Raw genomic sequence first — 110,546 nt, 5'->3', positions numbered from 1 at the left:
GAGCACGCTCTCGCCGGCGGCCACGACCCGGATGCCCTGGAGGAGTTCGGCGGGATGGACGTCCTTGAGGAGGAAGCCGGACGCACCGGCGCGCAGGGCGTCGAAGACGTACGCGTCGAGGTCGAAGGTGGTCAGGACGAGGACCCTGGGCGCGTTCTCCCGGCCCGTGATGATGCGGGTGGCGGCGATGCCGTCCAGTTCGGGCATCCGTACGTCCATGACGACCACGTCGGGGGCCAGTTCCTCGGCCAGCCGCACCGCGGCCGCGCCGTCCCCGGCCTCGCCGACGACCGTCAGGTCCTCCTCGGCGTCGATCACGGCGGCGAAACCCGCCCGTACGATGCCCTGGTCGTCGACGACCAGCACCTTGAGACTCATCGTTCCCTCTCCTCATCGCCCTGCTCCGCAACCGGCGTGAGCGGCAGCCGCAGGCTGACCGGGCCCGGCGCACCGGTGGCCAGAGTGCCGCCGAGCGCCGCGACCCGCGCCGTGAGCCTCTCCCGTACGGCGGGGCGGGCGCCAAGCGGCACACCGGTAGCGGTCAGCGTCAACGTATCGCCGTCCGCGTCGAGTTCGAGCACCGCGGGTTCCCCGCCACCGGCCGCGAGCAGTGTCTCGGCGGCATGGTAGGCGGTCAGGTCCACCGCCGTGGGCAGTCGCTCGGGCACGCGGTCGGTCAGCCGTATCTCCACCTCGCGGCCGGTGGCCCGGCACTGATGGGCGAGCAGGTCGAGGGCCTGGAGGGTGGGCTGCGGGCGCAGTTCGCGTGTCGCGTCCCCCTCCCGGACGGTGTCGAGCAGGGCGCGCATCGCGGCCAGTGCCTCGCGGGCGCGGTCGGCGGTGGCGTCGAGGCGGCCCGCCTCCGCCTCCGCGACCATGGCGGCGGTGCGCGCCAGCACGGTGGTCTCCAGACCGGCGGCGATCCGGCGGCGCTCGGCCCACGCCTCCCGCACCGCCTCCTCGGTCCAGGCCGCGAGCCGTTCCTCCCGCGCGCCCCGGACGGCCGCCTCACGCCGCCCGCGCAGGGCTCCGGCCCCTACGGCGGCGGCGACGGGGAGGGCCGTCCCGGCGACCGCCGCCGCGCCGACCGCCCAGCCGGGCAGGCCCGTCCCCCGGTCCAGGACGGCGTCGGTCAGGGCCGCCGCGTGCACCGCCACGGCGACGCCGACGAGGGCCACCTGCGGGAACACGGTCACAGCGAGGGCCGTACAGGTGGCAAGGGCCGCGCAGGTGGCGAGCATGCTCAGCGCGGGCGGCAGCAGCACCGGCCCGGTGTAGTCGCCCACCGCCATCGCCACCGGCCACAGCGCGGCCAGCGCGAGCAGCGCGCCGAGGGCGAGCCGAGGCGTCCGGCGCAGCCACAGCAGGGCGACCGCCTGGGCCGCGCCGAGCAGCGCGAACAGCGCGCCCGCGGTGATGTGCGAGGTGTACGTCGCCGTGTCCGCGCGGATCACCAGCGCGGGAAGCAGCGGTTGCAGGGACAGGCCGAGCGCGGCGACGACCTGGGCGACGCGGTAGCGGCGGGGGACGCTTCCCTCCACCGGGGCGGAGGTCCGGCCGGGCAGGGTCGCGCGTACCTCCCAGCCGCCGTCGGCGGTCGGTCCGGTGGTCAGGGTGCCGCCCGCCTCCCGGGCCCGGGACCGCAGGAAGCCCTGGCCGCGGCCGCCGCCGAGCCCCGCGGCGTGCGCCGCCGCCCCGGCCGGCGGGGCCGCGCTGGTGACCACGACGTCCGTGCGGGTCTCGCCGTACCGGCACAGCACCGTCGTGTGCGCACCGGGTGCGTGCCGTGCCACGTTCGTCAGCGCCTCGCGCACGATGCCGTACGCCGCGTCCGCGAGGACGCCGTCCGGGAGGGGGTCGATCTCGCAGTCGACCGGCTGGTCGAGCCGGCGGAACCCGGCGACGAGCACGTGCAACCGCTCCTCGGGGGTGGGCAGGTCCTCGCGCGAGGGCGCCGGCGCCCGGACCGCGCCAAGGGCCCGGGTGACCTCACGGCCGGTCTCGGCCGCGAACCGCAAAGCCTCCTCGGCCAGTTCGGGCCGCCGCTCGCGCAGCCCCAGCGCCGCGCCCGCGGTGACCACCACGGCGGTCAGATGGTGGGCGCTGACGTCATGCAACTCCCTTTCCATACGGCGCCGTTCGGCGGCCGGGAGCCGGTGGCGCTCGGCCTCGGCGCGCCGCAGCGCGTGCTCGGCCGCCTGCCTCGAGCGCCGGGCCCGCCGGGCCCGCAGACCGCTGCCGCACGAGGTCACGTACAGCAGGGCGGTGAGGACGACACCGAGGCCGTTGCTGTCGCTGAGCCCGTGCAGGGTGACGTCCTGGACCAGTTGCCAGAAGGGGAGCGTCGCCACGCACAGCAGGGCGGTGAAGGTGTCGCGTTCGCTCGCCACGGTGAACAGGGCCAGCGCGACGCCCGCGGTCCCGAACACGGCCACCGCTCCCACGGGCAGCGGCCCGGCCCCCAGCCCGCAGGCGACGGCCACCAGGACCAGGGTGGTCACCGGGCGGGCACGGCGCAGGGCGAGCGCGGCGGTCACCGGTCCGGCGACCAGGGCCGCCACGAGCAGGTCGGACGCGGAAGGGAGGGTGCCGCGCACGAGCGCCGCCCCGGGCCACACCACGGCCTGGACGCAGATCAACAGGACCGGGAGCAGCCGGTCGTCGGTTCGCTTCATGGTGCGCCCAGGCTATGTGCGCAGGTGAGGAGCCCGACTCCCGCTGGAGGCGTATCCCGTTCTCTTACCTGGGTTGCAGATCCTCCACCCGCGGTTCGAGGCGGCAATCGTCCTGCGGCGCGAGGACTTCACCGGGCCCCCGGACCTAGGCTCGATCACATCGGGGAAGCGGTCGACCACCGCCTCCGACACCACACACCTACCCACGGGGAATCACCATGTCCAAGCGCGTTCTCGTCTCGTCCCTCATCGGTGCCGTCGTCGTCCTCGGCGGGGTGGCCGCCGGCGGTCTCGCGTGGGCCCTCGCCCCCACGGACCCGTCCGTGGAGAACGGCTCGGCGCGTTACGTCGCCCCCTCGGGCGACAAGGCCGGCTCGGTCACCTTCACCGCGGACGTGGTCGACGACAACGGGATCAAGGACCTCAAGGTCATCGCCTGGCCCGCGAGTTCGAAGCTCGACCCGACGGAGGCGGAGCTGCGGCACGTGGACAGCGCCACGTGCCAGGCCGTCTCGGACGAGACGTACCGCTGCGCCTACACCCTGAAGGTCACCGAGGCGGAGGCCGCCGACCTGGCCAAGGGCACCTGGTACGTCTCCACCCTGGCGACGTCGAAGGACGGCGGCACGAAGTTCGTGCCCCGCGCGGCCACCTTCGAGGTCGCCGCCCACTGACCACTCTCCGCACCCCCGCGACGCGGCCGGACCCTCCCCCCAGGGTCCGGCCGCGTCTTCATCCCGTCGGCCGGTAGTACCCCAGCACCCACGCCAGCTGCGCGAACCACCCCTGCAGCAGCTCCCGCGGCTTGGCGTTCACCACACACTCGTAGACCCTGCCGTCCACGTGGACCACGGCGACCATCAGCGCCTTGCCGTTGGGGCTCGCCTTGTAGTGGACGCTGCGGATCTCGGGCCAGGGGAACTCCACCGTGATGTCGTACATCTCGAAGGCGACACCGGACACGTCGACGACGACCGAGTTGTGCTTGTCGACGGCGAGGAACTCCGGGCCGGGCGCGGGCGGTTGGGGCGGTCCCTGGACATACGGGGCCTGCCCCGGCGCGAAGGAGGGCGGCGGCGGTCCGAAGCCCGGCGGGACGGCCGGGGGCGGCGGCGGCTGGTCTGTCACCCGGGCAACCTACCCGGCACCCCCTGTGATCCTGCTTTCCGGCCCCTCTGAAACATTTCCCCCACCCCACCGCATCAATGAGGTGAGGACAGCCAGGACAGCACGGCAACCGAACAGGGGGACTCGTATGAGGAAGGTCCGCGCGGACGAGTACGCCGAGTTCGCGGCGGCACGCACCGGGCATCTGTACCGGTCCGCGTGTCTGCTCACCGCGGGGGACACCCACCTCGCCGAGGACCTGGTCCAGGAGACCCTCGGCAGGCTGTACGTCCGCTGGGGCCGGATGTCCCGGGTGGACAACCCGGCGGCGTACGCGCAGACCGTCCTGACCCGCACCTTCCTCGCCCACCAGCGGCGCCGCAGCAGCCGTGAACGGGCCGTGGAGGCGTTCCCCGACGTGCCCGACGGGAGCCGCACCGACACCCCGTTGCGGCTCACCCTGCTCCAGGCCCTCGGACGGCTGCCCGCCAAGGACCGGGCCGTCGTGGTGCTGCGGTACTGGGAGGACCGGTCCATCGAGGAGACGGCCGGGGCCATGAACGCCAGCCCCGCGGCCGTACGGACCCGGTGCTCGAGAGCGCTGGGGCGGCTGCGGGAGCTGCTCGGCGAGGACATCGGCGAGTACGTCCGTCCCTGAACGGCCCCGCCCCGACCCGCCCCGACCCGCCCCTTCCCTTCCCTTTCCCCTCGACTTCCCCTCCACTCCACTCCCCTCCACTCCGCTCCCCTCCCCGACATCATTCCCAGCCCGTGGAAACGGTGGTTCACCATGCCCGCAGACCAGCAGACCGACCCCTTCGAGGACCGGCTCTCCGCCGCCCTGCACCAGGTGGGCGGCGCCTTCGACTCCCCCCGCACCGAGCTCGCCGCCGCCGGTGCGCGGCGCGGCCGGCGGCTGCAGTTGCAGCGTCGGACCGCGATCGTGGGGAGCGCGGCGGGCCTCGCCCTCGTGGGGGTGGGCGGGGCACTGCTCGTGCCCCGGGACGGCGCGCCCGCCCCGCAGCCCACCTCCGTGGCCGCGAGCCGCACGGCCACTCCCGAGCCGGCGAAGACCTACTCCGGCGACGACGTCGTCCGTACGCTCCAGAAGCTCCTCCCCCAGGGGAAGTTCACGAAGACGGAGGCGCGCGGCACGGGCGAGGACCTGCCGCCGCTCGCGGTGGGCGTGTTCGACGACGGCAAGGGCGAGGGGTCCATCTCCCTGGGCCTGGAGCGGGTCACATCGAGCGGGACGGACATCGACCCCTCCGCCGAGGTGATGCCCTGCCCCGAGAGCTCGCAGTCGGGCTACGACAGCTGCACGACCGAGAGCCTGTCCGACGGCTCCGCGATCACGGTCTACCAGGGGTACGAGTATCCCGACCACCGCGTCGAGACCAAGGCGTGGGGCGCCGACCTGGTCACCCCGGACGGACACCACGTCAGTCTCCTCGAGTGGAACTCCCCGGCGGAGAAGGACAAACCGATCACCCGGACCGACCCGCCCCTGAGCCCGCGGCAGCTGAAGACGCTGGCCTCGGCCGCGCAGTGGCGGAAGATCATCGACGCGATGCCCGAGGAGAAGGCGCCGGCCGCCGCCTGGAGCACCCCCACCCGTCCCGGCGAGATGTCCGGCACGGCGATCCTGCGCAAGCTGAAGCTGCTGCTGCCCAAGGGGGTCTCGGTGGTCTCCAGCGGCAGCCAGGAGACCGAGTACGGCTACTTCGTCGTCGACGACGGCAAGGGCCACAGCCTCGTCCAGATCAATGTGCAGCCCGGCATGTCCGACGTGGCGGGCAGCTACGGCTCCGACGCCGAGACCCTCGCCGACGGCACACGGGTCGCGGTGCGCAAGGAGCCCGGCGAGAAGGGCGGGGCGGGGGTCGTGCGGTGGACCGCCGACACGCTGCGCAAGGACGGTCTGCGGGTCGTCGTCAGCGCCTTCAACACCGGTGACCAGAACAAGGACGCGACCCGCGAGGAGCCCGCCCTCACCCTCTCGCAGCTGCGGAGGATCGCGCTCAGCCCGCAGTGGCTGAGCGACACGACCACCCCTTGAGGGGCTACCCCTTGAGCAGCGCCAGGATCTCCTCCGTGGTGCCCGGCTCGCCGATCAGCGGGAAGAGGTACGACACGCTGTGCCGGTGGGCGTCCTCGTCGATGTCGGTCATCGCGTCGACCGCGAACGTGACGTGGTAGCCGTGCTCGTGGGCGGCGCGGGCGGTCGACTCGACGCCGAGGCTGGTGGCGATCCCGCCGAGGACGATCTGGGTGACGCCCCGTCGGCGCAGCTGGATGTCCAGGTCGGTGCCGTGGAAGGCGCCCCAGTTCCGCTTGGGCACGTGGATGTCCCCGTCGTGGCCGGTGAGCGGTTCGGCGATCGGGCCCAGGTCGTACGGGCGGGAGCGGCCGCCGGCCAGCCGGGCGGCCTCGCTGCGACCGGGCACCGCGTCGGCGCCGTCGCGCGCGGTGGCCATGCGGACCAGGACCACGGGGGCGCCGGCGGCGCGGAAGGCGTCGGCCAGCTCGGCGGCCCGGGCCACCACCTCGGCGGCCGCGTACGGCTTGGTCGGGGCGGCGAGCGTGCCCGCCTGGAGGTCGATGAGCACGAGCGCGGTCTTGTCGTCCAGCACGGTCACGGCCACGGGACAGTACCTCTCCTAGGGGAGCAGTAGCCTAGGAGAGGTACTTGCCAAACTCAAGTTTGCTAAACTCAAGTTTGCGAAAGTCAACTAACTCGACTCAGAAGAACTCCGCCCACGGCTGGTCCCAGACCTGCTTCACGCACAGCACCAGGAACAGCAGTCCCGCCAGCACCAGCATCGTGTTGCTCAGCGGCCCGTTGCGCCACCGGCTCGGCGTACGGGAGGAGTTGAGCAGCCACAGCAGCGTGCCGGCCAGGAACGGCAGGAAGGCCGCGCCCAGGACGCCGTACAGGATGACCAGGCGGAAGGGCTGGCCCTGGAAGAGCAGCACGATCGGCGGGAAGGTCAGCCACAGCAGGTACGCCCGGAACGGCCAGGAGCGCTCGCGCTCGCCGGAGGCGACCTCCTCGCCCCGGGCCTCGGACCGCGTCCGGTAGCGGGCCACGAAGTCGGCGAACATCAGGCTGACGCCGTGCCAGACGCCGATCAGCGAGGTGAAGGACGTGGCGAAGAAGCCGACCAGGAAGAACTTCGCCGTCGCCGCGCCGTACTCGGCCTCCAGGATGTCGCTCAGCTGGATGAGCCCCTTGTCGCCGGTCGCGATCGCCACGTTCGCGGAGTGCAGCAGCTCCGCCCCGACGAAGAGCATCGCGACCACGAAGATGCCGGTCGTGACGTACGCGACGCGGTTGTCGAGCCGCATCACCTTCATCCAGCCCGTGTTCGTCCAGCCCTTGGCGTTGACCCAGTAGCCGTACGCGGCCAGCGTGATGGTGCCGCCGACGCCGCCGATCAGGCCGAGGGTGTTGAGGACGGAGTCCTTCTCGTCGGGCAGGACGGGCAGCAGTCCGGCGAAGGCGTCCGGAAGGTTGGGGGTGACCCTGATCGCCAGGTACACCGTCACCACGAACATGACGCCCACCAGGACCGTCATGACCTTCTCGAAGACCGCGTACTTGTTGAACCAGACGAAGACCAGACCGACCAGGCCGCACGCGATGCCCCACCATTCGAGGTCCATCACGTCCGGGAACAGCGCCTGCAGCGGCAGCGCGCTCGACGACATCGCGGCCGCGCCGTAGACGAAGCCCCAGATGACGGCGTAGACGACGAAGAACCACGTCGTCCAGCGGCCGAGGCTCGCCCAGCCGTCGAACAGGGTGCGGCCGGTGGAGAGGTGCCAGCGGCCGGCGGCCTCGGCGAGGGAGATCTTCACCAGACAGCCGACGACCGCCGCCCAGAGGAGGGTGTAGCCGAAGTTGCTGCCCGCGATGAGGGTGGCGACCAGATCGCCTGCCCCCACACCGGTCGCGGCGACGACGATGCCGGGTCCGATGTACTTCCAACTGCTCTTGCGGGGGGAGTTGTTGTCGATGCCGGATGATGCCTCGGTGTCAGTGGGGTTACCCGTGGTGTCCGCCATGAGGGTCAAGAAAGCGCAAAGGGGGCCGAGCCTGCAAGAGGGCACACGTGAGCTACTCGCACCCGCAGGTGCCGAGCTCGAACCACACCGTCTTGCCCACCCCGTCCTGGTGACACCCCCACCGCCGGGCGAGGGCGTCCACCAGGAACATCCCCCGCCCGCTCTCCGCGCCGCCGGCCTCCAGCACCTGTGGCGTCCGGCGGCCGCTGTCCTCCACCTCGCAGCGCAGCGTCCCGTGCGCTGCGGTCAGCGTGAGCCGGAAGCGGGTCGCGGAGTGCAACAGGGCGTTGGTGGCGAGTTCGCTGACGAGCAGCTCGGCGGTGTCCATCAGATCGCCCCGGTCCGCGAGCCCCCAGACCTCCAACTGTCTTCGCACCTGCGCCCGGGCCTCCCGGACGGCGGCCGGCCGGGGGTCGTACTCGACGCTGGCGTGACCGGCCCCCATCGGCGGCTGGGGGTAGGCGCCGAACCGGGGAGCGGGGTCCAGGCGGGGGTGTCCGCCGGAGAGTCGCAGCATGGCCATGGCTTCAGGATGTCCTCCCCGCGCCTTCCGCGTACGGGGAGGACTACCCGATTCCGTACCCGCACCTCCCGCGGGGGTGGGATCAGGTGTACTGCAGGCGTACGGCCGTACCCCCGCCGGACGCGCGACGGACGTCGACGTACGCGCACGTCTGACGGGCGTACCAGAGCCCCTGGCCGGGTGCCGGCTCGGGGGCCGCGGGCGGGACGAAGCCGACGAGGGGATCGTCGATGCGCTCCGCCAGGGAGAGTTCGCAGACGCACCCGGGTGCCTCGCCCCAGAGCAGGGCGCCAGTGACCTGGCCGAGGGTGGCGGCCTCCGTGACGGCGGTGGCGAACACCTCCGCGTCGGTGGGGTCCAGTCCGCGCCCGGCCGCCCAGGCGCGGACGGCCTCCGGCGCGGGTTCGGCGAGCCACTGCGTGTCGGACGGGGTCGGGGGCAGCGGTACGGCGTCCAGCTCGGCGGCGATCCGCGCCGGGTCCTCGTAGACGCCCGTGTCGGGGTGGGCGCGGCGGGCCGCCTCGATGAGGACCGCGCCCGCGGTACGGGTGTCGTAGACGCACATCGCGGTGGTCGCCGTCGGGGCGAAGAGGAGGTTGGCGAGGGCCTCGTAGCGGATCCACTCGGCGCTCTCGCGCGGGGAGCGGCCGGCCCTGCCGTTCCACACCGGTTCCATGAGGAGGTGCATACGGCCGCCGGGGCCGGCGTGTCCGGCGAGGTGGGCGGCGGCCCGGGCGACGGCGTTGGCGGCGGAGCCGGTGTACCAGTCGGTGTGCGGGAGGAGACCGACGTGCCGGGCGTCCGTGCCGAGGGCGTCGCGCAGGAGGTCCAGCTTGTCGGGCGCGAGGATCGCCATCGGCGGGGGCTCGTCGGGGGCGGCGAGACCCTCGGCGAGGAACGCGAGGGCGTCGGCGACGAAGGCCTCGTCGGTGCCGAAGACGGTCATGCGGTGGTCGAACGTGCCCGTGGAGTGGGAGGGCGAGGACTGAGCGGTCATGGATCCCCCATGGGTCGGTTGGAGTGACGCGTGCGGTCGCGCGGGTGCGGGCTGGGGCTTTCCGGCGGTCCGGGTGTCAGCGTTGGGCCGTCACCCAGGCGGCGATCTGGCTGCGGTTGCTGAAGCCGAGCTTGCTGAGGATGCGTTCGACATGTCCTTCGGCGGTGCGGCGGGCGATCACCAGGCGGTCGGCGATCTGCTGGTTGGCGAGTCCCTCGGCGACGAGTTCGGCGACCTGGGCCTCGCGGCGGGTGAGGCGGACGGTGAGGGCGGACGGGTCGTCGGGGTGTCCCTCGGGGAAGGGGGGCCGCTGCCCGGGTTCGTCGCCCCCGGCGTCCAGGACGTGGGCGGCGAGTTCGGGCAGGGCGAGGGCGGCGCCGCGGTCGTACGCCCGGCGGAAGGCGGCGGGGCCGATGGCCTCGCGGACGCGTTCCTCGGCGGCGCGGCGGGTGGCGTTGAGGCAGGCCGAGCCCCAGCGGTCGCGGTCCACGTCGGTCCAGGCGCGGTCGGCGCCGCCTAGCAGCAGGGCCGCGCGGTGGTGGGCGGCGCGGTCGGTGGCGATCCGGGCCAGCAGATCGAGGGTGAGGCCCAGGCCGACGACGTCGTGGACCGCGAGCTTGAGGCGCAGCGCCTCACGGGCGTGCTCCTCGGCCGGCTCCGCGTCCCCCTTCACGGTGTGGGCGAGGGCGAGGATGCGTTCCACGTACGACAGCACCCACTGCTCGCCGTGTGCCGCGCACAGCCGGCGGGTCTGCTCGCAGACCTCGATGGCCTCGTCGGCGCGGCCCAGGAAGGCCAGGGCGCAGGCGAGTTCGACGTGGTCCAGGCCGAGCAGGCTGAGGTGCTGGCCGGGGGCGCGGCCGCGGGCGACGGCGGTGCGGAAGTGGGTGAGGGCGCCGGGGAGGTCGTCGCTGAAGAGGCGTATGACGCCGATGGCGTACTCGGCGTGGGCCGCCTCGGCCAGGTCGCCGAGGCGGTGGGCGAGGTCGCGGGCCTCCTCGGCGCGGCGGCGGCCCCGGGTGAGGTCCTCGGGGCAGCCGGCGAGGAGGCCCGCCGTCCAGAGGGCGCGGGCCCGTTCGGGGGTGGGGTCGGGGTTGGCGTCGAGGGCGCGATCGAGCCAGTAGCGGCCCTCGCGGGGGGCTCCGCAGGCGTGCCAGTAGAACCACAGGGTGCCGGCCAGCCGGAGGGCGGCGTGGGCCTCGCCGGGGGTGGTGAGGCTGAAGTCCAGGGCGGCGCGGAGGTTGTCGCTGTCGGCGCGGAGGCGGGCGACGATGTCCGGCTGGCCGGGTCCGAACCACTCCCGCTCGCAGCCGGCGGCCCGGTGCTGCACCCAGTCGCGGTGCCGGGTGCGGGCGGCGCGCTCCTCCCCCGGGGTTTCCCGGAGCCGCTCCAGCCCGTAGTGCCGCAGGCTGTCCAGCAGCCGGTACCGCAGCCCGCCGTCCGGCCCGGTCTCCCGGCACAGCACGGACTTGTCGACGAGGCCGGCGACGGCGTCGAGGACGTCGTGGAGGTGCAGCTCGTCCTGCGCGCACACCGCCTCCGCCGTCTCCAGGTCGAAGCTTCCCGCCAGCACCGACAGGCGTGCCCACACGACCTGTTCTCGCTCGTCGCACAGTTCGTGGCTCCAGTCGACCGCCGCCCGCAGGGTCTGGTGGCGGGGCAGCACGGCCGGGCTGCCGCCGGTCAGCAGGCGGTAGCGGTCGTCGAGGCGGGCCAGGAGCTGGTCGACGTCGAGGACGCGCATCCGGACGGCGGCCAGCTCGATGGCGAGCGGAAGGCCGTCGAGACGGCGGCAGAGGCGGGCGACGGAGGAGCGGTTCGCGGCCGTCAGCCGGAAGCCGGGCACGACTGCCGCCGCGCGGTCGGCGAAGAGCGCGAGGGCCGGGTAGCCGTCGGCGGCGGTGAGGTCGCCGTCGGGGTCGGGCACCGGCAGCGGCCGTACTTCCATCAGGTGTTCCTCGGTGAGTCCGAGGCGATGGCGGCTGGTGGCGAGGACGCGGATGCCGGCCGTGCCGTGCAGCAGGGCGCCGGCCAGGGCGGCGCAGGCGGGGAGCAGATGCTCGCAGTTGTCCACCACCAGGAGCAGTCGGCGCTCCCGTACGCGCTCCACGAGCGCCTCCAGCGCCGGGCGTTCGGAGTAGTCGTGCAGGCCCAGCGCGTCGGCCACGGCCAGCGGGACCAGGGCCGGGTCGCGCAGACCGGAGAGGTGCACGAAGCGGACGCGGTCGGGGAAGGCGCGTTCGACCCGGGCCGCGATCCGGCCGGCCAGGCGGGTCTTGCCCACACCGCCCGGGCCCGTCAGGGTGACCAGTCTCGCCCTGGCCAACAGTTCGCGCCCTTCGGCCAGTTCGCTCCGCCGGTCGACGAAACTGGTCGTCTCCACCGGCAGGTGGCAGTCCCGGCGCGGCGCTGATCCGCCCATGATCAGCCAGTCCTCTGGGGGGTGCGTTCGTGCGGACCCTCAGGCTTCCCCGGGAGGTACATATATGCACCTCACCCTCACTCCCACGGGTGCACTTCACCGAGGACTGCTCGCCGCGACACGCCCATGCGTACACTGCGCCGCCGATTCGCCGCCGCTTTCCGCATGATTCAGGCCAAGCGACTCTTTGTCGCATCTTGACCTGACCATGCCAACCCCGGACCATGAGCGGCACTCGCACCGCCGCACACAGCAAGCGCACAGCACGACCCCCCACAACACCTCCCCACAAGGAGAGTTCATGCGACTTCGCATCCGCGGCTCAGGCGCAGGCGCCATCCGCGCCCGCAGCGGCAGACGGACCGCTGCCCTCGCCGCCCTGCTGGCCCTCGCCCTCGCGGCACCCCTCTCGGCGACGGCCACCGACGCCTCGGCCGACAGCGCGCCGAAGGCGTCCTCCTCGTCCGACGACATCCGTCAGTACGAGATCCACGTCGACCACAGCACCCCCCTGACCCGTACCGCGATCGCCCAGTCGGGGGTGAGCGTCGACGAGGCCGACGAGGAGACCGTGGTCGTCTCCGGCCGGGCGGACCAGATCAGCAAGCTGCGCGCCCAGGGGTACGAGGTCACCCCGGTGGGCACCGCGCCCAATCGCCTCGCCGAGGACGAGGTGCGGCTGTTCGACTTCCCGTCGGCCGACTCCAAGTACCACAACTACGCCGAGATGACGGCGGAGATCGACCAGCGCATCGCCGCCTACCCGAGCATCATGAGCAAGCGGGTCATCGGCAAGTCGTACAGCGGCCGGGACATCGTCGCCATCAAGATCAGCGACAACGTCGGCACCGACGAGGCCGAGCCGGAGGTGCTGTTCACCCACCACCAGCACGCCCGCGAGCACCTCACCGTCGAGATGGCCCTGTACCTGATCCGCGAGCTGGGCGCCGGCTACGGCTCCGACTCCCGGGTCACCAACATGGTCAACGGCCGCGAGATCTGGATCGTCCCCGACCTCAACCCGGACGGCGGCGAGTACGACATCGCCACCGGCTCCTACCGCTCGTGGCGCAAGAACCGGCAGCCCAACTCCGGTTCCTCGTACGTCGGTACGGACCTCAACCGGAACTGGAACTACAAGTGGGGCTGCTGCGGCGGCTCCTCGGGCTCCACGTCCTCCGAGACCTACCGGGGTACGGCGGCCGAGTCCGCGCCCGAGGTGAAGGTCGTCGCCGACTTCGTCCGCAGCCGGATCGTGGGCGGCAAGCAGCAGATCACCGCGGGGATCGACTTCCACACCTACAGCGAGCTGGTGCTGTGGCCGTTCGGCTACACCACCGCCGACACGGCGACGGGCATGACGGCCGACGACAACGCGGCGTTCAAGGCGGTCGGCCAGAAGATGGCCGCGAGCAACGGGTACACCGCGGAGCAGGCGAGCGACCTGTACATCACCGACGGGTCGATCGACGACTATCTCTGGGGCGTGCACAAGATCTTCTCGTACACCTTCGAGATGTACCCGGCGTCCAGCTCCGGGGGTGGGTTCTACCCGCCCGACGAGGTGATCGAGCGGGAGACCTCCCGGAACCGGGACGCGGTGCTCCAGCTGCTGGAGAACGCCGACTGTATGTACAGGTCCATCGGCAAGCAGACCCAGTACTGCAGCTAGTCGGCGTCCTTGACGTCGGCCGTCTCGTCCTCGGCCGTCTTGTCCTCGGCCGTCTCGTCCTCGGCGTCGCCTTCTTCGAAGTAGGCGTCGAGGACCGCGTCCAACTGGTCCTCCCACTCCTTGAAGCGCGCCCTGGCCGTCGCCTCGACCTCGATCGGGTACCAGCGGCGGTCAGGGGTGTGCACCGTGATGGTGAACCGCTTGCCGAAGCGCGGCGCCTCGGTCTCTATCGCGCCGATCTCGTCCCAGCGGAACTCGCACGCCTCCTCGTCGAGGCGGAGCCGGACGCCCTTGGCGTCGGCGGTGATCCGCGCCCGGCGGTCGGAGGCCTCGAAGACGGGACCGTCGGAGGGCTCGTCCTCGGCGGGGGCCTCCCCGGCCTCGGCGGCCGGGGTCTCGGCGACGGCCTCGGTCTCCTCGACCTCGCCGGCCGGCTTCGCGTTCTCCGGCTCCGCTTTCAGGGGCGACGAGAGCCCGGGGATGAACGCCGGGTCGAATCCGGCGCCCTCCAGGGGCTTGCCACTCGAATCTATCCGCTGCTGCTGCTCCACAGCGCGAAGTATGGTCGAAGATCCTGTGCCGGACACAGCCAGCCCCTATTTCGTTACCGGGATACGGAAGACTCCGGCGTTCGTGCCCCTTATGGCGACCAAGTGCACACGCATCACCGAAACAACCGGTACGCCCAATCTTTGATCGTTCTGGTCATTCGCGAGACCCATCATGCGACTGCCTGCGACACCGCAGGCAAGCGCACGCGGCGGGGCTGCCGTATGCGAAGTCGGCAGAACTTTCCCGGCTGCGCATCACCCAGGCCAAGCGCACCGAGGAACGAGCCTGGCTCGCCGACGTGTCGGCGGTCGTCCTGCAACAGTCCCTGCGCGACCTGGACACCGCCTACAAGAACTTCTTCGACTCGGTCAAGGGCAAGCGGCAGGGCCGCCAGGTCGGCCGAGGACAACGGCACGGTGTACGTGGCCAAGGTCGGCAACCTCAAGGTCAAGTGGTCTCGCCGACTGCCGGCCGCGCCCACGTCGCTGACCGTCACCAAGGACAACTCCGGGAGGTACTTCCTCAGCTTCGTCGTCGACACAGAGCCGGACATCCTCCCGGAGGTGATGGCAGAGTCCGATATCGACCTCGGCCTGTCCGCCTTCGCGGTCCTGTCCGACGGTATCCGGCCTCGGCCGCACCCGGCTCGCCAAGTCTGTACACGACGCGGGATGGTCCGCGTTTGTCGGCATGCTGACGTACAAGGCGGTCAAGCACGGCCGCACCTTCGCCAAGGTGGACCGCACTTTCCCCTCCTCCCAGGTCTGCTCGGCCTGCGGATTCCGGGACGGGCACAAACCGTTATATGTCCAGAAATGGACGTGTCGGGAATGCGGCACGGTCCACGACCGCGATCACAACGCAGCACGGAACGTCCTCTTCGAGGGACGCCGTATCGTCGCCAGCGCGTTGAAGCAGGAAGCCCCCGGAAGGGCCGCGCGCCCGGGCCGGAATCCCTGGACTCTGGTCCAGGGAGCACGTCAACGGAGACCTACAACGGAGTGCCGCCGTCGTACGGCGTGCGGGAGGTGTGGGGGCGTCAGCCGAGGACGGCCAGCGCGTCGATCTCGATGAGGAGCCCGGCGGGGAGGCCGACGTAGACCGTCGTGCGGGCGGCGGGCGGGGCGGTGAGGGCCTGCTCCTCGAAGTAGGAGTTGTAGATCTCGTTCAGCTCGGGGAAGTGGGCCGTGTCCGTCAGATAGACGCGGATCATCATCACGTCGTCCCAGCTCGCGCCGCCCTCCTCCAGGATCGCCTTGACGTTGGCGAGGGTCTGGAGGGTCTGCTCGCGCAGGGTGGGGCCGGCGGGGGTCGGGGGCTTGCCCTCCTCGGCGGGCAGGAAGCCCACCTGGCCGGCGACCTGGAGGATGTTCCCCTTCCGCACCCCGTGGGAGAACTTCGCCGGCGGGGTGGTGTGCGTCTTCGGGGTGAGCGCGATCTTCTCGGTCACGGGGTGTCCTTCACGTCCTTCACTGGCGTTCTTCCGGAGTACTCGCCGCTGATCGCGTCCGCCGTACGGCGCACCAGCGGGCGGAGGGTGAGGAGTTCGTCGGCGGTGACGACGACGTTGGGCGCGGAGACCGACATCGCGGCGACCACCCGGCCGTCGGCGCCGCGGATGGGGGCCGCGACGCAGTTGATGGACTCCTCGTGGCCGCCGAGGTCGGTGGCCCATCCCTGTTCCCGCACCTTCTCCAACTCCCGCAGGAAGGCGGGGGCGTTGGGGGTGGAACGGGCCGTGTAGAGGGGGTAGTCGAGCTTCTCGGCGACCGCGCGCCGCTCGGCCTCGGGCAGGTCGGCGAGGAGCAGTTTGGCGACGGCGGCGACCGTGATGGCGACCGGCTTGCCGATCCGCGAGTACATCCGCACCGGGTAGCGGCTGTCGACCTTGTCGATGTAGAGCACCTCGCCCTCCTCGTACACGGCGAGGTGCACGGTGTGCCCGCACTGTTCGTTCAGCCGTACGAGGTGGGGGTGGGCGATCTCGCGGACGTCGAGGTTCTCCATCGCCTCCTGGGCGAGGGCGAAGAGCCGGGCGCCGAGGCGGTAGCGCTGGTCGGACTGGCGGTAGACGAGCCCGTGTTCGTGGAGGGTGCGCAGCAGCCGCAGGGCCGTGGACTTGTGCACGCCGAGGCGCTCGGCGACCTGTCCGAGGTCGGCGGGGCCCTCGGCGAGCAGCGGCAGGATGCTCAGGGCGCGGTCGACGGTCTGGCTCATGGGGTGCGTACCTCCTCCGGGGCCGTCGCGGCTTGCGTCCAGCCGGGGCCGAGTCGAAGTGTCCCCCACGCCCGGTCGTCGAGGGCGACGAGGCGGTCGGCGTGGTCGATCCAGGAGGGACGCGGCGGAGCCGCTCCGTGGGGGGCGGTGGTCGGGCGACGGGCGGGCGGGGGGACGGCGAGGTCGCCGGGGACGGTCAGGGCGGCGGCGGCCATGAGGTGCCCGTGCCGCAGCCGGTCCCGCACGGGCAGTCCGCGAAGGGTCGCGGAGAGGAATCCGGCGGCGAAGGCGTCCCCGGCGCCGACGGCGGCGACGACGTCGACGTGCGGGGGCCGGACGAGGGTCACCGTGCCGTCCCCGTCCTCCAGCCCGCTCGTGTCCCTGTTGAACGCGGTCGCGCCCCCCTTGCCCTGCTTGACGACCACGGTCTCCACTTCGGGCAGCGCGTCACGTACGGCCCGCGAGCCGGGCAGGCCCCACACCGCGCGAGCCTCGTCGTCGCCCACGAACACGAGGTCGGCGCGCCGGGCCAGCTCCAGCAGGACCTGGGGGCCGTCGCCGTCCCGCCAGAGCCCGGGTCGGTGGTTGACGTCGAACGAGACGAGCGGCCGGCCGGGACGCGGCTCGGTCAGCTCCCACAGCAACTCCCGGCACTCCGGCGACAGCGCGGCCGTGATGCCGGACAGGTGCAGGATCCGACCGGCCCGTACGGCATCGAGGTCGACGGAGTCGACGGACATCGCGGAGGCCGCGGACCCGGCGCGGTAGTACGCCACCTCGTGGGCGTCGGTGCCCCGGTCCCCGGCGGTGCGGAAGTAGACGCCCGTCGGGCGGTCGGGGTCGCGCCGCACGGACGTCACGTCCACCCCGTACGCACCGATGGTCTCGACGAGGTGGTCGCCGAACCCGTCGGCCCCCACCCGGCTGACCCACCGCACCGCGTGGCCGGCGGCGGCCAGCCCGCACGCCACGTTGGACTCCGCGCCGCCGATGGCCCGGTCGAAGGAGGGCACGTCGGCGAGTCGGCCGGGCCGGGTGGGCAGGAACGTGACCATGGATTCGCCGAGCGCGACGACGTCCACGACGTCGGGGGCATTCACGATGGTCGTGGCTCCTCGTGGAGGGGGGAGGGTCACGGCGGCTCCATTGACCCGGCATTGCCGTGGATGTTAGACAGCGGTAAGCGATATGCGCAATGAATGTTGCACAGAATGCAACAGACCCGATCAGGGAGGCCTCGTGTCCGGTACGGAAGCGCTCGCCCGCCTCGCGGAGGAGGAAGTCGACCACCGCTTCAAGGGCCTCCCGCCGGACGCCGACGGCCTCACCGTCGCCGAGCTGACCGCCCAGCGCCGCAACCTCTTCACCGGCGGCTTCGCGACCCCGGTCCTGGCCCTGTCCGCCGAGCGCCTGGAGCACAACCTGCGCCTGATGGAGACGTACGCGACCCGCCACGGCCTCGCGTTCGCCCCGCACGGCAAGACGACCATGGCGCCCCGGCTCTTCCAGCGGCAGATCGACTACGGCGCCTGGGGCATCACCCTCGCCGTCCCGCACCAGGTCCGTGTGGCCCGGGCGTACGGCGTGCGGCGGGTGTTCCTCGCGAACGAGGTCGTGGACCCGGCGGCCCTGCGCTGGATCTCCGGACAGCTGGACGCCGACCCGGACTTCCGTCTCGTCTGTTACGTCGACTCCGTGCGCGGCGTCGAGCTGATGGACGCGGCCCTGACCGGGGCGGCCCGGCCGCTGGACGTCGTCGTCGAGCTGGCGGCCGGCGAGGGCGCCCGTACGGGCGTGCGGACGGAGGCGGAGTGCGCGGCGGTCGCGGACGCGGTGGCCGCCGCCACGACCCTGCGGCTGGTCGGGGTCGCGGGGTACGAGGGCGAGGTCCCGCGGGCGGACTCCGAGCGGGTGCGGGCCTGGCTGCGCCGGCTGGTGGCGCTCGCCGTCGACTTCGACAAGGCGGGGCGGTTCGCCGGCGTGGAGGAGATCGTCGTCAGCGCGGGCGGCAGCGCCTGGTTCGACGCGGTCGCCGACGTCTTCGCCGAGATCCCCGGCCTGACCGCCCCCGTCCTGAAGCTGCTGCGCTCGGGCGCGTACGTCTCGCACGACGACGGCCACTACCGGAAGCTGACCCCGTTCAACCGGGTGCCGGAGGAGGGCGCCCTGGAGCCGGCCTTCCGCCTGTGGACGCAGGTCGTCTCCCGCCCCTCCCCCGACCAGGCGTTCGTCAACGCGGGCAAGCGGGACGCCGCCTACGACCTGGACCTGCCGTTCGCCCAGGTGGTCCGCCGCGACGGCACGGAACGCCCGGCCACCGGCGTCTCGGTCACCGCCCTGTCCGACCAGCACGCCTGGCTGCGCACCACCGACGAGGCGGACCTCCGGGTGGGCGACTGGGTCGGCCTGGGCCTGTCCCACCCCTGCACGTCCTTCGACAAGTGGCCGCTGATCCCGGTCGCGGAGGCGGACGGCACGGTCGTCGAGTACATCCGTACGTTCTTCTGAGCGGAGGCAGGGCATGGAGGACCTCGTCATCCGGGACGCGGACGTCGTCGACGGCACCGGCGCCGACTCCTACCGCGCGGACGTGGTGATCGACGACGGCAGGATCGTCGCGATCGTCCAGGAGGCCGCGGCTGCGGGCTGCCAACGCCCGAAAGCCGTAAGGGAGCTGGACGCGGAGGGGCTGGTCCTCTCCCCCGGCTTCATCGACATGCACGCCCACAGCGACCTCGCCCTGCTGCGCGACCCGGACCACAGCGCCAAGGCCGCGCAGGGGGTGACGCTCGAAGTCCTGGGCCAGGACGGGCTGTCGTACGCCCCGGTCGACGACCGCACCCTCGACGCGGTCCGCCAGGCCATCGCCGGCTGGAACGGCCCCGGCGACGACATCGACTTCGACTGGCGGTCGGTGGGCGAGTACCTGGACCGCCTGGACCGGGGCATCGCGGTGAACGCGGCCTATCTGATCCCGCAGGGCACGGTCCGGGCCCTCGCCGTCGGCTGGGAGGACCGCCCGGCCACGCCCCGCGAGCTGGACCGGATGCGGCAGCTGGTGGCGGAGGGCATGGAACAGGGCGCGGTCGGCCTGTCGTCCGGCCTGACGTACACGCCCGGGATGTACGCCGAGGACGCCGAACTGACGGAGCTGTGCCGGGTGGTGGCCCGCCACGGCGGCTACTACTGCCCCCACCACCGCTCGTACGGGGCGGGCGCGCTGGAGGCGTACGCGGAGATGGTGGAGCTGACCCGGAAGGCGGACTGCCCCCTCCACCTGGCCCACGCCACGATGAACTTCGGCGTGAACGAGGGCCGGGCGCCCGAGCTGCTGGCGCTCCTGGACGAGGCGCTCGCCGCGGGCGCCGACATCACGCTCGACACGTACCCCTACACGCCCGGCTCGACGACTCTCGCCGCGCTGCTGCCCAGTTGGGCGAGCGAGGGCGGCCCGCGGGAGGTCCTGCGCCGCCTCGCGGACGACGCGACCGCCGAGCGCATCCGCCACGACCTGGAGGTGACCGGCGCGGACGGCTGCCACGGGGTGCCGGTGGACTGGGACACGATCGAGATCTCGGGCGTGACGAGCCCGGAACTGGGCGACTTCGTCGGCCGTACGATCCAGCGGTCGTCGTCCCTGCGCGGCGAGGCCCCCTGGACGACGGCCCGCCGTCTCCTGCTCGACGACGGCCTCGGCCCGACGATCCTCCAGCACGTGGGTCACGAGGAGAACGTGCGGGCCATCATGCGCCACCGCGTCCACACGGGAGGCTCGGACGGCATCCTCCACGGCGCCAAGCCGCACCCGCGCGCGTACGGCACGTTCCCGCACTACCTCGGCCATTACGTACGGGAGTTGGGCGTCCTCTCGCTGGAGGAGTGTGTGGCCCACCTGACCGGCCGCCCGGCGGCCCGGCTGCGTCTGCCCGACCGGGGTCTGGTCCGCGAGGGCTTCCGCGCCGACCTGGTCCTGTTCGACCCGCGGACGGTGGCGGCGGGTTCGACGTACGCCACCCCGCGCACCCTCCCGACAGGCATCCCGCACGTCCTGGTCGACGGCCGTTTCGTCATCGAGGACGGCCGCCGCACGGATGTCCTGGCGGGCCGGGCGGTCCGTCGCAGTCCCATGTGACGGAACGCCCGCGCGGTCCTACGGCCTGCCCGTCACGGCTTGGGCAGCACGCACGCGCTCGCGCTCAGGTTGAGCTGGTTGCCCGTCGTGAAGCAGGCGGGGATCTGGTAGATCTCCTGGGCGTAGTTGATGCCCTGGCGGACGGTGACGGTGCCGGTCTCACTGACCTCGCAGGGGTTGTTCACCGTGCAGCTCTCGCCGTCCTCGTTGCCGGTGTTGTTGACGGCGACGACCTTGCCGGTGGACTGGTCGATCACCGGCGAGCCGGAGGTGCCGCCGATGGTCTGGCAGGCGGAGGTGTAACGGACCGAGTCCTTCCAGGTCCAGTCGCCCTCCTTCAGGCGGTACGCGAACCCGTCGATGCTGCAGTTGTAGAGCCTCTTCCAGTAGCCGGACGCCACGGTGATGGCGGTGCCGGCGGTCGGGTGCGTGTCCTGCACGGTCAGCGCGGAGATCCCGTACGAGTTCTTGATCGTCGCGTAGGTGCTGGTGAGCTGGTAGATCGACACGTCCGTGTCGGTCATCGTCGCGTAGGCGAGCTTGCTGGCGCGCAGGGTCGCGACGCGGGTGCCGGAGGAGTTGAGCAGCCCGAAGGTCCGGGTGGAGGTCTGGTTGGTGAGGACCTCGCCGGGGTCCAGGAAGCCGGACGTCAGGCAGTGGCCGTTGCTGAGCACCAGCGCCGGGTCGGTGTCCAGGGAGTTCGGGAAGCGGATGACCGATCCGGAACAGTTGCTGAGCGCCACGGTGCCGGCGAGGTTGACGGCCTGCAGCGTGGGAGCGGCCGCCTCCTTCGCGTCGGGCGCCGCGACCGCGGGTGCCGCACCGGCCCCGGCGATGGCCAGGGCGAAAACGGCGGCAACGAGAGGCTTTCTCATGTGGGGGTCCCCTCTTACGACAAGGCGACCGGAGATCTTCCGGCCGCCTGCTGTTTTGTCATGTGCATTCTTAGTACGGATGCACGGAGGGGCAAGCGGCTGTTTCCGGACGGGAGTTGGCGCGATCACGCGCATTGCAGAAACGGAACACGGTTCCGTATATTTACCGGGACAGTGTTCCGTTTCCAGGGAGACCCTTCGCCATGAACGACACCTTCGACTCCCCCGCCCCCACCCCCGTCCTCTCGGTCGGCCCGGTGGTCCTGCCGACCCCCGACCGGGCCGTGGACCTTCACCTTCGGGTGACCGCGCCCGCGTTCGGCACCGGGACCGACCTGCCGGTCGTCCTCCTGTCGCACGGCCAGGGCTACTCGAACCACCTCTCCTCGCTGAACGGCTACGCCCCGCTCGCCCATCACTGGGCGGCGCACGGCTTCGCGGTCGTCCAGCCCACCCATCTGAGCTCCCGCACGCTGACGCTGGATCCGGACACCCCCGGGGCACCCCTGTTCTGGCGTTCGCGGGCCGAGGACATGACGCGCGTCCTCGACCGGCTCGACGAGATCGAGGCCGCCGTACCGCAGCTGCCCGGGCGCCTGGACCGCGACAGGATCGCCGTGGCCGGGCACTCGATGGGCGGGCACACCGCGAGCCTGCTGCTGGGCACCCGGCTCACCGATCCGGACGACGGAACGGAGGTGGACCTGACCGAGCCCCGGATCAAGGCGGGTGTGCTGCTGGCCGCGACCGGCCGGGGCGGCGACGCGCTCACCCCGTTCGTGGCCGAGAACTGGCCCTTCTTCCTGACCACGGACTTCTCGAAGATGACGACGCCCACGCTCGTGGTCGCGGGCGACAAGGACGACTCCGCCCATCTGACGGTCGCGGGCCCGCAGTGGCACGCCGATCCGTACACCCTCTCCCCCGGCCGCAAGTCCCTGCTCACCCTGTTCGGCGGCGAGCACGGGCTCGGCGGGGTCTCCGGCTACGACGTCGCCGAGACCACGGACGAGAGCCCCGAGCGGGTGGCCGTGGTCCAGCGGCTCACCTGGGCCTACCTCCGCAGCGAGCTCTACCCCGGGGACCCCGCCTGGCGGACGGCGTGCGACGCGCTGGCGGCCGACCAGAACCCGCTCGGCCGGGTCGACTCCAAGTAGGCCCGCCGGGGACCGCACGGGACTTTTACAGCACCCCCTGGCTCAGTGGGACTTGCCGCCGCCCTTCCCGCGACCGCGTCCCGGATTCCCCTCGGAGGCGGGCGTGCTCGAGGCGGACGTCGGGGCGCCGGCGGACGGCGTGGCGTCCGCCGTCGGGCTGCCGGCGGCGCCGGCCGACGAACCGGCCGAGGGCGTCTTCGACGCCGTACCCCCGGACGAGGGCGCCGCACTCGCGCCGGCCGACGCGGACGCGCTCGCGCCCGCCGAGCCGGCGGAGCCGCTCGGGTCGCCCGAGGGGGTCACGGTGTCACCGGTCGCCGAACGGGTGTCGCCGCGCCCGCCCTGCCGGTCCTCCGACGAGGATCCCGAGGTGAAGGACATCCCCGCCACCAGCGCGGCCAGCGACACCGCGCCCACCGCTCCGGCCGCGAACACCACCCGGCGCGAGCGCAGGCCGCCCGTGCGGCGTGCGGCGCGACGGCGGTCCGCGCGCCCGCCCCCGGGTTCCCGGTCGACCCCGGGCACCCGGGGCAGCTGCTGCGTCTCGTCGTACGCGTTCTGCCACCCGTGCGCCGCCGCCGGGTCGGCGTACTGCTCATACGACGACGGGTCGGTCTCGGCATTCGGGTGGTACACGATCGGCCGCACCGGGGGCGCGCCTTTCTCACCTGGCCTGGACATGGGGGCGCATTGTAGGGACGGGTGGGGTCCCTGGGACAGTGACCGGCGATAACGGACCAAATCACCCGTCTCGCGTGGTGGAAAACACGCCCCACGGAGCGTTACCGGGCCGTAAGCTCCCAGACATGCAGGTGATCCAGTCGACCAAGCTCGCCAACGTCTGTTACGAGATCCGGGGCCCGGTTCTCGAGGAGGCGATGCGCCTGGAAGCGGCAGGGCACCGCATCCTCAAGCTGAACACCGGCAATCCGGCCGCCTTCGGCTTCGAGGCCCCGCCGGAGATCCTCGAGGACGTCCTGCGCAACGTCTCGACGGCGCACGGCTACGGCGACGCCAAGGGCCTGCTCGCCGCGCGCCGGGCGGTCGTCATGCACAACCAGACCCTCGGCATCGAGACGGACGTCGAGCACGTCTTCATCGGCAACGGCGTCTCCGAGCTGATCGTGATGGCGATGCAGGGGCTGCTGGACGACGGGGACGAGGTGCTCGTACCGTCGCCCGACTATCCGCTGTGGACCGCCGCCGTGTCCCTGTCCGGCGGTACGGCGGTGCACTACCGCTGCGACGAGCAGTCGGACTGGATGCCCGACCTCGCGGACGTCGAGCGCAAGGTCACCGACCGCACCAAGGCGATCGTCATCATCAACCCCAACAACCCGACGGGGGCGGTGTACGACAAGGCGATGGTCCGCGGGCTGACCGACATCGCCCGGCGCCACAACCTGCTCGTCTGCTCCGACGAGATCTACGACAAGATCCTGTACGACGGCGCCACGCACACGCCGACCGCCTCGGTGGCCCCGGATCTGCTGACACTCACCTTCAACGGGATGTCGAAGGCCTACCGCGTGGCCGGCTACCGGGTCGGCTGGATGTCGATCTCCGGGCCGCGCGCCCACGCCGACTCCTACATCGAGGGCCTGACGATCCTGGCGAACATGCGCCTGTGCGCGAACATGCCGGGCCAGCACGGCGTGGTGGCCGCGCTCAGCGGGCGGCAGTCCATCAACGACCTGGTGCTGCCGGGCGGGCGGCTCAAGGAGCAGATGGACACGGCGTACGAGCTGCTGACGCAGATCCCGGGCGTGACGTGTGTACGGCCGAAGGGGGCGCTGTATCTCTTCCCGCGCCTGGACCCGACCGTCTTCAAGATCAAGGACGACCGGCAGATGGTCCTGGACCTGCTGCGCCAGGAGAAGATCATGGTCGTCCAGGGCACCGGCTTCAACTGGCCGGAGCCGGACCACTTCCGGGTGGTGACCCTGCCGACGGCGACGGATCTACGGGACGCGGTGGGCCGGATCGGGCGCTTCCTGGACGGTTACGGCCAGCCCTGAGGTGACGCTGTGTGGGACCCATGGTCCTGATTGGTGAACGGCTCAACTTTAGACGAAATCTAAGCTAGGATGGCTTCCTGTCAGAGCACAGGAGGCCATCCTCATGTACGAGCCGATCCGTACCAAGTCGGTCCACACCACGATGGCCGGCACCACCTCCGACTTCCCCCACCGTTCCCGCGAGGAGGAGCTGGACATCCAGCTCGCCGGTCACCTCGCCGCCCTGCTCGCCGTCACGGACGAGCTGCGCGGACCGGAGCCGTCCGCCGACCTCGACACCGCGGCCACGCGGCTCGAACAGCAGGTGGCCCGGCTGCGGGGAGGACGGACGCCGGCCCGCGCCGCGACCTCCGCCGGCCACGAGTCCCGTCTCGCGGCACTGCACAAGCGGGCGCACTCCCTCGCGGGACGCGCCCTGGTCGTCGCCGCGTCCCGCGCGGACACCAAGGCGGCGATCCTCGCGGCGGAGCGCATGGAGGCCCATGCCGCCGCGCTGGCGGAGGAGCAGGAGCTGAGCACCGCCGGCTGACCCCTCCGGGGTCCCCCGTACGGCCCCGGTCCGCGTGCACCCGCAGCGACGCGCGGACCGGGCGCCATGATTCCGGAGCGGTCCGCCCCAGTGACCCTCGGTAGTACTTGTTCACTTACCGTACGATGCACGGATGGCTCAGCGCGTCCAGACACCCGCGCCCCGCACCGCAGGGGTCGCCCGGCAGCTCCCGGTGTTCGCGGTCATCGGCGTGCTGTCCACCCTCGCCCACCTCGGCCTGTTCACGGCGCTCCGGCCGGTGCTGGACGCCCAGCTCGCCAACCTGGTCGCGCTCTTCACCACCGCCGTGGCCAACACCGCCGCCAACCGCCGCTTCACCTTCCGGGTGCGCGGCAAGGAGGGGGCGGCCCGGCATCAGCTCCAGGGGCTGGTGGCGTTCCTCGCCGGGCTCGCGCTCAGCAGCGGCGCCCTGGCCCTGGTGCACCGGACCGTGTCGGACGCACCGCGGGTGGAGATCGCCGCGCTGATCGTGGCCAACGGCGCCGCGACGATATTGCGGTTCACGCTGCTGCGGATGTGGGTGTTCGCGAAGGCCGCCACCTGAGACGGGCGAAGGCCTGCCGTCACCTCCCGTCGGGGCGGACGGGTACGTGACGACAGGCCCATGGCTCCGCACGCCGTTGTGCGGAACCTCGCCGGTCTGTGGTGCGGGTCGCCGCGGCCGGCTGTGACGATATTGCTGGTCAGGGCACGATCGGCGCCGGCCGCGGCGTCAGGGGAGGGCGTCAGCCCAGGCGCTGCACCAGAGCGCGGTACTCGTCCCACAGTTCCTTCGGGGTGTGCTCGCCGAAGGTGTTGAGGTGCTCGGGGACCAGGGCGGCCTCCTCGCGCCAGACCTCCTTGTCGACCGTGAGGAGGAACTCCAGGTCCGAGTCGGCCAGTTCGAGGCCGTTCGTGTCGAGGGCGTCCTTCGTCGGCAGGACGCCGATCGGGGTCTCGACACCCTCGGCCTTGCCGTCCAGGCGCTCGACGATCCACTTCAGCACGCGGCTGTTCTCGCCGAAGCCGGGCCAGACGAACTTGCCCTCGTCGTTCTTGCGGAACCAGTTGACGTAGTAGATCTTCGGGAGCTTCGCCTGGTCCTTGCCCTTGGCGACGTCGACCCAGTGGCCCATGTAGTCGCCCATGTTGTAGCCGCAGAACGGCAGCATGGCGAAGGGGTCGCGGCGCAGCTCGCCGACCTTGCCCTCGGCGGCGGCGGTCTTCTCGCTCGCCACGTTGGCGCCGAGGAACACACCGTGGTTCCAGTCGAAGGACTCCGTCACCAGCGGGACCGCGCTGGCGCGGCGGCCGCCGAAGAGGATCGCCGAGATCGGCACGCCCCGCGGGTCCTCCCACTCGGGCGCGATGATCGGGCACTGCGAGGCCGGGACGGTGAAGCGGGCGTTGGGGTGGGCGGCCGGGACGTCCGCGGACGGCGTCCAGTCGTTGCCCTTCCAGTCCGTGAGGTGGGCCGGGGTCTCCTCCGTCATGCCCTCCCACCAGATGTCGTTGTCGTCGGTGAGGGCGACGTTGGTGAAGACCGAGTTGCCCCACAGCGTCTTCATCGCGTTGGCGTTGGTGTGCTCACCGGTGCCGGGCGCGACGCCGAAGAAGCCGGCCTCGGGGTTGATGGCGTAGAGGCGGCCGTCCTCGCCGAAACGCATCCAGGCGATGTCGTCGCCGATCGTCTCGACCGTCCAGCCGGACACGGTGGGCTCCAGCATGGCGAGGTTGGTCTTGCCGCAGGCGGACGGGAAGGCGGCGGCGACGTACTTGGACTCGCCCTGCGGCGGGGTGAGCTTGAGGATCAGCATGTGCTCGGCCAGCCAGCCCTCGTCGCGGGCCATGACGGAGGCGATGCGCAGGGCGTAGCACTTCTTGCCGAGCAGCGCGTTGCCGCCGTAACCGGAGCCGTAGGACCAGATCTCGCGGCTCTCGGGGAAGTGCGAGATGTACTTGGTCGAGTTGCACGGCCACGGGACGTCCGCCTCGCCCTCCTCCAGGGGGGCGCCGAGGGTGTGGACGGCCTTGACGAAGAAGCCGTCGGAGCCGAGCTCGTCCAGGACCGGCTGTCCCATGCGGGTCATGGTGCGCATGGAGACCGCGACGTACGCGGAGTCGGTGATCTCCACGCCTATGGCGGAGAGGTCCGAGCCCAGCGGGCCCATGCAGAACGGGACGACGTACATCGTCCGGCCCTTCATCGAGCCGCGGAAGATGCCCTGCTCACCGACGAAGATCTCCCGCATCTCGGCGGGCGCCTTCCAGTGGTTCGTCGGACCCGCGTCCTCCTCCTTCTCGGAGCAGATGAAGGTCCTGTCCTCGACCCGGGCGACATCGGTCGGGTCGGAAGCGGCGTAGTAGGAGTTGGGGCGCTTGATCGGGTCGAGTTTACGGAAGGTGCCCTTCTCGACGAGCTCCCCGCACAGTCGCTCGTACTCGGCCTCGGATCCGTCACACCAGACCACACTGTCCGGCTGCGTCAGTTCGACGATCTCGTTGACCCACGAGATCAGTTCCTGATGGTTGGTCGGGATGACAGTGGAAGCCGCGATGTCGCGCGCCACGATCGCTCCTAAATGAGGGGTTTTTTGTTGGAGGCCCCGTGGGGGCTGCGGCCCGGATGCTGCTTCACGGGTTCGACCCTCTTGGCGCTCATCCGGTGCCGACCGCACTCATCTGATCATCCGACGCCCGCGCCCATCTGTCCAGACGGCGTCACAGGTGAGCAGAGTGAGGATCGCCACGCATAACCGCGTTTCTTTGCGTCCACTTGGCGTTCAACGGAAGATCCTTTGGGATGAACCCGGACCGGGTAGCCCCAGGTCGGCGTGAGATGATGGCCACTCTTCGCCCCTGAACCCGCCGGACTGATCCGTAACTTACGGTTCCGTAGGTACGATGCGGCCCATGACTGCGCCCGTCCCCGACGCGCCCACGGACACGCCGGCCGCCGGCCGTGGTCCGCTCGCGCTCTCCCTGCCGCACGAGATCAAGCCCAAGCTCCGCGGCTGGCTGCATCTCGGCATGTTCCCGGCCGCGCTCATCGCGGGCCTGGTGCTCACCGCCCTCGCGGACTCCACCCGGGGCCGGATCGCCTGCGGGATCTACGCACTCACCGCCTGCCTGCTGTTCGGCGTGAGCGCGCTCTACCACCGGGGCAACTGGAACGCGCGCATGGACGGCATCCTGCGCCGTCTCGACCACGCGAACATCTTCCTGATCATCGCGGGCACCTACACCCCGCTGACCCTGCTGCTCCTGCCGGAGGCCAAGGGCCAGTGGCTGCTGTGGGGCATCTGGGGCGCGGCGCTCGCGGGCATCGCCTTCCGGGTGTTCTGGGTCGGCGCCCCGCGCTGGCTCTACACCCCCTGCTACATCGCGATGGGCTGGGCGGCCGTCTTCTTCCTGCCGGACTTCATGCGCACGGGCGGTATCGCGGTCCTGGTCCTGGTGATCGTCGGCGGCGTCCTCTACAGCGCGGGCGGCGTGATCTACGGCATCAAGCGCCCGAACCCCTCACCTCGCTGGTTCGGCTTCCACGAGGTCTTCCACTCGTTCACGCTCGCCGCGTTCGTCGTCCACTACGTCGGCATCTCGCTGGTGGCGTACCAGCACGCGTAGGGTCGCTTTTCCGCCACCTTCCCCTGGCCACGGCTTACGAGCCGTGGCCATTTTTCATGCCCGGAAGTCCCCACCGATTGACAGTCTCTAGTTTTTGAGAGTTACTCTCATTTCATGGCTACAGTCACGAACACTCCCGAGGCGGGGCGCGACCCCCGCCGCTGGTGGGCCCTCGGGGCCCTGGTCGCGAGCATGCTCACGCTCGGCTTCGACATGACGATCCTCAACGTGGCGCTGCCGACGATGGCCCGGGACCTGGGCGCCACCACCGGCGAGCAGCAGTGGATGGCGGACGCGTACGTCGTCGTCTTCGCCGCGCTGATGCTCCCCGCCGGGCTGCTGGGCGACCGGTTCGGGCGGCGCCGGATGCTGATCGCCGGGCTGGGGATCTTCCTGGCCGGCTCACTCGTCGGCACCCTGGCCGGCGGCGTCGAGACCGTCATCGCCGCCCGCGCGGTGATGGGCGTCGGGGCCGCGCTGGTCACCCCGCTCGCGCTGTCGGTCCTGCCCTCGCTGTTCGCGCCCGAGGAGCGCACCAAGGCCGTCGGCATCGTCTCCGCCGGCTCGACGCTCGGCCTGCCGCTCGGCCCGATCCTCGGCGGCTGGCTGCTCAACCACTTCTGGTGGGGCTCGGTCTTCCTCATCAACCTCCCGATGGCCGCGATCGGCATCGCCGCCTGCGTCCTGCTGCTGCCGGAGACCCGCGACCCCGCCTCCCCCAAGGTCGACACCGTCTCCACCGCGCTCACCGCGGCCGGGCTCGGCGCCCTCATCTACGCGATCATCGAGGCGCCCACCCGGGGCTGGGGCGACCCCCTGGTCCTCGCGATGTTCGCCGCGGCCGCCGTACTGATCACGGCGCTCGTCCTGCGCGAGCGTCGGGCCCCGCGGCCCATGCTCGACATGGGGCTGCTCGCCCAGCGCGGCTTCCTGTTCAACACGCTGGCGGCGACCCTGGTGATGTTCGTGCTGTCCGGCCTGATGTTCGTGCTGCCGCCCTACCTCCAGGCCGTGCTCGGCCACGACGCCCTCGCCACCGGGGTGCGGCTGCTGCCGATGATGGGCGGCCTGATGGTCGCCGCGCGGGCCGCGCAGCCGGTCGTCGCCCGCTTCGGAGCCCGGGCCGTGGTGAGCGCGGGCCTGGTGGTGCTCGCCTTCGCCGCACTCCTCGGCAGCCGTACGACGGTGGACTCCGGCTACGGATTCACCGCGCTGTGGCTGTCCGTCGCCGGGATCGGCTTCGGGTTCTCGATCGTGCCCGCGATGGCCGGTGCCCTCGGCACCCTGCCCGCCGACCGCGCCGGCAGCGGCTCCGGCCTGCTGATGACCCTGCGTCAGGTCGGCGGCGCCATCGGCATCGCCCTGCTCGGCAGCCTGCTCGCGAGCACCTTCCGCGACCGTCTCGACGTCACCGGCCTGCCCGCCGGCGCCGCCGACACCGCCGGGGACTCGGTGGTCGCCGCCCAGCTGATCGCCGACCGGGCGGGCTCGGCGCACCTCGCCGCCTCCGCGAACGGCGCGTACGTGCACGGCATGACCCTGGTCCTGCTGGTCTGCGGGATCGCCGCCCTGGTCTCGGCACTGCTGGCGGCGGCCTTCCTGCCGGGGACGCCGGCGGCGCGCCGTACGGAGACCTCCGGCCCCGACATGGCCCCGGCCACGGCGGATGCCCGACAATGAATCCCATGACGGCCGCACGCACCACGCCCCCTGCCGACCGCCCCCAACTGGGCCTCCGGGAACGCAAGAAGATCAAGACGCGCGAGGCGATCCGCACCGCGACCTACGCGCTGATCAAGGAGCAGGGGTACGACGCCACGACGATCGACCAGATCGCCGAGCGCGCCGAGGTGTCGCCGTCGACCGTCTTCCGCTACTTCCCCACCAAGGAGGACATCGTCCTCACCGACGAGTGGGACCCGATCCTCGCGGAGGAGCTGAGGGCCCGCCCCGCGGACGAGCCGTGGCCGGACTCCGTCCGGTACGTGATGATGAAGGCCGTCCGCATGGGCATCAAGGACGATCTGGAGGTGGCGCGGCTGCGCACCCACCTGATGGTCCAGGTGCCCGCGGTGCGTTCGCGGATGATGGAGAGCATGTCGGTCACCAGCCGTATGTTCAGCACCGTGATCGGCGAGCGCACCGGCCTCGACCCCGACGGCCTGGAGGTGCGCGTCTACATGATGTCCCTCCTGGGGGGCCTGATGCAGACGTCCATGTACTGGGCCGAGAACGGCCACGAGGACGACTTCGAGAGCCTCCTCGACCGCGCGCTGCGGGTCCTGGAGCACGGCCTGCCCAGCGAAAACCCCTGAGACCGGCCCCCTCCACCATGCCATCCTGACCATGTGAACGCACCCGAGATCCACGTCGAAGTCGCCCCCGAGCTGGCGGTGTTCGTCCCGCACGCCAGGCGTGCCGGGGTCCATCCCCTCGCCGTCGACGGCGTCTCCACCCTCGGCCATGTCGTCGAGTCCCTCGGTGTCCCGCTGACGGAGGTCGGCAGCCTCCTCGTGGACGGCCGGGAGGTCCCGGTCTCCCACATCCCGTCCGACGGCGAGCGCGTGACCGTCCGCCCGGTCGCCCGCCCCCAGCAGGTCCCCGGCGCCCCCCTCCGCTTCCTCCTCGACGTCCACCTCGGCACCCTCGCCCGCCGGCTGCGCCTGCTCGGCGTGGACACGGCCTACGAGTCGACGGACATCGGCGACCCGGCCCTGGCCGCCCGCTCGGCCGCCGAGCAGCGCGTCATGCTCAGCCGCGACCGGGGCCTGCTGCGGCGCCGCGAACTCTTCTCCGGCGCGTTCGTCTACAGCACCCGCCCCGACGACCAGCTCCGGGACGTCCTGGACCGCTTCCGCCCCGACCTGAGGCCGTGGACCCGCTGCACCGCCTGCAACGGCCTGCTGCGCGAGGCCACCAAGGACGAGGTCGCCGACCAGCTGGAACACGGCACCCACCGCTCGTACGACGTCTTCGCCCGTTGCGGCTCCTGCGGCCGCGCGTACTGGAAGGGCGCGCACCACGAACAGCTGGAGGCCATCGTGGAACGCGCCCTGAGCATGCGCGCGCAGGAGAACTGAGTACGACGGCCCATCACCCGGAACCCTGCCGCGCGGTGGGATGGGGCCATGAACACGACCGCTCCGCAGCAGATCACACTCACCCCGCGACAGAAGGACCGTTTCCTCATCGGCTGGGCCGTGGCCGGACTCGTCTCGCTCCTGCCGACCGCCGGCCTCGCCTGGCTGGCCGTGCTGGCCACCGAGCGCGGCAGCCGCTGTCTGATGTACGGCGAGCGGTGCTCGACGGTCCCCGGAGCCGCCCTGTACGGGATGTTCTGGCTGTCCGTGCTGGCCGGTCTGGCGGCACTGGTGTGGCCCCGAGCCCGCTGGACGTACGCGAGGCTCGGGGCCGTGCTGGTGCAGTGGGGGGCTCAGCTCACGCTGGGCGCGATGATCCTCAGCGGCGCTTGAGATCCTTCCCGTCGCAGGCCACGCCGTTGCGGTTGGGGTCCAGACCCAGGGGATCGTCCTTGCCGTTGACCTTCAGACGGCCGTAGTCGTTCGTCTTCAGCCAGGCGCAGCGGGCCGCCGTCGTCTTCTTGACGGTCGCCGGGAAGGCCGTGGGCACGCAGACGTTGATCGAGCCGTAGTGGCGGTCGCAGCCGGAGACCGTGGGGCTGACCTTCTGTGAGGTCTTCTTGCCGACGGGGCCGGTGACCTTGCCGGTCAGGTCGTCGGCGAAGGAGTGGACGTGCGCCGAGGCGTCCGTCGCGCTCAGTGCGGCCGGGCCCTGGAGGTGGACCCACTTCGCCACCGACGGCACCCCGTTGGCGTCGACCGCGAAGAGCATGTACCAGCCGGGCGGGGCCAGGTTGGGGTTGCTCGTCACGTTCAGGTCGACGTTGTTGCCGTCGACGGAGAGCGGCAGGTCGACGAACCGCTGGTTCGGGTCCGAGGAGTGGGTGACCGCGGCCGGACGGATCAGCTCCGCCTTGGCGATCGGCCGGTCCACCGTGATCCGTTGCGTGTCGCCGTAGGTCCACTCGGTGTCGATCACCGAGGTGATGGTCGGCCGGGTGCCCTTCAGCAGATAGGGCGGGGTGTAGATGGACACGTCGTGGTTCCAGGTGCCGTTGCCCGGGTTGTCGCCGGTGGCCATGACCCGGCCGTCGGGCAGCAGGAAAGCGGAGGAGTGGTAGCCGCGGGCCTCGGGGTCGGCGGCCACCGGGTCGAAGGTGCCGGTCGCCGGGTCGTAGAGCGAGGACTCGAAGACCGGGTCGGCCCGGTTGTGCAGCCCGCCGCCGGTCTCCAGCACCTTGCCGTCGGGCAGCAGGACGGCGGAGACGTACATCTTGCCCTGGTTGCCGGTCTGGGGGACCTTGCCGTTGCCGAGGTCCACCGTGCCCTGCGGGATCGGCGGGCCGGCCACGTACTGCGGGTTGGCCTGCTTGAGGTCGATGACGTCGGTCAGCCGGTTCGCCTCCGGGTTGGAGTCGATGTTGCCGCCGCCGAGGGTGAGGACCTTCTGGTCCTGCGCCGGAGGCAGCAGCACGCTCGCCGACTGGTCGCGCTGGTCCTTGTTCTGCAGACCGGGGATCTGGGTGGTGGTGTTCGCGTTGTAGTCGTAGATCGCCGCGCCCGTGCCCGGGATGTTGTTGCCGAAGACATGGCTGCCCGAGTAGAAGAGTCGGCCGTCCTGCATCAGGATCATCGACGGGTACAGACCCCAGTACGACCAGGTCTGGTTGACCTGCCACAACGGCAGCCACTGCTGCTGGGCGTCCGACCAGTACTCGGCGGTCACCGAACCCGTCGAGTCCTCACGCAGACCGCCGAACGAGATGACGTCGCCGTTGCCGAGCTCGGTCGCCGACGGGTACCAGTGCCCGTCGTTCATGTCGTTCGTCTTGCTGTACGTCTCGGTGACCGGGTCGAAGACGTACGAGTCCTTGAAGCCCTCGTAGCCGTGCCCGCCCACCACCGGGTACGCCTTGTTGCCGCTCATCACCAGCACCCGCCCGTCCTGCAACTGGACGTGCCCGGAGCAGAACATGTCCTTGGGCGTGGGGATGACCTTGTAGCTGCCGTTCGCCGGGTCGTACACCGCGGACGTGAACGTGCCCGCGTTGAACTGCTCCTCGCTGTTGCCGGAGCCCGCGATCAGCAGCACCTTGCCGTTGTTGAGGACGACGGAGTGCATGGAGCGGACCGGGTTCTGCGTGGGCAGCACGTCCCAGCGGCCGTTGGCGCACTCGTCGGCGGTGCCCGTGCAGGTGGCGGGCGGCAGGACGTCCGGGACCTGTTCCATCGTGTAGTCGTCGGTGGTCGCCGAGCCGGTGCCGTACACGGAGACGCCCCAGGTGATGCGGTCGGTGCCGGCGGGGACCTCCGGGGTGCGGACCGTTGCCTGGGTGTACGCGGACGCCGTCTCCAGCGTCTTGAGGTCGGTCCAGTACTGCCAGCCGGCCGTCGTGTCGTGCCGGAACAGCGTGATCGCCGCGTCCGGGGTGGTCGTCTTGTACCAGAGCGACAGGTCGTACTGCTTGCCCGGCGTCACCGTCGGCGCGCACTCGGTCGACTCGGTGATCAGCGCCTTGCGGTCGCCGTCGACCCGCCGGGTCAGCGACACCTTCATCGCCTTGGAGCCGGTGTGGGCGTCCGAGGTGTGCTCGAAGGTGAAGTCGTTGTCGCCCCAGCCGGACTTCTCCCAGCAGTACGGCATCCCGTCCGTACCGGCCGTCTCGAAGCCGGGGTTCTTGATCAGGTTGGCGGCGGAAGCGGGCTGCGGACTGGTCAGCAACAGGCCCGAGGTCAGGCCCGTCACCGCCAGCAGCGCGATCCGTCTACGGCGTTTGCTCACGCGGAACTCCTTGCGGTGCGGCTCCCCCGCAGCCTCCTGCGCGGGAGGTAGACCAGCGCTTCCGTGCCGACGAAGCGCAGGACGAACGTGGTCGCCAGGGCCAGCGCCGTCGCCGACAGCGCGCCCATCCCGAACCGGTGCACGAACAGCGCGATCAGCGGGATGCGCAGCAGCAGGTCGGCGTTGGCGAGCAGCGCGAACCGGCCGACCCGGTCCCACCAGCGGCGATGGGCACGGCGGTCGCGGAACAGCAGATGCTCGATGAGGTAGAAGTTCCAGGCGACGCCGAACTGGTTGGCGAGGATCTCCGCTGGTACGTAGTGCATCCCGGCGGCGGTGAGGGCGTACAGGCCGAGCAGGTTCGGCAGGAAGCCGCTCAGCCCGATCAGGCCGAAGCCGACCATTCGGGCTGCCGGGGAGGCGGTGCGCAGGCCGACCAGGTGGCGTAGGAAGCGCAGGCCCTCCCGCGCGGACGACTTGGACTCGCCGGCGAAGCGGTCCTGGAAGACGAAGGGGACCTCGCTGACCTTGCGCGGGCGGCTGCGGACGGCGAGTTCGAGGAGGATCTTGTAGCCGAGGGGCTTCAGCACGTCCGCCGTCACGGCACTGCGGCGGATCGCGAAGAACCCGCTCATGGGGTCGCTGATGCCGTGCAGTCTGCGCGGGAAGAGGGACTTCGTCAGCCAGGTCGCGCCGCGCGAGACGGCGACGCGGTAGCTGCCGGCGAGTCCGGCGCGGCTGCCGCCCTTGATGTACCGGGAGGCGACGACGAGCCCGGCGCCCGCCCGCTCGCCGGTGGCCACCAACTCCGGTACCAGGGACGGGGGATGCTGGCAGTCGCCGTCCATGACGACGATCCAGTCCGACCCGGCCGCCCTCATGCCCTCGACGACCGCGCCACCGAGGCCGCCGACCGGCTCCTGGCGGTGCAGCACGGTCACCGGGAACGGGCAGTCGCGCGCCGCGTCCCGGATGACCTCGGGGGTGTCGTCGGTGGAGTCGTCCACGAAGACGACCTCGCAGGGCAGCCGGGACGGCACCGACTCGGTGATCTGGCGCAGGAGCTGCCGGATGTTCGCGGACTCGTTGAAGGTCGGTACGACGATGGTGACCGCGCCGGGCTCGGCGAGCTCGGCGGCGCGCAGATCGGGGACGGGCGCGCTGTACTCGGTGTAGTCGTGGCTCATCGGACGCCTCCGGAGTCGGTCTGGATCCGCCGGATCTCGATCCGGTCCTCGCCGGAGCCGAAGGTGGCCACCGGTGTCGAGTGTGCGAGGGCCGCCCCCACGCCGGGCAGGTCGACGGCGTCCCGCCGTACGGTCGGGGAGGCGACCACGTAGTCGAGGTCCCGCCAGCCGTTCGGCAGGGTCTTGGTGACGGCCGGGTCGAGGTCGGCCTTGTAGAACCAGATCGCGCCGAGGCCCGGCCGGTAACCGGCGTGGACGAGGTCCAGCCAGAGGGCGTCGTCGACCAGGACGCGGGTGTCCGCCGGGTCCTCGACCTCCGTGGCCATCCATGCGGCGGCGGCCCGGTAGGGGGCGTTGGCGTCGGCGGTGACGGCGGTGCGGTCGCCGTCGTACCAGCGCGGGACGACGTACGCCCCGGCGGCGAGGGCGAGGACGGCGGCGAGCGCGTACCGGCCGCTCCTGAGCCGGCGCGACTCGTCGGGCCCGCGCCACCGGTGCAGTACGGCGTGCGCGACGCTCGCGGCCGCTCCGGCGAGGACCAGGGCGAGGAAGGGCAGCGCCTGGATGACGTACATCGCGGGCAGATAGCCGCTGGGCCGCATCGCGACCAGTGCGAGGACCGCGACCACGAGGGACGGTCCGGCGAGGGCGCGGGCCGTGACCGACCAGCGCCAGGTGAGCAGGAGCAGCAGGGCGCCCGCGAGGCCGCCGACGATCAGGACCCGGTCGTAGTAGAGCCAGGACTGCAGGGCTCCGTACGATCCTGAGCCCCGGTCGAGGATGAAGCCCGAACCCGGTCTGGTCATCTGGTACGTGATGCCGTCCCACAGCGACACATGGCCGCTGCCCGGGAGGAGTTCGCCCTTGAGGAGGGCGAAGAGGGGGTACGAGAAGCCGATCAGGGCGCAGGCGGTGATCGCGCCGGTGAGGGCGAACTTGCGGGTGTCGCGGTGACTGTGGCGCCACATGGTGACGAGGACCGCCGGGAGGACGAAGAGCATCGTCTCCTTGGTGAGCACGGCCGTCGCGGCGGCGATCCCGGCGCCGAAGTGGTGCCAGAGATGGCGGCTGGGCGAGGCGGCCAGCGCGAACGCGAGCAGCGTCCACATCACCGCGAGGTTGTCGAGGAAGATCTCCCGCTGGAGGACCACGGAGAGGGGCGAGAGGCCGAACAGGACCATGCCGAGGCCCGCGGCCCAGCGGGGCAGCGACAGCCTCCGCGCCACGACGTAGACGAGGAGGGCACTGATGGCGCCGACGACCAGCATCGCGGCGCGCATGGTGCCGACGGTCATCGCGTCGGGGCTGATCAGCTTGGGGATCCAGGTCAGCAGGGCGAGCTGGATCCAGCCGAGCGGCGGGTGGTCGTACCAGTAGGTGTAGTGGGCGAGGCCGCGGCCCTCCTGGACGGCCCAGGCCTGGGCGAGGTAGGTGCCCTCGTCGTCGCTGAGGGTGGGGTAGGCGGCGATGTTCCAGCCCTGCACGACGAGGATCGCCATCAGGAGCACGCCGCACAGGATCAGGTCGGAACGGGACGAGCGCAGCCGCTTCGGCGGGGCTGTTCGGCCGGTCGAACGCTTCTCAGGCACAGGCTGGCGCTGCGCGGGGACCGTGCCTGTGGTCGCCGCGGGAAGGGTGGAGGTCACGCAGGAACGTCCTCTCGGATCGCTGCGGGATCGGAAGCGGGTGCGCTCGTGTGCAGGTGCGCGCCGACGTGTGTGGTCAGCTCCCAGTCGTTGCGGCCGCGTTGCTCGCGCCAGACGGCGCGCAGGGCGGCTCCCGCGAGGAGGACCTGGTAGAAGGGGCCGCCCACGATGAGCTTCACGTAGTGGACGAGGCGGACGCGCAGGCCGTACTGCTTGCCGAAGTCGTGCAGTCCGACGAGCTCGAAGACGAACGTGACCAGCGCGGTCACGGCCGGCAGGAAGGTGACGAAGGCGATTCCGACGGGCACGTCGAGGAAGAGCGCGATCGCCACGTTGAGCGGGATGATGATCCCGGAGAACGCCTGCAGGAACGGCGTCATGAGGGTGTAGCGGGCGAGCAGTCGCTGGCCGAAGCCGGGGAGCTGTTTCCAGTCCTTCTTCCGGTAGACCTGGAGGAAGCCCTGGTTCCAGCGGGTGCGCTGTTTGAGCAGGGACATGAGGGAGCCCGGGGTCTCCTCACGGGTCACCATGTCGGAGTCGTAGGCGACGACGACCTTCTTGCCGACGCTGGACAGCCGGACGCCGAGGTCGCAGTCCTCGGCAAGGCAATTCGGATCCCATCCGTCCGCTTCTCTCAGGACCTCGGTGCGCACGAACACCGTGTTTCCGCCGAGCGGAATGAATCCCTTCTGCGCGTGCAGATGGAGTCGCGACCGGAACCAGAAGAAATACTCAAGGCAATTGCGCAGGCTGTACCAGCTGGAATGGAAGTTGATCAGCTGGACGCCGCCCTGTACGACATCCGCTCCGGTGGTCCGGAACGCGTGGTCGACATGGGCGAGCAGCTCCGGATGAACCTGGTCTTCCGCATCGAAGACACCGACGACGTCACCGCGGCAGTGCGGCAGCGCCGTGTTCATGGCCTTGGGCTTGTTCTTCTTCTCGTGGGTGTCGACGACGACCCGGACGCGCGCGTCGCGCGCGGCGGCCCGCTCCGCCACCGCCGTGGTCTCGGGGTCGTCGTGCCCCACGATGACGATGATCTCGAAGTCGGTGTGGGTGGACTCCAGCAGCCGCTGGATGGTGTGGTCGAGAACGGCCTGCTCATGACGAGCGGGCAGCAGCAGCGAGAAGGAGACGTGTTCGTCGCCGTCCGGACTGCTGAACCGGGTGGAGGCGAGCACCTCGGGCGTACGCCACGCGTGCATCTGCCACCACAACGTGAACGCCGCCATCCAGAACAAGGCCAGGGATATGGCAGCGATGAAGACAGACGTCAGCAAAACAAGATCCCCCCAGATCTCAAGGCCCCCCGCCGCGACGGTCTGTCACAGCCGTCGCGGCACTGTGGAGAGGCTAGGGGGAAACTGTGAAGCGCGGGGGATCTTCAGATAAATGTCATGTTTCAGAACCGACCCGCCAGTAAACGGACTTATCCGAACACCGCCTCACCTTTTCACACCGGAATGATTACTTCCTTTTCCGTTTCACCCGCTCAGCGCGGTGCGCAGCCGTTCCGGATCGGTCGTCGGGGCGTCACAGGTGAAGTTACGGCAGACATATGCCGTCGGTTCACCGTTGCTCAGCGGACGGTCGGCGAGCAACGGGAACTCGTCACTCCCGGTGATGCCGTAGGCGACGACGGCGCCGGGTGCGGTGCCGAGCAGCGCCGTACGGTGCAGGGCCCGCGCGGCAGGATCGTCCACGGCCGGCCCCACCACGGCGACCTCACGCGGCCCGTCGAGCAGCGCCTCGGCGGCGGCCAGCCCCCAGCCGATGAACCGGGGCACCCGCGGCCCCAGGGCCTTGACGACACCGAGGGCCTTCTCGGCGGCCGTCCGGTGCGGCTCGGAGCCGGTGTGGGCGGCATAGGCCAGCAGCGCGCCGGCGGCGGCCGTCCAGCCGGAGGGGACCGCGTTGTCGGTCGGGTCCTGCGGCCTGCGGATCAGCCGCTCGGCGTCGGCGGCCGTGTCGTACAGCGCCCCGGACTCCGGGTCGGCGAACCGCACGAGGACATGGTCGAGCAGGAACCCGGCGAACTCCAGCCACACCCCCTCCCCCGTGACCGAGGCCAGCGCGAGGAAGCCCTCGGCGACATCGGCGTAGTCCTCCAGCACCCCGGCATTGGCCCCGGCCTGCCCGTCCTTGCTGGTACGGGAGAGCCGGGCCTGCTCGTCCAGATGCAGCCGTACGAGGAGATCGGCAGCGCCGACGGCCGCGTCCACCAGGTCGGGGCGGTCGAAGTAGGCGCCGGTCTCGGCGAGCGCGGCGACGGCGAGCCCGTTCCAGGCGGCGACGACCTTGTCGTCCCGGCCGGGGGCGGGGCGCCCGGCGCGGGCACCGAGGAGCCGCCGCCTGATGCCGTCGATCTTCTCCGCATCGAAGACGCTGTCCTGCTGAGGGAGTTGGAGGACGGAGGCGCCGTGCTCGAAGGTGCCCTCGTCGGTGACGCCGAAGTACTGGGCGGCGAGCCGGGCGTCGTCGGGTCCGAGCACCTCGGTCAGCTGCTCGGGCGTCCACACGTAGTACGCGCCCTCGACGTGCTTCCCGCTCCCGTCGTCGCTGTCGGCGTCCAGCGCGGAGGCGAACCCGCCCTCGGCGGTCCGCAGTTCCCGCACCATGAAGTCGGCGGTCTCCAGGGCTACACGCCGGGCAAGCTCCGACCCGGTGGCCCGCCAGAGATGCGCATAAACCCGACAAAGCAATGCATTGTCATACAACATCTTCTCGAAGTGCGGAACCGTCCAGTCGCGATCGACGGAGTACCGGGCGAACCCGCCCCCCAGCTGGTCGTAGATCCCGCCCCGCGCCATCCGCTCACAGGTGTCCTGCGCCATCTGCAGCGCACCCTCGGCCCCGGTCCGCGCATGATGCCTCAGCAGGAACTCGATCACCATGGACGGCGGGAACTTCGGCGCCCCTCCGAACCCGCCCCGCTGCGGGTCGTACTCCCTGGTCAGCCCGAGCAGCGCCTGCGACAGCTCCTGCTCCCCCGGCGCCCGGGCGTCCCCGAAGGAGATCTCCCGCTCCGCCAGATCCCGCACGATCTTCCCGGCGACCTCGGCGACCTCCTCCCGCCGATCCACCCAGGCCTGCCGGACCCCCTCCAGCACCTGCCGGAAGGACGGCATGCCGTGCCGGGGGGCAGGCGGGAAATACGTCCCGAAGTAGAAGGGCTCCGCCTCGGGCGTCAGAAACACGGTCATCGGCCAGCCGCCCTGCCCGGTGGCGGCCTGCACGGCCTCCATGTAGACGGCGTCCACGTCGGGGCGCTCTTCACGGTCGACCTTGATGGTGACGAAGTGCTCGTTGAGATAGTCGGCGGTCACCCGGTCCTCGAAGGACTCGTGGGCCATGACATGGCACCAGTGACAACTGCTGTACCCGACGCTGAGCAGCACCGGCACGCCCCTCCCGCGCGCCTCCGCGAAGGCCTCCTCCGACCAGGGCCACCAGTCGACGGGGTTGTCGGCGTGCTGGAGAAGATAGGGGGAGGTCTCATGGGCCAGTCGGTTCGCCATGGGGTCCATCCTGCCGCAGTACCCCGTCGGTCACGAGGCAGGCGGGTTCGACATCGCCGTACGCCCCCTCGCGCCCCGGAGCCGCCCGCCGCACACTTGACCAACGAAAGCTGAGACCGCTCGAGGGGGACGGGACATGCGGGACAGCCATAAAGCGGAAGCGGAGCGGTTGTTGGCGCGGGCCGTGGAGGAAGAAGTGCGGCGGTCGGGCGGTCGGGCCGACCGGCAGGTGCTGATGACGCGGGCGCGCGGCGCGTGGGAGTCGATGGCGCAGACCGCCGCTGAGGAGTACGAGGCCTATGCGCGCGCCCTGGAGGAACGGGAGGCGGGACGGCTCAGCTTCGCGCAGCGCTATGCGCGCGAGGGCGGTGGGCGGACTCCGTTGCTGGTGGCGGGCATCGCCGCCGTGACGACCGCCGTCGCCGATCTCGTCCTCGGCACCGGGCCCGGTACGGCCCTCGGGGCGGGCGTGACCGTCGGAGTGGTCGGGGCCGCGGCGACCGTGGTGAAGGTGGCGGGCACCCATCTGCCGGCCGCGCATCACCGCGCCGGTGAGGTCGGACAGCCCGGCGGCGCCGAGCAGTTGCGGTTGCAGTGGCTGACGGCGCTGGAGGTACGGGGGATCCGGCCGTTCCTGGACCAGCAGCGGATGCTGAGCGCGACGACCAGGCCGAAGAAGGCGCAGGGCCCGCAGTTGAGGGGCGCGGACAAGAGCGCGGCCGCCCGCGGACGGACGGTGCTCGAGCAGTCGTTCGCCCAACTGCCGGAGCCGGTGGGTCCGTTCGCGGGACGGCGGGCGGAGCTGGCACAGATCCGGCAGTGGGTGCAGACGGCCCGGGCCAGCACCCAGACCAGACCGACCGTCGTCGTCCTGCACGGACCGCCCGGCAGCGGCCGCAGCACGCTCGCGGTACGGGCCGCGCACGATCTGCGGGACCAGTTCCGCGGCGCGTGCGTCGTCGATCTGCGCGGCCACAGCGCCGAGGGCGCCCCACTGCCCACCCGGGACGCCCTGCTGCACCTGCTGAACCGGCTCGGCGCACCCCGCGAACAGCTCCTCTTCCGTGAGCGCTCCTCCCCCGAACAGCAGGTCAAACGCCTCGCCGACCTCTACTACCAGCACCTCACCGGACTGCCGGTCACCGTGATCCTGGACGACGCCGCCGACCCCGAGCAGGTGCGCGCGCTCGTCCCCGAACGCTCCGACAGCCTGGTCCTGGTCACCTCCCGGGCCCCGCTGGAGCTGCCCGCCGAGCTGTCCGCCTGGGTGCACCGGCTGCCCGTGCGGCCCCTGGAGGCGGCGGGCGCGGAGGAGCTGCTGAGCGCGGCCGCGCAGGACACGTCAGCCCCGTACGACGCGGAATCCTCCGACCGGATACGGGAGTTGTGCGGTGGACTGCCGCTGGCGCTGCGCATCGCGGGCTCCTCGCTGGGCCCGCGTTCACCCCGCGGGCTGGCGACGGACCTGGGGGCCTATGGTCCCGTGGAGCCCGTGGAGCGCGCGCTGTGGCTGCGCTACACCGACCAGCCCGAGGCCACCCGCCGGCTGCTGCGGCGCCTCGCGCTGGCCGGGCGGGCCTCGCTGGGCGCGGCCGCGGCCGCCGCGCTCCTGGCCACCGACCGCGGGGAGGCCGCCCGGCACCTCACCGCGCTCGCGGACGCCGGCCTGGTCGACCGGGTCCGCGGCGACCGCTACCGCCTGCACGACCTGGTCCGCGCCTTCGCCCAGGCCCGGCTGGTGGACGAGGAGGAGCAGGCGGAGCTCACGGCCGCCCAGGAACGCCTGATCGTCAGCCACGCCGAGCTCGCCGACTCCGTACTGCGGCTCGTCGACGGCAACATGTCGACCCGCTCGGACCGTTTCACCCCGCACGGCTTCACCTCCCTCGACGAGGCGCTGCGCTGGCTGGACGACGAGTCGAGCTTCATCACCGCGACCCTGCGCCAGGCGGAGGGCGTCCACGAGACGGTCGTCCTGAGTCTGCTGGGCGCGCTGTGCGACTACTGCCTGCTGCGCGGCGACCTCTACCGCCTCGGCGAGATCAGCGAGCTGGCCCAGTCGGTCGGCCAGGACCTGCTGGTGCGGTCCGTGCAGTGGCGCACCGGTATCGCGGCCCGTCAGCTGGGCGAGCTGGACAAGGCGCGGACGACACTGAGCTCGGTCGTCGACCTCTATCTCCAGGCCCATCACGACGCGGGCGCGGCCCGGGCCCTGTGCTCCCTGGGCATCACCCTGCACCACCAGGGCAACCTCACGGAGGCGGCGGCGAAGCTGCGGGAGGCGTTGGACCTGCAGTCCGCGCCCGAACTGGCGACGGACCGCGCCTGGACGATGCACGCGCTGGCGGCGGTGGAGCGGGACCGGGCCCGCCTCGGCGAGGCCCTGGACCTGCTGAACCGTTCCCTGGTGCTGCACCGCGAGGGCGGCTCCGTGCACGGCGAGGCGTGGGCCCACTTCCAGCGCGGCCAGCTGAACCTGCGCCGCGGTGCCGTCCCCGCCGCGGAGACCGACCTGCGCCGCGCCCTCGATCTGTACGGCCGCACCCGCGACGCCCGCGGTGAGGCCTGGGCGCTGACCCAGCTGGCCCGCGCCCGCATGATCGCCGGTGATCCGTCACCGGCGGTGGAGGGACTGCGCGCCGCTGCGGCCCGGCACCGGAACAACGAGGACGCGCGCGGTGAGGCCTGGACCGTGTACTACCTGGGCCTCGCCCTGGAGGAGACCGGCGACCTGGACACCTCGGTGCGCGAGCTCGAACGCTCCCGCTCCCTCTTCTCGCGGATGCGCGACGTCTACGGTCTGGCCTGCGCCCGGCACCACTCGGCCCGGGTCACCAGGGACCAGCGGGCCGCCCAGACCGGCTCGCTGCGCAACTCCGGCTTCGCGCGGCAGCTCCTCGTCGACGCCCGCGCCGACTTCCAGCGCATCGGCGTCGCCCACGGCGAAGCGTGGACCTGCCTGGAACTCGCGATCGTCGAGGCGGGCAACACCCGAGCACAGCAGGCCCTGGCCCTGTGCGACGAGGCGGCGGGCCTGTTCTCCTCCTACGGCGACCGCCGCGGCGAAGACTGGGCGCGCTTCCTGCGCTGCACCCTCCTGCCGTACGCCGCGCCGGGCGGGGTGGAGGTCGGCACAGCCGTGGCCCAGGAGGAGCTGACCCAGCTGAGCCGCTCCGCACACCCGCTGCGCGACACCAAGCTCTCCGAGTCCATCGAGGCGTACGCCGTCCTGCTGGAACGCGGCATACGCCTGGAGGCCGGCTGGCAGGCCTGGCGCCTGGGGCTCGTACCGGGCAGACACGAGCGGGAGGTGATGGGGGTGGCGGTGAGCGGGGTCTAGGCGCGGGGTTCAGGGGTGGACGCGGGCTTCAGGGGTGGGCGCGGGCTTCAGGGGTGGAGGTCCACGCCCACCCCTTGAGCCGGCGTGGAGGTGTGCGCCCCACCCCTGAGCCCGGGGTGGCGGGTGCGCCCCACCCCTGGGCCAGGTCCGCTCAGCCCTTCGCCGGGGAGGCCTTGCCCGTCCGGCCGGAGGCCGGGGACGAGGAAGAGGTCTCCTCGCCGTCCGGCGCCTCCTGGAAGTCGACCTTGCCCATGTGCTTGTTCATGGACTTCATCAGGGCCCACACCGCCAGTGCCATCACCGCGAAGACGATGAAGCCGAGGACGCCGGGGGTGACCTTGTTCTCGTCGACCTCCTTGGCGAGGGGGACGAGATGCGTCATTGCCAGGCTCACGCTTGCACTCATGTCAGGCATTGTCCCGGATGCCCGCGAAGAGGTCGTCCTCGGGGATGGACGTATCCACGAGAGCCTTCGCGAGCTCGTACTCCTCGGTCGGCCAGACCTCCTTCTGGATCTCCATCGGAACGCGGAACCAGCCGCCATCGGGGTCGATCTGCGTGGCGTGGGCGATCAGCGCCTTGTCACGGATCTCGAAGAAGTCGGCACACGGGATGTGCGTGGTGAGCGTGCGCTCCGCCTTCTGCCCGAACTCCTCCCAGCGCTTGAGCCACTCCCCGTAGGGGGACTCCAGGCCCCGGTCGAGCATCGCCTGGTGCAGCGCCAGGGTGCGGGGACGGTTGAAGCCCTGGTTGTAGTACAGCTTCAGCGGCCGGTACGCGGGCCCGTACTCGCCCTCGGGGTACTTCTCGGTGTCGTCCGCCCCCTCGAACGCCACCATCGAGATCTTGTGGGTCATGATGTGGTCGGGGTGCGGATAGCCGCCGTTCTCGTCGTAGGTGGTGATCACCTGGGGACGGAAGGAGCGGATCTGCTTCACCAGCTCGCCGGCCGCCTTGTCGACGTCCTCCAGGGCGAAGCAGCCCTCGGGCAGCGGCGGCAGCGGGTCGCCCTCGGGCAGACCGGAGTCGACGAAGCCGAGCCACTCCTGCTTGATGCCGAGGATCTCGCGGGCCTCGTCCATCTCCTTCTTGCGTACCTCGTGGATGTGCTCCTCGATGTACTTGTCACCTTGCAGCTTGGGATTGAGGATGGAGCCGCGCTCCCCGCCCGTGCAGGTCACCACCAGCACGTCCACCCCCTCGGACACGTACTTCGCCATGGTGGCCGCGCCCTTGCTCGACTCGTCGTCGGGGTGCGCGTGCACGGCCATCAGTCGCAGCTGGTCAGTCAAGACTCAATCCTCGGTAAGTCGGCGCCCGTGTGAACCGGCGCGATCGCAGGCTTCTATAGTGACCGAATCGGGGGGCGAATAATTCCAGGGCCCTGGCCTGCCGAGAGGACGATCATGAGCACGGCGAGCACTCGACTGCCCGAGGGCCGTTACGGCCGTGCCTCGGACGAGCGTGCCGATCACACCCTGAAGATCGTGGGCGCCGTGCTCGGCGGGATCCTGCTCGTGGTCGTCGGTTTCTTCGCCTACCACTACGTCGGCCAGAACAAGATCAGCGCCGAGGTGATCACCTTCAAGGCGACCTCGGACGAGACGGTGCAGGTCCATCTGGAGGTCCGCAAGGACGCGGGCGCGAGCGGCTACTGCACGGTGCGCTCGCAGGCGGCCGACGGCGCCGAGGTGGGCCGGGCGGACTTCCGCTTCTCCGGGTCGGACACCCGGATCGACAAGGTGGTCACGCTCCGTACGACGGCCAAGGGCACGACGGCCGAGCTGCTGGGCTGTCACGCGAGCTGATCCCGCGGGGATCCGTACCGTGCCCGCCGCGCCGTCCCCCGCGCGGGACTCCACAATGCATACACGCTGACCTGCGTTGACGTAATTCTGGTGGCTTATGTCCTCCCCCTTTGCCCGCTGAATTGTTAGGCTCGTGGTTTCGCCCATCCGCTGAGGAACACACTTGTGGGTAGGGCGATGCTTTGTATTCCCAGTACCGACGAGGAGCACCTGTGACCCAGACCAGCGAGTCCGTCACCTGGCTTACCCAGGAGGCGTACAACAAGCTCAAGGTGGAGCTTGAGTACCTTACTGGTCCTGCGCGCACGGAGATCGCCGCCAAGATCGCGGCCGCGCGCGAGGAGGGCGACCTGCGCGAGAACGGCGGGTACCACGCGGCCAAGGAGGAGCAGGGCAAGCAGGAGCTCCGCGTGCGCCAGCTGACCCAGCTTCTCGAGAACGCCAAGGTCGGCGAGGCCCCGGCCTCCGCGGACGGTGCGGTGGCGCCCGGCATGGTCGTGACGATCGCCTTCGACGGTGACGAGGACGACACGATGACCTTCCTGTTGGCCTCGCGCGAGTACGCGAGTTCCGACATCGAGACCTACTCGCCGCAGTCCCCCCTGGGCACCGGCGTGATCGGTCACAAGGTCGGCGAGGACGCGCAGTACGAGCTGCCGAACGGCAAGAAGGCCTCCGTACGCATCCTCAAGGCCGAGCCCTACAGCGGCTGAGCCACCTCCCCTTTCCTTGACCGAGCCCCCGGCGGCCCCGTGCCGCCGGGGGCTCAGTCGTGCCCGGTCAGATCGCTCACCAGGTCACGGATCCGCCGCTCGATCTCGTCACGGATCGGGCGAACGGCGTCGACGCCCTGGCCGGCCGGGTCGTCGAGTCGCCAGTCGAGGCAGCGCTTGCCGGGGAAGACGGGGCAGGTGTCGCCGTATCCCATCGTGATGACCACGTCGGACGCCTGCACCGCGTCGACCGTCAGGATCTTCGGGGTCTCGGCGGAGATGTCGACGCCCACCTCCTTCATCCCTTCCACGACGGCCGGATGGACACTGCCGGCCGGGGCGGAACCGGCCGAGCGGACCTCGACCTCCTCCTCCGCGAGGTGGGTGAGGAAGGCGGCAGCCATCATCGACGTCCTGCTCTCCGCCCGCCGCGTCGGCCCCACCGGCAAGGCGTACGGCCTCGACATGACCGACGAGATGCTCGCCCTGGCGCTCACCAACGCCGCGAAGGCCGGCGCGACGAACGTCGAATTCCTCAAGGGCACGATCGAGGCGATCCCCCTGCCCGCGCACACCATCGACGTCGTGATCTCCCACTGCGTGATCAACCTGTCCACCGACAAGCCCGCCGTCTTCGCCGAGACCTATCGCGTCCTCAAGCCCGGCGGCCGCATCGGTGTGTCCGACGTGGTCGCCGACGACTCTCTGACACCAGCCCAGCGGGCGGAGCGCGGCGACCACGCCGGGTGCATCGCGGGCGCCCTCTCCTTCGCCGAGTACCGCGCGGGGCTGGAGGCGACAGCCGGCTGCGGCTGCCGAAGCTGAACCGGGAGCGGTCCGTGATCAACCGGCCGCCCGGCGGTACTTGCGGACCGCGAGCGTGCGGAAGATCGCGATGATCACGACCGAGTAGATGAGCGAAGCCCAGACGGGGTGAGCCATCGGCCATGCGTCGGACGGTGAGACACCCGGGTCGCCGAAGAGCTTGCGGGACGCCTGGACGGTGGCGCTGAACGGGTTCCACTCGGCGATCGGTTGCAGCCAGGACGCCATCTGCGAGGAGTCCACGAACGCGTTGGATATGAAGGTCACCGGGAAGAGCCAGATCAGGCCGCCGGAGGTGGCCGCCTCGGGGGTGCGCACGGTCAGGCCGATCAGGGCGCCGATCCAGGTGAACGCGTAGCCGAGGAGCATCAGCAGACCGAAGGCGGCCATGATCTTGCCGAAGTTGGTGGGCGCCGCATAGCCGGGGCGCCAGCCCACCATGAGGGCGACCGCGGCCAGAACGACCAGGGTCAGCGCCGTCTGCACCAGGTCGGCGATGGTGCGGCCCGTGAGGACCGCGCCGCGCGCCATGGGCAGGGAGCGGAATCGGTCTATCAGGCCCTTGTGCATGTCGTCGGCTATCCCCGCTCCGGCGCCGGCGGTGGCGAAGGTGACGGTCTGCGCGAAGATGCCTGCCATCAGGAAGTTCTTGTAGACGTCCGGGTCGGTGGAGCCTCCGATGCTCATCGAGCCGCCGAAGACGTACGTGAACAGGACGACGAACATCACCGGCTGGATCAGCCCGAAAATCACCATCTCGGGGAAGACTGTGCGCGGGTGTGAGTCTGGTTGCGCTCCTCCCCGTCACCGCCGAGAGTCTCCAGCTCCAGCGCCGCGAACTTCGGATCGATGCTGCCCGTGACCTCCATGGGCGGAAGGATCATGAGCGGAGGCACGGGAACCCCGCCAGAGCCCCTCAGGGCTTCCATCGCGGCCGACCAGGCCCCCGAAGTGCGCCATGCCTCCGCCCGCCGCCGAACAGCGTTCCAAGCGTTTCCGGAGACCTCGACCTGGTTCCATCGAGCGGCGGTCCGAAGCTTCCACAAGATCGCTTCGAACATCTCGCGCTTCGGCGTCCGGGGCTGGCGGGAGTGAGGAAGGATGGCGGCGACCGTCCCCCACTCCTCGTCGCTGATCTTGAGCGGCACCAGCGTGCCGGTCTCCCTGTGCCACTCGGCCAGCGGGTCGGCGATGCCCTTGCGGTGCGACTGCCCCTTACCCGTGACGTGTACACGGACATCCAACAGATCAAGCAGGTCCCGGCACTGCGCAGTGGTGAAGGAGTCGAGGGCCGTTGCCCGCTCTTCCACCAAGGCGATGATCTCGTCCGCCCGCTGCTGTTGCGATTCCGCTTCACCGAGCCAGCGCGCCAGCCGCTCCCGCTCGGCCATCAGCTCATCCTCCTTCGACTGGAGTGCTTGCTTCACCTCCCTGATGGTGTCGTCGTCAATGCCGTCTCCAGGGCTCTCTCCCAACTCGTCCTCGAAGAGACGAGCAAGCTTTTCGAGCAGCTGCTCCTTGCGGCCGGCACGCCTCTTACCGATCTGGGCGTCCAGCTCAGCAAGACGTTCCCGGTACGTCTCAGCACGAGCTGGAATCGCCCCCAACCACATGCCGGCGAGCGCCCGAAACTTGTCCGTATCCGCGAGCAGGGCCTCGATCTCGGTCCAGATGGCCTTTTCGACGTCAGGGGCGGGGAGATCCGCACAGTCGCACTCCAACCCCAGCCGCCTTCCCATGCACCGGTAGTAACCGATAGGAGATGCAGCGGACTTGCCACCTGTGTAATAGCCGCCACAGAGTGCGTACAGACGCCCGGTGAAGAGGTAGTGATTAAGGTTCTTCTTCCTGAACGACCGCCTGTTGAGCGCCTTCCGCAGGGCATCCACACGATCCGGATCGCTGATCGGTCGAGGAACCTCGATGCGAAAGACTTCGAACGTCTCCTCTTCGTCCTCTTCGGCGGTGCGCTCAATACGAAACTCCACATACCCGTCAAGGGCCGTGGAGTTAAGCCGCCGGGCGAGGTTCGAGCCGGTCCAGGACAGGCCCTTACGAGTGCGGAAGCCAAGGTTGTTCAGATGCGCGGCCGCCTCATCCCGCGAGTACCCGAGATCTACGATCAGGCTCACGGCGACGTTGATCACGTGCACCTCGTCCTCGCAGAGGACCGGGACCGCCTTGCTTCCCTTGCCACTGAGGATCACGCCGTAGGGCGGTTGCCCAAGGGGCCAACCACCGGCAGCCAGCTTCTGATCCCGGCCGCCCGAAGTCCGCTCGAGGATCAGGGTGTGCTCCAGCTCTGCCATGTAGGAGAGCAGGCTGAGCATGATGCCGAACAGTTCGTCGTCACTGTCGAGACGGCCGTCCGCCGTGGCAACCCTGATCTTGTGGTGCTTGGTGGCGTTGAACACCCAGAGGTGGATGTCTTCCATGGTTCGGCCGATGCGGTCCAGCTTGCCGAACACGACGAGGTCGATGAGGCCCCTCTCAATGGCCTCAGTCATCTCGTCAAGGTCAGGCCGAGAGTCCTTCTTGCCGGATTCACCACCGTCGACATAGACCTTGTGAATCTTGTACTTGCCGGGACCGATCTTGTAGTCCAGCCAAGCCCTGCACTGCTTTTCCTGAGTGTCGAGGCCGTATCCCTCGACCTGCTTCGCAGTCGATACGCGAAGGTAGACAGCCACCCGAACCACGCCGCGAGCGGTTCGACGCCCGCGCACGACGGTACCCTTACCCATGTCAGTCCCTCCGTGACTGGCAGGCCGGTCCGCGACCGGTCTGGCCCCAGGGGGTTGCCGCCCTCTGGGGTCTCCATGCGTTTGCCATCAGGCTAGCCTTCCCATCTGCTACTCGACAGGCGATTGCCGATAACCTCCGCTCTTCTTAAGTGCGTTGGGAAGGCGACCGAACAGAAGGTCAGCCAGACGCTGTTCTTCGTGGTCGCCCCACTCGACAGCCCGCCAGCGTGCGACTACTTCACCCGGCTGCTGCGATTTCCTGCTTTTCGGGCGGCTCATTCACTCCTCCCTTCACCAACCGCTTCACGGGCGAACTCACGGTTTTGGGCGAGGTCTTCCGCGATTCCGGCGGCAAATAGGGCCGCCCCAGGGCTGTGCCCAGACCCGGCGTAGCGCCATTGCCGTTCGGTCGTCACCTCAGGGGTGTCGGTGTGGCCCATGTGGTGGGCGCGTTCGGCGCGCAGTGCTGCGTAGGTGGTGGAGTAGGCGCGGGATTTGGTGAGGATGTGGCCGCGGTAGCCGAGGGTGTGGGTCCAGGGCCGGAGGCGGAGACTCTCGTATTCGGGGAGACCGCCGAGGCGCCAGCAGGCGCGCATGAGGGTCCGGACGTGTGCGTTGACGGGTGCCGACTCGATATCGGCCGACGCTGTCAGCGGGTAGTCGAGGCCGGCGCCGGTTTCGCTGGCTCCCTTGGTGACGTATTTGGCAACGTACGCCGCCACCGCGTCGTCATCGGGGCCGTCACCGTCGGCGCGCAGCGGCCGGGCGTCGATCTGCTCGCCCCAGCGCAACGCCCGCTCACCCACGGCCGGGCTGTAGGAAGAGCGGACCAGTACCCGCCGGGCGGACGTGCGCACGGCGTCGATGAGGAGTTGCGCAGTGCCCCAGGCCGGGGGTTCGTCGTCGGGTCCGTTCGGTCCGTCGAGGCGGACGACGGCATGGACGTGGACGGCCGCCCGCTTCTGGTATTCGGCGACGCGGGCGAAGGAGAGTCGAGCGTGGTCGGCGAAGCGGGACTGTACGAGGCCGGCGGAGGTAGCGAGGCGCCGCCGTACGTCGATGACGAAGCGGTCCCACAGCTTGGAGGCGTGTGCGTGCCAGAGGACGTGTGCTGTGTAGTCGTAGCAGTCGGGGCAGAGCGGTTGTCCGATGACCGTGGCATCCGGGGCGTGGACCAGGCCGCAGCCCAGGGAGTGCCCGTGTTCGCAGGTGCCGTAGTCACGGCGGGGGCGGCACCGTTCGCTGGCACGGTGGACGGGTCCGAAGGACGGGGCGGTCAGGGTGACGAAGAGCCGGGGTCGGTGGCGGACGGTGGCGGGGACGTTCTTGCCGCCGAGGAGGCCGGCGCGGACGAGGTGGTAGGTGTCTCCGGCGTGGAGGCGGGAGCAGGCCGGGCAGATGCTGGCGCGGCGGTTGCGGCAGCGGACAAGAAGGCGTTCGCCGGGTTCGTCGCGGGTGTCGTAGTGGTGGAGGATCTCGCCGGTCGTGCCGTCCAGGGTGGTGGTGAAGCCGGTGAGGTGGACGGGATGGGAGCATCCGCCGGTTGCCGTGATCTGCTCCAGCCAGCGGGCGAACTTCAGATCCTGGGCGAGGCGGATGGCGTCGCGGTCGGTTTCGGAGAGCTGACGCAGGCGCGCCGCGCGGTCGAGTGCGGCGCGCCTGTCAGCCGGGGTGTAGTGCGGGGTGATGGTGGTGACCTTCCGGAGTGGGCCGTCGGAGCGGCACGGATGGGGGCGGGTGGCGCATGGTCGGTCATGGGAATCGCTCCCTTGCGGGTCGGTCGGGTGGGGCGGGGTTCAGCGGATGGTGCCGGTGCCGCGGCAGATGCGGCAGCGCCGGATGCGTCCGGTCCAGGTCTTGCGGGCGCCGTCGCCCTTGCAGTGGGGGCACCTCACGCGAGGCATGGGCATGGTCAGGGTGTCCTCTCTGCTCAGGTGTGGGAGAAGCCGCTGATGAACCAGGTCACGAGTCCGTGGATGGTGAAGACCACGGGGGTCTGGCCGAGGTAGACGCCGAAGAGACCGACGCACACCGCTTCCCAGGCGCGGACGTCGCGGGAGCGGACGAGGAGGACGGTGATGATCCCGAAGATCACCGCGAACGTGAACGCCGTTCCTTCGCTGATCACTTGGTCTCTCCTTCCGGCACGGTGAGTGCGCGGGTGACGAGGGGGAGGTCCGGGGTCATCGCGCTGTACTTGCGGGCCGTGGCCACGGCCTCATCGGTGGGGGTGAGGTGCGAGCGGGCACGGCTCCAGCCACCCTCCGGGCCGGTGCACACCGCCACCCCGCGTTCCTCGGGCGTGATGGCCTGGGCGACGGCCACAGCGTCCTTGTTGAGGTCGCCGAGGGTCATCTCGGCGGTGCCGGGGTCGTTGACCCTGTGGCAGATGCGGCCGCCGAGCTGGGCGCGCAGGGCGGTGACGCCGGGGCCGAGGTCGGAGCCGACGCGTTGGCCTGCGACGACCAGGTGGATGCCGAGGGCGGCGCCGAGCTGGGCGAGGCGCAGCAGGAGCGTGGAGCACTGTTCGGCTTCCGCCTTGCCGTCACGGGTGCCGTCGGACAGGTACAGTTCCGCGATCTCGTCGACCAGGACCACGACCGGCACCGGGCGGAGCTTGTCCGGCAGCTCCCAGATGGAGCGGACCCCGGCCGAGCGGCAGGCGCTCATCCGCTCCTGCATGTCGACCACCAGCGCGGCCAGCACCGCCACCGCCTCACGGCGGGAAGTGGCCAGGGCGCTCAGCCGTCCGGCGAACAGGCCGAGTTCCATGCCGCCCTTGCAGTCGATGCCGACCAGGGCGACGCGCTGTATGGCGAGCTGGGTGATGAGCCGCGCCAGCAGGGTGGACTTGCCCGAGCGGGTGGCCCCGACGATCAGCCAGTGCGGGACGAGCCGCAGGTTCATCACCCACGCCCCGCCCGTCTCTAACGCCCCGATCAGCGCGGAGAGCAGTTCTGCCGGGGCCGTGGCTAAGCCCGGCCGCTCCAGCGGATCACTGGCCATAGCGGTCAGCAGCACGAGACCGCGTTCCGGCGAGGTGACCCGCACCGCGTGCACCTTCCAGGCGTGCACGAACGCGTCCGCCGCCTTCAGGTACGTCGCCGGAGTCTGGCCCGCGTGCAGCCGCACCAGCACCGACAGCCCCATCGGGGTGGCGTGCGGGAAGGAGCAGCGCGGGGCCACCGGCCGCACCGGGTCGCCCTTGACCAGCAGGTGACCGACGAGCGTGCGCGCCGGGAGCCGGGACACCGCGAGGTCGTTGAGCACGGCGATCCGCCGCCAGGTGGACACCACCCGCCAGGCAGTGACCGGGTAGCCGACGAGGTACCAGCGCCAGTTGGGCCGGTGCCGTCGCACCAGGTCACCGGCGACGAGCAGCCAGGCGAGCACGGCCAGGGCGAGGGCGATGATGTAGGGCGCCATCACGCCTCACCGCCCTTGCGCGCCGCTGCCGGGGTGGTGGGCACGGGTGTGATGGCGTCGGCGCGGAAGCTGACGCCGTGCCGGTCGCCCATCGACCACATGAACGCCACCAGCCCGGTGACCTTGACGATCTGTCCTTCCTCGATGCCGGTCGGCTCACCGCTGACGGCGATCTCGATGACGGAGATCCGACGCCGGTCCTGCCGCACGGTCACCGCGACCGTGTAGACGGGGTTGCCGTCCCGGTCCTTCTTCACCTCCTGTGTCTCGGAGTTGCTGATCTTCACTTCCGGCGCGATGGCGCACCGCAGTACGCCCAGCCGCGCCGTGTCCACGGGAATGGACTGCATTTCTTCGGCCTCCCTGGCCAGTCACCACGCCAGACTTCTTCTGACGTCACTTGTCCTTACGAGTGATGAGTGTGGAGTGCTGTACGGCGAGAGTGCAAGTACTTATGCTGACGAGTGATGTCGCGCGTGCGACGTGCCTACGACCCCGACCCGTCGGAGATGCCCAGATGTCGGAGATCCAGCGCCCCGGAGCCCTCTACCAGCAGGTGGCCGCCGCCATCCGCGAAGCGATCCTGTCCGGCGAGTACGAACCCGGCGCCCCGCTTCCCTCGGAAGCCCAGCTCATGGAGCGCTACCAGGTCTCGCGCCCGACCGTCCGCAACGCCGTCGCCGCCCTGCGGGCCGAAGGGCTCATCGACGTCCGCCACGGCAAGGGCAGCTTCGTCCGCGCCGACAGCGGACCCGTCACCGGAATCTCGCGCTACGTGGGCAGGACGCCGGCCGGGCACTTCACGCTGTACGGGGTGGCCGCCTGGCAGCAGACCGAGGAGCCCAGCACCTACCGCACCCACGCCACCCAGGCCACCGCCCACCAGCTGGAACTGAAGGTGGAAGACGCACTGTTCGGCTGTGACCGGCTGCTGGCCGACCCGGCCACCGGAGCGCGGGCGATGCACCGCACGCTGATCCCGTTCGCCACGGCCGAAGCCGTCCCCGCTCTCGCCGACGCACCGGACACCGAGCCCGCGGCGGTGTACGCGCTGCTGACGCAGGCGGGGCACGAGCTGTGGTGGTCGGAGTCGGTACGGGCCCGCATGCCGCTGCCCGACGAGCGCGCCGCGCTGCGCCTGCCCGATGCGACCCCGGTCCTGCACGTCTCCCGTGTCACCTGCGGCACCGACGACGACGCCCTGATCCTCGAGGAACTCCGCATCGGAGCGGACCGTGCCGAACTCACCTACCGGATCACCGCCGACGAGGAGCCCACCCGACGCCGCCCGGCATGATCGCGAGCGGGCATCGGTCGAAACAGCCTTCACTTCCTCAAGGGCGCGCCTGCGGCGCGCCGGGGCGCCCGGCCGCCCCGGCCGGGCGTGCGGCGTGACCGCCGGTCCCGGCCGACCGCCGGACGCCCCGCACCCGCAGCCAGCCCCAGGAAGCGAAGCGCCGACCAGCCGCCGAGGGCCGGGGCGTGGGTGGCTGGGGGTCGCCGGCCTCCGAGACTTTAGGCAGCCACCATGGGGCGAGCCTCGAAGAACAGGGGGCCAATCGGGCACAACACCGGGCAGGTCCAGTACCTGCCCGATTCGCCGGGCGAGCGTAAGGCCCCCTGTTCACTCGCCCCATTGCAGCTCCCGCCCAAAGTCTCTCCAGCCGACGACGTGCGAACGTGCACCACTCACAGCGGAAGCACACTTCACCGCGCACCACCGTCGCCATCCACGTGTGCTGCCAGGAGCCCGGCAAGTTGGTCCATAGCGCCCGGCAGTCCGATCAACCGCACGACCCCACGCCCGTCGTCATTCGTCGACGCGACGGCCCGTGCCTCCGACGGCCCCAGTCCGATCCCGAGCAGGGACCGGTTCAACCGATCCGCAACAGCACGCGCCGCCCGCCAGCCCGCCATGTAGTCGACGCCGGGCACCCACAGGCCGCAGCTCTCCCCCATCACGTTCAGGCCGTCATCCGGCCCGTTCGCACCAGTACCGATTGCCTCGCTCACCACAGACCCCGATCTATGTAACGGATCGTCAACTTCCTTTCACCGGGGCAGAAACGCAGCACGACGGCCCCGGTACCATCAGGCACCGGGAACCGCCGTGTTCCCAGCCGGGCCACCCTTCGCTTTCCAGGGCTGATGGGGTGGCCCGGTCTCGGTATGAGGTTGTGAAGCGCGGCCCCTCGGCTCAGGGGATTGGGAGAGCCCCGGCGAGGGGCCGCGCCTCTTGGCTGGAGTGGTCGTCTCCAGCCAGGGCCAGGCCGTCGTCCGCCCCCGATCGCGTGGGAGCGGCAGGGGTGACGGCCCGGAGATCAGCAGGGTTTTCGTTCGGTGGCGTCGCCGTCACGGTCGAAGCGGCACCAGATGGTCTTGCCACCCTGGTCACCGGGGCGCCACCAGACCGACGAGGCCAGGCGCTGGACGATGAAGAGTCCCCGGCCATTGTCCGGCAGGACCGCTTCCGACAGCTCACCGGCCAGACCAGGCGAGAACGCGTCTCCCAGCGGCAGGAGCGGGGGCGAGGAGTCCTCATCCGCAACGCCGATGAACACCCACCTGGGCCAGACCTTGAACGTCATGTCGATGCGCCGAGCACCTCCCGGACGAGCGAGGTCGCGTTCCGGCACCACATGGTTCACCACGTTGCCGACGAGTTCGGAAACGACCAACCGGGCGTCGTCCACGAACTCACCCGCGCCGGCATCCGCCAGGAACACGGCCGTCACGTCACGGGCGACCCGCGCCGCATTCGGCGACTCGGCGAACAGCGTGACCGTCAGGATGTGCCCGCCGTCCGACGGATTCGGTACCGCGAACCAGTGGCCGAACGCGTCCAGCTCGCGTACAAGGCGTTCAGCTCTTCTTGCCTCCATCACGTCCCTCTCCGGCCCGGTACGGCCCCTCATTGCACTGCTTGCATCACGCAAGCCAGTACACGGGCACAGGGGCGTGACCGGGAGCGTTCACCAGGGGGTTCACGTGAACACCGGCAAAGGCAAAGGGGGTTCACCAATGAACCCCCTCAGGCGAAACTCCTGTGACAGGATGAACACTCGCCGTCATTCTCGGGTTGGCAGGGGAGCATGAACCGGGAGCCGAACGCGCACTTAATCGCAGCCATGGCCGAAGCCCAGGTCTCGAACAAGGGACTGGCCAAGCGCATGCAGGACGCCGCCGCCCGGCGCGGCATCAGTCTCGGGACGACACACATCGCAGTGCAGCGATGGCGCGACGGCTCAGGCATCAAGCCGGAAACGGCAGCGATCATGGCAGATGTGCTCTCGGCCAAGCTCGGACGCCGAGTCTCCCCCGGTGATCTCGGCTTCTTCGACCACACGAGGACCAGCACACCAGAGCCGACCGGCTATCCCGGCACGCTTCCCGAAACTCTCTCCGTCCTTGACGGTCTCGCCCAGGAGCGCGCTGACGCGACCACCACAGACCGGCTGATCGTCGCGGACGCCGACCTCAGCTCAGCGGTTCTGTCATGGATGATCGCCCGTCCTGACGGCATCGAGGCCGACCGGCCGGCGCAACAGCGCGTCGGCATGCGCGACGTGCGCGCGATCAGGGACGCCGCAGCCACCTTCATGCAGCTCGACTTCAAGTACGGCGGAGGCCACGGCCACCGGGCATTACGCCACTACTTCCGCTACGAGGTCCTGCCCCTGCTGAGCGTCAGCTACAGCGACAAGGTGGGAAGGGCCCTGTTCGGCGCCGCAGCCGAGGTCTCCCAGTTACTCGCGTGGACCGCGTACGACACCGGCAACCACCGACTCGCCCACCGCTACCTCACATCCACACTGCGTCTGTCGCAGGTCATCGACGACCGCATGTTCGGCGCCCGCATTCTCGGCAACCTCAGCCACCAGGCGAACTACCTGGGCAACCACACCCAAGCCATCCAGCTCGCCCGCGCCGCGGTCGAGGGTGCCAAAGGACGAGCCACCCCGCGCGCCATGGCCAACTACTCAGCGATGGAGGCCCGCGCCCTGTCCAACGCCGGCGACCGCATCGCAGCGACCCGTGCCATGAACGAGGCCGCACGGCACTTCGAGCAGGCCGACACAGCCGAGGACCCGGCATGGCTGAGCTACTTCGATGAAGCCGAACTCATGGGCGAACTCTGCCACTGCTTCCGCGACCTCAAGATGCGACGCGAAGCCGTCGACCAGGCCCAGCGCGCCGTGGACAGCACCGACCCGAAGTACGCCCGAACCCTGGGCTTCTGCCGCATGGTGCTCGCCCAGAGCCAGCTACTCAACGGCGAGTTGGAAGCCGCCGTCACGACCGCAAGTCTCGCAGTTGAAGGCGGCGACTCCCTCCAGTCCTCACGCTTCCAGCGCTACGTGACCGACTTCCAGCGCGAAGTCGGCGCGCACGCCACGAGCCCCACCGTGGCCGCGTTCAACGAGACGGTACGCGACGCCTTCGCCCGCTTGGACGAGGACGAGTAAGCGCTATGAGGGCCGCCAGTCCCGAGGCGCCTGATCATCCCGAAGGCCGGCGATACGCCGCCCGTACTCGGCCGCGGTCTCCTCGTTCTCCCGCACGTTCTGCATGAGCCAGGTCGTCATCCCGAACTCTTGCATCCCCCGCAGGGTCTCGTACCCATGCCAGTCGTACAGGTCCCGCCCGTACGCCGCGACGAAATCGGCGTACTGCGCGTCGGTCTGCCAGCCAAGACTGTGATGCTCCACAGCCGTCACCATGAGATCCCACTCAGGATGGTCGAAGCAGAACGCCTCGAAGTCGATCAGGATCACCCGCCCCTGGTCGTCAACCATGAGGTTCTGCACGTGCGCGTCCCCGTGCGTCGGCCCCTTGGGCGACTCGAACCGCAGCTCCGCGTGCTTGTCCCGCAACTCCTGCCAGCGCTTCCGCAGAAAGGACTTGTCATCCTCAGGGATCACAGCCTTGTCGATCCGGAGTTCCTGCTTGTCGAAGGGATCGAACGACGGCAGGTCGAGGCCGGCAGGGACGTGCAGCGAGTGCAGATCCCGCAGGATGCCTCCCAGCTCCCCGTACGTAGCCTTGCGGTCGCCCTCAACGATCAGATGCCAGAACGTCACCGGGTGCCCGTCGATCAAGAGGGGCTGTTCGACGTCCTCAACGATGCGAGCAGCTGAGAACCCCTCCGCCGCGAGCCACCGCGCCACGGCCACCTCTTTACGTGCCGTGGACAGCCACTCTCTGCCCCGCGCGATACGCACGACGACCGGCACCGACGCCAGCCGGAACAGCGCGTTCTCCCCGAAGCGGATCAGCTCCGCGTCCCTGTCGTCGAGCCCCGCCATCCGGCACGCGGCGCGTAACACCCGCGCAGCCCCAGCCGACGTGAACCCCTCATCCGTGCGAGCAGCGTCAACCGCCATGCCCGTACCAGCTCCCCTAGTCGCGCGCGATCAACCAGCGCACGCCCACGGGCGACCAACCCGACGTACGCCAGACACGACTACGACCGTACCCAGGGCATCATCCAGGGCACTCTTCCGCCCAGGGAAAGTTACGAAGCAGCTCGGTTTCGAGATACACCACTCGGTCTACCTGAGCACCTCCTAGCTTTGAGGCATGACAATTCACATGGAACCCAACCAACCGGAACCAACAGGTCTGTGCTGGTGCGGATGCAGATTGGCAACTGGGCAAGATGCTTACTTCCGCCAAGGTCACGACAAGATCGCAGAGGCAGCCGTGCTAGCGACACGCTACGGAAGTTCCGTCGTTCGACTGCTGGCGCATCACGGGTTTGACTCGAAGATCTCTGTCGTCGATGAGGCCGAAAGCAGAGGCATCTGGGACGCGTGCCCAGAGTGCGAGTATCGCGGAGCGCCGGGGGGCGTCGCCAACCACAGGAAAAAGGCCCGCCACTGATCACCAGACGCCAGCCCCGCGCCACCGTGTCCACCGGAGGCAGCAGTAACCAACGGGCATGCGTGGGAGTCTGAGTAACCCATGTCCCTGGCCTCGGGAACTGCTGGTGCCAGCGGTACGTCCGTGTCTGTATGAGCACACCGTCGCCGCACCCCGAGGCTCCCAACTGGCCGCACTGTGGACATGGCGCGAATGCAGGATCGGACCCCATAGGGTGTCGCGGTCGACAAATTAGCGGTTACACGGCTTGCCTTGCCCATGTTTCGAGCGTCGACCGTAGTGCTTATCTGAGCAGGTTGGGTCCTGGTTCCGATGCCGACTACAGGGGCACCCCGCTTACTGGACTGATCTTTACTTCCCTCCTCACGGCCCACCGTTCAACAAACACCTCACCGGCGATCTTTGGAATAGCCCGCTTCGACGAGGCGATCTTCGAGGATCTCACTCATCTTGAGAATATTCTATTCAGTCAAGTTGCGACTTTCAACAAGACAGAGTTTACCAACCACATCGTCTTCAAAGATGCAACATTCTCAAGTGACGCCGGATTCACTCGCGCCATTTTCAACACCGGAGTCGCGTTCACCGCAACAAGATTCGAGAAGGCCGCAGTCTTCAACGAGGCAATGTTTCGCGGCAATGCTTTCTTCCTTGATACGCATTTCACTGGTGACGGCCGGTTCGACGATGCAAAATTCAACAGCCATGCCGGGTTCAGCTCGGCAACCTTCGCCGGGAAGGCGCACTTCACTGGAACCATTTTCACCGAAGGAGCCAATTTCGCAGGAGCGACCTTCAATGCCGAGTGCCTGATCGGCCCGATTGTATGTACTGAAACCCTTGATCTATCGGGGGCAAACTTTAATGCACCGGTCACGATTGAGGCCGCTGCTCACCGAGTTCAGTGCATCCGCACTCAATGGAATTCGACAGCAAGCTTGCGTTTGCGCTACTCAGATGTGGATCTTTCTGGGGCCGTACTCACCTTCCCCGCATCTGTCGCAACCCATCCATCCCCGTTCAAGAAACCCGATGGAGTGGCGTTGGATGAAGGCTTCGCCAGCACTCATGAATCTCGAGTGAGAATCAAATCGGTCCAATCGGTGGACGCAGCACACTTGGTATTGACCGACACGGATCTGAGTGATTGCCTATTCTCTGGCTCCTTTCACCTTGACCAGATCCGTCTAGAAGGTCGTAACATATTCGCCTCCCCACCTATTGGCATTCACTTCACTCGCCGACTCTGGCCGATCGTGACGCCAGTCCTCACGCGAAGAAATACGGTGGCTGAGGAGCATCACTGGCGCGCATTTGCGGCCAACCAGCCGACAGTTCAAGCGAGCACAGACCCGCCCATGCGCAACTGGCGAAACGGTCCACACCATCCAGACGCCGACCAGACGCCCGACCCAGAGGACGTAGCCGCGATCTATCGGCAGCTACGCAAAGCCAGGGAAGACGCCAAAGACGAACCGGGTGCCGCAGACTTCTACTACGGCGAGATGGAGATGCGGCGCCATAGTCGGGCATGGATTGAAGCGGAACGATGGCTACTTCAGGCATATTGGCTCCTGTCCGGGTACGGCCTACGCGCCTCGCGCGCCCTCGGATGGCTTGCGCTAGCAATGATGACGACGATTCTCCTGATGATGACTTTCGGACTCCCCCAGGAGTCCCCCAAGCAGGAAGCAACAGGGGTAATCCCGGCCGATGGCGGGCCAGTCACTTTCGAGATCGATAAAAGTGACCCTAGGAATCCGGCGGGGGATCGACTGACCAGCAAACGTTTTGAGAAATCTCTCAAGGTTACGCTCAATTCAGTTGTTTTCCGCTCCAGCGGGGAGGACCTTACTACGGCCGGCGGCTATATCGAAATGGCTTCCAGATTCTCAGAGCCAATCCTTCTAGGTCTCGCCGCACTCGCAGTTCGAGGTAGGGTAAAGCGTTGATTCAGGACAATCACGTAACCAAATCACCGCAACATGAACACGCGGCAACAGCACAATCTTAAGGAGACATTTCATGATCTTGCGTGATTTCCTCTACGTAGACACCGACAAAGTTCGAGCAATGTTGGCGCAACTCGATGGAGGAATCTCAGAGGAAGAACGCAAGACGACCCGCGAGGGGAATCGCTGGACCGCTGGTCAGCATCTCCAGGATGTGGGAAGCGAAACACGTACCCAGAAATCTCTAGGTGACGCCCTGTTTCCCACCCTGGAAGCGGCACTTGACGCAGAAGGTCTGATTCGAGATATTTCCCACGAAGTGGCAGATGTGGATCAGTGGACTTCTGGAAGATTGAAAGCGAACGTACCTCCAGGGTCCTTGGTTCGGATTAAGGCCAACGGCTCCCTGTTTGATGCTCGATATCTGGCAGAAACCCTTGCAGCTTTCGGAGCAGTAAATATTGGACTACAAGCTCTCGGCAATGGAATGACGCCCCGAACCTCTACACCGGCCGGGGCTAAGGGGAGGCAAGGAAAGCAGCAGAACAAGCCAAGCAATCCGAAATTGTCTGACTCTCAGGCGCCACAGCTTGAAGATATTATCCCAGATTTTCAAATCATCGGCTCTGATGAAAGCGCCGTCAACGGGCACTACATGCGCGCTATTGCACAGGTAGCGCGAGGCGTGTTCGCACCGGGGCTGCACATGAACCTCTCACCCATGGAATCAGGTGAAGTTCTAATCAGCGCCAGACTACAGGAAGGGCGCCAGTATCTGGATTCAGAGACAGATATTCTATTTGCACGCTATGGAACGGAGCATCAGGAATGGACCCTTGTAGGGAGTGTTGGAGCCTACGGACCCACCGAAACTCACGTTCCCGAACCCACGTTTTATCGATCGGACGGAAGTGTTTTGCGAGCAGAGTTCGCCAATTACATCAATGCACACATGCGCTATCTAGGAAGTATCGGCTTTATCGACCTTCCTCAGTATCCAGGATTTTCAGTTATCCCATTTGCGGTATACCGATCAATTCCCCAGATTCCTGGATCGGAAGTCACTTCAGCATAGCGGGAAATTGCATTTCCTCTCCTGCTCAGTCACCTGAGCCGCTCACCTAAGATGCAGCAAGACGCGCAGGGTTAATTTGGAGAAGAGATCCTTTCGCAGGCCTTGCATCTATTCGGCATAGCGACACTCGGTGCATTCATCGACGTCGCCATAGAAGTTGTTGGGGACTCGCCCAGCTGCTTCAATCATAGAATCATAGGTATAGGCGCCGTACCTCTTACCCTCTCTGACCATCCTGGCGGTAAGAAGTTGCCGATCGGCGGCCGTCACGTTTTTACGCTGCCCAATAACGATGACGCTGCGCGACATATACTCGTCGAGCTTTACAAGGCCGAGGCCGAACGGCTTAGATCGTTGAGCGTAGTCACGGTTCAGTGAGAGCCAATGGTTCCAGTTCGCTACCTGCTGCTCCGCTTCAACCAGTTTAGCCGCCGGATTTCTGTTGCTGGGATTGAACCATCGCGAAGTGGGACTCTTAAGCTCAACCAGTTGATAATTCAGCAGCAAACTTTCAGTCCGCGCCGCCAAGAAATCAAGCCGAAACTCCTGGCCGAGCCATACCTCTGGTTTGATCCACCAGCAATAGCCGCCGAGGAATCGGCACATAATTTCTGGATGCTCCCACAGGAATTCCTGTATGGGTTTTTCATTGGAAGCGCTCTGCACTTCCTCTTGAAACTTCTGAACCACTTCTACATCAATTGGGTCAAGCACGCAGACGCGCTTGAATCCGAGCGGCGACAATACGCTGTGGCAGTACTTTACGCGGCTTTAAATTTCGGCGTCATACTCATAGGTCATCGCCCACCCCTTTTGGTGACAATCGGCCACCAAGTCTGGTTGCAGCTTCCCGCCACATCTTGAATTGAGGCCACTGATCCCATGTCAAACTGGCGCGCTAGCTGGGCAGTTGGCCTCACCAAAGGCTTCGCGTGCCTGTTTACCTGTCCAGCGTAGACGTGTCCACCTCTGCCCTTCGCTTCCTCATCGCCCGTCTGAGCGAACACCACCCGATCCATCAGGGCGCCCAGGGCAGCATCAGGCTCTGGCTGCCAGACGCCTGATCAGACACGACCGAGCCCCCTCCCCGATGAGGAAGGGGGCTCAAAGGTTCACAGCTGACCCGGCCCGCCCAGCTGCCCAGTTGACGCAACCGTGATCAGCCGGCCGCCCGCCGGTACTTCCGGACCGCGAGCGTGCGGAAGAGCGCGATGATCAGGATCGAGTAGATGAGCGAGGCCCAGACGGGGTGGGCCATCGGCCACGCGTCGGACGGGGAGACGCCCGGGTCGCCGAAGAGTGTGCGGCAGGCCTGGACGGTGGCGCTGAACGGGTTCCACTCGGCAATCGGTTGCAGCCAGGACGCCATCTGCGAGGAGTCCACGAACGCATTGGATATGAAGGTGACCGGGAAGAGCCAGATCAGCCCGCCCGACGTGGCCGCTTCGGGGGTGCCCACGCTCAGGCCGATCAGGGCGCCGATCCAAGTGAAGGCGTAGCCGAGGAGCAGCAGCAGGCCGAAGGCGCCCATGATCTTGCCGAAGTTGGTGGGCTCCGCGTAGCCGGGACGCCATCCCACCAGGAGGGCGACGCAGGCCAGGACGACCAAGGTGAGCGAGGTCTGCACCAGGTCGGCGATGGTGCGGCCGGTGAGGACCGCGCCGCGGGCCATGGGGAGGGAGCGGAAGCGGTCGATGAGGCCCTTGTGCATGTCGTCGGCGATGCCCGCGCCGGCTCCGGCCGTGGCGAAGGTGACGGTCTGCGCGAAGATGCCCGCCATCAGGAAGTTCTTGTAGACGTCCGGGTCGGTGGAGCCGCCGATGCTCATCGAGCCGCCGAAGACGTACGTGAACAGGACGACGAACATCACCGGCTGTATGAGCCCAAAAATAATCATTTCGGGAATCCGACTCATGCGAATCAGATTGCGACGGGCGATGACCATGGAGTCGCTCACTGCACTCACTTCGCCTGCTCCTTCCCTGCGCTCACGTGCCGGCCTGCGGTGTGCTGCGAGATGGATCCTGGCCGACACGGGCGAACAGGATCCGGGATCCGGCTCATGCGAATCAGATTCCGGCGGGCGATGACCACGGAATCGCTCACGGCGCTCACTTCAGCTGCTCCTTCCTGGCGGGGTTGCCTTTTGCAACGCCCGGCGAGTCGCGGTCGTCGCCCTTCTGCCTGGTCTTGCCCTGTTCGCCGTTCTCCTCGGACTTCGCCTCGGCCACGTGTCCCGTCAGGGACAGGAAGACGTCGTCCAGGGTGGGGCGGCGCAGGCCTATGTCGTCCATCTCGATGCCGCGGGTGTCCAGCTCGCGGATGACCTCGGCGAGCAGCTTCGCGCCGCCGGTGACGGGCACGGTGAGCTTGCGGGTGTGCTCCTCGACAGTGGTGTCACCCTTGCCGAAGGCGGTGAGCACCTCGCGGGCCGTGGGGATCTGTTCGCGTTCGTGGACGACGACCTCGATGCGCTCGCCGCCCGTGCGGGCCTTGAGCTGGTCGGAGGTGCCTCGGGCGATGACCTTGCCGTGGTCGACGACCGCGATGTCGTGCGCGAGGTGGTCGGCCTCTTCGAGGTACTGGGTGGTGAGCAGCAGCGTCGTGCCGCCGGAGACGAGACGCTTGATCACGTCCCACAGCAGTTGGCGGTTGCGCGGGTCGAGGCCTGTCGTCGGCTCGTCCATGAACATCACGGGTGGCGAGACCACCAGCGCGGCGGCCAGGTCGAGCCGGCGGCGCATGCCTCCGGAGTAGGTCTTGGCCGTGCGGTCGGCGGCCTCGGTGAGGTCGAACTGCTCCAGCAGTTCCTCGGCCCGGGTCTTCGCGGCCCTCGCCTTCATCTGGTAGAGCTGCCCGACCATCTGGAGGTTCTCCCGGCCGGTCAGGTATTCGTCGACCGCCGCGAACTGGCCCGACAGGCCGATCGAGCGGCGCACCTCGTTGGGATGCTTGAGCACGTCGAGGCCCGCGACTTCCGCCCGCCCGCGGTCGGGGCGCAGGAGGGTGGTCAGACAGCGGACGGCGGTGGTCTTGCCCGCGCCGTTCGGCCCGAGCAGGCCGAGGACCGTGCCCTCCGGGACGTCCAGGTCGACGCCGTCCAGAGCCCTTACGTCACCGAAGGTCTTCACCAGGCCTTCGGCATAGATGGCGCCTGGCATAAAAGTTCTCCACGTCTTCGGGGATCCTTCGAAAAGCCTAGGTATGCGCTGTTTCGTGCCGCCCCGTGGGCGACCACGCATTCACCATAACGCGATGTATCGCGACTCACAATGGAGTTCGCTCGTACGAGTGAGCGAAGGGGCTGTGACCTGCATGTTCACCGGTCTCCCGGCGGTCCGGCGCCTCAGTCGACGACCGTGTACCCCGCGGCGCGCAGGGCCTGGCCGACCTCGGCGCAGTGCGCCGGCCCCTTCGTCTCCAGGTGCAGCTCGACCTCCGCCTCGGTCAGCCCGAGACGCGGATCGGTCCGCACATGGCTCACGTCCAAGACGTTAGCGTCGACCACTGACAACACCCCCAGCAGCGTGGCGAGCGCACCCGGCCGGTCCGTCAGACGCACGCTGACCGCCAGATAGCGGCCCTGCGCCGCCATGCCGTGCCGCAGCACGCGCTGCATCAGCACCGGGTCGACGTTGCCGCCGGACAGCACCGCGACGACCGGGCCCTCGAACGCGCCGGGGTCGCTCAGCAGCGCCGCGACCGGGCTCGCCCCGGCAGGCTCGACGACCAGCTTGGCCCGCTCCAGACACAGCAGCAGCGCGGCGGACAGCTCGCCCTCCGAAACCGTGCGCACCTCGTCCACCAGGTCGCCGACGATCCCGAACGGCACATCACCGGGCCGGCCGACCTTGATCCCGTCGGCCATCGTGGCCGGGGACTCGATCGACACCGGCCGCCCGGCCGCCAGCGAGAGCGGATAGGCCGCCGCCCCCTCCGCCTGCACACCCACGATCCGTACGTCCGGCCGCAGCGCCTTCACCGCGACCGCGATGCCCGCCGCGAGACCCCCGCCGCCCATCCCGACGACGATCGTGCGCACCTCAGGACACTGCTCCAGGATCTCCAGACCCACCGTGCCCTGCCCCGCGATCACGTCGGGGTGGTCGAAGGGGTGGATGAACACGGCGCCCGTCCCGGCCGCGTACTCCTGCGCGGCGGTCAGCGTCTCGTCGACCACCTGACCGTGCAGGCGCACCTCCGCGCCGTACTCCCGGGTGGCGCTGATCTTCGGCAGCGGGGCGCCCTTCGGCATGAAGACCGTGGACCGCACGCCCAGCAACGACGACGCCAGCGCCACGCCCTGCGCGTGGTTGCCCGCGCTCGCCGCGACCACCCCGACGGCCCGCTCCTCCGGCAGCAGCCCGGAGATCCGGACGTACGCGCCGCGCAGCTTGAACGACCCCGTCCGCTGGAGGTTCTCGCACTTGAGGTGCACCGGCGCCCCGACGAGCTGGGACAGATGCCTGCTGCCCTCCATCGCGGTCGCCCGCGCCACACCCGAGAGCATCTTCTGGGCGCCGCGCACGTCGTCGAGGGTGACGGGCCGCAAGGAGTCAGCCGTGCCGTAGCTCATGACACCAGCATCGCAGTTCACAGGCGGAAACAGCCGCTGTGACCAACCACCGAGACTGGTTTGCGCAGCGCCGGTACGGCCCGGCCTCCGGCCGCGTACTCTGTCCCCCAATTCCTGCCAGCACCCCCTTCATGAAGTGAGCCCCCGGCCATGCCCACAACACCTGAAATGTCGATGGACATGACGACCGTCGGTGACACCGGTCTTCTCGACACGCTGCAGCACGAGGTCGCGGTCTTCGCCCGCCGTGCGGAACAGACCCGGCTCGGCGGCGTCGGGCAGGTGCGCAACTCCATGGACCGCGCCGCGTACCTGCTGCTCAACCGCCTCGACAAAGAAGGCCCGATGGGCGTCAAGGCGCTCGCCGCGAGCATGGGGATCGACTCCTCGACCGTCACGCGGCAGGTGGCGCCGCTCGTCGACACCGGCCTGGTCAAGCGGACCTCGCACCCCGAGGACGGGCGGGCCGTGGTGCTCCAGCTGTCCCCGCGCGGGCAGTCGCGGCTGGAGGAAGTGCGCTCCTCCCGGCGACAGTTGATGGCCGAACTGACCGAGGAGTGGGCCCCGGAGGAGCGGGAGGCGTTCTGCACGCTCCTGACCCGCTTCAACGTCGCCCTGTCCGACCGAATGGGCGCCCAGGGCGTACCGGGCACGGAACCGTCACCGGCCGTCTCCTGACAGAGCGGCGCGCACACGCGCGTGGGGAGGCTCTCCCGCGGGATGCGCGGCTTTCGTCCGCGGCACGCGGCATCCCGCGCGTGCGTGGCTCTTGACCGAAAGCGTGCCCCTGGCCTCATATGAGACCGGGTCCCCCTTCGTCGTACGCGGTGCCGCACCCGTACTCCGCCCGGGATCCGTTTCCAGGGGGTCGCCGTCAGGCGGGAGGCTCGGGGTGCGAGAGAGGCGTACGGTCCAGGAAGCCCGCCGGGCCAGGGAGTTCGAGGCGTTCGTGGCCGGGGCGGGCGGACGGCTGCTGCAGACCGCCACCCTGCTCACGGCGGAGGCGCCGAAGGACAACCCGCGCGCGCGGCGCCTGCTGACCCACGCCCTCGCGCACACGTACGCGTGCTGGGACCGGCTGCGCGGGGAGGACCCGTACAACCACGCCCGCGAGTGCCTGGCGGTCCGCTTCGCACGCGGAACCTGGCACCAGTACGCCGGTCTGCCGTTCGGGCGCGCTCGCCCCCGGTCCGCCGGCCCGCTGGCCGCGCTCTCCCCGCAGCACCGGCTCGTCCTGGTCCTGAGGCTGTACGAGGGTGTCGCCGAGGAGCAGGTCGCGGCGCTGCTCGGGCTGCCCCCGGAACGGGTCCATCTGATCTGCGACCGGGCGACCACGGCCGCGCTCCGCCCGCCGCGCGGCCCGGCTCCCGCGCGCGTGAGCGCGAAACCGGCGGCGTCATGAACCGGCCCGAACGGGAGGCCGCCGTACGGCAGATGATGGAGCGGACCGTGCCGCAGGTGCCGGCGGACCTCCACGCGGACGTGGTGCGCCGGGGCAGCCGCATCCTGCGGCGCCGGACGGTCGCGCAGCGGCTGCTGTGGCTGCTGCTGTTCGCGGCGATCGTGGCCTTCGTCGTCTGGGCGGTCACGGCCCGCCCCTGGGTGGAGCCGCCGTCGGAGACGACTCCACCGCTCACCGTCTGGTGAACCCCTCGCTCACCGGACGGTGCACCACGGGGACTAGCCCAGGGCCTGCTGCAGGTCCTCCAGCAGGTCGTCGACGTTCTCGATGCCCACGGAGAGACGGACCAGGTCGCCGGGCACCTCCAGGGCCGAGCCCACCACGGAGGCGTGCGTCATACGGCCGGGGTGCTCGATGAGGGACTCGACACCGCCGAGGGACTCCCCGAGCGTGAACACCTTGGCGCGGTTGCAGACCTCCACGGCCGCCTCCTCGCCGCCGGCGACCTGGAAGGAGACCATGCCGCCGAACGCCCGCATCTGCTTCGCCGCGACCTCGTGACCGGGGTGCTCGGGCAGGCCCGGGTACAGCACCTTCGTCACACGCGCGTGCCGGGTCAGCATGTCGGCGACCTTCGTGGCGTTCTCGCTGTGCCGGTCCATGCGCACCGACAGCGTCTTGGTGCCGCGCAGTACCAGCCAGGAGTCGAAGGGCCCGGCGACCGCGCCCATCGCGTTCTGGTGGTACGCCAGCTCCTCGCCCAGCTCCGGGTCGCCGACGATCAGCGCGCCGCCGACGACGTCGGAGTGGCCGCCCATGTACTTGGTCAGGGAGTGCACGACGACGTCCGCGCCGAGGGACAGCGGCTGCTGCAGGTACGGCGTGGCGAAGGTGTTGTCGACGACGAGCTTGGCGCCCGCGTCCCGGGCGACCTGGGCGACGGCGGCGATGTCGGTGATGCCGAGCAGCGGGTTGGACGGGGTCTCCACCCACACGGCCTTGGTCTTCGGGGTGATCGCGGCCCGCACGGCGGAGGGGTCGCTGGTGTCGGCGACCGACCACTCCACGCCCCAGCGGGCGACGACCTTGGCGAAGAGGCGGAACGTGCCGCCGTACGCGTCGTTGGGGATGACCACGTGGTCACCGGGGCTGAGCAGCGTACGCAACAGGCAGTCCTCGGCCGCCAGTCCGGAAGCGAACGCAAGCCCTCGGCGGCCGCCCTCGAGGGCGGCGAGGTTCTCCTCCAGGGCGGTGCGGGTCGGGTTGGCGCTGCGGCTGTACTCGTAGCCGCCACGCAGGCCGCCGACGCCGTCCTGCTTGTAGGTCGAGACCTGGTAGATCGGCGGGACGACCGCGCCGGTGAGGGGATCGGCGGTGTTGCCCGCGTGGATCGCGAGGGTCTCGAAGTGCTGACTGATGTGCCTGTCGCTCATGGGCACCGAGCGTAGTGCGCTCGCGGGGCTGCTGCCGGACGGCCGCCCAGCAGCGGCCCCGGCGGAGGGCCCGGCGGAGGGCCGTTCCACCCGGGAGGGACGTTTCTCCACAGGCCCCGGGAGGCGGGTTTCCACAGGCTGGGGGGATGGGGTTGGCCAATTGTCGGCGGCGTCTGGTTCGCTTGAGACATGGAAATTCTCTGGGTCCTGGTGGCGCTGGTCATGCTCAGCTTCGCGGTACTGCCGTTCCTGCGGCGCAGGCGCGGCATGATCGAGCAGGTCCCGGCGGGCCACCCGGACGCCGCGGACCCGGCGAACTACGGCTTCGTGCGCACGGAGGAGCTGGACATCCGCATGCCCGGCCCCGACCAGGACCTGCTCGACGTCCTGGACATGGTGCAGCGCACGCAGGACTACCGGGCGGCACAGCAGCTCCTGGCCGGCACGGAGATCGAGGGCGAGCTGCGCTGGCAGCGCGTGCAGGCCTTCGCGGGCGCGGCCGCGCTGGAGCTGCAGCAGCGGCCGGGCGGCGTCAGCGAGGCGCCGGGCGGGCAGTGGCTGCGGGTGTGGCGGGCGGAGGCGCCCAAGGACGCCGGCGGCGCGGCGGTGCACGCCGAGTTCCTGGTCCAGCAGGCCTGGCGGACGTCCACACCGGGCACGGACGACTTCCGGATCATCATGGAGGAGGCGAAGGACGCCTGCGGCCAGGCGGCGCTGCTCTCCCCCGGTGACCCGGTGCCGTACATCATCGAGCTGTCGGTGGCGCGCGGCCTGCACTACTCCCAGACGGACTTCGAACAGCTCTGGCTGAAGATCCTCGACCGCGCCCCGGCGCACATGGGCGCGCATCTCGCGGCCCTGCACTACTGGTGCGAGAAGTGGCACGGCTCCCGCGACCTGGCGAACTCCTTCACGGAGGCGGCCGCGGCCCGCGCGCCCCAGGGTTCCCTCCTCGCCGCGATGCCCCTGTTCGGGGTCTTCGAGCACCTCCCCGAGGTGAACCTGGTCAGCAGCTTCTACCAGAGCGAGGTCGTGACGAAGGCGATCCACGGCGCCCTCTACGCCGTGCACGCGGCCCGCCCGGACGACCCGATGCTGGCCCACGTCCGCCACCTGCTGATCTTCTTCCTGGTACGGGGCGAGCGCTGGGCCGAGGCCATGAACCAGCTGATACACGTCGACGGCCACGTCGGCGCCCTCCCCTGGACACTCTCCCCGGACCCGGCCGGCGAGTTCGCGGTGTACCGCGCCCTGGCGGTGGCGGGCTACGAGGCGAACGGCGGAAGCCCGGCGACGCTGCCGCACTGAGGAGACGGTGGGCGGTGGGGCGGTAGGACGGCCGAGAGGCAGCTACCAGGCCTTCGGCTGTCGGCCGGCGCCTGCGGGCGGGGGCGGCGCCGCCCCCGCCCGCACGGAGGCCGGCGGCGGCAGGCGCGGCCCGGCAGCGGAGCCTCGGCCGGTCGGTCGGCCTGCTCCTTCCGCCGGGCCGCCTCGCGGTCAGCCCTCCGTGCGGGCGGGCAGCCGCCAGCCCGGGCGCGGGAAGTGGCAGGTGTAGCCGTCCGGGTAACGCTGCAGGTAGTCCTGGTGCTCGGGCTCGGCCTCCCAGAAGGGGCCGACCGTCTCCACCTCGGTGACGACCTTGCCGGGCCACAGTCCGGAGGCGTCCACATCCGCGATCGTGTCCTCGGCGATCCGCTTCTGCTCGTCGTCCACGTAGTAGATCGCCGAGCGGTAGCTGAGGCCGATGTCGTTGCCCTGGCGGTTCTTGGTGCTCGGGTCGTGGATCTGGAAGAAGAACTCCAGGATCGCGCGGAAGTCGGTCTTCTCGGGGTCGAAAAGGATCTCGATGGCCTCCGCGTGCGTACCGTGGTTCCGGTACGTCGCGTTCGGCACGTCACCCCCCGTGTATCCGACCCGGGTCGCCGTCACGCCCGGGAGTCGGCGGATCAGCTCCTCCATCCCCCAGAAGCATCCGCCGGCCAGCACGGCCCTCTGCGTCTGCGCAGCCATTACGGCCCCTCCAATATCTGTCAGCTCGGTCACTCGGGCTACTCGGCTCGGACACCACCGGCATCCCCTGCCCGCTCTCCTCAACGCACGAGGGCTCCGGGCGATTCCATGCGCGTCCACCCCGCTCCGCACCGGAGGCCAGTCGAAAACCAGTGGCCCCCACCCCGGCCGACGCAGGTCCGCGCGGCCCACTCGGAATCCACGATCACCGTCTACCAGGCCTACTCCCCGGAAATCGGCCTGCCCGCCGCCCGGGGACGGCCGTTTCCCCGCCGTGTGGAAGCGGGACAGGATGACGTGGATCACCAAGCCGCGTACACAGCCCCTTACACGGCCGAAGCCGGCAGGAGGCCCAGGCAGGGCCCGCTCGCAGCGGATTCCCTGCTCCGTGTGAGAGTGGGGCGCATGGGTAACTCGCAGGCCCATCCCGTCTTCCGTACCACCGATGCCGTCGAGGCATGGACGCAGGCGCTGCGCCTGAACGTCCTGTTGGAGGAGCACGACGACGAGGTGACCCTGATGGCCGATCTGCTGACTGTCGAGGACACGCGGCGGATGGTGGCGGTGCTGCCCGACGCCGAGTACGACTACGTCCGTCCTCGGATGGACTCCGTGACAAATGACTTCGCGAAATTCAGCTTGGTGATCACTGCCGCGGAGGACTCCGCACTGGAGCCGGAACTGCCTCTGGGGTTCCTGCACTACGTTCAAGCGGGCACCGTGGAGGACCGGTTCATGCGAGCCGTGGGGAAGGGAATGGCCTCGATCGGCTTGCACGGCAGATGGCCGGACGACGCGGAGACAGAGTCGTACGGCTCTGCCACGTACGACGGCGTGGAGGTCGTCTTCAACGGCGACCACGTCGACTGGTCGCAGCCAGCCGAGCACCACACCGTCTTCGTTCACGTCGACAAGTGGGGCGATCTTCCACGGGCAGAGAAGCTTGCCGCGCACCTCGGCAGCACCGTGCTGGGAGAGGCACAGAACGGCTGGTGAGGAGCGCAGCTTCGCCACCGATCGACTGCTGGAACATGCCCTGGAAGGCTCTGTGAGCGAGGCTTGACATGGATCATCAAGCCGCGTTCACAGACCCCGTCGTGGCAGATCATCGAGCGTGTGAGAGATACGCCTACCCCTGTGAGCCAGCGTGCCTGTCGTTCGAGGGGACGTGAGGAACGGCGGAGCCAGGGTCGAAGCCTGCGAAGGCCAAGCCGATCACGAAACCCGCCACCTCCTCCAACTGGCGGACACGATCCAGCGTCCCCAGAGTCGCCGGGACTCCGCCGACGTCACGGACCAGTTCACCGACGACGTTCAGGGCGGTCGCGTCGTCGCCGCACATCGCCACCGTCACACGGGACTGGCCACCACCAGCCGGGCTCGTCCACTGGTCAGCGGGAAAGAGATGGAACGCCTTCACGACCCGGGCTCCCGGAGCAAGTCCGGCGATCCACCCCGCCATCGTCTTGCCGTGTTCGATGAGCAGAGTGCCGACGCCGTGCGTAACGGCGTTCGTGGGATCGATCAACGGCATTCCTTGTAGCGCGCCGTCGGACGCGCCCACCATTCTCAGCATCTCTTCGACACCGTCCCAGGACACGGCGAGGAGCACCGCATCGCGCCCGGTGACCGCCTCACGCGGTGCGACAGCCAGCACTTTGTGCTCCAGCCGCTCAGCAAGCTTCTCCGCCTTGACCTGCGATCGTCCGCTGATCACCACCTCATGTCCCGCACGCGCCCAGCTTTCGCCCAGGGCCGCCGCCAATGTCCCTGTTCCCAGGATCCCGATGCGCATCTGTCTGTGCCTCTCCCCTAGTGGTCGGTCGGGTGGTCACGGTAGGGAAGGCGTTACGCACCGATCAGTGCGTGACCAGCGCGCGATGATGGACGGCGAGATGACTGATCACGACGCCCACTGCTATGAGTTCGTCGCCGATTGCCGTTTGCGTGCGGCCACCGATCTCTTCGCCCATACCTGGGATCCCGTCGTGCTGGCGGCGCTTCGACGGGGACCGCACCGACGCCGCGAGTTGCACGCCGTGATTGGCGGCGTCAGCGACAAGGTTCTGACCGACTCCTTGCACCGCCTGCTCGCAAGCGGACTGATCGAGCGCCACGCCCATGCCGAGGCGCCGCCACGCGTCGACTACGCCCTGACCGGCTTGGGGCAGAGCCTGGTCGAGGGCCCGATGATGGCGCTTGGACTCTGGGCGATCGAGCACGGTGACGAGCTTCTCGAAGCCCAGGAGAGCAGTAACGCAAGAGGTCTGTGAACGAGGCTTGACATGGATCATCAAGCCGCGTTCACAGCCGCCAGGGACATGTACCTGACGGCTGGCCTGTATCAACTCCGTTGGGTGCACTCGCAGGCGATACCGACCAGCGCAACCGCGCCTATCCACCCAGCGGGAAGGAAGCCCGTTGCCGCCACCGCGTCCCGTCGTGGACCAGCAAGTCGACCGACGAGACCTGCGCGACGACGGGAAGACCGGTGAGCAGATCGGCCTCGGCCTTCTCCACCACGACCTCGTCCTGGCCCTGGGCGACGGTCAGATGCGGGACAACATCGTCGAACTGCCCACCGAACGGCGGGTTTTCCGGCCACCGCCCCACGATCGCCTCGGTGAGACGCCTGAAGCCAGTGTCCGGTTCGGGGGCGAGGTACAGCACTCCAGGGAACCGGCCGCAATGGTCGAACCGGGCGTCGAAGGACTGGTGCCGACCGAGTACCTCGCCAATCGCGGCGCAGACACCTCCGTCAATGCGGCTCGCGTCGAGAAACGGGAAGAGCACGGTGACATGCGCCGGAACGCCCGCTCGGGCCGAGGGATCAAGCCGGTCACGCCACGCCCGCACCAAGGGCTCCACCTCCGGAACCCTCACGATCAGCCCCGACTGCCCTGCCTGGAATCCCTGCGCGTCCTCATCCGCCATCGCATCTGTCTATCAGCGGGCCCGACCGGCGGCGACCCGATAATCACCGCCATGAACGACGACGAGAGCCTGCACCGGTACGGCCTTCACCCCACTGGGGCGAACCTGGACGAAGTACGAGGCCTGCTCACCGCACACACCCGGCTGGAGAAGCGTGCACAGGGAGACGGCGACACGGAGCTGATGAAGCTTTGCTGTGTGCAGCTGTTCAACGCCGCGGTCCTCGATGACGTGCTGCTCATCTGGCAGGCCAAGTCCGCCAGCATGGACGCCGACTGCTCGATCGATATCCAGTTGCTGTGCGGCAGCGGACTGGCCACGACCAAGGCCTTCCTGTCGAGTCGGCGTCTGCCCGAAGCCGAAGCGGCACTGCAACGACTGCTCCGCTGCGCAGCGGCCGGCGACTTCGATGATTTCTCCGTAGCAGCGCACTCAGCCTGGTACGCCGCGTACTACGCGCCTGATGCCTGATGCTGGTCCAGAAGTCAGAGGAGTATCGCCACAAGGGCTGCGATCGAGGCTTGGCATGGATCATCAAGCCGCTTTCATAGACCTCAACCATGCTGTCGGCATGACCGTGAGTGACTGCCGGTGTGTTGCTGGTCAGAGCCGCAGGTGGGCGAGCAGTTCGTCACCGGCGGAGTATCGCTGTTCCTGGGGAAGCAGTTGTGTCGCGGAGTCCAGATCGCCGCGATTGACAAGGGTGCGGATTTCTCGGGCCAGTGGAGTCACGTCTCTGATGGACACGATCCACTCGTTCGCGTAACGCGACGACGCCTCGCCCGAGAGACCCAGTTGCAGCGAGCGGTGCGGCAGGGGACGCAGGTGCAGGTCGCGTTCGGGGTCCCACTGGACACGGGCCGGTGCGCGCTTGAGTTCACGCTGCCAGGTGCCGCGATCGGGATGCAGGCCGCGAACGTAGCTCGACAGGCAGGCGTGGCGCAGCGCCCAGTCGAAGCCGTCGCGAGTGATCTCGACGGCAAGGACGGTCTCCTGCCCGGTGCTCGTGCCCCAGGTGGAGCGGTACATCATCCACATGAAACTGGGCTTGATCCACGTCATGCGGTCAGGCTTCCACGCGGCGGGGAAACGGCCGTCGCGGACGGCGGGCACTCCGATTTCAGGGGCGTAGGCCTGGTAGACGGTGATCGTGGATGCCGTGTGGAGCGCGCGGATCCCGCGGTGCGGTTCTTCCATGGCGTACAGCGTGGGGTCGGCCAGCTCAGGTGGCCAGCGATTTTCGACTGCTGCTCGCTACGACGGAGTACGCCGTCTCGACGACGGCCGCAGCACCGTGCGAGTTGCCAGTCCGGATGGCTCGCGAGTCCGCTGAGATGAGAGCCTCTGCGTGGTCAGCCGAACGCCACGACCAGGCGGACGCCGTCATCACCGAAGCGGTCTGCCAGGGCCTTCATCACGGCGAAGACATGTGGCCAGTGCGTTTCCGGTCCCAGGACGGCACCAACGGTCAGCGGTTCGTACGCGCACATCACTCCGTCGGTGGTCCACTCCACGCGTCCCGTCGCACTGCGCAAGTACCCGGGCGGGGCCCCTACCGCGGAAAGAGCTTCCGACGGCCAGGAATCGGAAACGAGTTGTTGATGCAGTGTCGACGGCCGCGATTTCGTGCACCAGGTCAGCCGGCCGATGAAGTGATCAGGCGCTCCGCCCAGCTGACCCAGGTCGCGCCGTACAAGTCACCCGCTGCAACCCAGGACCCCAACTGCGCACGCATCCCGCTCGACAGATCGACGGGAAGGCCGCGGTCTGGTGCGGTTGAAAGCCCGCGTAGTTGCGCACTCCGAAGAGACAGCCGAAGCCGCGTAGTCGGTCTCGGCGTACAGCGGCCAGAGATCCATGGCGGCCACCCACGGCTCACCGTCGTAGTGGTCGGTGCCGACGCCGGGATGCCGAAACTCGATGCCACCGTGGATGTCCGTACTCACGATGGGGCACCGCAACAGTGCAGGCCTGGACAGGCACGCGCCTCTATCGGCCGATCAGCAACGAAGACGGGCCGTATCCCCGTAGATGCGCAGGATGCAGTCTTTGAAGAGGCCCAAGGGCGCGCTCCCGTCCGAAGGGTGCAGGGTCAGCCCCAGATCCATCAAAGGCCGGATGGCCTTCGCGTGCCGACTCCCATCAGGGTCGGGGCCTTGTACGGCCGCCCAGGCCTCGAACAGCGCACTGACGGGCTCCCAGCCCGGCCCAGGCAGGAAGTGGCACAAGATTGTCGGCTGGTCGATCCCCTGCTCACGAAGTTCACCGACCCGCACTTCTCCCTGCATGAGCCACCATGTGCTGGTCACTTGGGGCCCTCCCCGGTCTACGACACCGAAAGCACGTTAGCGCTGTTCGGTTCCTTGACATGGGTCATCAAGCCGCGTTCACAGACTCCGTCCGAGGCGCATCGGGCCGTAGCGGTGACGTCGGGGGACCTTCACAGGTCTCCCGAAGGTTCGGCTCGTTGGGCTTGCCAGAGGGATCGCAGTGCGGCAACCGCGCGTTGCGCTGCCTCGCGGGGTTCAGGACGCGGTGCGAAGGTCCTTGGGCCGGCCAGATCCCGACCGCGGAGTGACCGGGCGGGGACGGTGGTCCAGTCGGCTCGGTCCACCACGGCGACGTGTCCGTTCTCGTGCGCCGCTTCGTCCTGCCAGTCGTCCGGAGGTGCCACGAGGACACGCAGCGACCGTTCGTCGAGCCACTCCAGGCCGAGAACCTGACGGCCGAACTCGCTCTCGATGAGAGATGTGACCACGCCGGTTTTCAGGTGCAGAAGTAGTAGCTCACCCTCGAAGAAGTAGTCACCGTCGTACCTGCCGGTGCCTATCGCGAGTGTCCTGTCTCGGTTGATAGTTGACACTGCGGCTTCACCTGATGCTTGACACCGCTTGCCTCGGCTTGGCTGTGTGCGTCTGATCGGCGCGTGCAGGGAGGGCTAAGGCCGTGCTGGTGGAGCTGAGCGTGGTCGAGCAGCGGTATCACGCGGTCATGGAGGTGGCCGCGGGCGTTCCCGTCACCCAGGTCGCGGCCCGGTATGGGGTGTCACGGCAGTCGGTGCATTCCTGGGTCCGCAAGTACGGGCAGTCGGGTCTTGCGGGGCTGGCGGACCGGTCGCACCGGCTGGCCTCGTGTCCGCACCGGCCTGCGGGCGCCTGCAGGGAGCCCGTCCGGCCGGGCCGCCCCCGCAGCTGCCACCGCCGGGCGAGCAGATAGCCGAGCGGACCGTCAGCAGCGTCGGCGGCTTCATGGTCGCCGGACAGCGCATACAGCTCGGCCGGGCCTATGCCCGTCAGGTCGTCACCGTCCACCTTGCCGAGGACACCATCCGGGTTTTCCTCGGAACTGACCTGATCACCACCGTCCCACGTCTGACCAGGAAGGAGGTGGTCGTCCGCAAGTCCGGCGAACACAACCGCCGGAAGATCGTCTAGGGCAGACGTCAAGCATCACCCGACGCCAACCCGTCAAGCATCAACTGAGACTCGACAGTGCCTATCGCGAGCAGCGGATGCCGGGGGTGGAAGGCCACTGGTGTGTGTGTCCGTGCCCGCCACAGCCAGAAGGCCGCGCGGTTCGTCGTCGACTACGAGGAACGGGTGTCCGACTCCGAGGAAGGCCCAGCCGTCGGGGGGATGTTCGTCGGAGGCTGCCATGCCCGGATCTTCTCAACTCCCTGGCTCCGCGCGGTAGCCGCGTCTCTGAGGTGCTGACTCAGCGGGCCTCTGAGAGGATGCTATGTGATCCATTACCTGCGGTTCTTCTTCGAGGCCGGCGTAGACACTCCGTTGTGGCCGGAGGACATGGGCAGCCCGTACGGGTATCCCTGCGAGCTGAAGCGGCTGCCCATCAGCCCGGATACCCGGGCCGAGCTGGCGAGGTTGTCCAGGTCGTATCAGTCGTCGATTGACTGGGATTATCCGCCGAATCCGTCGCCGTGGTCCGATGAGGAATGGCAGGTCTTCAAGGAGCAAGCACACACCGCCTTGGAGGCTCTGCGCCGCGAGCTGGGTGCGGGCTGGGTGGTCCGGGACGAGAGCCTGCTGTGAGAGCGGCAGGTCATCGTGCCGTTTTCACAGCCTTCAGGGGCCACTGCCTCGCACCCCGGCACCGGCCACGACATGGTGAGGGTCATCTCGCACGACGGCCACGGCCTCTTCGACGCTGACACGGGAGAGAATGCCGTCGCGACGAGCAGCGACCTTTCCCTGTGGACCCGCAGCACGGACGATCGTGGCGCCGACAGCGCCGAAACTGAGCAAGATTTGCGTGGGAAGAGCAGGGGGAGGCGGAGTTGAGCGTCACCGGTGTGTGGATCGTCGGCGCGGTGCCTGACCACAAGGTACGGGATTTACTGAGCGGTGCGGTTCAGGATTCGTCGCCGCCCCCGACGCAGGTGCGCTGTGACGTGGCCGGGGAACTGGCCTGGTGGCGGGGCAAGGCGCAGGTGTCCCTGTTCAGCACGTCGACGAGCACTGCCGACGATTGGAGCGCTCAGGAGGACGCACTCCGGCTGAGCACGTTCTTCGACGCCTGCCATGACGACTCCGACGATGCGGAGAAGCTGCGCGAGGTCGTCATGGACCAGTTTCCACCCGATATCGAAGAGGGTTTGTTCGTGGCCACGGCGCGCAGGGCCAACCCCTTCTCCGCCTTGGCTTACGCCCTGGGTCCCGACGCGACGCTGCGACTGCCGGGCTGGTTCGGGGACTTCCTTCTCGACGCCGAGCAAGTCCGTGCTCAGCTGCCTGCGGCCGAGGAGGCTCTTACCCTGACCGGAACCCCACGTCGTGACGCGATCGAGCGGATCCATGCGTGGATGACTGGGCTGGGTGACGATCCCACCCACGACGCGGACGGGCTACTTGACGGCCCGCTGCGCGTTCTCCGCCATGCGGCCCGTACGCACCAGGGGGCAGCCGGCCAAGTCCGCTGGTACTGAAGTAGCCGAATACCCCATGCGCCCCGACGCTGTGTACACGCCGGACTTGGGCAGACACCACAAAGCCCCTGGGGACAGGAAACCGTTCTGGCGATCGAGATCAGCCGGGAGGGGTTCGAGTGGGCGCTGCGGCATGCGTGTCTGTCGCACCACGTGCCGGAGCTGCACGTGACCGCGTCGACTGGAAGCGGCGGTTGCGGCGGGCGCCGGCGCGGGTGCAGTGGGATCCGGAGCGGGATCTGCGTCTCAACCCGCTTCCGTACCGGTCTCTTCAGTTGGGGCTCGCCGGGGAGGCGACCGTGCGGTTCGCCGACGAGTGGATCGTCGGGATCGAGGATGTGACTCCGCTGGCCCGGAAGGTGCACGGTCATGTGCGCGTCGGTGAACTCGGGCTTGCCGCCGCGCTGTTGCCGCGGGAGCTGCCGTATCCGGTGGCTGAGGGCGTGCTCGCGCATCTGCGGCGGTAGGCCGCATGATCGGCCGTTGTCGTTTCGTGATGGTCCGGGCCAGGTCCGGTCACATGATGAACCCAGCCTGAACCGCAGCGGCTTCCCATGTCACGCCTGTCGGAGGGGCATGGGCGCGCCGTGCACAGGTACTCGATCATGGGAGCGGGCATGCGACGACTCGGAACCACACTGGCAGCCATCATGCTGGCGGGAGCCGGGATCGCAGGAGCGGCGGGGACGGCGCGGGCCGACACCGGCGCGTCGGTGGCGTGTGAGACCGGGTGGGGAAGCCTTGAGAAGCACGTGTGGACGGGTGGTGAGGACGGTGGGAGCTACAGGCCCCCGCTGGTGAACATCAGGACCGGTCAGCACGAGTGCTTCGACCGCATGGTCCTCGACTTCAGGGGGACGGCGGCCGGTCCGATCGACTACCAGGTCAAGTACGTCGACAAGCTGATCACGCCCGCCACGGGGGAGATCCCCGTAGCGGGCGGGGCGATCCTCCAGATCGCCGTGGGCCCGAACTACGACCCGTCGACCGGAACGCAGTCCTACCCGGGGCAGCACGGGCAACCGCTGCCCGGAGTGGACGTCACGGGCTACAAGACGTTCAAGGACACTCGCTACGCCGCTGCCCTCGAGAACGATGTGCGGATCGGGGTCGGCGTGCGTGCGCGGCTGCCGTTCCGGGTGACGCAGCTGGACGATCGCCTCGTCATCGACGTCGCACACTCCTGGAACGCCACCTCCTGAGCCACCCACGCCGCACCGCACGGCCAGTGCGTGACTACGGTCGCTTGGAAACCGCCGGCTCGCTGAGCTTGTTCAGCTGGGCCTTGATGATCTCTTCCGGTACGACAGCCGGGTCCTCGCCCCGTGGCCCTCGGGGGCGGTTGAACTCGTAGAACATGGCGACCGTCGCCCCTTGCCGAACGGCCACCACCGCGTAGGGAACTCGGACGGGCTCGTCGTCCTCACTGTCCGCCGCGAGCTGCGTGAGCCGGAGGGACACGGATTCATCGCCGTAGCCGGGGTCGGGCTGGAGTACGGCCTCGTCGTACCGGAAGCCCACCCCGATGTCCTTGAAGGTCTTGCACCGCTTGGCGGCCGTGCGGAGTGCGTCGATCACCCGCGCGGCATCGCCGGCGCTGTGTGACGAAAGGATCATGGATGCTCCGGGGCCGTGCTCCTTCGAGGAGATCATCCGGCCGATGCGCGCGGTGGCGGTGAAGCCGCTGCTTCCCCCCAGGGCCTGAACGACGGGCGCGCATTCGGCAGGATCCGCCGTCCTGCGAGACGCCGCGGGAGCAGCCAGGATCCGATTGACCTCGTAGCCGTCGAGATCCGTGTCCGTGATCGCTGCCCGCTCCAGGTCCGCCTCGCCCAACGGCTTGTCCTCTATCCCGGCCGTCTTTGTTTCTTCCGACGCTGTACCCGCCGGGGAGCCCTGCCCTGACTCGCATGCGACGAGCGTCGAGAAGGTCATGAGCATGGCAATAGCAATGCCGGCCTGTGATTGGCGAACCACTGTCTTCCCCACCCGTTTGACTGTATGAGCGCGCGCTGGAGCCGCCGGCTCAGAAGCTCGCCCGGGACCTCCGCCCCGGCTCAGAGCATTGAGGAGCAGAGTAGATCGTCAGATCGGGAGGCGGGACGGGTTTTGGGGCTGGGACGGCATGTTGTGTTTCTGGAATGGATCCACACAGCCGCTGATCGCGGCGAACGACTGGCCCACTTACCGGATTGGCATGCCTCCGTGCGGGCTGTTGACGACCAAGGGCAGTGATCCTTCGGCGAGGTAGTAGTGCCCGGGGAAGTAGTCGATGTGGAGGTGACCGCCGTCATCGGCAGTGGCCATGCCCCGCAGATTCTCCGCGAGTACCGCCCTGCCGGCGGTGTCACCGCTGATCACGAGGATGTGTCGCTCGGCGTCCCGGTGGATGAGGACTCCGGGGCCGGAAGTACCTCTGACCTCGACCCCGGTCAGGGTGTCGCTGCCCGGCGAAAGGGTGGAGCCGAGCAGCCCCTCGCCCTGGGCCACCGCGCTTGCCAACTCCGCCAGTTCTTCCGCCGAGGCGGAGAGAACCACTTCGCCGTACCCGGGGTCGGAGACCAGTCTCATGGGCGTCACTCCTCCAACGTCGGACACCCATGATGCCCGCAGCGAAGATGGGGCGAAGTGAGGTCACCCGTCGAATTGGTTCCACTCGATCGCTGCATCGGCCAACGGGGCGAGGGCGCTGCGGTGGGTGGCGCCGGCCCAGACACTGAAACTGTCGTCACCTGCTGGGTCCGAGACGTGCACGATGAGGCCTGGGGCCACATAGAACCGGGTGGGGTACCAGGGACAGAAGGGACGCAGGGGCACGGGGTGCAGGCCTTCGACGAGCCGCTGGACCTGTTGCGCGGTCGGTTCGTGGGGGAGCGCCAGGTAGTCGGCTCCCATAGCGGCTTCGAAGAGGGAGAACTGGAGGAGAAAGCCACTGAGCGGCTCCTCTTCGGCGATGGGGGGTTCGTCGTACCCCTGGAACCAGACAGTCGGATCGGATACGGGACCATCCAGCGACTGCTGCAGCGACCAGACGAACCCTCCCTGGTTCTCCTCGCCGAAGATGATCATCCCGTTCGGATCGGTCGGGAGCTTGGGCGCGGGGAAGATCCGGTTCTGCACTCCGAGGGCATTCGGGCGGTGCCGTGCCAGGTCGTAGAAGTGCCTCAGTCTGTCCGGCAGGTTGAGCGGGGGCGCCTGCGCCGACGGTGGTTGGGGGGCCTCGGACGTCGTGGGGTGCCAGCCGGTGATGAACTGTTCGAGTGCGGTCGATCTGTTGCCGTTCACACTGCTCAGCCACTCCAGGCCAGGAAGATCCAGCGAAGGAAGGAGAGGACGGACCCGGTCCAGGTCAGGCCTGCTCAGGGGAGTGTCGAGCCGAAAGACGCAGTCAGTGAGAACGTGCTCGGTATGGCCCGGACGTAGTTCCGTTCCGGCTTGAGCCACGGTGCCGGTGCCGAGATACATGAGGTCCTGCGGTAGCCGAACCATCAAATGGACAGGCAATCTCGCGTCGGCCGTGCCCGATTCCCAGGGCTGATCCACAAGTCTTTCCCTGACTGGCGTGGGAGCCGGGCCGAGCAGACGGACCTCCTCGGCGTTCCACACGCCGCTCCTGTCGAGTGCGTCTCCTGCTTCCACGATGATCACCGTTCCGGCGTTGCCGATGACGGCGGTGGCGCTGCCGAAGGTGTAGCTGTCTCTGTTCGTCGCGTCACCGGAGAGCGCGAGCGCCTGCATGTCGTTCACGAGTGACATGAGAGGTATCGCGGAAGAGTGATCAACCATGCGCACATCTTCCATGACGGCCGGACGATGACTCCGTTGCCCGAGACGGTTCGAGTGGGCGCCGGGCCGGCCTGTCTGTCGAGCTACGCTCGCGAGGTCCACCCCGACCGCTGGACTCCGCCGCCCGACTGCTGCCCCAGGAACACCCCTACCCGTTGGGAGACGAACTTGTTGCCCGAGCCACTGTCGGCGGAAGCCACGGCGACTCTGCGGGCGCTGCTGGCCGGCTCGGACCCGGTGAGCGGCGCCCTGCTGGCCCAGATTCCCCACGCGCGGGTGGTGCGCAGGTGTGGCTGCGGTTGCGTGACGGTCGATCTCGAAGTGGACCGTACGGCGGTGGCTCCTGCGCCGTCGCATGACAATCCGGCCGTGGAGGCCTCGTACGGCGCCCCGCACTGGGCCGGTGTCCTCGTCTTCACCGAGGGCGGCTACCTGTCGCTCCTGGAGATCTACTCGGTCTCCGACGAACCGATCTCCGCATGGCCGGACCCCCACTTCATCGAACGCTGAGCAAGCTGCCCCGCGTACGACGGGCTCAAGGGCCTGCGTGCCTGAATCACTCCACCTGCCCTGACCTCACCCAGGCGTCCCAGGCACCACCCGCGGCCGCCCGCCTCCGCTCGGCTCGAACCCCGCCAGCATCCGCTCCAGCGCCGCCTGGTCCGGCCCTACGAACGCGGGGGCGCCGGCCGCCGCGCCCAGCCGGTCGATCAGCGTCCCGGACAGACCCCGGGCGGGCGGCAGATGGGTGGAGAGGATGAGTTCCGGCTCCCTCTCCCGCAGCGGCTCGAAGCCGGCCAGGAACTTCTCGTGGTCGACGTTCTCCACCCAGGGGCTGTCGACCGTCGCCCACAGCAGCTGCGCGGTGCGGAGTTCCTCCGCGTCGATCTCGCGGACGTCGTCGCTCCGGGCGAGTTCGGCGCTGGGCATCGGCCCGCCGAAGCAGTCGGAGCTGAAGCAGGTTCCCGACCGGTCGTCGAAGAAGGCGACCGTGCCCGGGTTGTCGTACAGCGGTGGCCGGTACGCGGTGAGGGTGCGGTCGCCGACGTCCAGGGTCTGGCCCGGGTTGATCAGCCGGACGCGGTCGAGCGGCAGCGGCCGCTCGCAGGACAGGAGCCCCACCGACAGGAACGTGGTCACCACGCGCGCCCCGGGCGCGGCGGTGAGCAGGTCGTAGAGCCCGCCCGTGTGGTCCCGGTCCGGGTGGGTGAGCCAGATCCAGCGCACGTCGGCGGGGTCCAGCACGGAACCGACCGTCTCCAGGAAGTCGCGGTCGGGCAGCCCGAGCCCGGTGTCGACGACGACGGGCTCGGCGGCGAGCAGGACGAAAGCGTTCACCGGGAGATGCCCGATGCCGGGCACCTCGATGCTGTCGTTGAGAACCCTGAGGTCCGGTCGGACGGTGTGCACGGGCATGGTCAGTCGCCTCCGCTCCCGTAGGGCCGCGTGAGGATCTCCAGGCGGTGGCCGTTCGGGTCGTCGAAGTACGCTCCGCGGCCGCCGTCGTTGTGGTTGATCTCGTCCGGCCGGCGGTGGAAGGGGTCGGCCCAGTAGGTCAGCCCGGCCTCCCGGACGCGGCCGAAGATCGCGTCGAAGTCCTTCTCGGACACCAGGAACGCGTAGTGCTGCGGGGTGATGTCCTCTTCCGTGTCCTGGTAGTCGAGGGTCACGCCGTTGGGGATCGCGACCGGGACGAAGGGGCCGTACGGCTCGCTCACTTCCAGACCGAGGATGTCCGCGAGGAACCGGGCCGAGGCCCGCTTGTCGTGCGCGGCAACGATGGTGTGGTTCAGCTGAACGTTCATCGTGAGGCCTCCTCTCCTCCACGTGAGGCCTCCTCGCATCCAACGTACTCCGTAATCAACCTCGCCTTAGCGGGACGGCTATGCGAGGCTGCTGGGACGGGAACCCGACAGGGCTCGTCGCTCATCTTGAGGGTCATGAGTACCGACACGCTCACGGACCTGGACACCGCCCCCGCCTCCGCCGCGCACGGCGAGGGGTGGCGCATCGCGTCCGCCTCCGTCGCCCTGCTCGCCCTCGGGGTGCTGATGGCGTACTGCTTCAACGCGGTCGAGGACCGGCATGCCGCCGCCGAGTTGGCCAAGTGCCGCGATCTGGCGAGCACCTGGCCGATGTACGCGGCCGCGTACGCCGGGCTCCTCGCCACGCTCGCCGCCGTGGCGCTCGCCGCGCGGCGGCTGCTGCAGCCGCGGCATCCGCGCGGGCCGGTGCAGATGGCGGGGATGGTGCTGCCGGCGGCTCTGCTGCTCCTCGCCCTCCAGGTCATGATCGTCTGGTCGGTGTACCAGCCGTCGGTGGACGCCCCCTTCGACTGCCTGGGATGAGCACAAAGACATGGATATGGACATGGACATGCACATGGGGCCGCCCCCGGCGCGTACGCCGGGGGCGGCCCCATAGTCCGGAGACCGTCGGAACGGTCGTCAGATCGTCGCGGTGTCGATCACGAACCGGTACCGCACGTCGCTCGACAGCACCCGCTCGTACGCGTCGTTGATCTCCTCCGCGCTGATCAGCTCGATCTCGGCGCCGAAGCCGTGCTCCGCGCAGAAGTCCAGCATCTCCTGGGTCTCCTGGATGCCGCCGATGCCGGAGCCGGCGAGGGTCTTGCGGCCGCCGATCACCGAGAAGAGGTTGAGCTTGACGGGCTCCTCGGGGGCGCCGACGTTGACGAAGGCGCCGTCCGTCCTGAGGAGGGACAGGAACGCGTCCAGGTTCAGCGGGGCCGAGACCGTGGAGAGGATGAGGTCGAAGGTGCCCTTCAGCTCCTCGAAGGTCTTCTCGTCGCTGGTGGCGTAGTAGTGGTCGGCGCCCAGCTTCAGGCCGTCGTCCTTCTTGCGCAGCGACTGGGACAGCACGGTCACCTCGGCGCCGAGCGCGTGCGCGATCTTGACGCCCATGTGGCCGAGGCCGCCCATGCCGAGGATCGCGACCTTCTTGCCGGGGCCGGCGTTCCAGTGCTTCAGCGGGGAGTACGTGGTGATGCCGGCGCAGAGGAGCGGCGCGGCCACGTCCAGGGCGAGGCCGTCGGGGATGCGGACGACGTAGTTCTCGTCGACGACGATCTTCTGGGAGTAGCCGCCGTAGGTGGGCTCGCCGTTCTTGTCGAGGGCGTTGTACGTGCCGACGCCGCCGGAGCCGGTGCAGTACTGCTCCAGGCCGGCCTTGCAGTTGTCGCACTCGCGGCAGGAGTCGACGAGGCAGCCGACGCCGACCCGGTCGCCGACGGCGTACTTGGTGACGCCGGAACCGACCTCGGCGACGATGCCGGCGATCTCATGGCCCGGGACCATGGGGAAGATCGCCTCGCCCCAGCCCTCGCGGGCCTGGTGGATGTCGGAGTGGCAGATACCGGCGAACTTGATGTCGATCAGGACGTCGAACTCGCCGACCGCACGGCGCTCGATCGTCGTGCGCTCCAGCGGAGCCTTGGCGGCGGGTGCGGCGTACGCGGCAACGGTGGTCATGCCGGGGTTCTCCTAGCGGGGGGATGGCGTCCCGGCCTGCCTTCCGGCCGGGCACGGCGTCCAGCCTGCCGTACGGCAGGGGAATCACCCAGGTCACGCCTTTGCGTACGTCTGCCGTGCCTACTACTGGCGGGGTCAGGATCGTGGTCGTACGACCATGAATACTGGACGTATGGACTCCACGACCGAGGCTCCCGAGCCGTCCGGCGCGCCCCTGGACCGGCGTGCCGAGCTGAGCGAGTTCCTGCGCACCCGGCGGGCCAGGCTCAAGCCGGAGGACGTGGGGCTGCCCGACTTCGGCCGGCACCGCAGGGTGCCGGGGCTGCGGCGCGAGGAGCTGGCGCAGCTGGCCGGGGTGTCGGTGGCGTACTACACCCGCCTGGAACAGGGCAACGGGCGGAACGTGTCGGCTGAGGTCCTGGACTCGATCGCGCGGGCCCTGCGGCTGACCGACGCCGAGCACGCGCACCTCACCCACCTGGCGAAGCCGAAGCACAAGAAGAAGCAGACGGCGCGCCCGCAGCAGGTGCGGGCCTCGCTGCGGCAGCTCCTCGGCACGATGGACGGCGTGCCCGCGTACATCGTCGGGCGGCGCTCGGAGATCCTCGCCTGGAACCGGATGGCGGCCGCGCTCTTCGGCGACTGGGGGGAGCTGCCGGCGCCGGAGCGGAACTGGGCGCGGCTGGTGTTCCTGAAGCCGGAGTACCGCGAGCTGTTCGTGGACTGGGAGCAGAAGGCGATCGACATCGTCTGCGCGCTGCGCATGGACGCCGGCTGCTATCCCGACGACCCGCGGCTGTCCGCCCTCGTCGGCGAACTCTCCGTCAAGAGCGAGGACTTCCGCCGACTGTGGGCGACCCACGACGTGAAGGAGAAGAGCCACGGCGTGAAGCGCCTGCACCACCCGCTCGTCGGCGACCTCTCCCTCAACTTCGAGGGTTTCAGGCTCGTGGACGACGGCGACCAGACGCTGGTGACGTACCACGCGGAACCCGCTTCCCCGTCGGCGGAGGCCCTGCGCCTGCTGGCCAGCTGGGGCACCGACGCGACACGGGCGGGGGCCGACTCCCAGTCTCCGTCCGCCTGAGCCGGGACGGCGCGCAGGGGTGCTCAGCCTTGGTACGGAGGCGCCGCCCCCCACCCCCACTTCGGCACCGGCTGCTCGGCGGGCGGCTTGGCGTCCGGGCCGGAGAAGTACACGGCCAGGCGGGTGCCCCACTCGACGTAGGCGAGGAAGGCGGACCGGAACTCCGCGTCCGTCGGCAGGCCGGCCTCGTCGGCGGCGTCCTGGATGACGTTGACCCAGCGTCGCCGCTGGGCCTCGCTGATGCCGAGGCCGAAGTGCTTGGCGACCATGTGGCCGTGGCCGCCCTGGGTCAGCGAGTAGGACTCCGGCCCCCCGAAGACCTCCGCGAGCCAGAGGGCGACGTGCTCGGCGTGCTCGGGGGCGAGGCCCGCGAAGACGGGAGCGAGGAGGTCGTCCTCGACGACCTTGGCGTAGAACACCTCCGTCAGCCGGGCGAACGCCTCCGCCCCGCCCGCCCACGCGTACAGCGTGGGCACGGCGGAGCCCTCACCGCGCACCGACGTGGCCTTGTAGTGCCGCATCTCCTCTATGGCCCCGACATAGGGCCGGATCTCGGCGAGGAAGACGGGGAACAGGTCCGACGTCCGGAACCCCTGGAGGTGGTCCTCGGTCGACGTCCAGGTGATCCGCAGGATGAAGTGCTCGAAGTCCTCCTCGCAGCGGGCCAGTTCGTAGTCGACGCAGTGCGGGGAGGCCGCGAGGTGCACCGCGGCCCGGCGGTAGGCGGCGAGGAACTCCGCCGACCGCTCCTCGGGAATGCGGTACCGGATGTACTCGACCGTGGTGCGTGGCGTGGGAGGCGTGGCTGTCTCGGGTGCCGTCATGGGGGTACGCAAGCACGAAGAGACGGGCGGAGGCTGCTCTTCCGGGGGTGTGTTCGCTCAGCGCTCAGTCCCGGCGGCCCGTGGGGGGCGGGTGGCGGCCGGCGGCGGCCGGTTATGGACCGCCGTACGCCTCCCTCTTTGGCTCTGTCGGCCGGACCATGAGCGCACCAGGGTGGGAGGGAAGCCACCACCCGTCCCGAAGCCCGGAGGTCCCCTTGAGCACGGCGTTTCCGCTGACCACTCCCCTGCGTTTCCGGCACGCGGACGCGCTGTGGTCCGCCCACCCCGAGCTCACCGCCGGGGTGCTGTACGCCTCCGGTGTCGACGCGGTCGCCGACACGGGGGCGCGTGTCGCGACGTACAGCGAACGGGCCGCCGCCCGGCTGGCCGCCGAGGGCACCGAGGGCACGTTCCCCGAGGTGCTGGCCTGGCGGCGCGTCTTCTCCCGGATGGGGCTCAGGCCCACGCAGTACCGGTGCGCCTCGGAGTCCCTGCTGCGCCGGCTGCGCAAGGAGGGCGGCCTGCCGCGCATCCATCCGGTGGTCGATCTGTGCAACGCGCTGTCGGTGGCGTACGCCGTCCCGGTGGCCGCCCTCGACGCCGACCGGATCGCCGGACCACTGCTGGAGGTACGGCAGGCGCGCGGCGACGAGGAGTACACGCCCTTCGGGGGCGGCAGCGAGCATCCGGCGCCCGGCGAGGTGACGTTCGCCGACTCCTCCGGCCGGGCCCACGCCCGCCGCTGGACGAACCGGCAGAGCGGGTACTCCGCGGTCGGCACGCGGACCACCCGGATCCTCGTGGTGGCGGAGGCGATGGACGCGGAGGGCGGACGGATCGTGCCCGAACTGCTGAAGACCCTCGCGGAGGAACTGACCGCGCACTGGCCGGTGACGCCGACGGCCGCCGTACTCAGTCGGTCGGCGCCGGAGTTCGTCTTCGGCGAGAGCTCGGCGGAGTGACGCGTGCGAGCATGAGCAGGGTGGACGGAGAAGAGCGGGGGATCCGGGAGAGGCCGGCGCTCGGGGACGAGCAGACGATCCGGGAGAGGCCGGCGCTCGGGGACGAGCAGACGATCGGCTCCGACTTCCTTCAGCTCGACGCCGCTGCCGTCCCTGCCGACGGCAAGTCGGACTGGCTCGCCGGGCGGCTGCGGCGGGCGATGGCCGACGGGCGGCTGGCGGTGGGCAGCAGGCTGCCCCCGACCCGGCTCCTCGCCGCCGACCTGCGCGTATCGCGCGGGGTGGTCGCGGAGGCGTACCGGCGGCTGACCGAGGACGGCCATGTGGAGGGCCGCCGCCGCGCCGGCACGGTGGTGGTCGCCGTACCGCCGCCGACGGCGTCGCCGCCGCTGCCGGCCTCCGGGCGTCCCGCGCCTGGTGCTGCGCTGTTCGCGGGCGAGCCGGGCACGGACGTCTTCGACCTGCTCCGCGCCACCCCGTCCCGCGTCGACTTCACCCCCGGCCGCCCCGACCTCACCGCCTTCCCCCGCGCGGCCTGGCTGCGCGCCGAACGCTCCGTCCTCGCCGACCTGTCCGCCGAGCACCTCGGCTACGGCGACCCACGCGGCGCCCTCCCCCTGCGCCGCGCCGTCAGCGGCTGGCTGGCCCGCACGCGCGGCGTCCAGGTGGACCCGGAGGACATATTGATCGTCGCCGGCATCGCCCAGGCCCTCACCCTCCTGCACCCCGTCCTGCGCGCCGACGGCATCGACGCCGTGGCGGTGGAGGACCCCGGCTCCCTCGGCGCCCGCCAGCACCTGCGGCACGCGTCCTCCCTGGCCACCCCGCCCGTCCCGGTCGACGACGAGGGCATACGGGTCGACGCCCTCCGCGCCACCGGCGCCCGCGCGGCCCTGCTCACCCCCGCCCACCAGTTCCCCATGGGCATGGTGACCAGCGGCGAACGCCGCCGCGAACTGCTGCGCTGGGCGCGGGACGGCGGCCTGATCCTGGAGGACGACTACGACGCCGAGCACCGCTACGACCGCCCGCCCGTACCGGCGCTGCGCGCGCTCCTCGCCGACGACCACGTCTGCTACATGGGCAGCGTCTCCAAACTCCTCGCCCCCGCGCTGCGGATCGGCTGGATGGTCCCGGTACGCCGCCACCGGGACGCCCTGATCGACGCGAAACGCTTCAACGACCTGGGCAACGCGGCCCTGCCGCAACTGGTCCTGGCCCGCCTCCTGGAGTCCGGCGCGCTGGAACGCCACCTACGGCTGCTGCGCGACCGCCACCGCAGGCGCCGCGACGCGATGACCGAGGCCCTCGCCGCGCATCTGCCGGGCGCGGTGGTGCACGGGGCTGCGGCGGGGCTGCATCTGACGGTCACGTACGCGGCGGACGTCCCGGACGGGGAGCTGGCGGCCGCCGCGCTGTCGAGGGGCGTCAAGTGCCACCCACTGTCCTGGCATCGCCAACTCCCCGGCCGTCCTGGGCTGGTGCTCGGGTACGCGGCGACTCCGACGGCGCTGATCAGGGAAGGGGTCGCGGTGCTGGGGAGTGCATTGCTGCGAGGAAGGAGGACCAGGCGGTGGGGGTGAGGAGGAGGGTGGGGCCGTGGGGGAGCTTGGAGTCGCGGATGGGGATGAGGCCGGGGATGTTGGCGGCGACTTCGACGCAGTTGCCGCCGTCGCCGTTGCTGTAGCTGCTCCTGGTCCAGAGCGCGTCACTCAAGTCGACCCGGTTGCTCACCATTTCGGAAATCCTCTGCCGCCGCCTTGATCATGGCCAGGGACGTCTCCGGTGACAGTGCGACGGCCCTGAGCCGATCGTATGCCTTGCGGTACTGCTTCACGAGGGCCGGATCGTCGATGGTGTCACCGCTGTACGACGCCTCGGTGTAGACCAGCGGCGGCGCGTCCGGGAAGGTCATCACCATGACGGAGGCGGCCATCAGGGGATAGGGGCCACACGTCCGCGGAACGATCTGCGGAGTGATCCGGTGCCGCTCGACCAACTCCACGACCTGGTCCAACTGTTCGGCCATCTCCAGTGGCGGGAGGATCGGCTCGGCGATCAGCGACTCATGCAGGATCACCCAGTACTCCGGTGTGGAGTGATCGTCCTCGAAGAGACGGGCGCGAGCGAGACGGGCCGTCACCTTCTCCTCCACCCACTCGTCGGTTGCCGCCGGATGGGACGACCGGACCATCGTCCGCGCGTACGGGGCCGTCTGAAGCAGTCCGGGAAAGGTGACGGGGCACCACTCCTCAATGCACTCCGCGTACTTTTCCGCCTCCAGGACCTTCTCGAAGTACGCGGCATGCGGACCCCTGCGTGCCTTGCGTACGTCCTCACAGTGCCGCTCGAAGAACCCGTCAGTCCCGAGGACCCGATCCGCATGCCGAGCCAGATCGATCGGCATCCGCCGCTCTCCGTGCTCAATGTCGCTCAGATACGTCTTGCCGTAGAAGCTCCCCTCCAGGAACCCCTCCAACGACAGCCCCGCCGCCTCCCTCTTCCACCGCAACTCCTTGCCGTAGAAGGTCGGAACGCTCATCGAGCCGTCAATGTCCTTGCCCCGGGCCACCGCTCACCCTCCTCCGCCATACGGATCGCGAACGCGAAACCTCTTTCACGGTAGCCAGCAGGAAAGCATTCTGTGAGCGTTTCGTCACAGAGCGCACAGGAGAGACCCGTGGCCACCCCCAACGACACGATCGCCTGCGTGGAGGAACTCCGCGCCGCCCTCGCCCTGCACGGCATCACGCTGCCCTCGCTCCGGGTCGACCTGGCGACGTTCGCCTCCCCCTACCGCCAGAGCCTCGTGGCACTCGGGAACTGCAACCCCGCCACCGCCGCCGAACTGGCCGCCGTCCTCCGGAAGGCCGCCGCGCAGTGACCTTCGAACTCAGCCTCCTCGCCACCCCGAAGTCCGTCCCCGAACTCCGCGACCATCTCCGCCGGCACAGTTACGACGTACGCCTCTGCGTCAGCGAGTTGCTCACCAACGTCATCGACCACCTCGGCGAGGGCACCCCGGTCACCGTCCGCGTCACGGGCACCTCATACGGCCGCACCCGCATCGAAGTGACGGACCCCGCCCCCCGCACCCTCCCCGCGCTCCTGCCCGCGACCACCACCGAGGAGTCCGGCCGAGGCCTCGCCCTGCTGGACGCCCTCGCGGACAGCTGGGGCGTGGAGCAGAGAGCGGACCGCAAGACCGTCTGGTGTGAAGTTGATCAATCAGACCGCCCGTAGTACACGTCGTACACCCACACCGCCCCCTTGTTCCCCTTCCGATCCACAACCTCCCCCCGGAACGAGATCGACTGCCCCGCCGCCGGATTCGTCACCGAAATCCGCCCCTCACTCACCGCCACCTTCTTCCAGCTCACCCCCCGGTCGTAAGACACCCACACCCTCAACGACCGCAACTGAGCCCCCCGAGCCGCCGCCCCCTCCACCCGCACCGGAAACGACACCTTCCGTCCCGCCGCCACCCCACTGTCCGCACCCGTCACCGCGCCGAAGCGCACAGTGGACGCAGGCAGGGACACCACGTCGTCACCCCCCGGCCGCCTGGACCGAAACGTCCAGCTCACCACCACCCGACTCGAAGCCCCCGCAACCTCCCCACTCCGCCGTACCGACGACGTCAGCCGATAACCCGCTTCCCCCGCCGGAACCTTGAACTCCTCCCCACCGAACAGCGCATCCTCGACCGTCCTCACCTTGGCGCCGTTGCGATAGAGAGTGGTCTCGGCCTTCGTGAACAGGGACGACCCCACATGCCCCGCCGAGTCCGCGAACAGGGGCAGATAGCCGTAGATGCTGTTGCCCACCCGGAACAGCCCATGCTCCGTCGACAGGTGCGGACCGAAGACAGCCCTGTTGAAGGTGTTGGCGTAAGTCGCACCCGCCCGCAGCGCCCTCGGTTCGCCCGCCGTGTAATACGCCTCCACCACCGGCTGCCCACCCTCGTCCCTACCGCTGCCGTACTGCTCGAAGTCCATGGACCAGCGGACCCGGTCGGAGGTGGAGAGATACACCGTCCGGGTCCCCGGCAGCGACTGCGTCACCGGCAGACCGAGGACCATGTCCTGCGGAAAGTCGCCCCAGACCGTCAGCCCACCCGTCTTCCCCGGCACGGACGCGCCCAGGCTGTTCCTGGTCCTCGCCAACTCGCCCGCCTTGAAGTGGCGGACCTTCGCGCCCTGGATCGTGCGGACCGCCGCGGTCGTCGCCACGTCGTACTCCGTGCTCGCGCCCTGCACCCACTGGCCGCTCCAGGTCTGTGTCAGGCCACGCCCGGCGGCCGGGCCCAGGTGGGCCATGCGGAGTCCGGAGAAGGAGCTCACGCTCAGGCCGACTCCCACCCCCGCCGGCAGGTACACGTAGTCGATCGTCGCGGAGAGTGGCTTCGCCGACGCGGCCGGCACCCTGATGTCCGCCGTCCTCGTCCGCCGGGCGTCGATCGTCACCGTCGTGTCCTTGGTGACGTTCAGCCTCGGCTGGACCAGCCAGTCCACGCCACCCTGGAAGCCGACCAGGTCCTTCGCCGTCCACGCGTCCAGCAGGTAGGTGCCCTTCGGCAGGCGCAGGGTCGCGGTGCCGGAGGCCTTCACCGGTATCTGGTGGCTGCGGTCCTTCGCCAGGCCCGTGTAGCCGAACACCGTCGTGAAGTAGCTCGGGGCCGGTGCGCCGTCCCTGCGGATGTGGCGCACTGTCACGTCGTACGACTGCACCTCACGTTGTACGGCGGCGGCCGTTCGGACGGACTGGCCGCCGCCCTTCGCCGTCACGTACGCGGAGTAGGTGCCGTCGAGGCCGCCGCCCAGGCGGGTGTTGACCGTGACGCCCACCGAGGCCTCACCGCCCGCCGGGACCGTCACCTTCCTCGCCGCGAGGGTGAAGAAGCCGGCGGGGGCGGGGCGGCCCTTGGGGTCCGTCGCCTCCACCGACAGGGTCAGCGTCACCGCCCTGGTGCCGAGGTTGCGGTACGTGAGGCGCTTCCGTACAGGCCTGTCGTCCGTGTGCGGCCACTGCTGGATGCCGAAGCTCAGCGACACCGGGTCCGCGATCACCGTCTGCCGGACCGCCTGGTCGACGCGGACGCGGCCCGAACCCTGCTGATAGGGCGTGTACTTGGCGACGGCCACGGCGACGGTGACGGCCTTGGCTGATCCGACCAGTGCACCCTTCAGTTCGGCGTACGTCCATCCCGGGTGCCGTTGCTTCAGGATCGCCGCCGCGCCCGCCACATGCGGCGTCGCCATCGACGTACCGGAGAGGCTGACGTATCCGGCCGGTTTCTCGCCCTCCTGCTGGGCGATCGCGCTGCCCGCCGCGGAGGCCGCCGTGATGTCCACGCCGGGTGCCGTGAGGTCCGGTTTGACCGCGGCGTCGCCGACGCGCGGGCCGGTGCTGGAGAAGTCCGCCAGACGGTCGCGGCCGTCGACCGCGCCGACGGTCAGTGCCGCGTCGGCGGTTCCCGGTGAACCCAGGCTCTCCGGGCCGTCGTTGCCCGCGGCGATGGTGAAGAGGATGCCCTTCTCGGCGGAGAGCTTGTTCACCTCCGCCTCCATGGGGTCGACGTCCGGGGTGTCCTGGCCGCCGAGGCTGAGGTTGACGATGTCGGCGCCCTGCTCGGCCGCCCACTCCATGCCGGCGACGATCGAGGAGTCCTCGCCGAGTCCCTCGTCGTCCAGCACCTTGGCGTTGAGGAGCTTGGCGCCTGGCGCGACGCCCCGGTACTTCCCGCCGGACTTCGCGCCCGTACCGGCCGCCGTCGACGCCACGTGCGTGCCGTGGCCGAAGCGGTCCCTCGTGTCGGCCGCCGTGGAGAAGTTCCTCTCCGCCGTTACCTGGCCCTTGAGGTCCGGGTGGGTGGTGTCGATGCCCGTGTCCAGGATCGCGATCTTCACGCCCTTGCCGTCGTAACCGGCCGCCCACGCCTTCGGGGCCCCGATCTGCGGGACCGACTTGTCCAGGCTCGCGCGGCGCACCCCGTCCAGCCAGACGTGCGCGACACCGGAGGCGGTCCGGTCGCCGTTCGTCACCGCGTCCCACAGCTCGGGGGTGTCCTGGTGCGGGGTCTGCACCGCGTCCGCGTTGAGGGACCTCAGCGTGCGGCGCAGGGTGCCCGCCTCGCGGACGTCGGCCCTGGCGGACGTGGCGGTGCCCTGGTAGCCGACGATCACCCGCAACGCCGTACCGGACCTGGACCTGTTCAGCTCGGTGACGTCGAAGAGGCGGCGATCGAGCCTGCCCGCCGCGACGAGGGCGGCCGCGTCCGCCGGGACGACGAGGGTGTGGCCGGCCCAGCTGCGGAGCTGCACGGGGATGTGGGCGCGGCCCGGCGCCCGGGACAGGCCGACGACCCGCCCCCGCCCGTCCACGGTGACCCGGTCGCCGGTGATGAGGGTGAGATGGTGCCGGTCGGTCGCCCGGGCACCGGTGCGTGTGGTGGTCTCGGCCGCTGCCGGGCCGATCGAACCTGCGAACAGTAGGAGTACGGAGACAACAGCGAGCCAGACACTCTTCATGCGCAAACCCCCCGGAACACACAGAAGTATGCCGGGGGGTGATCTGCCGCCTCAATACGCCAAAAGTACGCCAAACTTGAGGATTACCACGTCAGACGTACGAGGCGTCAGGACGACGCCGCGTTCTCCTTCACCGTGATCTTCCCCTTGCGGATCGTCGCCAGACGCGGCGCCTTCTTCGCGATCGCCGAGTCGTGGGTGACCATGATGAAGGTGAGCCCGTGCTCCTTCCACAGGCGCTCCAGCACGTCCATGATCTCGTCGCGCATGCCCTCGTCGAGGTTGCCGGTGGGCTCGTCGGCGAGCAGCACCTTCGGCTGCTTCACCAGCGCCCGGGCGATGGCGACACGCTGCTGCTGGCCGCCGGACATCTCCGACGGGAGGTGGCCGAGGCGCTCGCCGAGGCCCACCGACTTCAGCGCCTCCGCCGCCCGCTCGCGCCTCTCCTTCACCTTGACGCCCAGCGGGACGAGGGCGGTCTCGACGTTCTCCTGCGCGGTGAGCGTCGGGATGAGGTTGAAGGACTGGAAGACGAAGCCGATGTTCTCGCTGCGCACCTTCGTCAGCTTGGCCTCGGAGAGCTTCGCGAGGTCGGTGCCGTCGAGGACGACCTCGCCCTCGGAGGGACGGTCGAGGCCGCCGAGCATCTGGAGGAGGGTGGACTTGCCGCCGCCGGTCGGGCCCTGGATGACCAGCCGGTCGCCGTCGGCGATGGTCAGGTCGACGCCGTCGAGGGCGTGGACGATGTCCTTGCCGCGGGTGTAGCGCTTGGTGACGCCTCTGAGTTCGTACATGGTGGAGTCAACTCCTGAAGTTCGTGAGGGCTGGCGGTACTACTCGACTCGGCGCAGTGCGTCCGCCGGGCGGAGCCTCGACGCGCGCCAGCCGCCGAACGCGCCCGCGATCAGGCCGCCGGCCACCGCGAGGCCGACCGCCATGGCCACGGTCGTGACGCTGACCGGCGCGGTGAGCGCCACGTCGAGCGTCTTGGCCGCCGCGCGGCCGGGGCCGCCGAAGCCGCCGCCACCGCCGCCGGGGCCGCCCTGGCCCATGCCACCGCCGCCGCCACCGCCGCCGCCGCCGAGCGAGGCCTCCAGGGTGGGGCTGATGGCGGTCACGGCGTAGGCGCCCGCGAGGCCCAGCGCGATGCCGAGGGCGCCGCCGAGGAGACCGTTGACCATGGCCTCGCCGACGACCTGGCCGGTGACCCGGCGGGACTTCCAGCCCAGGGCCTTGAGCGTGCCGAACTCACGGACGCGGCGGGAGACCGCGGAGGAGGTGAGCAGGCCGGCGACCAGGAAGGCCGCGACGAGGACGGCGATGGACAGCCACTTGCCGACGTTGGTGGCGAGGGAGGAGGCCGTGGAGAGGGAGCCGGAGACGGTGTCCGCGAGGTCGGCGGAGGTCGTCACCGTCGTACCGGAGACGTTCTTCTGGATCGTCGACTTGACGCTGTCGATCTGCTGGGAGTCGGTCGCCTTGACGTAGATCGTGGTGACCTTGTTCTTCGAGTCGCTGAGGGTCTGCGCCTGGGTCAGCGGGATGTAGAGGTTGGCGGCGGAGTCACCGCTGTCGGCCGTGGCGACGCCGACCACCTTGAACTTGACGCTCTTGATGGTGACGGTCGAACCGACCTTGAGCTTCTTCTCCTTGGCATACGCCGAGTCGACGACGGCGACCTTGGCGTTGGTCTCCGAGGTCTTGAAGGTGCGACCGCTGGTGATCTTGGAGGAGGTCAGCGGGCCGAGGGCGGGCTGGGTGACGTCGGTGCCGAAGACGGAGTAGTTGTTGACGTCGAAATTGGCGCCGCCGCCCTGCACCTCGCCCTGCGGCTGGCCGTTGCCGCCGCCGTTGCCGCCGGGGCCGCCCTGCTGGCCGCCGTTGCCGTTCTGCTGGAACTGGCCGCGGGTGAACTGGCCGTTGATCTTGATGACCTGGAGGCTCAGCCCGCCGACCGCGTCCGCGACGCCGCTCTGCTTGCCGACCTTGGTGACGGTCGAGGTCGCCAGGGTCTGGAAGCCCTGGACCATGACCTGGTCGCTGCTCTGCTCCTCGTCGGAGTCGTTGTCCTGCGCGTCGAACTGGAAGCGCGGCCGGTTCGAGGCGCTCGCGGTGGGTGAGGCGGCCTTGGTGACCGTCATGTCCGTACCCAGGCCGTACAGGGACTGCAGGACCTTGTCCTGGGCCTTCCCCATGCCGGAGGACACGGAGGAGACCACGATGACCAGCGCGATGCCCAGCGCGAGTCCGGAGGCGACGACGAGGGCCGCCTTTCTGCGGCGGCGCAGCTCGCGCCTCAGGTAGGTGAAGAACATGCGCCGCAAGCTAGGTACGCCGCGTGATGACTCCATAAGGCAGAAATAAGAGAAACATGAGAAGGCTGTCCGAGAGCAAAGTGTGAGCCCGTGGCCACCTGTCAGGGCGGGACCGGAGGTGGCTCGATTGCGGGACGCCCGAGCCGGAGATTCAATGGAACAGGGGTGCCCCACAGGCGCTGGGAGCCGGAGATGGCCGCCAGAACTCCACCGACGAACGACGATGGCGACGTGGCCGTCAGCAAGAACGCGTCCTGGTTCCAACGCATCACGGCCCATGTCGCCGATCTGCAGGGGCAGATCAACAGAACGAGACGTCAGGCGCACACCGCACCCGACGAGGAGTACCTCAAGAAGGCGGACGCGCACCTCAAGGCGGCACGGGAGGCGCTGCGGGCGAAGGGGCCCTGGGAGCACGTCACCGGCAAGGCGGCGGACCGGGCATGCGCGAACATGCACGAGGCCGAGGTCGCCGTCCTGCGTCTGGTGCCGGAATCCGAACTCCGCTGGAAGGGGCTGCCCGTCCTCGTTCAGGCCCGTCTCCATCTCGATCCGGAGGACGTGCGGCTCCAGCAGTTGGAGGAGGTGCTGTCCCGGTCGCGTGCCCAGGTCGCGGCGGAGGACCGGGAGTTGCTCGCTCAGACTCTGCACGCCGCCTATCAGGCGGAGGAGGCGGAGCGGGCGAAGGTGCGGAGCTTCACCCGGATCGTGTGCGCGGCCACCGTCACCATGGCGCTGATCGCCTTCGGCTTCGCCCTGTGGGCCCTGACGGAAGAGGCCGTCGGTGCACGGTTCTGCTTCCCCCGGGACGCGGACGACCCGAACGCGGTACCCACCATCTGCCCTCTCGGGCCGAAACCGAGCTGGCAGGGCGTCTGGTTCGTCGAGTTCTCAGGGATGCTCGGCGCGGCCGTCGCCGGGGCGATCTCCCTGCGCAAGGCCCGGGGAACCTCGGGTCCCTACCATGTGACGACCGCTCTGCTCCTGCTGAGGCTGCCCGTCGGAGCGCTCACCGCCGTCATCGGCGTCATCCTTCTCAGCGGCCGCTTCTTCCCGGGGCTCACCGCGCTCGACACATCCACTCAGATCATCGCGTGGGCCATCGCGTTCGGCATCCTTCAGGAGTCCGTGACCCGTGCCGTGGACCGGCAGGGGCAGTTCCTGGTGGAGAACGTCAGGGCACCGGGACGTGCCCCGGAGCGCGAGTCCGGCGCGTCCCGGAAGAAGGCACGCCCGGTCGGGAAACCGCCTGAGCCGCCACCCGTGGTGGCCCGGCGGAAGTCCTGGCGCCGGCGCCGCCGCAGCTGAGGGAGACACCCGAAAGAGGGAACACGCGAGAGGCGGCCGCCCCGTGGGGCAGCCGCCTTCACGACCGTGCGAGACCGGACCTAGACCGCAGAACCGGCCTTCCACTGCGCCCAGTCCATGTTCCAGCCGTTGAGGCCGTTGTCCGGGGACACCGTCTTGTCGCCGGTGTTCTGGACGACCACGACGTCACCGATGATCGAGTTGTTGTAGAACCAGGCCGCCGGGGTGCTCTGGTCGTTGGCGCCCTTGGTGTCGGACAGACCCACGCAGCCGTGGCTGGTGTTCACCGCGCCGAAGATGGACTTCGCACCCCAGTAGTTGCCGTGCACGAAGGTGCCGGAGGTGGTCAGGCGCATGGCGTGCGGCACGTCCTTGATGTCGTACTCGCCCTTGCCGTCGGAGTCGGTGAAGCCGACCGTCGCGCCGTTCATCCGGGTCTCCTTGAACTTCTCGGAGATCACCATCTGACCTTCGTACGTCTTGTTGTCGGGCGAACCGGCCGAGATCGGGATGGTCTTGATGACCTTGCCGTCCTGCGTGACCTTCATCTGCTTGGTCTGCGCGTCGACGGTGGTGACCTGGTTGCGGCCGATCTTGAAGGTGACCGTCTTCTGCTGGACGCCGACCACACCGTTGGAGCCCTCGACACCGTCGAGCGCCAGCTTCAGCGTGACGGTGGAGTTCTCCTTCCAGTAGTCCTCGGGACGGCAGTCCATGCGGACGGTGGAGAACCAGTGACAGACGACCTCCTGGCCGCTGCTGGAGGTGACGGTGATGCCCTTCTGCACGTCCGCCTTGTTGGTGATCTCCTTGTTGAAGTTGATCGAGACGGGCATGCCGACGCCGACGGTCGAGCCGTCCTCGGGCGTGAAGTTGGCTATGAAGCTGTTGTCCGGGGAGACCGTGGTGAAGGACGCGTTCTCGTGGGCCTCCAGGCCCTTGGAGTCCTTCGCGCTGGCGGCGACCTTGTAGGTGGTCGAGCGCTCCAGCTGGGCGTTCGGCTTCCAGCTGGTCTTGTCGGCGGAGAGCGTGCCCTCCACGGCGGTGCCCTCGGCGGTGGTCATCGTCACCTCGGTGAGCGTGCCCTTGCTCACCGTGACGGCCGCCGAGTTGTTGATGGAGGCGTTGTTCGAGCCGTCCGCGGGCGTGATCTTGATCTGTGCCTCGGAGGACTTCTTCGCCGCGGCCTCGTCCGCCTTGGCCTGCGAGGAGCTGTCCTTGCCGTCCGAGGCACTGCTGTCGCCGCTGGAACACGCGGTCAGCATCAGCACACCGCCGAGCAGTGCGGACGCCGTCGTCAGACCTCGGCGCCGCCTACTGTCCGTCATCACACGCTTCTCCATCGTTGCCGATTCCCTGAAACCCCGAGAGTCCCCGTTAGAGAACTTAAACGCTACGACCGGTTCGTCCCGTTCCACATTCTCCGAATGTGTGGGGCACACCACGTCCAGGGGGCACCGAGCCCGGCCGGGACCGGTGGTGCGGATGTCGGTCCGTGCGTCTGATGAGACGACGAAACCCCGGGCGGCGGTTCCCCCCGGGGCACGAATTCCCCGGGACGCTCAGCCGATGCCGCCGGCTTCTTCGCCGTCGTCCCCGCCATCATCCTCGTCGAGGTCCCACTCGGGCGAATCCGGGTCGTAGTCGATCTGCTCCGCGGACCAGGAGGCCTGCTGGAGCTCCACTCCCGGCACCTCACTGACCAGGTCGAACGGATCCACGAGATAGGCGAGTGCCTCCGCGGTGTCTTCCGTCACAGCGCTCTCGGCGTGGGCGCGCTCGGCGTCCGGGGTGTCCGGGTCGGCGGCGATCCGCCCGACCGCCGCCCGCGTCAACGCGTCGCCGTCGCGCACCTCCACGACCAGCTCCACCCGAAGCCGCACAAAACGGGATGTCTCCTCAGTGCTCATGCCCGGAGAGTACGGCTCACAGCTCCCGCAACTTTCCCGCGACCCGCGCCTTTCATTAGCATCGGGTCACACGGCCAATTCGCCAGCGCCACAAGGGGATCGATATTCCGTGTCATCCGCTCGCCGTCCGTTGCTGACCGCCACCGCCGCGGGGACCCTGCTGGGCGCCCTGTGGTTCGTCCCGTCCGCCAACGCGTCCCAGGACGCCACGGCGAGAACGGAGACGACCACGCAGGTCACGACACAGGTGCGCGCCGCGTCCAGTACGACGGACTCGACCGGCGGCGCGGCGACCACGGCCGACGACGGCACCCGCCTCGCCGACACCGGAAGCTTCGACACCACCCCGTACGTGGTCGGCGGCACGACGCTGCTCGCCCTGGGCGCGGGTTTCGTCGTCTATTCCGTTCGCCGGGAACGTCTGGGTTTTTGAATTGACTTGACTCTTCTTTGACGGCCCGTTCATAGTCCGCTCATGAAGAGATCATCGGGGGCGCGGCTGTGCTCCACCGCCGCGATCGGCGCGCTGTCACTCGCCCTCCTCACGGGCTGTTCGTCGGACGAGGGGTCGAAGGACTCCAAGGACTCCAAGGGGTCCGCTTCCTCCTCGTCGTCGGCGGCCTCGGACGCGAAGGCGCTGACCTCCGCCGAGCTGGAGAAGCTGCTGCTCGCACAGGGCGAGCTCAAGGGCTACAAGGCGACCTCGGGCGACGACACGCTCCCCAAGTCCAAATCCGCCGTGAAGACCGACAAGGCCGCCTGTGACCCGCTGGCCTGGGCCTCGGCCGGTCTCGCGCCGGGTGACACGGACGCGAACGCCAGCAACACCGTCTCGCAGGAGAAGGCGTCGGACTCGCCCACCTCCCTGGAGGACATCAGCGAGGCCGACATCGAGGACGCCTTCAACGTCGACATGACGTTCGTGGGCCTGTCCTCGTACGACGGCGACGGCGCCGAGAAGGCCCTGAAGGCCGTGTCCGACGGTGTGGCGGCCTGCTCCGGCGGCTACGCCCTCAAGGCCGAGCGCGAGACCTCGAAGGTCACCAAGGTCGCCGCGGTGAAGGGCATCGGGGGCGGTGACGAGTCGGTGGCGTTCACCGAGGACGTCGACATGGACGGTGAGGGCACGGCCACCCTGACCGCCGAGGTGGTGCGCAAGGGCAACACCGTCGCCACGTTCTACACGGTGAATTTCGCCGCGTTCTCGACCGGCGAGACGATGGAGAACCCCGCGGCCGTCGTCGAGGCGCAGGTCGCCAAGCTGAAGTAACCGAACACCACGCAGTGGGGCCCTGCCGTCACGTCCGTACGGCAGGGCCCCCTTGTGTCACCGCAGCGGGCCGGTGACCGTCTCCGCCGCCGCGACGAGCCGTCCGGCGCGCACGAACGCCTCCGCCGCCGCGAGGTCGGGCGCCAGGAACCGGTCGGGGCCCGGGCCCTCGACGCCGGCCTTCCGTACGGCCTCGATGACCGCCCGGCTCGCGGGTGCCGCGGCGAGGCCCTCGCGCAGTTCGACACCGCGGGTGGCGGCGTACAGCTCCACGGCGATCACGCGCGTGAGGTTGTCGACGGCCGTGCGCAGCTTGCGCGCCGCCGACCAGCCCATCGACACGTGGTCCTCCTGCATCGCGGAGGACGGGATCGAGTCCGCAGAGGCCGGTACGGCGAGCCGCTTCAGCTCGCTCACCAGCGCGGCCTGCGTGTACTGGGCGATCATCAGCCCGGAGTCGACGCCGGCGTCGTCCGCGAGGAACGGCGGCAGACCGTGGCTGCGGTTCTTGTCCAGCAGTCGGTCGGTGCGCCGCTCGGCGATGGAGGCGAGGTCGGCCACGGCGATGGCGAGGAAGTCGAGGACGTAGGCCACGGGGGCGCCGTGGAAATTGCCGTTGGACTCCACACGCCCTCCCCCAGTGCCGAAAGCCTGGGAGGTGCCCCCAGGCAGGACCACCGGGTTGTCCACCGCCGACGCCAGTTCGCGCTCGGCGACGAGGCGGGCGTGGGCCATCGTGTCGCGTCCGGCGCCGGCGACCTGCGGGGCGCAGCGCACCGAGTAGGCGTCCTGGACGCGGGGGGCGTCGTCCTGGTGGTGCCCGGTGAGTTCCGAGCCCTTGAGGACCGCGAGCATGTTGGCGGCGGAGTCGCCCTGGCCCGGGTGCGGGCGGATGGCGTGCAGCTCGGGCGCGAGGACCTTGTCGGTGCCGAGCAGGGCCTCGAGGCTGAGGGCGGCGGTGATGTCGGCGGACTTGTACAGGAGGTCCAGGTCGGCGAGGGCCATGATCAGCATGCCGAGCATGCCGTCGGTGCCGTTGAGGAGGGCGAGGCCCTCCTTCTCGCGCAGCTCGACGGGGTCGATGCCGGCCTCGGCGAGGAGGTCGGCGGCCGGGCGTACGGTCCCGTCCGGGCCTTCTGCCTCCCCCTCGCCCATCAGGGTGAGGGCGCAGTGGGACAGGGGCGCGAGGTCGCCGGAGCAGCCGAGGGAGCCGTACTCGTGGACGACCGGGGTGATGCCGGCGTTGAGGAGGTCGGCCATGGTCTGCGCGACCTCGGGCCGTACGCCGGTGTGTCCGGAGCAGACGGTCTTCAGTCGCAGGAACATCAGCGCGCGGACCACCTCGCGCTCGACGCGCGGGCCCATGCCGGCGGCGTGCGAGCGGACGATGTTGCGCTGGAGCTGGGTGCGCAGTTCCTGGCTGATGTGCCGGGTGGCGAGGGCGCCGAACCCGGTGGAGACGCCGTAGACCGGTTCGGGCTTGGCCGCGAGCGCGTCCACGATCCCGCGGGCCGCGGCGAGGGCCGCCACCGCCTCCCCGGAGAGCTCGACGCGGGCACCGCCGCGCGCCACGGCGAGCACGTCGGACGCGGTCACCCCGGACGTCCCCACCACCACAGTGTGCATATCCATATTCAGGAGCGTACGCAGTGAAGACGAGGATGTCACCAGTGGGTGCCCGGTTCACCCCTTACCGAATACGTCACAGTCGCCGACGAGGCGTGCGATCAGGGCCGGCCGCGGAAGCTGCGCCGCTCGGCCGCCCGCTCCCGCGGCGGCTCGTCGGCCAGGCGTACGACGGGATCGTCCGGCCCCTCGCGGCCCGCGACGACCGGCCGGGCGGCCCGTACGGCCTTGGCGCGGTACTGGGCGGCGTCGGCGAGCCGGAAGAGCCTGCGGGCGCTGCGGACGGGCCCGATGGGATCGTCGGTGGACGCGACCCCGCACGCCACCCCCTCCCCGAGCTCCAGTTCCCCGGCCCGGCGGCACAGCTCGTCGGCCACCTTCACCACGTCGTCGGCCGGCGGCCCGGCCACGAGCAGACAGAACTCGTCCCCGCCCAGCCGCGCGGCGAGCGCGCCCGGCAGCATGGCACCGCACAGCGACAGGACAGACCCGAACCGCTCCAGGAGCCGGTCCCCCACCGCGTGCCCCCGGGTGTCGTTGACCCGCTTGAGCCCGTTCAGGTCGCACACGACGAGGCTGACGACCATGCCGTGCGCACGGTGCTGCTCCACGGCCTCCTCCAGGCGTACGTCGACGGCGCGGCGGTTGGCGAGGCCGGTGAGGGCGTCGGTGAAGGCGAGGCGGCGGGCCTCCTCCAGCCGCTCGGTCTGGGCGAGCCCGGCGGCGACGACGGCGGCCAGGACGGTCGCGAAGTCGGCGTCCTCGCGGTCGAAGACGGGGGTGCCGGAGGAGCGGGCGACGTACAGCTCGCCCCAGGCGCGGCCGTTCAGCACGATCGGCGCGACCACGCAGGAGCCGCGGCCCCTGCGGCGCAGGGCGGCGACCCTCCCCCAGCTAACGCTGGGAGGTGCCCCCAGATGGCAGCACCCGGGTCTCCCCTCCGCCGCGCCCTCCGCCGTCTCCACCCAGGCGTTGGGCTCGCCGCCGGACGCCCAGCGTTCGTGCAGGAACTCGGTGATCTCGGGGAACTGGTGCACCGGATAGGCCTCGGCCTCCGGGAACTCGTCCTCGTCGGCGGCCCGGTCCCCCACGTTCACCAGGACCCTCAGCCGCCCCAGGTCCCGCTCCCACACCGAGAGCGCGGCGAATCCCCCGGCCAGCGCCCGGCACGCCCCGAGGGCTGCCGCCCGCCAGGACTCCCGGGGCGTCTGCGCGGCGGCCATCCCCTGAGCAAGCGCCACAACGGCCGCGAGGCGTCTGTCCTCACCCATTACCCCAGGTTAGGGATATTTACTGCGAAAGGGGACACCGAAGGGGCACTTAGAGTGACACAAACCGCCACCATCGCGGCTGCACAGCCGCATAACCGCGGACAGCTGCCGCCGGGCATACCTGCGTAGCTGCGGGCAGTCGTGCCGCTGGGGCGGCACGGGTGGGCGCAGCGGCACCCCGCGAGCGCGGGCGAGCGAAACCCACCCCCGGCCGGCACCAGCCCCGCCAGCCGCACAGCCGACGGACCTACTCCCCCGGCCACCGCGGCGCCCTCTTCTCGTTGAACGCCGCCACCCCCTCCGCCCGGTCGCCCGAGAACGCCGTCGTGCGCCAGGCCGCGTCCTCGACCTCCAGCCCCGCACGCAGGTCCAGCCCCTGCCCCAGCCGCAACGCCCGCTTGGCCGCCCGCAGCCCCACCGGCGAGTTCCCCGCGATCCGGGAGGCCATCGCCAGCGCCTCCTCCCGGTCCCGCCCCTCGTCCACCAGGACGTCCACCAACCCCAGCTCCCGCGCCTCGCCCGCCTCCACCCGCCGCGCGGTGAAGATCAGCTCGGCGGCCCGCGCCGCCCCCACCCGGCGCGGCAGCAACTGCGTACCACCGCCCCCCGGGATCACACCCACCGACACCTCCGGCAGCCCCACCACGGCCGTGCGGTCGGCCACGATCACGTCACACGCGAGCGCCAGCTCGAACCCGCCGCCCAGCGCGAACCCGTGCACCGCCGCGACGGTCGGCACCGCCAGCTCCAGTACGCCCGTGTACGCCCCGCGCGTGACCGGCCGCTGCCGCCGCAGGTCCGCGTCGCTGAAGGAGTTGCGCTCCTTCAGGTCGGCGCCGACACAGAACGCCCGCTCGTGCGTCGAGGTCAGCACGACGACCCGTACGTCCCGGTCGTCGCCCAGCGCCGCGCAGGCCCCGGCGATGGACCGGGCCATGTCGGTGGACACGGCGTTCATGGCCTTGGGCCGGTCGAGGGCCACCTCCGCGACATGGCCGCCGTCCCCGTGCCGCCGCACCACGACGAACTCCCCGAACCGCTCCTCGCTCATGCCTTCCTCCGAGTTCTCCGAGTTAACGCCGGTTAACAACCCCCACCGGCCCGATCATCGCAGGCCCAGGCGCCGGGGGAAAGGCCAGGAAGGGCCGGGAGCTGCGGGCGGCGAGTAGGGCTGGGGCAACCAGGAGGGCCGGGGCTGCCGAAACAGCGGGGGCGGCGGGCCGGCGAGCAGCCGGAAAGGGACCGGGGAAGGCCCGGGGCGGCCGGAACGGCCGGGAGGCCGGGAAGGCCGGGAGGCCGGGAAGGCCGGGAGGCCGGGAAGGCCGGGAGGCCGGGAAGGCCGGGAGGCCGGGAAGGCCGGGAGGCCGGGAAGGGCGGGAGGCCGGGAGGCCGGGAAGGGCGGGAGGCCGGGAAGGGCGGGGCAGCCGAGAAAGCAGGGGCAGCGGCCGGAAAGGGGCGAGGGTGGCCGTAGAAGGCCGGGAGGGGCTGGACGGTCGGGAGTGGATGGGACAGCCGGGGGCTGCCGCGAGGGGCGGGGCGGTCTAGGAGTCAGCCGGGCGGTAGGCGAACGGTCGAGGAGGGGGCGAGGGGCGGTCGAGGGAGGCCACCGAGGCCGGTGGGTGCGCTCGGTGGTTGACCCGTTCGAGTGGGTCCGATCCCCGTGCCCGGGACCGCCCACCCGTTCGAGTGACATCCCGCCCAACTCCTCCCCGACCGCCCACGGGAGCGCATAACGTGCGTCCGCCCCGGCGCACCGGGGGCGCGACCGCACCGGGGAGGAAACGCGATGGCCGGCACACCGGTGGACGACCTGCACGCAGAGCCCACCCGGCTCTTCGCGGCGCCGCGCGGCCGGCACCGCCGTCCCCGCCCCCGCAAGGTCCTGTTCGCGGCGGGCGGCCTGGCGCTGGCGGCCGGGGTGCTGAGCCTCGTACGGCTGTCGTCCGACCCGAGCGGCGTCGCCGGTGTCGGTACCGCGGAGGCGGAACCCCACCCGGGCCCCGTCACGAGCGCCGACACCGACACGGATCGCGCGGCCAACGCCGGAGCCACCGTCGCGGCCACCCCGACCGCGCCCTCCGCCATGGGCGGGGCGACCACCGCGCCGACCCCCGAGGTCAGTTCCCCCACGCCCGTCGCCATCACCCCGGGCGCCACCTACGCCCCTGCGGCCACTCCGCCCGCCCCGGCGCCCGCGCCGAGCCGCACCGCCGCGCCCCGGCGTACCTCGACCCCGCCCCCGGCACCGCCCCCGGCACCGACGCCGACCACCGCACCCCCGGCACCCGCCCCGCAGCAGCCGGGGCCGTCACGTCAGCCGGGCGTGTGCGTCCCCGTCGTAGGCCTGTGCGTGGACGCGCTCGTGGCGCCCGGGTTGTGAGGCGAGGGATCACGGGGACGGCGGTTCGTGGCGGCGGGTGAGCAGCCAGGGCTCGACCACGCCGAGGCCACGCACCGGGCGCTGCCACATCGGCTGGAGCGCGAAGCGGTACTTCGGCGGCTCCTCGCCCTCCTTCTCGGCCGCGGCCGCCTCCTCCGCGGCCTGTGCCTCCGAGGCCGGCGCGTCCCCGGTGCGGATCAGCTCCTCCGCGAAGGCGCTGTCGACGAGCACGGCGTCCCGGGGCGCTATCGACGTCAGCCGCGAGGCCAGGTTCACCGTCGTACCGAAGACATCGCCCATCCGGGTCGTCACCGTGCCGAACGCCATGCCGACGCGCAGTTCGGGCATCGTCTCGTCGTTGCTCATCGTCTCGACCAGCAGCAGCGCGATGTCGGCGGCGGTGCCCGCGTCGTCCGCCGCGTACAGCACCTCGTCGCCGAGGGTCTTGATCAGCCGTCCGCCCCGTGCGGCCACCAGGTCGGCGGAGGTGGTCTCGAAGGCCTCGACCAGTTCGCCGAGCTCCTCCTCCTCCATCCGGCGGGTCAGCCGGGTGAAGCCCACCAGGTCGGCGAAGCAGACGGCGAGCCGCCGGTCGACCATCTCCTCGTCGTCCGCGGCCTGCACGACCCGCCCCGCCGAGGCGGCGAGCTGGCGGCGCCAGACGTAGACGAGGAACTCCTCCAGCTCGGGCAGGAGCAGTTCGACGATCGGATAGGTGACCTCGGTGCGGGTCATGCCCGGCTCGGGCGGCTCGGTCAGCCCCTCCAGGAAGGAGTCGATCTGCCACTCCGCCAACCGGGCGGTGGTCTGCCCGGTGGACCGCGCCACCTGCACCGCCATGGCCTCGCTCAGCAGCCCCGCCTCGACCAGACCGGCGAGCCGGCGCAGCGCCAGCACATCGGCCTCGGTGAGCGCCTTGGCCTGCCCGATGTCGGCGAAGCCCATCGCCCGCCAGAAGCGGGACGCCAGTTCCATGGAGACACCGGCGCTGCGGGCCGCCTGAAACGGGGTGTAGCGCCGCTCGGCGCCCAGAATGAGCTGTTCGAGGCGCAGCGCGAGGGGATTGCCCTCGCCGAGATCGCCGGGATCGGCGGCATGGGGGTCCACCCGGCGTTCCGCGCCCGCGCCGGAGCCCGTGTCGTCGACGGTCACGCCTGCTGCCCTTCCGATCTTCCGCGGTCAGGTATCGACCGGTCCTCAACTCTACGGCAGTGTGCGGTAGCTCACGCCTGTGGAGCCGACGTTAAGTCCCGTGCGGCCGTACGGCACCCGGCGGGAGGCACCCCCTGACGGGCCGCACCACTCACGCCGGTCGCACGTGCACGATGTCCCCCGCGCCCACCGGCTCCTGTACCCCTTCCCGCGTCGCGATCACGAGCCGTCCGTCCCCGTCGACCGCCACCGCCTCCCCCACCACCGACCGGTCCCCCGGCAGCTCCGCCCGCACCTCACGTCCCAGCGTCGCGCACCCCGCCGCGTACGCCTCCTGCAAGCCGCTCACCGCCGGATCGCCGCCGGCCGACCGCCAGCGTCCGTACCACTCCTCCAGCGAGCGCAGCACGGCCCGCAGCAGGGGATCCCGGTCGGTGTTCACCGCCCCGGCCAGCGCCAGCGAGCCCGCCTGCGGGACCGGGAGCTCGTCGGCGCGCAGGGTGACGTTGATGCCGACGCCGATGACCACGGCGTCCTCGCCGGCCCGCTCGGCGAGGATGCCGCCGGCCTTGCGCTCCTCTCCGCCCACGGTCACCAGCAGGTCGTTCGGCCACTTGAGCGCCGTGTCGACCCCGGCCGCCCGGGCGAGGCCGGTCGCGACGGCGACGCCGGTGAGCAGCGGCAGCCAGCCCCAGCGGGCGACGGGGACCTCGCTCGGCCGCAGGAGCACCGAGAAGAACAGCCCGGAGCGTGGCGGTGCCGTCCAGCGGCGGTCCAGGCGCCC

General features: G+C 69.7%; 106 protein-coding genes and 5 pseudogenes (2 of these 111 cut by a window edge). 49 read left to right on the top strand and 62 right to left on the bottom strand.

Going from position 1 to position 110,546, the window contains the following annotated elements; genetic code table 11:
- A protein-coding gene (locus tag ACIRF9_RS15515; RefSeq protein ID WP_403821130.1) for a response regulator crosses the window boundary here: on the bottom strand, window positions 1–378 show its 5' portion. 306 nt of this gene lie to the left of the window's left edge; the window shows 378 of its 684 coding nt (coding positions 1–378); its start codon is at window positions 376–378; its stop codon lies beyond the left edge, outside the window.
- Window positions 375–2,675 carry a histidine kinase gene (locus ACIRF9_RS15510; protein ID WP_403821127.1) on the bottom strand — a complete coding sequence of 767 codons (2,301 nt, stop codon included), beginning with the start codon at window positions 2,673–2,675 and terminating at the stop codon, window positions 375–377. The genes ACIRF9_RS15515 and ACIRF9_RS15510 overlap by 4 nt, the downstream gene beginning before the upstream one ends.
- Before the next feature lie 218 nt (window positions 2,676–2,893).
- Between ACIRF9_RS15510 and ACIRF9_RS15505 the strand changes: the two genes are divergently transcribed.
- Window positions 2,894–3,349, top strand: a complete 456-nt coding sequence (locus ACIRF9_RS15505; protein WP_403821124.1) for a DUF5707 domain-containing protein — start codon at window positions 2,894–2,896, stop codon at window positions 3,347–3,349.
- 58 nt (window positions 3,350–3,407) lie between these two features.
- On the opposite strand, the gene ACIRF9_RS15500 is transcribed toward ACIRF9_RS15505, so the two are convergent.
- On the bottom strand, window positions 3,408–3,803 hold the full coding sequence (locus ACIRF9_RS15500) for a hypothetical protein (protein ID WP_403821120.1): 396 nt from the start codon (window positions 3,801–3,803) through the stop codon (window positions 3,408–3,410).
- A gap of 127 nt (window positions 3,804–3,930) precedes the next feature.
- On the opposite strand from ACIRF9_RS15500, the gene ACIRF9_RS15495 reads away from it, so the two are divergent.
- Together ACIRF9_RS15495 and ACIRF9_RS15490 are read left to right on the top strand one after the other, a co-directional pair.
- The gene (locus ACIRF9_RS15495; protein WP_403821117.1) at window positions 3,931–4,440 is read left to right on the top strand and encodes a SigE family RNA polymerase sigma factor; all 510 of its coding nucleotides are present in this window, start codon (window positions 3,931–3,933) and stop codon (window positions 4,438–4,440) included.
- A 132-nt stretch (window positions 4,441–4,572) separates the two neighbouring features.
- Window positions 4,573–5,841, top strand: coding sequence for a hypothetical protein (locus tag ACIRF9_RS15490; protein WP_403821114.1), 1,269 nt, complete (start codon window positions 4,573–4,575; stop codon window positions 5,839–5,841).
- Between the two features lie 4 nt (window positions 5,842–5,845).
- Here the strand turns inward: ACIRF9_RS15490 and ACIRF9_RS15485 are convergent, their stop codons facing one another.
- The 5 genes from ACIRF9_RS15485 to ACIRF9_RS15465 form a co-directional block, all read right to left on the bottom strand.
- Window positions 5,846–6,427, bottom strand: a complete 582-nt coding sequence (locus tag ACIRF9_RS15485) for an isochorismatase family protein (RefSeq protein ID WP_403821111.1) — start codon at window positions 6,425–6,427, stop codon at window positions 5,846–5,848.
- A gap of 97 nt (window positions 6,428–6,524) precedes the next feature.
- A complete protein-coding gene (locus tag ACIRF9_RS15480) occupies window positions 6,525–7,850 on the bottom strand; it encodes an Nramp family divalent metal transporter (protein ID WP_403821108.1) in 1,326 nt (441 codons plus the stop codon).
- A gap of 52 nt (window positions 7,851–7,902) precedes the next feature.
- On the bottom strand, window positions 7,903–8,295 hold the full coding sequence (locus tag ACIRF9_RS15475; protein WP_403821246.1) for an ATP-binding protein: 393 nt from the start codon (window positions 8,293–8,295) through the stop codon (window positions 7,903–7,905).
- A gap of 160 nt (window positions 8,296–8,455) precedes the next feature.
- The gene (locus tag ACIRF9_RS15470; RefSeq protein ID WP_403821105.1) at window positions 8,456–9,370 is read right to left on the bottom strand and encodes an anti-sigma factor RsbA family regulatory protein; all 915 of its coding nucleotides are present in this window, start codon (window positions 9,368–9,370) and stop codon (window positions 8,456–8,458) included.
- 76 nt (window positions 9,371–9,446) lie between these two features.
- Window positions 9,447–11,792, bottom strand: coding sequence for an ATP-binding protein (locus tag ACIRF9_RS15465; protein ID WP_403821102.1), 2,346 nt, complete (start codon window positions 11,790–11,792; stop codon window positions 9,447–9,449).
- A 301-nt stretch (window positions 11,793–12,093) separates the two neighbouring features.
- Here ACIRF9_RS15465 and ACIRF9_RS15460 point away from each other — a divergent pair, with 301 nt between their 5' ends.
- Complete coding sequence (locus ACIRF9_RS15460; RefSeq protein WP_403821099.1) at window positions 12,094–13,464, top strand: M14 family metallopeptidase; 1,371 nt, start codon at window positions 12,094–12,096, stop codon at window positions 13,462–13,464.
- Here ACIRF9_RS15460 and ACIRF9_RS15455 read toward each other — a convergent pair.
- Window positions 13,461–14,015, bottom strand: coding sequence for a hypothetical protein (locus ACIRF9_RS15455; RefSeq protein ID WP_403821096.1), 555 nt, complete (start codon window positions 14,013–14,015; stop codon window positions 13,461–13,463). The genes ACIRF9_RS15460 and ACIRF9_RS15455 overlap by 4 nt on opposite strands.
- A gap of 691 nt (window positions 14,016–14,706) precedes the next feature.
- On the opposite strand from ACIRF9_RS15455, the gene ACIRF9_RS15450 reads away from it, so the two are divergent.
- Complete coding sequence (locus ACIRF9_RS15450; RefSeq protein WP_403821093.1) at window positions 14,707–15,090, top strand: zinc ribbon domain-containing protein; 384 nt, start codon at window positions 14,707–14,709, stop codon at window positions 15,088–15,090.
- Here ACIRF9_RS15450 and ACIRF9_RS15445 read toward each other — a convergent pair.
- The 3 genes from ACIRF9_RS15445 to ACIRF9_RS15435 are packed head-to-tail and all read right to left on the bottom strand — an operon-like array spanning window position 15,056 to window position 17,333.
- Window positions 15,056–15,466 carry a RidA family protein gene (locus ACIRF9_RS15445; RefSeq protein ID WP_403821090.1) on the bottom strand — a complete coding sequence of 137 codons (411 nt, stop codon included), beginning with the start codon at window positions 15,464–15,466 and terminating at the stop codon, window positions 15,056–15,058. The genes ACIRF9_RS15450 and ACIRF9_RS15445 overlap by 35 nt on opposite strands.
- Window positions 15,463–16,233, bottom strand: a complete 771-nt coding sequence (locus ACIRF9_RS15440) for an IclR family transcriptional regulator (protein ID WP_403821087.1) — start codon at window positions 16,231–16,233, stop codon at window positions 15,463–15,465. Before ACIRF9_RS15440 ends, ACIRF9_RS15445 begins: the two co-directional genes overlap by 4 nt.
- A complete protein-coding gene (locus ACIRF9_RS15435) occupies window positions 16,230–17,333 on the bottom strand; it encodes a sugar kinase (protein ID WP_403821084.1) in 1,104 nt (367 codons plus the stop codon). Before ACIRF9_RS15435 ends, ACIRF9_RS15440 begins: the two co-directional genes overlap by 4 nt.
- A gap of 88 nt (window positions 17,334–17,421) precedes the next feature.
- On the opposite strand from ACIRF9_RS15435, the gene ACIRF9_RS15430 reads away from it, so the two are divergent.
- Both ACIRF9_RS15430 and ACIRF9_RS15425 read left to right on the top strand, forming a co-directional pair.
- On the top strand, window positions 17,422–18,741 hold the full coding sequence (locus tag ACIRF9_RS15430) for an amino acid deaminase (protein WP_403821081.1): 1,320 nt from the start codon (window positions 17,422–17,424) through the stop codon (window positions 18,739–18,741).
- Between the two features lie 13 nt (window positions 18,742–18,754).
- Entirely contained in the window at window positions 18,755–20,365 is a 1,611-nt protein-coding gene (locus ACIRF9_RS15425; protein WP_403821078.1) for an amidohydrolase family protein, read from the top strand.
- A 32-nt stretch (window positions 20,366–20,397) separates the two neighbouring features.
- Here ACIRF9_RS15425 and ACIRF9_RS15420 read toward each other — a convergent pair whose 3' ends face one another.
- The gene (locus ACIRF9_RS15420) at window positions 20,398–21,240 is read right to left on the bottom strand and encodes a serine protease (RefSeq protein ID WP_403821075.1); all 843 of its coding nucleotides are present in this window, start codon (window positions 21,238–21,240) and stop codon (window positions 20,398–20,400) included.
- A 203-nt stretch (window positions 21,241–21,443) separates the two neighbouring features.
- On the opposite strand from ACIRF9_RS15420, the gene ACIRF9_RS15415 reads away from it, so the two are divergent.
- The gene (locus ACIRF9_RS15415; protein ID WP_403821072.1) at window positions 21,444–22,397 is read left to right on the top strand and encodes an alpha/beta hydrolase family protein; all 954 of its coding nucleotides are present in this window, start codon (window positions 21,444–21,446) and stop codon (window positions 22,395–22,397) included.
- Between the two features lie 42 nt (window positions 22,398–22,439).
- On the opposite strand, the gene ACIRF9_RS15410 is transcribed toward ACIRF9_RS15415, so the two are convergent.
- On the bottom strand, window positions 22,440–23,078 hold the full coding sequence (locus ACIRF9_RS15410; protein WP_403821069.1) for a hypothetical protein: 639 nt from the start codon (window positions 23,076–23,078) through the stop codon (window positions 22,440–22,442).
- A gap of 125 nt (window positions 23,079–23,203) precedes the next feature.
- On the opposite strand from ACIRF9_RS15410, the gene ACIRF9_RS15405 reads away from it, so the two are divergent.
- The 3 genes from ACIRF9_RS15405 to ACIRF9_RS15395 all read left to right on the top strand — a co-directional run bounded on the left by ACIRF9_RS15405 (window position 23,204) and on the right by ACIRF9_RS15395 (window position 25,509).
- Complete coding sequence (locus ACIRF9_RS15405; RefSeq protein ID WP_403821066.1) at window positions 23,204–24,415, top strand: pyridoxal phosphate-dependent aminotransferase; 1,212 nt, start codon at window positions 23,204–23,206, stop codon at window positions 24,413–24,415.
- A gap of 103 nt (window positions 24,416–24,518) precedes the next feature.
- Window positions 24,519–24,944: a hypothetical protein gene (locus ACIRF9_RS15400; RefSeq protein ID WP_403821063.1), complete on the top strand. Its 426-nt coding sequence runs from the start codon at window positions 24,519–24,521 to the stop codon at window positions 24,942–24,944.
- Between the two features lie 133 nt (window positions 24,945–25,077).
- Window positions 25,078–25,509, top strand: a complete 432-nt coding sequence (locus ACIRF9_RS15395; protein ID WP_403821060.1) for a GtrA family protein — start codon at window positions 25,078–25,080, stop codon at window positions 25,507–25,509.
- 181 nt (window positions 25,510–25,690) lie between these two features.
- Here the strand turns inward: ACIRF9_RS15395 and ACIRF9_RS15390 are convergent, their stop codons facing one another.
- Complete coding sequence (locus ACIRF9_RS15390) at window positions 25,691–27,514, bottom strand: phosphoenolpyruvate carboxykinase (GTP) (RefSeq protein WP_403821057.1); 1,824 nt, start codon at window positions 27,512–27,514, stop codon at window positions 25,691–25,693.
- A 343-nt stretch (window positions 27,515–27,857) separates the two neighbouring features.
- Between ACIRF9_RS15390 and ACIRF9_RS15385 the strand changes: the two genes are divergently transcribed.
- The 5 genes from ACIRF9_RS15385 (at window position 27,858) to ACIRF9_RS15365 (ending at window position 32,044) form a co-directional block, all read left to right on the top strand.
- Entirely contained in the window at window positions 27,858–28,571 is a 714-nt protein-coding gene (locus tag ACIRF9_RS15385; protein WP_403821054.1) for a hemolysin III family protein, read from the top strand.
- A gap of 114 nt (window positions 28,572–28,685) precedes the next feature.
- Complete coding sequence (locus tag ACIRF9_RS15380; protein WP_403821051.1) at window positions 28,686–30,251, top strand: DHA2 family efflux MFS transporter permease subunit; 1,566 nt, start codon at window positions 28,686–28,688, stop codon at window positions 30,249–30,251.
- Window positions 30,248–30,886: a TetR/AcrR family transcriptional regulator gene (locus tag ACIRF9_RS15375; RefSeq protein ID WP_403821048.1), complete on the top strand. Its 639-nt coding sequence runs from the start codon at window positions 30,248–30,250 to the stop codon at window positions 30,884–30,886. The genes ACIRF9_RS15380 and ACIRF9_RS15375 overlap by 4 nt, the downstream gene beginning before the upstream one ends.
- A gap of 33 nt (window positions 30,887–30,919) precedes the next feature.
- Window positions 30,920–31,651: a Mut7-C RNAse domain-containing protein gene (locus ACIRF9_RS15370; protein ID WP_403821045.1), complete on the top strand. Its 732-nt coding sequence runs from the start codon at window positions 30,920–30,922 to the stop codon at window positions 31,649–31,651.
- A gap of 48 nt (window positions 31,652–31,699) precedes the next feature.
- Window positions 31,700–32,044, top strand: a complete 345-nt coding sequence (locus ACIRF9_RS15365; RefSeq protein WP_403821042.1) for a hypothetical protein — start codon at window positions 31,700–31,702, stop codon at window positions 32,042–32,044.
- On the opposite strand, the gene ACIRF9_RS15360 is transcribed toward ACIRF9_RS15365, so the two are convergent.
- The 5 genes from ACIRF9_RS15360 to ACIRF9_RS15340 form a co-directional block, all read right to left on the bottom strand.
- The gene (locus tag ACIRF9_RS15360) at window positions 32,031–34,433 is read right to left on the bottom strand and encodes a galactose oxidase-like domain-containing protein (protein WP_403821039.1); all 2,403 of its coding nucleotides are present in this window, start codon (window positions 34,431–34,433) and stop codon (window positions 32,031–32,033) included. The two genes, ACIRF9_RS15365 and ACIRF9_RS15360, sit on opposite strands and share 14 nt — an antisense overlap.
- Window positions 34,430–35,620: a glycosyltransferase gene (locus ACIRF9_RS15355; protein WP_403821036.1), complete on the bottom strand. Its 1,191-nt coding sequence runs from the start codon at window positions 35,618–35,620 to the stop codon at window positions 34,430–34,432. The genes ACIRF9_RS15360 and ACIRF9_RS15355 overlap by 4 nt, the downstream gene beginning before the upstream one ends.
- On the bottom strand, window positions 35,617–37,266 hold the full coding sequence (locus tag ACIRF9_RS15350) for an ArnT family glycosyltransferase (RefSeq protein ID WP_403821033.1): 1,650 nt from the start codon (window positions 37,264–37,266) through the stop codon (window positions 35,617–35,619). The genes ACIRF9_RS15355 and ACIRF9_RS15350 overlap by 4 nt, the downstream gene beginning before the upstream one ends.
- Window positions 37,263–38,549 carry a glycosyltransferase gene (locus ACIRF9_RS15345; protein WP_403821031.1) on the bottom strand — a complete coding sequence of 429 codons (1,287 nt, stop codon included), beginning with the start codon at window positions 38,547–38,549 and terminating at the stop codon, window positions 37,263–37,265. The genes ACIRF9_RS15350 and ACIRF9_RS15345 overlap by 4 nt, the downstream gene beginning before the upstream one ends.
- 204 nt (window positions 38,550–38,753) lie before the next feature.
- Window positions 38,754–40,787, bottom strand: a complete 2,034-nt coding sequence (locus ACIRF9_RS15340; RefSeq protein ID WP_403821028.1) for a thioredoxin domain-containing protein — start codon at window positions 40,785–40,787, stop codon at window positions 38,754–38,756.
- 136 nt (window positions 40,788–40,923) lie between these two features.
- On the opposite strand from ACIRF9_RS15340, the gene ACIRF9_RS15335 reads away from it, so the two are divergent.
- Window positions 40,924–44,127 carry a tetratricopeptide repeat protein gene (locus tag ACIRF9_RS15335; RefSeq protein ID WP_403821025.1) on the top strand — a complete coding sequence of 1,068 codons (3,204 nt, stop codon included), beginning with the start codon at window positions 40,924–40,926 and terminating at the stop codon, window positions 44,125–44,127.
- Between the two features lie 151 nt (window positions 44,128–44,278).
- On the opposite strand, the gene ACIRF9_RS15330 is transcribed toward ACIRF9_RS15335, so the two are convergent.
- Complete coding sequence (locus tag ACIRF9_RS15330; RefSeq protein WP_403821022.1) at window positions 44,279–44,542, bottom strand: hypothetical protein; 264 nt, start codon at window positions 44,540–44,542, stop codon at window positions 44,279–44,281.
- Window positions 44,535–45,398, bottom strand: a complete 864-nt coding sequence (mca, locus tag ACIRF9_RS15325; RefSeq protein ID WP_403821243.1) for a mycothiol conjugate amidase Mca — start codon at window positions 45,396–45,398, stop codon at window positions 44,535–44,537. The genes ACIRF9_RS15330 and mca overlap by 8 nt, the downstream gene beginning before the upstream one ends.
- A 135-nt stretch (window positions 45,399–45,533) precedes the next feature.
- Between mca and ACIRF9_RS15320 the strand changes: the two genes are divergently transcribed.
- On the top strand, window positions 45,534–45,935 hold the full coding sequence (locus ACIRF9_RS15320) for a DUF4307 domain-containing protein (protein WP_403821019.1): 402 nt from the start codon (window positions 45,534–45,536) through the stop codon (window positions 45,933–45,935).
- 212 nt (window positions 45,936–46,147) lie between these two features.
- The gene (greA, locus tag ACIRF9_RS15315; protein ID WP_403821016.1) at window positions 46,148–46,648 is read left to right on the top strand and encodes a transcription elongation factor GreA; all 501 of its coding nucleotides are present in this window, start codon (window positions 46,148–46,150) and stop codon (window positions 46,646–46,648) included.
- 53 nt (window positions 46,649–46,701) lie between these two features.
- Here the strand turns inward: greA and ACIRF9_RS15310 are convergent, their stop codons facing one another.
- The gene (locus tag ACIRF9_RS15310; RefSeq protein WP_403821013.1) at window positions 46,702–47,115 is read right to left on the bottom strand and encodes a phosphotyrosine protein phosphatase; all 414 of its coding nucleotides are present in this window, start codon (window positions 47,113–47,115) and stop codon (window positions 46,702–46,704) included.
- Here ACIRF9_RS15310 and ACIRF9_RS15305 point away from each other — a divergent pair.
- Window positions 47,054–47,446: pseudogene (locus ACIRF9_RS15305) on the top strand (methyltransferase domain-containing protein); the annotation flags it as partial. The gene ACIRF9_RS15310 and the pseudogene ACIRF9_RS15305 overlap by 62 nt on opposite strands.
- 45 nt (window positions 47,447–47,491) lie before the next feature.
- On the opposite strand, the gene ACIRF9_RS15300 reads toward ACIRF9_RS15305, so the two are convergent.
- The 6 genes from ACIRF9_RS15300 to ACIRF9_RS15275 form a co-directional block, all read right to left on the bottom strand.
- The gene (locus ACIRF9_RS15300) at window positions 47,492–48,229 is read right to left on the bottom strand and encodes an ABC transporter permease (RefSeq protein WP_403821010.1); all 738 of its coding nucleotides are present in this window, start codon (window positions 48,227–48,229) and stop codon (window positions 47,492–47,494) included.
- Window positions 48,223–50,217, bottom strand: coding sequence for a recombinase family protein (locus ACIRF9_RS15295; RefSeq protein WP_403821007.1), 1,995 nt, complete (start codon window positions 50,215–50,217; stop codon window positions 48,223–48,225). Before ACIRF9_RS15295 ends, ACIRF9_RS15300 begins: the two co-directional genes overlap by 7 nt.
- A 275-nt stretch (window positions 50,218–50,492) precedes the next feature.
- Window positions 50,493–51,848 carry a replication initiator gene (locus ACIRF9_RS15290; RefSeq protein ID WP_403821241.1) on the bottom strand — a complete coding sequence of 452 codons (1,356 nt, stop codon included), beginning with the start codon at window positions 51,846–51,848 and terminating at the stop codon, window positions 50,493–50,495.
- A gap of 299 nt (window positions 51,849–52,147) precedes the next feature.
- Entirely contained in the window at window positions 52,148–52,345 is a 198-nt protein-coding gene (locus ACIRF9_RS15285) for a hypothetical protein (RefSeq protein ID WP_020130201.1), read from the bottom strand.
- Window positions 52,342–53,643, bottom strand: coding sequence for an FtsK/SpoIIIE domain-containing protein (locus ACIRF9_RS15280; RefSeq protein WP_403821004.1), 1,302 nt, complete (start codon window positions 53,641–53,643; stop codon window positions 52,342–52,344). Before ACIRF9_RS15280 ends, ACIRF9_RS15285 begins: the two co-directional genes overlap by 4 nt.
- On the bottom strand, window positions 53,643–53,993 hold the full coding sequence (locus ACIRF9_RS15275) for a hypothetical protein (protein ID WP_403821001.1): 351 nt from the start codon (window positions 53,991–53,993) through the stop codon (window positions 53,643–53,645). Before ACIRF9_RS15275 ends, ACIRF9_RS15280 begins: the two co-directional genes overlap by 1 nt.
- A 167-nt stretch (window positions 53,994–54,160) precedes the next feature.
- On the opposite strand from ACIRF9_RS15275, the gene ACIRF9_RS15270 reads away from it, so the two are divergent.
- Window positions 54,161–54,940, top strand: a complete 780-nt coding sequence (locus tag ACIRF9_RS15270; RefSeq protein WP_403820998.1) for a GntR family transcriptional regulator — start codon at window positions 54,161–54,163, stop codon at window positions 54,938–54,940.
- A 410-nt stretch (window positions 54,941–55,350) separates the two neighbouring features.
- Here ACIRF9_RS15270 and ACIRF9_RS15265 read toward each other — a convergent pair whose 3' ends face one another.
- Window positions 55,351–55,656, bottom strand: coding sequence for a hypothetical protein (locus ACIRF9_RS15265; protein ID WP_403820996.1), 306 nt, complete (start codon window positions 55,654–55,656; stop codon window positions 55,351–55,353).
- A gap of 308 nt (window positions 55,657–55,964) precedes the next feature.
- Window positions 55,965–56,525: an ATP-binding protein gene (locus tag ACIRF9_RS15260; RefSeq protein WP_403821238.1), complete on the bottom strand. Its 561-nt coding sequence runs from the start codon at window positions 56,523–56,525 to the stop codon at window positions 55,965–55,967.
- Window positions 56,526–56,735: 210 nt separating this feature from the next.
- On the opposite strand from ACIRF9_RS15260, the gene ACIRF9_RS15255 reads away from it, so the two are divergent.
- Window positions 56,736–58,109, top strand: a complete 1,374-nt coding sequence (locus ACIRF9_RS15255) for a sporulation protein (RefSeq protein ID WP_403820993.1) — start codon at window positions 56,736–56,738, stop codon at window positions 58,107–58,109.
- 3 nt (window positions 58,110–58,112) lie between these two features.
- On the opposite strand, the gene ACIRF9_RS15250 is transcribed toward ACIRF9_RS15255, so the two are convergent.
- Window positions 58,113–59,027, bottom strand: a complete 915-nt coding sequence (locus tag ACIRF9_RS15250) for an aminoglycoside phosphotransferase family protein (protein ID WP_403820990.1) — start codon at window positions 59,025–59,027, stop codon at window positions 58,113–58,115.
- A gap of 795 nt (window positions 59,028–59,822) precedes the next feature.
- On the opposite strand from ACIRF9_RS15250, the gene ACIRF9_RS15245 reads away from it, so the two are divergent.
- On the top strand, window positions 59,823–61,478 hold the full coding sequence (locus ACIRF9_RS15245) for a pentapeptide repeat-containing protein (protein ID WP_403820988.1): 1,656 nt from the start codon (window positions 59,823–59,825) through the stop codon (window positions 61,476–61,478).
- Window positions 61,479–61,551: 73 nt separating this feature from the next.
- Window positions 61,552–62,553 carry a hypothetical protein gene (locus ACIRF9_RS15240; protein ID WP_403820985.1) on the top strand — a complete coding sequence of 334 codons (1,002 nt, stop codon included), beginning with the start codon at window positions 61,552–61,554 and terminating at the stop codon, window positions 62,551–62,553.
- A 108-nt stretch (window positions 62,554–62,661) separates the two neighbouring features.
- On the opposite strand, the gene ACIRF9_RS15235 is transcribed toward ACIRF9_RS15240, so the two are convergent.
- From ACIRF9_RS15235 to ilvA, 4 genes are all read right to left on the bottom strand, one after another.
- The gene (locus ACIRF9_RS15235) at window positions 62,662–63,267 is read right to left on the bottom strand and encodes a Shedu anti-phage system protein SduA domain-containing protein (protein WP_403820983.1); all 606 of its coding nucleotides are present in this window, start codon (window positions 63,265–63,267) and stop codon (window positions 62,662–62,664) included.
- Window positions 63,268–63,712: 445 nt separating this feature from the next.
- Window positions 63,713–64,498, bottom strand: coding sequence for an ABC transporter permease (locus tag ACIRF9_RS15230; RefSeq protein ID WP_403821235.1), 786 nt, complete (start codon window positions 64,496–64,498; stop codon window positions 63,713–63,715).
- Between the two features lie 166 nt (window positions 64,499–64,664).
- Window positions 64,665–65,714, bottom strand: coding sequence for an ATP-binding cassette domain-containing protein (locus ACIRF9_RS15225; protein ID WP_403820981.1), 1,050 nt, complete (start codon window positions 65,712–65,714; stop codon window positions 64,665–64,667).
- Window positions 65,715–65,899: 185 nt separating this feature from the next.
- Window positions 65,900–67,129 carry a threonine ammonia-lyase gene (ilvA, locus tag ACIRF9_RS15220; protein ID WP_403820979.1) on the bottom strand — a complete coding sequence of 410 codons (1,230 nt, stop codon included), beginning with the start codon at window positions 67,127–67,129 and terminating at the stop codon, window positions 65,900–65,902.
- A 168-nt stretch (window positions 67,130–67,297) separates the two neighbouring features.
- Between ilvA and ACIRF9_RS15215 the strand changes: the two genes are divergently transcribed.
- From ACIRF9_RS15215 to ACIRF9_RS15205, 3 genes are all read left to right on the top strand, one after another.
- Window positions 67,298–67,807: a MarR family winged helix-turn-helix transcriptional regulator gene (locus ACIRF9_RS15215; RefSeq protein WP_403820976.1), complete on the top strand. Its 510-nt coding sequence runs from the start codon at window positions 67,298–67,300 to the stop codon at window positions 67,805–67,807.
- A gap of 214 nt (window positions 67,808–68,021) precedes the next feature.
- Window positions 68,022–68,531: a sigma factor-like helix-turn-helix DNA-binding protein gene (locus ACIRF9_RS15210; RefSeq protein WP_403820973.1), complete on the top strand. Its 510-nt coding sequence runs from the start codon at window positions 68,022–68,024 to the stop codon at window positions 68,529–68,531.
- Complete coding sequence (locus tag ACIRF9_RS15205; RefSeq protein WP_403820970.1) at window positions 68,528–68,776, top strand: hypothetical protein; 249 nt, start codon at window positions 68,528–68,530, stop codon at window positions 68,774–68,776. The genes ACIRF9_RS15210 and ACIRF9_RS15205 overlap by 4 nt, the downstream gene beginning before the upstream one ends.
- A gap of 33 nt (window positions 68,777–68,809) precedes the next feature.
- Here the strand turns inward: ACIRF9_RS15205 and ACIRF9_RS15200 are convergent, their stop codons facing one another.
- Complete coding sequence (locus ACIRF9_RS15200; protein ID WP_403820967.1) at window positions 68,810–69,964, bottom strand: cystathionine gamma-synthase; 1,155 nt, start codon at window positions 69,962–69,964, stop codon at window positions 68,810–68,812.
- A gap of 189 nt (window positions 69,965–70,153) precedes the next feature.
- Here ACIRF9_RS15200 and ACIRF9_RS15195 point away from each other — a divergent pair, with 189 nt between their 5' ends.
- Window positions 70,154–71,272 (top strand): hypothetical protein, encoded by a 1,119-nt coding sequence (locus ACIRF9_RS15195; protein WP_403820964.1) that lies wholly within the window; start codon window positions 70,154–70,156, stop codon window positions 71,270–71,272.
- 189 nt (window positions 71,273–71,461) lie between these two features.
- Here ACIRF9_RS15195 and msrA read toward each other — a convergent pair whose 3' ends face one another.
- Window positions 71,462–71,974 carry a peptide-methionine (S)-S-oxide reductase MsrA gene (gene msrA / locus ACIRF9_RS15190; RefSeq protein WP_403820962.1) on the bottom strand — a complete coding sequence of 171 codons (513 nt, stop codon included), beginning with the start codon at window positions 71,972–71,974 and terminating at the stop codon, window positions 71,462–71,464.
- 108 nt (window positions 71,975–72,082) lie between these two features.
- On the opposite strand from msrA, the pseudogene ACIRF9_RS15185 reads away from it, so the two are divergent.
- Window positions 72,083–72,278, top strand: a pseudogene (locus tag ACIRF9_RS15185) (DUF4291 family protein); the annotation flags it as partial.
- 101 nt (window positions 72,279–72,379) lie between these two features.
- Window positions 72,380–72,970 (top strand): hypothetical protein, encoded by a 591-nt coding sequence (locus ACIRF9_RS15180; protein ID WP_403820959.1) that lies wholly within the window; start codon window positions 72,380–72,382, stop codon window positions 72,968–72,970.
- Window positions 72,971–73,103: 133 nt separating this feature from the next.
- On the opposite strand, the pseudogene ACIRF9_RS15175 reads toward ACIRF9_RS15180, so the two are convergent.
- Window positions 73,104–73,775 (bottom strand): annotated as a pseudogene (locus ACIRF9_RS15175) (NADPH-dependent F420 reductase); the annotation flags it as partial.
- Between the two features lie 61 nt (window positions 73,776–73,836).
- Here ACIRF9_RS15175 and ACIRF9_RS15170 point away from each other — a divergent pair.
- Window positions 73,837–74,247: a winged helix-turn-helix transcriptional regulator gene (locus tag ACIRF9_RS15170; protein WP_403820956.1), complete on the top strand. Its 411-nt coding sequence runs from the start codon at window positions 73,837–73,839 to the stop codon at window positions 74,245–74,247.
- Window positions 74,248–74,368: 121 nt separating this feature from the next.
- Here ACIRF9_RS15170 and ACIRF9_RS15165 read toward each other — a convergent pair whose 3' ends face one another.
- On the bottom strand, window positions 74,369–74,908 hold the full coding sequence (locus ACIRF9_RS15165) for a 2'-5' RNA ligase family protein (protein WP_403820953.1): 540 nt from the start codon (window positions 74,906–74,908) through the stop codon (window positions 74,369–74,371).
- Window positions 74,909–74,959: 51 nt separating this feature from the next.
- On the opposite strand from ACIRF9_RS15165, the gene ACIRF9_RS15160 reads away from it, so the two are divergent.
- Entirely contained in the window at window positions 74,960–75,379 is a 420-nt protein-coding gene (locus tag ACIRF9_RS15160) for a hypothetical protein (protein ID WP_403820950.1), read from the top strand.
- 132 nt (window positions 75,380–75,511) lie between these two features.
- Here ACIRF9_RS15160 and ACIRF9_RS15155 read toward each other — a convergent pair whose 3' ends face one another.
- The 3 genes from ACIRF9_RS15155 to ACIRF9_RS15145 all read right to left on the bottom strand — a co-directional run bounded on the left by ACIRF9_RS15155 (window position 75,512) and on the right by ACIRF9_RS15145 (window position 77,217).
- A complete protein-coding gene (locus ACIRF9_RS15155) occupies window positions 75,512–76,105 on the bottom strand; it encodes a DUF4291 domain-containing protein (protein ID WP_403820948.1) in 594 nt (197 codons plus the stop codon).
- Between the two features lie 155 nt (window positions 76,106–76,260).
- Complete coding sequence (locus ACIRF9_RS15150; protein ID WP_403820945.1) at window positions 76,261–76,422, bottom strand: hypothetical protein; 162 nt, start codon at window positions 76,420–76,422, stop codon at window positions 76,261–76,263.
- Between the two features lie 486 nt (window positions 76,423–76,908).
- Window positions 76,909–77,217: a hypothetical protein gene (locus ACIRF9_RS15145; protein WP_403820942.1), complete on the bottom strand. Its 309-nt coding sequence runs from the start codon at window positions 77,215–77,217 to the stop codon at window positions 76,909–76,911.
- A 637-nt stretch (window positions 77,218–77,854) separates the two neighbouring features.
- On the opposite strand from ACIRF9_RS15145, the gene ACIRF9_RS15140 reads away from it, so the two are divergent.
- The 6 genes and pseudogenes from ACIRF9_RS15140 (at window position 77,855) to ACIRF9_RS15115 (ending at window position 81,052) form a co-directional block, all read left to right on the top strand.
- On the top strand, window positions 77,855–78,124 hold the full coding sequence (locus ACIRF9_RS15140; RefSeq protein WP_403820940.1) for a helix-turn-helix domain-containing protein: 270 nt from the start codon (window positions 77,855–77,857) through the stop codon (window positions 78,122–78,124).
- Window positions 78,046–78,342, top strand: a pseudogene (locus ACIRF9_RS15135) (IS481 family transposase); the annotation flags it as partial. The gene ACIRF9_RS15140 and the pseudogene ACIRF9_RS15135, both read left to right, overlap by 79 nt.
- Window positions 78,343–78,648: 306 nt before the next feature.
- Window positions 78,649–78,957 carry a hypothetical protein gene (locus ACIRF9_RS15130; protein ID WP_403820938.1) on the top strand — a complete coding sequence of 103 codons (309 nt, stop codon included), beginning with the start codon at window positions 78,649–78,651 and terminating at the stop codon, window positions 78,955–78,957.
- 245 nt (window positions 78,958–79,202) lie between these two features.
- Window positions 79,203–79,850 (top strand): hypothetical protein, encoded by a 648-nt coding sequence (locus ACIRF9_RS15125; RefSeq protein ID WP_403820935.1) that lies wholly within the window; start codon window positions 79,203–79,205, stop codon window positions 79,848–79,850.
- A gap of 72 nt (window positions 79,851–79,922) precedes the next feature.
- Window positions 79,923–80,317 (top strand): annotated as a pseudogene (locus ACIRF9_RS15120) (DUF4291 family protein); the annotation flags it as partial.
- A 150-nt stretch (window positions 80,318–80,467) separates the two neighbouring features.
- A complete protein-coding gene (locus tag ACIRF9_RS15115) occupies window positions 80,468–81,052 on the top strand; it encodes a hypothetical protein (RefSeq protein WP_403820933.1) in 585 nt (194 codons plus the stop codon).
- A 34-nt stretch (window positions 81,053–81,086) separates the two neighbouring features.
- On the opposite strand, the gene ACIRF9_RS15110 is transcribed toward ACIRF9_RS15115, so the two are convergent.
- From ACIRF9_RS15110 to ACIRF9_RS15100, 3 genes are all read right to left on the bottom strand, one after another.
- Window positions 81,087–81,839 (bottom strand): hypothetical protein, encoded by a 753-nt coding sequence (locus ACIRF9_RS15110; RefSeq protein WP_403820930.1) that lies wholly within the window; start codon window positions 81,837–81,839, stop codon window positions 81,087–81,089.
- 195 nt (window positions 81,840–82,034) lie between these two features.
- The gene (locus ACIRF9_RS15105) at window positions 82,035–82,421 is read right to left on the bottom strand and encodes a hypothetical protein (RefSeq protein ID WP_403820927.1); all 387 of its coding nucleotides are present in this window, start codon (window positions 82,419–82,421) and stop codon (window positions 82,035–82,037) included.
- 63 nt (window positions 82,422–82,484) lie between these two features.
- Window positions 82,485–83,597, bottom strand: a complete 1,113-nt coding sequence (locus tag ACIRF9_RS15100) for a hypothetical protein (protein ID WP_403820924.1) — start codon at window positions 83,595–83,597, stop codon at window positions 82,485–82,487.
- 210 nt (window positions 83,598–83,807) lie between these two features.
- Here ACIRF9_RS15100 and ACIRF9_RS15095 point away from each other — a divergent pair, with 210 nt between their 5' ends.
- Window positions 83,808–84,146, top strand: a complete 339-nt coding sequence (locus ACIRF9_RS15095; protein WP_403820922.1) for a hypothetical protein — start codon at window positions 83,808–83,810, stop codon at window positions 84,144–84,146.
- Window positions 84,147–84,212: 66 nt separating this feature from the next.
- On the opposite strand, the gene ACIRF9_RS15090 is transcribed toward ACIRF9_RS15095, so the two are convergent.
- On the bottom strand, window positions 84,213–85,052 hold the full coding sequence (locus tag ACIRF9_RS15090; protein ID WP_403820920.1) for an MBL fold metallo-hydrolase: 840 nt from the start codon (window positions 85,050–85,052) through the stop codon (window positions 84,213–84,215).
- Between the two features lie 2 nt (window positions 85,053–85,054).
- A complete protein-coding gene (locus tag ACIRF9_RS15085; protein WP_403820918.1) occupies window positions 85,055–85,441 on the bottom strand; it encodes a VOC family protein in 387 nt (128 codons plus the stop codon).
- Between the two features lie 135 nt (window positions 85,442–85,576).
- Between ACIRF9_RS15085 and ACIRF9_RS15080 the strand changes: the two genes are divergently transcribed.
- Complete coding sequence (locus ACIRF9_RS15080; RefSeq protein ID WP_403820916.1) at window positions 85,577–85,984, top strand: hypothetical protein; 408 nt, start codon at window positions 85,577–85,579, stop codon at window positions 85,982–85,984.
- A gap of 99 nt (window positions 85,985–86,083) precedes the next feature.
- On the opposite strand, the gene ACIRF9_RS15075 is transcribed toward ACIRF9_RS15080, so the two are convergent.
- Window positions 86,084–87,127 carry an NAD(P)-dependent alcohol dehydrogenase gene (locus tag ACIRF9_RS15075; protein WP_403820914.1) on the bottom strand — a complete coding sequence of 348 codons (1,044 nt, stop codon included), beginning with the start codon at window positions 87,125–87,127 and terminating at the stop codon, window positions 86,084–86,086.
- A 172-nt stretch (window positions 87,128–87,299) separates the two neighbouring features.
- Here ACIRF9_RS15075 and ACIRF9_RS15070 point away from each other — a divergent pair, with 172 nt between their 5' ends.
- Entirely contained in the window at window positions 87,300–88,214 is a 915-nt protein-coding gene (locus tag ACIRF9_RS15070) for a helix-turn-helix domain-containing protein (RefSeq protein ID WP_403820911.1), read from the top strand.
- Window positions 88,215–88,237: 23 nt separating this feature from the next.
- Here the strand turns inward: ACIRF9_RS15070 and ACIRF9_RS15065 are convergent, their stop codons facing one another.
- Window positions 88,238–89,038: a group II truncated hemoglobin gene (locus tag ACIRF9_RS15065; protein WP_403820909.1), complete on the bottom strand. Its 801-nt coding sequence runs from the start codon at window positions 89,036–89,038 to the stop codon at window positions 88,238–88,240.
- 215 nt (window positions 89,039–89,253) lie between these two features.
- On the opposite strand from ACIRF9_RS15065, the gene ACIRF9_RS15060 reads away from it, so the two are divergent.
- Together ACIRF9_RS15060 and ACIRF9_RS15055 are read left to right on the top strand one after the other, a co-directional pair.
- Window positions 89,254–90,000 (top strand): B3/4 domain-containing protein, encoded by a 747-nt coding sequence (locus ACIRF9_RS15060; RefSeq protein WP_403820906.1) that lies wholly within the window; start codon window positions 89,254–89,256, stop codon window positions 89,998–90,000.
- An 11-nt stretch (window positions 90,001–90,011) separates the two neighbouring features.
- The gene (locus tag ACIRF9_RS15055; RefSeq protein WP_403820903.1) at window positions 90,012–91,583 is read left to right on the top strand and encodes a PLP-dependent aminotransferase family protein; all 1,572 of its coding nucleotides are present in this window, start codon (window positions 90,012–90,014) and stop codon (window positions 91,581–91,583) included.
- Here ACIRF9_RS15055 and ACIRF9_RS15050 read toward each other — a convergent pair.
- Window positions 91,516–91,737 carry a DUF397 domain-containing protein gene (locus ACIRF9_RS15050; protein ID WP_403820900.1) on the bottom strand — a complete coding sequence of 74 codons (222 nt, stop codon included), beginning with the start codon at window positions 91,735–91,737 and terminating at the stop codon, window positions 91,516–91,518. The two genes, ACIRF9_RS15055 and ACIRF9_RS15050, sit on opposite strands and share 68 nt — an antisense overlap.
- Entirely contained in the window at window positions 91,709–92,542 is an 834-nt protein-coding gene (locus ACIRF9_RS15045) for a helix-turn-helix domain-containing protein (protein ID WP_403820898.1), read from the bottom strand. The genes ACIRF9_RS15050 and ACIRF9_RS15045 overlap by 29 nt, the downstream gene beginning before the upstream one ends.
- Window positions 92,543–92,680: 138 nt before the next feature.
- Between ACIRF9_RS15045 and ACIRF9_RS15040 the strand changes: the two genes are divergently transcribed.
- Window positions 92,681–92,884 (top strand): hypothetical protein, encoded by a 204-nt coding sequence (locus tag ACIRF9_RS15040; RefSeq protein ID WP_403820895.1) that lies wholly within the window; start codon window positions 92,681–92,683, stop codon window positions 92,882–92,884.
- Window positions 92,881–93,243, top strand: a complete 363-nt coding sequence (locus ACIRF9_RS15035; RefSeq protein WP_403820894.1) for an ATP-binding protein — start codon at window positions 92,881–92,883, stop codon at window positions 93,241–93,243. The genes ACIRF9_RS15040 and ACIRF9_RS15035 overlap by 4 nt, the downstream gene beginning before the upstream one ends.
- Here the strand turns inward: ACIRF9_RS15035 and ACIRF9_RS15030 are convergent.
- From ACIRF9_RS15030 to ACIRF9_RS15020, 3 genes are all read right to left on the bottom strand, one after another.
- Entirely contained in the window at window positions 93,225–96,530 is a 3,306-nt protein-coding gene (locus ACIRF9_RS15030; protein WP_403820891.1) for a S8 family peptidase, read from the bottom strand. The two genes, ACIRF9_RS15035 and ACIRF9_RS15030, sit on opposite strands and share 19 nt — an antisense overlap.
- 107 nt (window positions 96,531–96,637) lie before the next feature.
- Window positions 96,638–97,324 carry an ABC transporter ATP-binding protein gene (locus ACIRF9_RS15025; RefSeq protein ID WP_403820888.1) on the bottom strand — a complete coding sequence of 229 codons (687 nt, stop codon included), beginning with the start codon at window positions 97,322–97,324 and terminating at the stop codon, window positions 96,638–96,640.
- Window positions 97,325–97,363: 39 nt separating this feature from the next.
- A complete protein-coding gene (locus ACIRF9_RS15020; protein ID WP_403820886.1) occupies window positions 97,364–98,845 on the bottom strand; it encodes an ABC transporter permease in 1,482 nt (493 codons plus the stop codon).
- Between the two features lie 231 nt (window positions 98,846–99,076).
- On the opposite strand from ACIRF9_RS15020, the gene ACIRF9_RS15015 reads away from it, so the two are divergent.
- On the top strand, window positions 99,077–100,153 hold the full coding sequence (locus ACIRF9_RS15015; protein WP_403820883.1) for a hypothetical protein: 1,077 nt from the start codon (window positions 99,077–99,079) through the stop codon (window positions 100,151–100,153).
- Window positions 100,154–100,233: 80 nt separating this feature from the next.
- Here ACIRF9_RS15015 and ACIRF9_RS15010 read toward each other — a convergent pair whose 3' ends face one another.
- Together ACIRF9_RS15010 and ACIRF9_RS15005 are read right to left on the bottom strand one after the other, a co-directional pair.
- Window positions 100,234–101,496, bottom strand: a complete 1,263-nt coding sequence (locus ACIRF9_RS15010; protein WP_403820880.1) for an Ig-like domain-containing protein — start codon at window positions 101,494–101,496, stop codon at window positions 100,234–100,236.
- Window positions 101,497–101,715: 219 nt separating this feature from the next.
- On the bottom strand, window positions 101,716–102,063 hold the full coding sequence (locus ACIRF9_RS15005; RefSeq protein WP_403820877.1) for a hypothetical protein: 348 nt from the start codon (window positions 102,061–102,063) through the stop codon (window positions 101,716–101,718).
- 109 nt (window positions 102,064–102,172) lie between these two features.
- Here ACIRF9_RS15005 and ACIRF9_RS15000 point away from each other — a divergent pair, with 109 nt between their 5' ends.
- Window positions 102,173–102,496, top strand: a complete 324-nt coding sequence (locus ACIRF9_RS15000) for an LPXTG cell wall anchor domain-containing protein (RefSeq protein ID WP_403820874.1) — start codon at window positions 102,173–102,175, stop codon at window positions 102,494–102,496.
- Window positions 102,497–102,538: 42 nt separating this feature from the next.
- A complete protein-coding gene (locus ACIRF9_RS14995) occupies window positions 102,539–103,333 on the top strand; it encodes a hypothetical protein (protein WP_403820871.1) in 795 nt (264 codons plus the stop codon).
- A 57-nt stretch (window positions 103,334–103,390) separates the two neighbouring features.
- Here the strand turns inward: ACIRF9_RS14995 and hutH are convergent, their stop codons facing one another.
- The 3 genes from hutH to ACIRF9_RS14980 all read right to left on the bottom strand — a co-directional run bounded on the left by hutH (window position 103,391) and on the right by ACIRF9_RS14980 (window position 107,281).
- Window positions 103,391–104,959, bottom strand: a complete 1,569-nt coding sequence (gene hutH / locus ACIRF9_RS14990) for a histidine ammonia-lyase (RefSeq protein WP_403821232.1) — start codon at window positions 104,957–104,959, stop codon at window positions 103,391–103,393.
- Between the two features lie 101 nt (window positions 104,960–105,060).
- Complete coding sequence (locus ACIRF9_RS14985) at window positions 105,061–106,230, bottom strand: diguanylate cyclase domain-containing protein (protein ID WP_403820868.1); 1,170 nt, start codon at window positions 106,228–106,230, stop codon at window positions 105,061–105,063.
- Window positions 106,231–106,477: 247 nt separating this feature from the next.
- Window positions 106,478–107,281: an enoyl-CoA hydratase/isomerase family protein gene (locus ACIRF9_RS14980; protein WP_403820865.1), complete on the bottom strand. Its 804-nt coding sequence runs from the start codon at window positions 107,279–107,281 to the stop codon at window positions 106,478–106,480.
- A 735-nt stretch (window positions 107,282–108,016) separates the two neighbouring features.
- On the opposite strand from ACIRF9_RS14980, the gene ACIRF9_RS14975 reads away from it, so the two are divergent.
- Window positions 108,017–108,610 (top strand): hypothetical protein, encoded by a 594-nt coding sequence (locus ACIRF9_RS14975; RefSeq protein ID WP_403820862.1) that lies wholly within the window; start codon window positions 108,017–108,019, stop codon window positions 108,608–108,610.
- 9 nt (window positions 108,611–108,619) lie between these two features.
- Here the strand turns inward: ACIRF9_RS14975 and ACIRF9_RS14970 are convergent, their stop codons facing one another.
- Both ACIRF9_RS14970 and ACIRF9_RS14965 read right to left on the bottom strand, forming a co-directional pair.
- On the bottom strand, window positions 108,620–109,762 hold the full coding sequence (locus ACIRF9_RS14970; protein ID WP_403820859.1) for an adenylate/guanylate cyclase domain-containing protein: 1,143 nt from the start codon (window positions 109,760–109,762) through the stop codon (window positions 108,620–108,622).
- Between the two features lie 151 nt (window positions 109,763–109,913).
- Window positions 109,914–110,546 carry the 3' portion of a biotin--[acetyl-CoA-carboxylase] ligase gene (locus tag ACIRF9_RS14965; RefSeq protein WP_403820856.1) on the bottom strand. Its footprint extends 234 nt past the window's final position, so the window shows 633 of its 867 coding nt (coding positions 235–867); the start codon falls outside the window, past its right edge; it ends in the stop codon at window positions 109,914–109,916.

The organism is Streptomyces sp. NPDC096132 (assembly GCF_044763345.1).
Taxonomy (GTDB): domain Bacteria; phylum Actinomycetota; class Actinomycetes; order Streptomycetales; family Streptomycetaceae; genus Streptomyces.
This window is presented reverse-complemented; position numbering and strand designations above follow the sequence as displayed.

What these genes read in the sequence shown, in the direction of transcription:
- ACIRF9_RS15510 (WP_403821127.1), bottom strand. Translation starts at nt 2,675, where the DNA reads ATGAAGCGAACCGACGACCGGCTGCTCCCGGTCCTGTTGATCTGCGTC.
- ACIRF9_RS15505 (WP_403821124.1), top strand. Translation starts at nt 2,894, where the DNA reads ATGTCCAAGCGCGTTCTCGTCTCGTCCCTCATCGGTGCCGTCGTCGTC.
- ACIRF9_RS15495 (WP_403821117.1), top strand. Translation starts at nt 3,931, where the DNA reads ATGAGGAAGGTCCGCGCGGACGAGTACGCCGAGTTCGCGGCGGCACGC.
- ACIRF9_RS15490 (WP_403821114.1), top strand. Translation starts at nt 4,573, where the DNA reads ATGCCCGCAGACCAGCAGACCGACCCCTTCGAGGACCGGCTCTCCGCC.
- ACIRF9_RS15480 (WP_403821108.1), bottom strand. Translation starts at nt 7,850, where the DNA reads ATGGCGGACACCACGGGTAACCCCACTGACACCGAGGCATCATCCGGC.
- ACIRF9_RS15475 (WP_403821246.1), bottom strand. Translation starts at nt 8,295, where the DNA reads ATGGGGGCCGGTCACGCCAGCGTCGAGTACGACCCCCGGCCGGCCGCC.
- ACIRF9_RS15470 (WP_403821105.1), bottom strand. Translation starts at nt 9,370, where the DNA reads ATGACCGCTCAGTCCTCGCCCTCCCACTCCACGGGCACGTTCGACCAC.
- ACIRF9_RS15465 (WP_403821102.1), bottom strand. Translation starts at nt 11,792, where the DNA reads ATGGGCGGATCAGCGCCGCGCCGGGACTGCCACCTGCCGGTGGAGACG.
- ACIRF9_RS15460 (WP_403821099.1), top strand. Translation starts at nt 12,094, where the DNA reads ATGCGACTTCGCATCCGCGGCTCAGGCGCAGGCGCCATCCGCGCCCGC.
- ACIRF9_RS15450 (WP_403821093.1), top strand. Translation starts at nt 14,707, where the DNA reads ATGCTGACGTACAAGGCGGTCAAGCACGGCCGCACCTTCGCCAAGGTG.
- ACIRF9_RS15440 (WP_403821087.1), bottom strand. Translation starts at nt 16,233, where the DNA reads ATGAGCCAGACCGTCGACCGCGCCCTGAGCATCCTGCCGCTGCTCGCC.
- ACIRF9_RS15430 (WP_403821081.1), top strand. Translation starts at nt 17,422, where the DNA reads ATGCGCAATGAATGTTGCACAGAATGCAACAGACCCGATCAGGGAGGC.
- ACIRF9_RS15425 (WP_403821078.1), top strand. Translation starts at nt 18,755, where the DNA reads ATGGAGGACCTCGTCATCCGGGACGCGGACGTCGTCGACGGCACCGGC.
- ACIRF9_RS15420 (WP_403821075.1), bottom strand. Translation starts at nt 21,240, where the DNA reads ATGAGAAAGCCTCTCGTTGCCGCCGTTTTCGCCCTGGCCATCGCCGGG.
- ACIRF9_RS15415 (WP_403821072.1), top strand. Translation starts at nt 21,444, where the DNA reads ATGAACGACACCTTCGACTCCCCCGCCCCCACCCCCGTCCTCTCGGTC.
- ACIRF9_RS15410 (WP_403821069.1), bottom strand. Translation starts at nt 23,078, where the DNA reads ATGTCCAGGCCAGGTGAGAAAGGCGCGCCCCCGGTGCGGCCGATCGTG.
- ACIRF9_RS15405 (WP_403821066.1), top strand. Translation starts at nt 23,204, where the DNA reads ATGCAGGTGATCCAGTCGACCAAGCTCGCCAACGTCTGTTACGAGATC.
- ACIRF9_RS15400 (WP_403821063.1), top strand. Translation starts at nt 24,519, where the DNA reads ATGTACGAGCCGATCCGTACCAAGTCGGTCCACACCACGATGGCCGGC.
- ACIRF9_RS15395 (WP_403821060.1), top strand. Translation starts at nt 25,078, where the DNA reads ATGGCTCAGCGCGTCCAGACACCCGCGCCCCGCACCGCAGGGGTCGCC.
- ACIRF9_RS15385 (WP_403821054.1), top strand. Translation starts at nt 27,858, where the DNA reads ATGACTGCGCCCGTCCCCGACGCGCCCACGGACACGCCGGCCGCCGGC.
- ACIRF9_RS15380 (WP_403821051.1), top strand. Translation starts at nt 28,686, where the DNA reads ATGGCTACAGTCACGAACACTCCCGAGGCGGGGCGCGACCCCCGCCGC.
- ACIRF9_RS15375 (WP_403821048.1), top strand. Translation starts at nt 30,248, where the DNA reads ATGAATCCCATGACGGCCGCACGCACCACGCCCCCTGCCGACCGCCCC.
- ACIRF9_RS15365 (WP_403821042.1), top strand. Translation starts at nt 31,700, where the DNA reads ATGAACACGACCGCTCCGCAGCAGATCACACTCACCCCGCGACAGAAG.
- ACIRF9_RS15355 (WP_403821036.1), bottom strand. Translation starts at nt 35,620, where the DNA reads ATGAGCCACGACTACACCGAGTACAGCGCGCCCGTCCCCGATCTGCGC.
- ACIRF9_RS15340 (WP_403821028.1), bottom strand. Translation starts at nt 40,787, where the DNA reads ATGGCGAACCGACTGGCCCATGAGACCTCCCCCTATCTTCTCCAGCAC.
- ACIRF9_RS15335 (WP_403821025.1), top strand. Translation starts at nt 40,924, where the DNA reads ATGCGGGACAGCCATAAAGCGGAAGCGGAGCGGTTGTTGGCGCGGGCC.
- ACIRF9_RS15330 (WP_403821022.1), bottom strand. Translation starts at nt 44,542, where the DNA reads ATGCCTGACATGAGTGCAAGCGTGAGCCTGGCAATGACGCATCTCGTC.
- mca (WP_403821243.1), bottom strand. Translation starts at nt 45,398, where the DNA reads ATGGCCGTGCACGCGCACCCCGACGACGAGTCGAGCAAGGGCGCGGCC.
- ACIRF9_RS15320 (WP_403821019.1), top strand. Translation starts at nt 45,534, where the DNA reads ATGAGCACGGCGAGCACTCGACTGCCCGAGGGCCGTTACGGCCGTGCC.
- ACIRF9_RS15310 (WP_403821013.1), bottom strand. Translation starts at nt 47,115, where the DNA reads ATGTCGAGGCCGTACGCCTTGCCGGTGGGGCCGACGCGGCGGGCGGAG.
- ACIRF9_RS15300 (WP_403821010.1), bottom strand. Translation starts at nt 48,229, where the DNA reads ATGGTGATTTTCGGGCTGATCCAGCCGGTGATGTTCGTCGTCCTGTTC.
- ACIRF9_RS15295 (WP_403821007.1), bottom strand. Translation starts at nt 50,217, where the DNA reads ATGGGTAAGGGTACCGTCGTGCGCGGGCGTCGAACCGCTCGCGGCGTG.
- ACIRF9_RS15280 (WP_403821004.1), bottom strand. Translation starts at nt 53,643, where the DNA reads ATGGCGCCCTACATCATCGCCCTCGCCCTGGCCGTGCTCGCCTGGCTG.
- ACIRF9_RS15275 (WP_403821001.1), bottom strand. Translation starts at nt 53,993, where the DNA reads ATGCAGTCCATTCCCGTGGACACGGCGCGGCTGGGCGTACTGCGGTGC.
- ACIRF9_RS15270 (WP_403820998.1), top strand. Translation starts at nt 54,161, where the DNA reads ATGTCGGAGATCCAGCGCCCCGGAGCCCTCTACCAGCAGGTGGCCGCC.
- ACIRF9_RS15260 (WP_403821238.1), bottom strand. Translation starts at nt 56,525, where the DNA reads ATGGAGGCAAGAAGAGCTGAACGCCTTGTACGCGAGCTGGACGCGTTC.
- ACIRF9_RS15255 (WP_403820993.1), top strand. Translation starts at nt 56,736, where the DNA reads ATGAACCGGGAGCCGAACGCGCACTTAATCGCAGCCATGGCCGAAGCC.
- ACIRF9_RS15250 (WP_403820990.1), bottom strand. Translation starts at nt 59,027, where the DNA reads ATGGCGGTTGACGCTGCTCGCACGGATGAGGGGTTCACGTCGGCTGGG.
- ACIRF9_RS15240 (WP_403820985.1), top strand. Translation starts at nt 61,552, where the DNA reads ATGATCTTGCGTGATTTCCTCTACGTAGACACCGACAAAGTTCGAGCA.
- ACIRF9_RS15230 (WP_403821235.1), bottom strand. Translation starts at nt 64,498, where the DNA reads ATGGTCATCGCCCGTCGCAATCTGATTCGCATGAGTCGGATTCCCGAA.
- ACIRF9_RS15225 (WP_403820981.1), bottom strand. Translation starts at nt 65,714, where the DNA reads ATGCCAGGCGCCATCTATGCCGAAGGCCTGGTGAAGACCTTCGGTGAC.
- ilvA (WP_403820979.1), bottom strand. Translation starts at nt 67,129, where the DNA reads ATGAGCTACGGCACGGCTGACTCCTTGCGGCCCGTCACCCTCGACGAC.
- ACIRF9_RS15215 (WP_403820976.1), top strand. Translation starts at nt 67,298, where the DNA reads ATGTCGATGGACATGACGACCGTCGGTGACACCGGTCTTCTCGACACG.
- ACIRF9_RS15205 (WP_403820970.1), top strand. Translation starts at nt 68,528, where the DNA reads ATGAACCGGCCCGAACGGGAGGCCGCCGTACGGCAGATGATGGAGCGG.
- ACIRF9_RS15200 (WP_403820967.1), bottom strand. Translation starts at nt 69,964, where the DNA reads ATGAGCGACAGGCACATCAGTCAGCACTTCGAGACCCTCGCGATCCAC.
- ACIRF9_RS15195 (WP_403820964.1), top strand. Translation starts at nt 70,154, where the DNA reads ATGGAAATTCTCTGGGTCCTGGTGGCGCTGGTCATGCTCAGCTTCGCG.
- msrA (WP_403820962.1), bottom strand. Translation starts at nt 71,974, where the DNA reads ATGGCTGCGCAGACGCAGAGGGCCGTGCTGGCCGGCGGATGCTTCTGG.
- ACIRF9_RS15180 (WP_403820959.1), top strand. Translation starts at nt 72,380, where the DNA reads ATGGGTAACTCGCAGGCCCATCCCGTCTTCCGTACCACCGATGCCGTC.
- ACIRF9_RS15165 (WP_403820953.1), bottom strand. Translation starts at nt 74,908, where the DNA reads ATGGCGGATGAGGACGCGCAGGGATTCCAGGCAGGGCAGTCGGGGCTG.
- ACIRF9_RS15160 (WP_403820950.1), top strand. Translation starts at nt 74,960, where the DNA reads ATGAACGACGACGAGAGCCTGCACCGGTACGGCCTTCACCCCACTGGG.
- ACIRF9_RS15155 (WP_403820948.1), bottom strand. Translation starts at nt 76,105, where the DNA reads ATGGAAGAACCGCACCGCGGGATCCGCGCGCTCCACACGGCATCCACG.
- ACIRF9_RS15115 (WP_403820933.1), top strand. Translation starts at nt 80,468, where the DNA reads ATGCGACGACTCGGAACCACACTGGCAGCCATCATGCTGGCGGGAGCC.
- ACIRF9_RS15105 (WP_403820927.1), bottom strand. Translation starts at nt 82,421, where the DNA reads ATGAGACTGGTCTCCGACCCCGGGTACGGCGAAGTGGTTCTCTCCGCC.
- ACIRF9_RS15090 (WP_403820920.1), bottom strand. Translation starts at nt 85,052, where the DNA reads ATGCCCGTGCACACCGTCCGACCGGACCTCAGGGTTCTCAACGACAGC.
- ACIRF9_RS15085 (WP_403820918.1), bottom strand. Translation starts at nt 85,441, where the DNA reads ATGAACGTTCAGCTGAACCACACCATCGTTGCCGCGCACGACAAGCGG.
- ACIRF9_RS15080 (WP_403820916.1), top strand. Translation starts at nt 85,577, where the DNA reads ATGAGTACCGACACGCTCACGGACCTGGACACCGCCCCCGCCTCCGCC.
- ACIRF9_RS15075 (WP_403820914.1), bottom strand. Translation starts at nt 87,127, where the DNA reads ATGACCACCGTTGCCGCGTACGCCGCACCCGCCGCCAAGGCTCCGCTG.
- ACIRF9_RS15070 (WP_403820911.1), top strand. Translation starts at nt 87,300, where the DNA reads ATGGACTCCACGACCGAGGCTCCCGAGCCGTCCGGCGCGCCCCTGGAC.
- ACIRF9_RS15065 (WP_403820909.1), bottom strand. Translation starts at nt 89,038, where the DNA reads ATGACGGCACCCGAGACAGCCACGCCTCCCACGCCACGCACCACGGTC.
- ACIRF9_RS15055 (WP_403820903.1), top strand. Translation starts at nt 90,012, where the DNA reads ATGAGCAGGGTGGACGGAGAAGAGCGGGGGATCCGGGAGAGGCCGGCG.
- ACIRF9_RS15050 (WP_403820900.1), bottom strand. Translation starts at nt 91,737, where the DNA reads ATGGTGAGCAACCGGGTCGACTTGAGTGACGCGCTCTGGACCAGGAGC.
- ACIRF9_RS15045 (WP_403820898.1), bottom strand. Translation starts at nt 92,542, where the DNA reads ATGAGCGTTCCGACCTTCTACGGCAAGGAGTTGCGGTGGAAGAGGGAG.
- ACIRF9_RS15030 (WP_403820891.1), bottom strand. Translation starts at nt 96,530, where the DNA reads ATGAAGAGTGTCTGGCTCGCTGTTGTCTCCGTACTCCTACTGTTCGCA.
- ACIRF9_RS15025 (WP_403820888.1), bottom strand. Translation starts at nt 97,324, where the DNA reads ATGTACGAACTCAGAGGCGTCACCAAGCGCTACACCCGCGGCAAGGAC.
- ACIRF9_RS15020 (WP_403820886.1), bottom strand. Translation starts at nt 98,845, where the DNA reads ATGTTCTTCACCTACCTGAGGCGCGAGCTGCGCCGCCGCAGAAAGGCG.
- ACIRF9_RS15010 (WP_403820880.1), bottom strand. Translation starts at nt 101,496, where the DNA reads ATGGAGAAGCGTGTGATGACGGACAGTAGGCGGCGCCGAGGTCTGACG.
- ACIRF9_RS15005 (WP_403820877.1), bottom strand. Translation starts at nt 102,063, where the DNA reads ATGAGCACTGAGGAGACATCCCGTTTTGTGCGGCTTCGGGTGGAGCTG.
- ACIRF9_RS14995 (WP_403820871.1), top strand. Translation starts at nt 102,539, where the DNA reads ATGAAGAGATCATCGGGGGCGCGGCTGTGCTCCACCGCCGCGATCGGC.
- hutH (WP_403821232.1), bottom strand. Translation starts at nt 104,959, where the DNA reads ATGCACACTGTGGTGGTGGGGACGTCCGGGGTGACCGCGTCCGACGTG.
- ACIRF9_RS14985 (WP_403820868.1), bottom strand. Translation starts at nt 106,230, where the DNA reads ATGGGTGAGGACAGACGCCTCGCGGCCGTTGTGGCGCTTGCTCAGGGG.
- ACIRF9_RS14980 (WP_403820865.1), bottom strand. Translation starts at nt 107,281, where the DNA reads ATGAGCGAGGAGCGGTTCGGGGAGTTCGTCGTGGTGCGGCGGCACGGG.
- ACIRF9_RS14975 (WP_403820862.1), top strand. Translation starts at nt 108,017, where the DNA reads ATGGCCGGCACACCGGTGGACGACCTGCACGCAGAGCCCACCCGGCTC.